The organism is Methylobacterium sp. FW102-HT35C08, from assembly GCF_058790235.1.
In genome coordinates this window covers 5,750,419-5,861,311 of the sequence record NZ_JBYTCL010000002.1, presented here as the reverse complement: position 1 = coordinate 5,861,311, position 110,893 = coordinate 5,750,419, and the positions used below count along the sequence as shown (strand labels likewise).

The following is a 110,893-nucleotide window of genomic DNA, read 5'->3' as shown; positions in this document are numbered from 1 at the left end:
GCGCGGAGCCGGGCTGGACGCGCGCGTTGGAAGCTGATCGTTTCGGCATATTCCAGGGGGGAATGATGTCGGATCACTCAGAAGAACAGGGACGCCTGACGAAGATCGCCAGCGCGATCTTCCTGCACACCGAACACGCCATCTACGCGGCACTCGGCCTCCTGCTGGCGCTCACCGCGCTGATCGCGCTGGTCGACGCAGCCGGGTTGACCTTGGAAGCCATGCGGGCGCTCGGCGGCGCCGCGCAGATCCTGGAGGTGATCGACCGGCTGCTGTTCCTGCTCATGCTGATCGAGATTCTTCACACGGTGCGGGTCTCGATGCGGTCGGGCACGCTGACCTGCGAACCGTTCCTGATCGTCGGGCTCATCGCCTCGATCCGGCGGGTCCTGGTGATCACGCTGCAATCCTCCGAGATCACCCACGCCAAGGACTGGTCGCCCGAGAAGCAGGCTTTGTTTCAGGCCTCGATGATCGAGCTCGGCGTGCTGGCCGGCCTGATCGTCACGATGGTCTTCGCGATCTTCCTGCTCCACCGCGCGCGGGACGATGGACGTCCGGCGGGCGAAGAGAAGCCGAGCGGCGCGTCCTGAATCCGCGAGACGCCGCCGTCCTCGCGGGCGGAGCGAAGCCATAACTGAAAGAGCGGAGCCGGCTTCAGTTCATCCGGAGGATCGCGGCGTTGAGCAGGGTCGCGAAGGCGACCCAGGCGGCGTAGGGCACGAGGAGCCAGGCCGCGACCCGGTCGAACCGCCAGGTCAGGCGGATGGTCCAGAGCACCATCACCAGCAGCATCGCCACAACGATCAGGCCGGCCCCGATCGCGTGGGCGGTGAAGAAGACCGGTGTCCAGGCGGCATTGAGCGCGATCTGGACCAAGAAGGCGGCCAGCGCGAGCCACCAGCCATTGCGGCTCGGCCCGGAGCGGGGCATGGCGCCGAGCAGCCGCCAGAGCGCAATCGCGATCATCGTGTAGAGGATCGTCCAGGCCACCGGGAACACCCAGTTCGGCGGGTTGAAGTCCGGCTTGTTCAGGCTTGCGTACCAGCCCGGGATCTCGGCCTGCGTCGCGGCCGAGCCGATTGCTGCGGTGGCCGCCACCGGCAGGATCGCGGCGGCGAGGCGCAGCCAGCGCGGCAGGGGCGATCCTGCGGGGACCTGTGTCGCGGCGGTCATGGTCGTACGTCTCCAGGCCGCATGGGCGCGCGGCTTGCCGGGGCCCACGCGCCGTGGCACGCGCCCGTCTCCATCCGCCGAGATTCGCCAGATGTCACAGCCTAACGCGCCGCAGGGTCCGTCGGATAGCCGAAGCGAGGCCGCGCCGGATGTCACCCGCCGGAGCCTTGCCGCCCAGGCGATGGGCCGGATCGAACCCGAGACCCGGGCGGTGGTGATGCCGCTCCACGTCTCCACCACCTTCATCCGCGATCCCGACAACGGCTACAGCTCGGGCTACTGCTACGCACGGCCGGACAACGCGACGGTGCGCGAGGCGGAAGCCGTCCTGGCGATGCTGGAGGGCGCCGTGGCCGGCGCGTTGCTGTTCGGGTCCGGGATGGCGGCGGCGACCGCGGTGTTCGGCGCCCTCGAACCCGGGGACCATGTCGTCGCCGGCACTGTCATGTACTGGGCGCTGAAGCGCTGGCTGCGGGAGGAGGCACCCCGGCGCGGCATCACGCTGACCTTCGTGGAGACGGACGACCTGGACGCCCTACGGGTCGCCATCGAGCCGGGCCGGACCAAGCTCGTGTGGATCGAGACCCCGGGCAATCCGCTCTGGACGGTGACCGACATCGCCGCCGCGGCCGAGATCGCCCACGGGGCGGGGGCTCGGCTCGCCGTCGATTCCACGGCCGCCTCGCCGGTGCACACGCGCCCGCTGGAACTCGGTGCCGACATCGTGATGCATTCGGCCACCAAGATCCTGAACGGCCATTCCGACGTGGTGGCGGGCGTGCTGGCGGGCGCGCAAGCCGACACGTTCTGGGAGCGGATCCGGAGTATCCGCGCCGGAAGCGGCGGCATCCTCGGGCCGTTCGAGGCGTACCTGCTGATGCGCTCGCTCCGCACCCTGCATCTGCGCGCGGCGGCACAGTCGGCAGGCGCCCTGAAGCTCGCCGAGCGTCTGAGCGGGCACCCGCACGTGACCCGCGTCCTGTATCCGGGGCTGCCGGACGATCCGGGGTACGCGGTCGCCCGAAGGCAGATGCGCGACGGGTTCGGCTTCATGCTGTCGATCCGGATCGCGGGTGCCGAGGCCGGCGCCATCGCGACGGCGGCGCGGGTGCGGCTCTGGAAGCGCGCGACCTCGCTCGGCGGCGTCGAGAGCCTCATCGAGCACCGCGCCTCGGTGGAAGGCCCGGGCAGCCCCTGCCCGACGGACCTGCTGCGCCTGTCGACCGGCATCGAGGACACGGACGACCTGTACGGCGATCTGGATCAAGCGCTGCGGGCGGCGCACGCGGTGGCCTGAGGGGATCCGGCGGCTGCTGACCGCGAATGATAGATCGGTCAGGCTATTCACTGCCGTGCGAGCCCCGCGATTGCGATCGCCACCTGTATTTCCCAACAAGAACCCACAAAGTCGCCCCATGCCGGCTCTAGGGACGCGTCGCGGCTTCGATGACGCCCCTACCCCGACGCTGAAGCGAGCGACCTTTGCGCATCCTCGTTCTCGAAGATGATCCGATGCTCGCGGATGGCCTGATCTCGGGCCTGTCGCTGCATGGCATGACAGTCGATTGCGTATCGACCTGCGGAGATGCCGTCGCGATCTTCGATGCGACGAACTACAGCGCGGCGATCCTGGATCTCATGCTGCCCGATGGGTCCGGATTGGATGTCCTCAGGCATATTCGTGCGCGTGATGACGCCACCCCCGTCCTGGTCCTGACCGCAATCGACGCCGTCGCCGACCGCATCGCGGGACTCGATTGGGGCGCGGACGATTACATGGGCAAGCCGTTCGACCTCGGCGAACTCGCGGCCCGGCTGCGCGCGATGATCCGCCGGTCGGCCGGGCGGGCCTCCCCGACCTTCGCGTGGCGCGGTCTCACGATCGACCTCGGCCGCCAATCCGTGACCCGGGCGGGCGCCGCCCTCCCCCTGTCGCGCCGCGAATTTGCGCTGCTGGAGGCGCTGATCGAGCGGCCGGGGCGTGTCCTGTCGCGCAGCCAGCTCGAGGCGCGCCTGTACGGGTGGAACGAGGAGATCGGCAGCAACGCCCTCGAAGTGCACGTCCACAATCTGCGCGCCAAGATCGGCCGCGACGCGATCGAGACCGTGCGCGGCCTCGGGTACCGCATGCGGGAGGACCGGGCGTGAACTCCCTGCGCATGCGCCTGTTCGCAACTCTGGTCACGGCCACCGGGCTGGTCTGGCTCGCCGCCATCGTCTGGACCTATGTCGACAGCCGCGCTCAGTTCGAGAGCATCCTCGACCGCCGCCTCATGGAAGCGGCCCGCATGGTCGACAGCCTGTTCACACCGGCCCGGGCCGCGACCGCGCGGCGGCCGGGAAGCGCGGACGGTGACGAGGCCGCGCTGACCCATATGGTGAGCTACGACCGCCATCTCAGCTGCCAGATCTGGTCGTTGGACGGACGGCTCATCGGAGCCTCGGATGGCGCACCCGATCCCAAGCTGTCGGATCAGCGCGACGGCTTCTCGAACCGGGTGATCGACGGGCAGGCATGGCGGGTGTTCGCCCTGTCCGATCCGGCCAAGGGCTTCCGCATCCTGGTCGGCGACAATCTCGCGCAGCGGCGACAGCTGGAGCACGGCCTCGTCGGCAGCCTGCTGCTCACCGCCGGCTGCGTGCTGCCGATCCTGGCGCCGCTGATCTGGTTTAGCGTCGGCCGCGGACTGCGTCCGCTGAACCATGCAACCCGCGACCTCGCCGCCCGGGACGCCGACAACCTGGAGCGGGTCGAGGTCGGCCGGATGCCCTCGGAAATCCGCCCGCTGGTCGATGCGCTGAACCGGCTGTTCGGCAAGGTGGCGGCCGCGCGCGACCACGAGCGCAGCTTCCTCGCATACGCGGCGCACGAGCTGCGCACGCCGCTGGCCGGTCTCAAGACCCAGGTTCAGGTTGCCATGGGGGCGCAGGATGCGGCCATGCGCGACGCCGCCCTCGCCCAGACCCTGGGTGCGGTCGACCGGTCGGCGCGCCTCGTCCAGCAGCTTCTGACGCTCTCGCGCCTCGACAGCAGCGTCCGGTCGGTCGCCACCGCCTGGATCCCCGTGGAGGAGCGGCTGCGCGACCTGCTCGCCGGGATGGCCGATATGCCGGCGCCGGAGCGCGTCGCCTTCGCGCCCGCCCTCGCGACCCTCGAGATCCGCATGGACGAGGACCTGTTCGACCTCGCCATGCGCAACCTGATGGAGAACGCCCTGCTGATGACCCCGGAGCCGGGCGCGGTCACATGGGAGGCCGCGCTCGGCGCGGATGGGAGCGCCACCCTGTCGCTCGTCGACGCGGGGCCCGGCATCGCTGAGGCGGAGCGGGCCCTGGTGGTCCGGCGCTTCGTGCGCGGGAGCCGGCGCGCCAAGGTCGGCAGCGGCCTCGGCCTCTCGATTGTCACCATGGCGCTTGAGCAGTCCGGCGCCTGCCTGCGGCTCGACGGGCGGAACGACGGGCCCGGGCTGCGGGCGAGCGCGGTCTTCGACGCCGGGCTCGCCCGATGCGCGCCCGCCGCTACGGCTCGCCTTTGACCCGGGCGAGGTAGTCAACGATCACCCTGGCGTCCTCGGGCGTGATCGGCGCCTTGTAGGCGGTGATCATCTTGTCGACGACCGTGTGCCATTCCTCGCGGGAGAGCGACGGCTGGTTGAGGGTGTGGTCGGCGGAGTGGCAGGCCGTGCAGTTGGACGCGATGACCTCCGAGCCCGTGCCGGCGGGAAAACCCGGCGCGTCGCCGAAGGGCAGCTCGACCTCCGGCGTCGGGTGAAGCTCGAGCGGCGCGGCGGCCAGAGCGGCCGACGTGGCGACCGCCAGCGGGCTCAGGACAGCCAGAACGGCAGCGCGGATGGGGCGCAGCATGGTTTCGCTCCTCAAGCCGCCACGAGGTCGAGGGCTTCGACCTGGTTGGTCATGTAGCCGCCTGCGTTCCAGACACGCTGCATCGGCTGCGTCACCCGGTCGGTGTTGGTGCAGCGGACCATCACGGTGTGCGCCCCGCGCTCGGGCAGGCTGATCGTGGTCTGCCACTGCCGGAAGCCGTAGGTGCCCTCGTCCTTGCCGAGATTCGTGGGCTGCCAGGTGCGGCCATGATCGAGGGACAGGTCCACGGCAGCGACGCCGCGGTCGCCCCCGAACGCGATGCCGCGCACGGTCTGTGGCGCTCCGGCCGGGACGCTGTCGCCCGCCTTGAGGTTGGTCACGAACGAGCGGGGCAGGTTCCGGGTGATCGGGATCATGGCGACGCCCTTCTGTCCGGGCTCGATCGTGTGGTGCGGCGTGTCCGGCACGCGGTAGCTCCGGGTCGTCCAGACGCTCGGATCGGGGTGATCCATCACCTCGATGTCGTCGAGCATCTTGATCCAGTAGACGGCGCACCAGCCGGGGACGACGAGCTTGAGCGGGGAGCCGTTGAGCATCGGCAGCTGCGCGCCGTTCATCGCGAAGGCCAGCATGACCTCGCCGTCGCGGGCATGGTCGATGTCCAGGGCTTTGACGAATTTCGGCGCGTCGGGCAGCAGCGGCTCGTCGAGCCCGCCGAAGCGCACATGGGTGGCACCGGCCTTCACGCCGGCCCGGTCCAGGACGTCCCTGAGGCGCACGCCCGTGTAGAGGGCGTTGCTCATCGAGCCGTTGGCCCACTGGGCGCCGGCGACCCTGGGCTGGGCGTAGAGGCGCGAATTGCCGGCGCACTGGCTGACCGCCGCGATCTCGAAGCGCGGCAGGTCGCGGATCAGCTCCCGCAGCGACAGCGCCTGCGGCCGCTCGACGAGGCCCCGGACCTTCAGGGTGAAGCTGTCGGTGTCGACGCGGGTCGGGAACGTGGCCCAGTGCCAGCTCACGAAGTGCCGGTCGTTCGGCGTGAACACGCCCGTGTCGAAGACTTCGAAGGGCGTCTCCAGCCACGGCGGCCGCGTGCGCTGGACGATCATGCGCCCCTTCTCGGGGTAGGTGGCCGACATCGGCCGGGTGCTCGGGCCGCCCGGGACGTGGAAGTCGAAGGTCTCGGCCCGGGCGCGGCCCGCGAGCAGGCCCATGCCGCCGAAGGCGGCCGCCGACAGCAGGCCGCGGCGGCTCGGGTTCGATAACGCAAGGTGTTTCGGCATCGACGTGAAAATTCCGCTGCGCCGACGCCCAGCGGGTCGGCGCGGGGTCTCCACGCCCCCCAGCTTAAAGGCACCTTAAGGGCATCGATGGACCGGCGGTGCCAAAGCGGCGAACGGCGCGTTGTGATGGCGATGCCCTTCGCGGGCGCAACCGCTATTGTGAGCACCGCACGCCGATGAGATCCCTCCTCCCCGCCGCCGCTCTCCTCGGCCTCGCCGTGACGGCGGCCCACGCCGATGCGGTGCCCAGCCTCGACGTCGAGCGGACCTGCCGATCGGCGCAGGTCACCAACACGACCATCAGCGACCAAGCCAACTACGATGGCTGCCTCCGCTCGGAGCGCGAGGCCAAGAAGGAGGCCGAGCAGCACTGGGGCAGCTACACCGCCGCCGCCAAGCGTCAGTGCCAGGACCAGTTCAAGGCCGGCGGCTTCCCGTCCTACGTCGAAATGGTGACCTGCCTGGAACTCGCCTCCGGGACCGTGCCGACGCAGAGCAACGAGGGCGGCCGTGCGGTGGGCGGCCCAGGCTCGCCGCGGGATGTGAAGGCCCAGCAGGAGGGCGGCGCCAATCTCACCCGCGAGCCGCCCGCGAGCCAGCGCACCAACCCGATTCAGGTGCTGGAGAACAAGTAGGCCGCCGCGGCCGGAGCCGGCGAGCCATTCTCCCGGTGCAGACGCGGGACGCCGCTGTCACGTGCTAAGGGCTGCGTTCCCGCCCTCCGCACGCCGACCGGATCCGTGAACGCCCTCGCCATCATCGCCCCGATCTTCGGGATCGTCCTGATCGGCTGGGGTGCGGCGCTCGCGGGGCTGCTCTCCGACAAGGTGAGCGACGGCCTGTCGGAATACGTCTTCGCGGTGGCCGTCCCGGCGCTGATCATCGCCACGCTGACGAAGCCCGGGATGAGCGGCACCGTGGCGTGGTCCTACTGGGTCGCGTATTTCGGCGGCGCGGGCATCGCCTGGTTCGTCGGCACGCTGATCGCGCGCCGGCGCGCCGGGATCGAGCGGCGGGGCGCGATCCTGCACGGCTTCGCGGCGAGCCAGTCGAACACCGTGTTCGTCGGCGTGCCGATGATCCTCCAGGCCTACGGCGAGGAGGGTGCCTTCCCGCTGTTCATGCTGCTCGCGGTCCATCTGCCGCTGATGATGGGCAGCGCCACCTTCCTGATCGAGTCCGATTCCGGCCTGCCGGTCCTGGCGCGGATCCGGGGCCTCGCCCTCGTGCTCCTGCGCAACCCGATCTTCGTGGCGCTCCTGATCGGCATGGGCATGAAAGGGTTCAACCTCGCACCGACCGGCATCGCCCAGTCGCTGATCGATGCCTTCGCGGGGACGGCCTCCACCTGCGCGCTGGTCGCGCTGGGTGCCGGCCTGAAGCGCTACCGGGTGCTGTTCGACCTCAAGGGCGCCCTGGTGATCGCGCTCCTGAAGAACCTCCTGCACCCGCTGGCGGTCTGGATCCTGGCCTTCCATGTCTTCGCGATGCCGCCCGCCTATGCGGGGGTCGCGACCCTGTTCGCCGCCATGCCGGTGGGGATCAACGCCTATCTGCTGGCGGTGCGCTACAAGACCGAGACCGGGATGGTGGCCGCCTCGGTCCTGGTCTCGACCCTGCTGGCGCCGCTCACTACGCTGGCGTGGCTCATGCTCCTCGGCCGGGCGTGACGGCAGCGCCCCGGCGTCACCGCGCGCGTTGGACCGCGCGCCGCGCGGGTCTAGGGTAGGGACAACCGCGCGGGCCTCGAAGACCGGCGCTTCCCTGCAGGCGAGGAATTTCATGAACGCTCCGATGCGCCCCCCGGGCAGCGCCTCCCCGTCCGCCCCAGCCTCGGCGAGCTTCGTCTGGGACGATCCCTTCCTGCTGGAGGACCAGCTCACCGAGGACGAGCGGGCGATCCGCGACGTGGCCCAGAGCTTCGCGCAGGAGCAGCTCCTGCCCGGCATCGTCGAAGCCTACGCCACCGAGAAGACCGATCCGGGCCTGTTCCGGAAGATGGGCGAGCTCGGCCTCCTGGGGGTGACCCTGCCGGAGGAATATGGCTGCGCCGGCGCCTCCTACGTCGCCTATGGGTTGGTGGCCCGGGCGGTCGAGGCGGTGGATTCCGGCTACCGCTCGATGATGAGCGTCCAATCCTCCCTCGTGATGTACCCGATCCACGCCTACGGCTCCGAGGAGCAGCGCAAGAAGTTCCTGCCGAAGCTCGCCTCGGGCGAGTGGATCGGCTGCTTCGGCCTCACCGAGCCCGATGCCGGCTCGGACCCGGCCGGCATGAAGACCAAGGCCGAGAAGATCGACGGCGGCTACCGGATCTCGGGCGCCAAGATGTGGATCTCCAACGCGCCGTTCGCCGACGTCTTCGTGGTCTGGGCGAAGTCCGACGCGCACGAAGGCGCGATCCGGGGCTTCGTCCTTGAGAAGGGCATGAAGGGCCTGTCGGCGCCGACGCTCAAGGGCAAGCTGTCCCTGCGCGCCTCGACCACCGGCGAGATCGTTATGCAGGGCGTCGAGGTCGGCGAGGACGCGCTGCTGCCGAACGTCTCGGGGCTGAAGGGGCCGTTCGGCTGCCTCAACCGGGCGCGCTACGGCATCTCGTGGGGCGCGATGGGCGCCGCCGAGGATTGCTGGCACCGCGCCCGCAACTACACGCTGGAGCGCAAGCAGTTCGGTCGGCCCCTGGCGCAGACCCAGCTCGTCCAGAAGAAGCTCGCCGACATGCAGACCGAGATCGCCCTCGGCCTCCAGGCCTCGCTCCGGGTCGGGCGGCTGATGGACGAGGGCCGGATGGCGCCCGAGATGATCTCGCTCATCAAGCGCAACAATTGCGGCAAGGCGCTGGACATCGCCCGTACCGCCCGGGACATGCACGGCGGCAACGGCATCATGGGCGAGTACCACGTGATGCGCCACGCCCAGAACCTCGAGACGGTGAACACCTACGAGGGCACCCACGACGTCCACGCCCTGATCCTGGGCCGGGCGCAGACGGGGCTGCAGGCGTTCTTCTAAGGCCCGGAGGACGCGACTCCCACCAGATCACCTCATCCTGAGGTGCGGCGAAGCCGCCTCGAAGGAAGGCTCCAGAGATCGCGCGGCTCGCTGGAGGTCTCCTTCGAGGCCCGCTGTCGCGGGCACCTCAGGATGAGGGCGTGGGTGGGATGAGCCGGCACCGAGCTGTGCGGATTACTCCCCGCTCTCCTCCCCGGCCAACGACCATTCGCGCACCCGGGCGAGATGGTCGTAGGACCCGTATTTGCTGGCAAATTGCGGATAGGGCCGCGCCGTGTAGGCGGCCTCTCCGGTCATGAACCGGGCCACCAGCCCGCGCAGGCGCTCGGCATGCTCGGCGACGATCGCCTCGACGCCGCGCTCCTCGCCACGGGGCGGCTTGACGGGGATCGGCAGGAACGGCTTCCGACCGCCGGAGGCGTGGACGTAGAGCAGGTCCGGCACCGCCTTCACGGCCGGCAGATCCGCGAAGGCGCCGTGCATCAGCATCGCGGCTTCCAGGGTGAGCTGCGGCGAGAACCCGGAGAAGATCATCTTCGCCGAGGGCGGTGCGCCGGTCTTGTAATCGACGATGCAGGCGGTGCCGTCGGCGCGCAGCTCGATCCGGTCGGCGCGGGCGCGCAGCGTGAAGGTCTTCCGCCCCATCGGGATCACCCAGCGCCCGGAGACTTCCGGGTAGACCCGGGACAGGCCAGGCCGGCGCTGCGCCTCCCAGTCGAGATACGCGGTCGCCATGCGCTCGTAGCGCGGCCACCACTCGGCGTAGAGGTTCGGATACTCCGCCTCGATGTCGGCGAAGGCGTTCACCGCGAGGTTCAACAGGCGCACCGCCGAATCCGGCGGCAGGTCCTTGGGATGGCGGCTGGCAAATTCCGCGAAGACGTCGTGTACCAGCGAGCCGCGGGTGGCGACGCCCGGCGGCGCCGCCAGCGGGTCGAGCGGGTCGAGCCCGAGCACGTGGCGGGCGAAGATGCTGTAGGGATCGCGCACCAGCGTCTCGATCTCGGTGACGCTGAGCGAGCGCGGGAACAGGGCCGGGTCCGGCTTCGGCGCCGGGCGCTTCAGCCGCGGCTCCGGCGGCGCCGCGTCGAGCCGGGCCGCAAGACCGGTGAGCCGGCGCCCCGCCTCCAGGACGGTCTCCCAGCAGGGATCGCCCGCGAGCGCCCGCAGCCGCTGGATCAGCCGCGACGGCACGGTCGGCGCGCCCTCGCGCTTCAGCGCCCGGGTGATCACCGCGTCGCGGCAGCCGAGCGCCTGCACGAAGTCGTGGGCCATCTGGCCGATCCGCCGCTCGGGCGGGTTGAGGCCGACGCGCTCGCGCATCGGCCGATTGAGGAACGAGTCGGTCAGCGTGCGCACCGGCCAGACGCCCTCGTCGAGGCCGCCGAGCACGACCCGGTCCACCGACAGCAGGCGCGCCTCCAGCAGGCCGAGGATGCGCAGCCGCGGATGCGGCGCGTCGCCGGTGCAGGCGACTTTGCGCTCGCGGGCGAGCGACGTGAAGAAGGTGGCGTAGTCGTCGAACCGCCCGGGCATCAGGCCGGGCTCGGCCATCTCCAGATCGTCGAACAGGGCGTCCAGACAGGACAGGGATCCGTCCGTTTCGGTCTCGGGCGCGTCCTCCGGCCCGGCGATCAGCCGGTCGCAGGCCACCCGGTGGCTGGTGGCCGTGGTGACGAGATCGCAATCCCCGGCGCCATCGGCCCCCGGGAAATCCCGGAACACCAGATCCAGCCGGTCGAGCAGATCCGCCGCCAGCGCCCAGTCGATGTCCTTCAGGCGCCGTTTGGCCCGGGGCCGATGCTCGGGCGGACCGGCCTGCTCGGCGGCGAGGGCGTTGCGCAGGCCGTCGAAGCCCGGGGCCGGAACCGGACCGCGAAGCAGCCCGATCTCCAGGGCGGCGGCGCCCCGGACCACGTCCGCGCGCGGCAGGCCGAGATGGACCATCGGGTGCGAGAGCAGCGCGATCAGCCGGGCCGGGATCGCATCGGCCTGGTTGCGCGCCAGATCGGCAGCGAACTCGGCCGCGAGCCGGGCGAGCCGCCCGGCCGGGCTTCCGGCCAGCGCCAATCCGGCGGAATCCTCCGCCACGATGCCCCAGCGCAGCAGCTCGACGGCGACCCGGCCGGCGAGTCCGCGGTCGGGCGTGACCAGGGCCGCGGTCGCGCCAGGCGTCTGCAGCGTCTCGCGCAACGCCAGCGCCGCGACCAGCGCCTCCTCGCGCTCATCGGCGGCCTCGGCGAGCGCAAGCCCGTCGAGGCCGAGCCGGGCCATGGTATCGCGTCCGGCCGAGTCGAGGGCGGCCCAGGCGTCCGTGGTGTCGGCCGGCCGCAGGGCCTGGGACAGGAGCGCGGCTCGCGCGGCCTGACCGGCATCGGGCTCGCCGAGGGCGACGATCTCCGTGCGGCTCAAGTTGAGATTCTCAGGCCCGAGCAGTCGGTGCAGCACCGCCTGCGGGTGGCCGTGGGCGATCACGCGGGAGAAGCCCTCGCCGGTGTCGATGCTGTCCCAGCCGGAAGCGTCGAGGTCCAGATCAAGGCCCGGCAGCACCACGGCGCCCCGGGGCAGCTTCGCAACGGCGGCGATGAGCCGGGCCGTGGCGGGCACGGAGCCCAGCGAGCCGGCGACGATCACCGGGTCCGGGGTGGCGCTGCGCGACAGGCGCCGCTCCTCGGCGAGCACGAGGCCGCGCGCGCGGGCGACCGGGTCGGCCAGCCCGCGCTCGGCGAGGAGCTTCGGCCAGTTCTCCGCGGCGATCTTCACGAAGTCGAGGGTCAGGCCGAAGTAGCGGGAATATTCGGCCTCGACGGCGGCGCCGATCTCCGACCAGGGCAGCCCCTCGACGGTGAGCGCGTCCATAAGCCGTTCGAGATCGCCGGCGAGCCCAACCGCGTCGGCGGGGGAGGACGGCACGAGGAACGGCACCTCAACATCCAGCGGCAGCAGGGTCCGGTCGACGGTCTTGGCCCAGGCCTGGACGAGGCGGGCGAGGATCAGCCGACGCTCGAGCGCCGGCATCGGGACGCTCAACGGGTCGGCATTCTCCTCCAGCAGCGGCTCGGCGGCGAGGTCGAGCTCCGCCTCGTCGGCCTCGCCGAGAGGGATCATCCGCGGCAGCAGGGTGGCCTGCCCGGGCGCGTCCCGGCCGAGCCGATCGGCCAGGATCGCGCTGAGCGCCCGCGCCGCGCGGCGGGTCGGCAGGTAGATGGTGATGGCGGCAAGCGCCAACGGGTCATCCGCAACCGGCCCGACGAGCTGGCCGGAGAGCAGCGCCTCGGCGAGCGTCGGCAGGAACGGGACGCCGCGGGAGATGGTGAAGACGGCCGGTCTGGCGGACATGGTCAGGCTTCTACGCCCGCGGCGATGTTCCGGACAGGGGGCGATGAGCCGCTGCCGGGATCAAGGCGGATGGCCGACTGCGCCCGTCGCGGCGCCACGCGCGCGTCACGCCTTCGGCATGCGCCGCCCTGTGCCGCGGGCCCCGTCGTTCCGGGACCGCGAAGCGGAGCCCGGAACCCAGACACGCCGCCGCGACCCGAGACTGCCCTGTCGGCGGTTCTGGATTCCGGGCTCGCCTGCGGCGCCCCGGAATGACGGCGGGCACAATGGTCCGGCTGGATCGCTTCATCCGCGAAGCGGGCCCCTTGGAGGCGGGCCGGAGCAAGGTTGGTGGCGCTGAAGCCCGTGTTCCCGTTCAGCCCTTCGCCCCTGCGGCAGCGCCGTAGCCCGCCCGCCGGCCGAACACGACGCCGGAGGTCAGCCCCGAGCCGCCCGGGTAGCCGTTGAAGAACACGCCGCCGACCATCTCGCCGCACGCGTAGAGCCCGGGGATCGTGGTTCCGTCCTCGCGCTTCACGCCGCCGTCGTCGCCAACCTCGACGCCGCCATAGGTGAACGTGATCCCGCCGGTAACCGGGTAGGCCTTGAACGGTCCCGTCTCGATCTTCTGCGCCCAGTTCGATTTCGGCAGAGGAAGCCCCTTAGTGCCGCGCCCGTCCTTGACGGTCGGGTCGAAGGGCACGCTCTCGTCCACGGCGGCGTTGAATGCCGTGATGGTCTGCTTGGCCGCGCCGCGATCGATGCCGTCGAGCTTGTCGAGCAGCCCGTCCAGGGTGTCGGCCTCGACGAAATGCGCGTCGTGGAACCGGTACTCGCTGTAGAGCAGGTGATCGACCTTGGCGTCGAAGATCTGCCACGCCACGTGCCCGGGTTGCTCCATGATCGAGCGGCCGAACTGGGCGTATGTGTAATTGCGAAAATTCTTGCCCTCGTCGACGAACCGCTCGCCTTTCGCATTCAGCATGAGCCCCAGGAAGTAGCAGATCTTCCGGTAGTGCTTGCGCTCGCCGTGCGGCAACTCGAGGTTGCCGTATTCCGGCATATGCAGATCCATCGGCGTGGCGTGGCAGCCGCCGTAGAAGCCGTGCGCCTTTGCTCCGAGGGCCAGCGCCATCTCGAGACCGTCGCCCTGATTGTGCGGCGTGCCGCGGACCCGGGCCTTGTCCCAGCCCGCGCCGATGAAGCGCGTCCGCAACGCGGCGTTCGACTCGAAACCGCCGCAGGCGAGCACCACCGATGCGGCGCGGAACACGCCTTTCGGGGTCTCCACGCCGACCACGCGCCCGTCCTCGACAATGAGCCCGGTGGCGGGACAGCCGTAGCGGATCTCACCGCCAGCCTTGGTGAAGGCTTCAAGCTCGGTCCGGGCGAGGCCGAAACCCTCGTCGTGGGTGGCGAGCGTCAGGCCACCCCAGAAGACGAAGCGTCCGTCCTTCTCGAACGATTGCCGGGAATAGATCGGCTCGAACTTCACCCCCTGCGTCGCGAGCCAGCGCAAAGCCGCGCCGCTCTCGTCGATCAGGATGCGCTGCTCGCGCGACAGCGGCCGGCCATCGTTGAAGCCGAGCAGATCCTCCTCGAACTTCTGCGCCGTGTAGGCGCCGAAATCGGTCCGCGGCAGGCGCGAATCCTCGGGGTCGACCAGCAGAGGGATCAGGTCGTCGTTACCCTCGTAGACGAAGCGCATGGCGCCGGCCGTGTAGGCGGTGTTGCCGCCTGCCAGATCCTGCTCGGCCTTCTCGATCATCAGCACCGAAGCGCCGCGCTCCAGAGCAGCGAGGCCGGCGCTCATGGCGGCGTTGCCGGACCCGACCACCACCACATCCCAATGATCATCACCCGGACGCTGCATGCCTGCCTCCTCTCCACGAACCGCTCCCTCCGTATTGTATACGCGTGCATGCAATCTGTCGCAAGCATTTCGGACCGCGCGGTTTCGCGCTATGGCCAAGCTGAGGAGAGCCGGGATGAAGGCCAGCGAAGCGGAGCGCTCCAGCGGCGCCGGCGCCTATGAGCGGCTGCTGCGCGCGATCGAGGAGGGCGAGCTCGCCCCCGGGAGCCGGCTGCGTGAGGCGGAGCTCGCCGAGCGCTTCCAGATCAGCCGCACGCCGGTGCGCGAGGCGCTCGGTCGTCTGGAGGCGCAGGGCCTTGTCGCGCACGAGCCGCACCGGGGCGCCAGCGTGGCGCAGCTCGACTACGGTCAGGTGAGCGAACTCTACGATCTGCGGGAGGTGCTGGAAGGGACCGCCGCACGCCTCGCGGCGATCCATGCCAGCACGGTCGAGACCGAGATCCTGGAGGAGATGGTCGCCCGCGACCGGACATTGCTGGAGGACGCACCGGCGCTGGCGCGCACCAACCGCCAGTTCCACCGCCAGATCCACGGGGCGGCGCGCAACCGTTTCCTGCAGGGCACGCTGGAGACGATGCGCCTGTCGCTGGTGCTGCTGCCGGGCGCCACCACGCTGGCCGCTCCTGATCGCGCTGCGGAATCCCTCGCCGAGCACGCCGCCATCGTGGCGGCGATCCGCGCTCATGACGCGGACGGCGCCGAGGCAGCCGCCCGGGCACATATCCGGGCCGCCTTCAAGGCCCGGATACGGATCTGGCAGGAGGCCTGAGCGGCCTCAGCCCTCAGGCGTGGGCGGGGACACGTTCGACCCGCGGACCGCTCCGGAACAGCGCCAGCGTCGCGACGATGCCGCAGGCGGCAGCCGCCATCAGCCAGTAGCTCGGCGCCGCCCGGTCGCCGGTCGTCTGGATCAGGTAGGTCGAGACCATCGGTGTGGCCGTGCCGAACAGCGCGGTGGCGAGGCTGTAGGCCAGCGAGAAGCCGCTCGCTCGGACATGGGCGGGCACCACCTCGGAGAGCGAGACCACCATGGCGCCGTTGTAGACGCCGAAGAAGAACGAGAACCACAGCTCGACGGCGAGCATCTTGCCGAAAGTCGGGTCGGCCACGAGCCAGTGCAGGGCGGGGTAGGTCGTCAGCAGCGACAGGGTCGAGATCGTCAGCAGCACCGGCTTGCGTCCGATCGTGTCCGACAGGGCCCCGCCCACGGGCAGCCAGATGAAGTTGGTGATCGCCACGAACAGCGTCACGATCAGGCTGTCAGTCTCGGTGAGCTTGAGAACGTTCTTGCCGAAGGTCGGGGTGTAGACGGTGATCATGTAGAACGTCACCGTGGTCATCGTGGTCAGCATCATGCCGAGCAGCACGATCCGCCAGTTGGCGGCCACCGTGGCCAGGATCTCGCGGGTGCTCGGATGGCGGGTCCGCTTGGCGAATTCCTGCGTCTCCTGGAGCGAGCGCCGGATGAAGAAGATGAAGGGCACGATCAGGCAGCCGATGAAGAACGGGATGCGCCAGCCGAAATCACCGAGCTGCTGCTTGGTCAGGAACGCGTTCAGCCCGTAGCCGATCAGGGCGGCGAACATGATCGCCACCTGCTGGCTCGCCGACTGGAACGAGGTGTAGAAGCCGCGCCGGCCTGGTGTGGCGATCTCGAACAGGTAGATCGACACGCCGCCGATCTCGACGCCGGCCGAGAAGCCTTGCAGCAGGCGCCCGGCGAGCACGATCAGCGGCGCGGCGACGCCGATGGTGTCGTAACTCGGGCAGAAGGCGATGAGCACGGTGCCGCTCGCCATGATGGCGAGCGTGATGATCAGGCCCTTCCGGCGGCCGATCCGGTCGATATAGGCGCCCAGCACGATCGCCCCGAGCGGCCGCATCAGCGCCCCGAGCCAGAAGGTGCCGAAGGTCAGGAGCAGCTCGGTGGTCTCGTTGCCCGACGGGAAGAACGCCCGCGCGATATACGTGGCGTAGAACCCGAACAGAAAGAAGTCGAACATCTCCAGGAAGTTGCCGCTGGTCGAGCGGAGGATCGCCCCGATCCTGGACTTGAGCGTGGCCTCGACGGCCCCCGGATCTCCGGCCATGACGCAATCCCCTCTGGGTGCCGCTCAGGCACCGATCCACTTCATGGCGATGATCGTGCCGGTCACGGTCAGCGCACCGCCGATCCGGGTGGCGATCTGCGCGAACGGCATCAGCGCCATGCGGTTGGCCGCTGTGAGGATCGCCACGTCGCCGGTGCCGCCCTGGCCGCTGTGGCAGGCGTTCACGATCGCGGTCTCGATCGGGTACATGCCGAGCCAGCGCCCGACGAAGAAGCCGACGGTCATCAGCGTCACCACGGTCGACACGATGGTGATCAGGTTCACCAGCGTGAAGGCGGCCATCAGCTCGTGCCAAGGGGTGAGCGCCACGCCGATGGCGAAGAGCAGCGGGTAGGTCATCGAGACCTGCACGAACTTGTAGACGACGAAGCCGCCGGCCTGGAGATGGGGCGACACCGCGCTGGCGAGCTTGGCGAACACGGCGAGGAACAGCATCGCCACCGGCGCCGGCAGGCCGACGAGGTGGTGGGCCATCACGCCGAGCAGGTAGAGGGTGATCGCCGTGAGCCCGGCCGCGCCGATCGTGGCGGGATCAATCTGTCCCTTGGCCGCCTCGGCCCTGGCCTGCGCGTCGCTCGACTTGATCCCGTCCGAGTCGGGCTGGAGCCGCCCCTCGCCGGTGAGGTGCGGGTAGCGTTTGCCGACCGAGTTGAGCGTGCCCGACAGGATGATGGCCGTGAGGGAGCCCAGCATCACCGGCGGCAGCACCTGGGCGAAGACCACGCCCTGCTGCATCCCCAGAATCGCCGCGTAGCCGATGGAGAGCGGGATCGCCCCCTCGCCGACGCCGCCCGCCATGATCGGCACGACGATGAAGAAGAACGTCTTGTAGGGGCCGAGACCGAGCAGCGTGCCGACCAGCGTGCCGACGAGGGCCGCCGCCACCGATCCGAGCGCGAGCGGCGCGAAGATCTTGAGGAACCCCTTGATCAGGACCTCGCGGTCCATGCCGAGGATCGAGCCGACGATGATCGTGGCGATGTAGATGTAGAGGAAGTTGGTGAATTTGGTGAAATCGGTGATCGCCTTCACCATCTGCGGCGGCACCAGCGCGTAGTAGACCAGCGCCGAGGGGATAAAGGTCGCGAAGATCGCGCCGGCGCCGATGTTCTTCAGGATCGGGATCCGCTTGCCGATCTCCGCGCAGGTGAAGCCGCCCATCACCAGCACGGCGATCATCGTCGGGCCGTCGGGCTTGATCTCGCCCTCCTGGACCAGAACGGCGATGAGGATCGCCAGAACGGCGAAGATCGGTAGCGGTATGATGCCGATCTTGAGGTCGATGAGGCGCCACCAGCCCTCCGGCCAGAACCGGGCCGCGCGCCCCTCGGACGACGGGCTCTCGACCGGGGCTGGGATCGGCCTCGGCGACGCGGTGCTGGTCATGGACGTCCCCCCGGATGTCTGCCCGCGCGCCGGCCGTCCCGACCCCGGTCTCGCGGCGGCCGAAACCCGCCTCGGCCCGTCAAGGCCCGTTCGGGCGGCGGAGATAAAGTGACATTCGGCGTATCAGCGCTGGCGGGGGGCGGCAACGCGCAGCCGGGAACAAAGCGCGCGACCTGTTCCGTGAACAGGGATTAAAAGTTGCGGACACAACGTTCGCAGCTTCCTTGAGCGTGCAACCTGCTGCCAGTGGCCCAGCTTGAGGCCGGCCCCCGACGTCATGTGCCGGCGCCGAGACAAAATCCCCGCGCCGGCGCAGGGATCAGAAGTCGCGCTGGACGCGGAAGCGAACCTGCGTCAGCGAATCCTGCGTCGCGGTGCGTGGCACGAAGGCGCCGCTGTTGATCCCGGCGACGTTGGCGTAGGCCGTCGGGCTCTTGTCGGAGTCGATGACACGGCCACTCTTCACACCGACCTGCGTGTAGAACGCCTCGACGCCGATATCGAGATCGCTCACCGGCGACCAGATCAGGCTGGCGCCGACCACGAACTGGTAGGTGTCGCGCAGTGCTTCGCTCAACTGGTAGAAGCGGGTGCCAGGTACGCCGACGGCGCTGGATCCGAAAGCGTTGGCGCCGTTCGGATTTAACAGGCCGAAGAGCGCCCCCTGGGCGAGACGGGCGCCCCGGGTGAAGTCCAGCTCGCCGTAGGACCCGAACAGCACCGAACGCCATTCCGGCGACCAGTAATGCAGGTACGAGGCGACCGTCGAGAAGCCCGCAGACGTCTGGATTTGTCCGGTGAACGGGTTGATCGTCGCGTCGGCGAAGGACTGGTTGAACTTCTGACCGTCCCAGCCGCTGTTGGCCTGCGCGTAGCAGCCGGCCACCATGCAGTATCCGATATACATCTGCCCGCCCTTGGCATACGCGCCCTGCAGGTAGAGGGCGTCGCCGGCGCTGATGACGGGCGCATTGATCTTCACGCCACCCTGCACGGCCCAGCCCTGGACCGAGTTGGTGTGCGGGATCCCGGTAAGCACGCCGCCCGCGCCCGCCACCGCGGCGGTGCTCAGGTTACCGACGTTGATCTCGTGCGTGGCGGCCGAGAGCTGGGCAGAGCCCCAGGCCTGATCGACGCGCAGGGCGGCGACGAAGTCGGGAAGCCGCGAGCGCTGGACGCTATCGACGTTGCCGAAGCGGGACGGGATGCCGTCGGCGTAGCCAACGTAGACGGGGCTAATTGCGGGGGTGCTGCCGGTCGGCGCGAAGACCGGCGAACGGGTGAAGACCGGATCCTCGATCGACAGGGTCGCCGAGAGGCCGTCGCCGAAGGTTGCCGTGTAGGCGAGCAGGTTGGTCGACGAATTATCTGAGCCGGCGGTGGCACCGTAGAACTCGAAATCGTGGGCGTAGAAGTCGAAGAACGAGGAGGCGCGACCGGCGGTGAGCCCGGCGAACTGGATGAACGCCTTGTCGACGTTCACATATTGCTGCGACCGTCCCCGCTCGTCCACGCCGACGGCACCGTAGGCTTGGCCGATGCGCAGTTGCGTGCCCGAATGGATGGTGCCGGTGCGCGACGCGGCCTCGAGGCGGGCGAAGGCGCGCAGGGTGCCGTAGGCGGTCTGCGTGCGGGCATCGAGGTTGATGCGGAGCTGACCCCTGTAGCCCGACGTGTCGCCACCGCTGGCCGCCTGCCGGCTGTAGCTGGTCTGATAGCCACCCTCGTACCGGGCGCGTCCCGAGATGCGCAGGCAGGTGTCGGTGCCGGGGATGTAGAAGAAGCCGGCGCCGTAGGCGGTGCAGACCCGAACGTACTTGATCGGAGCCGCCTTTTTGACCGGCAGGTCGGCGGCATGCGCAGCACCCACGACCGCCAAGGCAGCGGCGGACCCGAACAGAAAACGCTTGAACAAACGCATTGTGACCCCCGGTCTTACGAGTATGACAGCAGCTTCGCGAGACGTTGTCCGGCTTTGATAAAATCTTTCCGCGTCTCATCCTGCTTGCAGAAGATGTTTTCTGCTTTCATTAGGCTGAATTCATCTTCTCCTTTACGCTGCAATGCCTTTTCGGGAGCATCAACGGAGAATGCGACGTTTATGGAACTCGACGCGATCTTGTTGCAGCTGCACAACAAGATTTACCGTAACTCAAAAAAGTAAAATCATCGGTGCTGTAATGATAGATACAATAGATATAGATCAGTATTTCAGGTAATATCTCGGATAAAGGCGCATTCGTATTTTTTTATTGTTGTTTTGGAAGCGCCACTTTTTGGCCGAAGCGGGCAGAATTTGCGACCGGCTGGCCGACCATTCGGCTATTTGGGCAGCCCTCCGCCGGGCTCCGGCCTACGTGGACGGCCTGCGATTCGCGCGGCGCTAGACGCCGGCAATTGATCGGGCGGGCACGAGACCAGCAGCTGAGGGTCGGGGCGCATACCTCCTGCCGCCGGATCAGAGCCGGTCAGCGTCACGCCGCGACGCCAAAAAAAAGCCCGGCACGGAGCCGGGCTTCGAAGTCATCCTGCACAGGGGCCGGCACCCGAGCTGAGGCTCCGGCGCCGGCGTTGCGGATCAGAAGTCGCGCTGCACGCGGAGACGGACCTGCGAGACCGAGTCCTGCGTCGCGGTGCGCGGCACGAAGGTGCCGTTGTTGATGCCGGCGACGTTCGCGTAGGCGGTCGGGCTCTTGTCGAGGTCGATCGCGCGGCCGCTCTTCACGCCGACCTGCATGTACAGAGCCTCCACACCGATATCGAGGTCGCGCACCGGCGACCAGATCAGGCTGCCGCCCGCCACGAACTGGTAGGTGTCGCGCAGGGCTTGGCTCAGCTGGTAGAACCGCGTGCCCGGCACGCCGACGCCGTTGGACCCGAAGCTGTTGGCGCCGTTCGGATTCACGGCATTGAAGATCAGGCCCTGGGCTAGGCGTGCGCTGCGGGTGAAATCCTGCTCGCCGTAGGCACCGAAGATGGCGGAGCGCCATTCCGGCGACCAGTAGTGCAGATACGATGCAACCGCCGAGAAGCTGGTCGATGTCTGCAGCTGGCCTGTGAACGGGTTGATGGTCGCATCCGCGAAGGTCTGCCCGATCTTTTGAAGCTGGATTAGGGTATTGACCTGAGTATAGCAGCCCGTGAAGGCGCAGTAGCCGGTGTACATCTGGGCGCCATCCGCGTAGGCGCTCTGAAGATACAGGGCATCGCCGGGGGCGATGAACGGCGTGTTGATCTTCAAGCCGCCTTGGACCGCCCAGCCTTCGACACTCTTGGTATGAGCGATGCCGGAGGTCACGCGGCTCGCAGCCGGCAGCGGTGCGGCCGTGGTCAGGTTTCCGGTGTTCAGCTCATGGGCCGCGGCCGAGATCTGCGCGGAACCCCAGGCTTGGTCGACACGCAGGGCGGCGACGAAGTCCGGCAGGCGCTCGCGCTGGATGTCGTCGATGGCGCTGTAGCTGGACGGAGCACCGTTGGTGTAGCCCACGAAGACGGGGCTAACGGGCGCGGTACCCGCCGCCGGCGAGAAGACCGGGCTGCGGCGGAAGACCGGATCTTCGATCGAGAGCGTCGCCGACAGGCCGTCGCCGATCGTGGCCGTGTAGGCGAGCAGGTTGGTCGACGACACATCCGAGCCCATCGTGGCGCCGGCGATCTCGAAGTCGTGGGCGTAGAAGTCGAAGAACGAAGAGGCGCGACCGGCGGTGAGGCCGGCGAACTGGATGAACGCCTTGTCGACGTTCACGTATTGCTGTGCGTGGCCGGCCTGATCGACGCCCGTGGCATCGTAGGCCTGCCCGATCCGCGCCTGAGTGCCGGAGCGGTCGTAGCCGGTGCGGGAACCGGCATCGAGGCGGACGAAGGCGCGCAGGGTGCCGTAGGCGGTCTGGGTGCGGGCATCGAGGTTGATGCGCATCCGACCCTGGTAGCCCGCGTCGTCGCCCGCGTTCGTGCCGGCCTGACGCGTGTAGACGGTCCTGTAGCCACCCTCGAACCGGGCGCGCCCTGAGACGCGCAGGCATGTATCGGTGCCGGGGATGTAGAAGAAGCCGGCGCCGTAGGCGGTGCAGACCCGGACGTAATCGATCGGAGCCGCCTTCTTGACCGGAAGATCGACGGCATGCGCGGCACCCACGACCGCGAACGCGGCTGCGGACCCGAACAGCGAGCTCTTCAAGAGCTTCATAGATATCTCCAAAGCTTCGAGACCCGATGACACCATTCATTGAACACAATTGTGCTTTGAACGGCATTTTATACAATGATCGACATCAAATCTGATGCGATCGTCATGCCTCTCGCGTCCGAGATGCCGTTTGCAGCGGCACAGTGTTTGATCGACCACGATCCGATCAACAATGAATCGTGTACGGCGTTTATCATTGTTGTTTATGTTGCTCAACAGCCACAGATCGAGCTATATCGCCAGAAATTTCCTGAAAACTTGTGGGTTTTACTATAAATAATACGAATAATATAGTTCGTCGATCTATGAATTATTGAGATTGATAATAGAAGATTTTGATAGCCGTGGCGGCGTTTCGCCATCGCGCACAAATGGGCACTGAGACGGGTCGCGGCGCCTCGGATTTCGGGGATGGGCGGTGCGGATATGGCACCCGGTGCCACGCCGGGACGACGACTCGGCGCGAGTCCAGCCGAATCGGCGAATCGATCAGCACGACACCCCCAACCCGATCGCGGACCGTTCGGCGCTCCGACGCGATAGATTCCGATTGGGATGGTCGGGGCGCATCGCGCGGCTGCGACCAAGCGCACCCGGTCGGATCGCGTTCGGCTTGGACGCCGCAACTGGCGAGATTGGCCGGTTCGCTCCCGCGGCCGCACGGCGAGGCCTGCTCGGCGCGACGCGGTCGCGACGGATGCGGCTTTACGCGATCCGGGTGCGACGCAGCCTCAAGGCGCGGCAGCTCGGCGGCCGAGCGGGAACGGGCGGCCAGAGGCCGGCATCCGGGACACGGTCACGGCCCACCGAAGCCGCCCGATGCGCAGGCTCGGTCCTCAGCATCGCGTCGGTGGGGGCCGTCCTGCGAATGGCCGCGCGCACAGAAAAAGGCCCGGCCGAAGCCGAGCCTTGAGGTCCGTGCAGCACGGGAACTGCCGGGGCCGCGGCCCCGGCAATGTCGATCAGAAGTCGCGCTGGACGCGGAAGCGGACCTGCGAGACCGAGTCCTGCGAGGCGGTGCGCGGGACGTAGGTGCCGTTGTTGATCTGGGAGACGAGGTTGTAGGCGCCCGGGTTCTTGTCGAGGTCGATCGCGCGGCCGTTCTTCAGGCCGATCTGCGTGTAGAAGCCTTCCACGCCGATATCGAGGTCCTTGACCGGCGACCAGATGAGGCTGGCACCCGCCACGAACTGGTAGGTGTCGCGCAGCGCCTGGCTGAGCTGGTAGAACCGGGTACCCGGAACGCCGACGGCGTTCGTGCCGAAGGCGGGGGCGCCGGTGATGCCGCTCACGAGGCCGTAGATCGCGCCCTGAGCCGCACGCGCGCTCTGCGAGAAGCTCTGCTCGCCGTAGGAGCCGAAGACGGCCGAGCGCCACTCCGGCGACCAGTAGTGCAGGTACGACGCGACGGCGGTGAAGCTCTGCGAGGTCTGCAGCTGGCCGGTGAACGGGTTGATCGTCGCGTCCGAGAAGTACTGAGCGAACTTCTGGCCCTGGATGGTGGTCGTGCTCTGGATGTACGAGCCGGTGTAGTTGGAGTAGCCGGTGTAGAGCTGCGCGCCGTCGCCGTAGGCGCCCTGCAGGTAGAGGGCGTCGCCCGGGGCGATGAACGGGGTGTTGATCTTCACGCCGCCCTGGATTGCCCAACCCTGAACGTTCTTGGTGTGCGCCGGCACCAGGATGGGCCCGGCACCGAGACCGCCGGCATTGGCGGCGCTCGACAGGTTGCCGGCGTTCAGCTCGTGGGTGGCGGCCGAGATCTGGGCCGAACCCCAGGCCTGGTCGAGGCGCACGACGCCGACGAAGTCGGGCAGGCGCGACTTCTCGATGCTGTCCACCAGCCCGAACCGGCCGGGACCGACGAAGATCGGCGTCGGCTGGACGGTCACGCCGAAGTTCGAGGCGCTGCCGGTGGAGACGGTCGGCGAGACGCCGAACGGCGAGAAGATCGGGGTGCGGCGGAAGACCGGATCTTCGATCGAGATCGTGGCCGACAGGCCGTTGCCGATCGTGGCCGTGTAGGCCAGCAGGTTGGTCGAGAAGATGTCGGAGCCCGCAGTGGCACCGGCGATCTCGAAGTCGTGGGCGTAGAAGTCGAAGAACGAGGAGGCGCGACCGGCGGTGAGGCCGGCGAACTGGATGAACGCCTTATCGACGTTCATGTACTGCGAGTCGCGGCCGAACTGGTCGGTCCCGATGCCGGCATAGGCCTGGCCGATGCGCTGCTGGGTGCCGGACTGGCCGACGCCGGAGTAGCCGGTGCGGGCGCCGGCATCGAGGCGGACGAAGGCGCGCAGGGTGCCGTAGGCGGTCTGGGTGCGGGCATCGAGGTTGATGCGCATCCGGCCCTGGTAGCCCGACGTGTCGCCGATGTTGTTGCCGTACTGGCGCGAGTAGCTGGTCTGGTAGCCACCCTCGAACCGGGCGCGGCCCGAGATGCGCAGGCAGGTATCGGTGCCGGGGATGTAGAAGAAGCCGGCGCCGTAGGCGGTGCAGACCCGGACGTACTCGATCGGAACCGCCTTCTTCACCGGAAGATCGGCGGCGTGCGCGGCACCCACGGCCGCGAATGCGGCTGCGGACCCGAGCAGCGAGCTCTTCAAGAGCTTCATAGATATCTCCAAAGCTTCGAGACCCGATGATGCGGACGTGCCCGGTTTTCCGGGTCTAGCCGCACGTTCTGTAGGTTTGGCCTGCGTCTTGAGCGGCAGGCTCCTGCGGGCTCTCGCTTGGCGATGCCCCCGTGCACTCTCACCATGTGCGAACGGGTTTCGGCCGGCAACGAGGATTCTGATCTGACTTGGCTGTTCCGAAGCGATGTTGCCGCCTGGCAACAATTTTGGGGTGAGTTAGCCGGCAATTCCCCAATCGCCGCAGCCGGATGCCAATTCGCAGTGCGTCTCTGCTGCGTTTCTGGTCACGAAAAGCCCGGCCTCCCGTTTCCGGCAGGCCGGGCGCGATTCGCGGGCGGCTCCCGCGCGAGCAACAGCCGCGGCGGATCACATCGGCGGCGTCAGGCCGTCCTTGCCAACGGCCACCCGGCGGGCCGTGATCGTGCCGTCGGTGTCGCGCCCGACCACGACGAAGGCTTTGGCGCCGGCGGTTAGGGCGGCCTTGTCGGCCGGCTCGAAGGTCACCACCGGCGCCTGGGGCGGAACCAGGATCTGGATGGACTGGCCCTGGCCGTAATCCACCGTCAATGTCCGCTCCGCGCCGCCGCCGCTCGCCTTGACGGTTCCGTTCGTCATGCTGCTCTTCACCCGGGGGGCGTCCGGTGCAGTGGAGGCCGGTGCAGCCGTGACGGTGCCGTTGGTCATGGCGCTCTTGACCTGGGAGCCGCCGGCCGTCCGATCGGGGATCATGTCCCAATCGTAGTGCCCCTCCCCGGTGCCGCGCATCGCCTCGGGGAACAGCACGACCTCCAGCGCCACCGGAGGCTCCCCCTTCGTGGCGGTGCCGATGAACACGCCGTCCTTGATCTGGTCCAGCTGGGCCGGCACGACCCATGAGACCTTGGCGTCCGAGGCAAGCGCGATCCGCTCGGACTTGCCGTCGGCCGTCTTCAGCATGAAGCCGTTGCCGTCGGGCGCTTCGATCGTTCCGCGCAGGCGCTCGACCTTCGCGGCGGCCTGCGCTCCGGTCGCGGCGGTGAGCAGGCCCGCCATGGCGAGCATAAAGAGTTTCGACATCATGGGATCCCTTCGCCGGCCGGATTGGCGCGGCGGGCGGGACCTGGGGCGGGAAGCGCCGGCGTCAGCCCCGGCGGCCCTGTGACATCGCGACCGGTTCAGGGGGACGGACGCTCAGCCGGGCTGCCGGAGCCTTGCCAGGAACGGCGCGGCCGACGCCTCCGCGGCCGCCTCGAGGGCCCGGTACTGCGCCACCACCGCGCCGCCGAACGCCGAGAGCCGGGCGCCGCCCCCGGTCCGACCGCCAGTCTGCGCCTCGACGACAGGGCGTCCGAAACCGGTGTTCATGGCTTCCACGAGGAGCCAAGCCCGCCGGTACGACATGCCCAGCGCCCGGCCCGCAGCCGAGATCGAGCCGTGCTCGGCGATCAGCTCCAGAAGGCGGACCTTGCCGGGCCCGAGACGGTGCCCGGGCCCGAAATCGATGCGGATGCTCAGACGCGGTGTGCGCTCCGCAGGGGTGTCGGCGACCGCGCTCAGGCGGGAAGCGCCAGCATGGCGAGCCCGAAAGCGGCGACGCCGGCGCCGAGGGCCGGCGCGGTGCGGCCGGCGCCGAGGCGTGCCGCGCCGATCCCGAGGCCGATGCCGGCCGCGTGGAGAAGGGCCGTGGCCGCCAGGAAGCCCAGCCCGAAGGACAGGCCGGAGGCGGTCTCCGGCGTCTCGGTACCGTGGGCGTAGCCGTGGAACACCGCGAACACCCCGACCAGCGCGGCGAGCAGGGCAACTGGCGCCCGCAGGCCGACGATGGCCGCGAGGCCGAAGACGACGATCGAGAGCGCAATCCCGGTCTCCGCATAGGGCAGCGCGATCCCGGCCATGCCGAGCCCGGCTCCCGCGCTCATCAGCGCCAGGAACGCTAGCGGCAGGGCCCAGAGCGCCCGCCCGCCCCGCAGCGCCGCCAGCAGGCCGACCGCGACCATTGCCAGGATGTGGTCGGCGCCCATCAGCGGGTGCAGGAACCCGGCTTCCGCACCGCTGGTGACGCCGTGGCCCGGATGCGCGAGCGCCGCCTGCGGCAGCAGCGCGAGCGCGGTCGGGAGCGCAGCCAGAGGAACGGCGAGTCGAGCTTTGAGCAGGCGCTTCATGGGAGATCCTTCGCTGGTCCCGGGCAGATGTAGCGCCGTTTCCGCGCCGGTGCGAGGGTCGCCCGCGCCGCTACAACGTCATCGCCTCGTGGACCGCGCTCGGCTCGAACGGCTCCAGGAAGGCGGCGCCGATTCCATGCGTAAAGTGACGCATTACCCGGGCAAGCTTCCGCCCGACCTGGATTGTTGCGCCGATCTCGAGCGATTGCTCAACCAGCAGCGCGACGCCGGAGGCCGAGATGTTGAGCACGTGACCCGAGACGCCAAGGCCGCCATCCAGTGTGACCTGGACGATCTTCTGCTTAGGCACGATGCGGTGATGGACGCGCACCACCTCGGGCCGCAGATCCTGAGCTCGCGACAGCGCGACGAACTGGCGGGCCAGATCCGTCAACGCCGAGCGGCCGCCCCGGACCGAGACGGTGAATTCCTCACCGACCGCCCGGTCGATCCGCGCCTCGAGAAGGCCGATGTGACGAATGCTGCAGGTGAGATCCTCGCCGGGGCTCAGCCGGGATGAGGATCGGAAGCGGATGCCCTCGGTCGAGACGTCCGTTGTGATGGCGTAGAAATCCCGGCGGCGCTGATTCCAGCACAGGGCAGGCAAGATGACGTGGTGTCGTTGGCCATTCATGCCCTTCAACGCCGTACCCGAAACATGGCTGCGTTGTGCGATGGATCAGCCTGACGAGACATTCATGGGGTCTGTAAAATTGAACTGATCTTCTGTCTCGTGCACGCTGTTCTTCAGATGGCGGTAGGCAGAGGGCCCATTCGGAACCCCAGCGAAAGCAGGCCATCAGCGGTCGTCCGCAGCGGCGGCGCGGGCGATCTGATTGCATACAAAATGCATATTGACCGATTGGCATGGATACTGCCTTGGGATTGTGCATACCACGGCGGCGTACGACACTGCCCGTCGTCGCATGGATCGGTCGCGCCGGTCCCGTCCTACTCCTCGCGCCTGCATCCGGACCGGTCCCATGTTGCGTCTCGCCGCCTGCCTCCTCGCCGGAACCCTTGTCGCCGGGCCCGCCGCGGCGCAGACCCTGCGCTACGGCATGATGGAGGATCCAGACGCCCTCGACCCGACGCTCGCCCGCACCTTCGCGAGCCGGATGGTGTTCGCCGCGCTCTGCGACAAGCTCGTGGATATCGGGCCCGACCTGAAGCCGGTGCCGCAGCTCGCGACCTCCTGGGAACTCTCGCCTGACGAGAAGGCGCTGACCATGCACCTGCGCCCGGGCGTGCTGTTCCACGACGGCGAGAGGCTTGACGCCGCGGCGGCCAAGTTCTCGATTGAGCGCCACATGAAGATGCCGGGCTCGCAGCGCCGCTCGGAGATCGCGCCGATCGACTCCGTGGATGTCGTCGACGACCTGACTTTCCGCATCAACCTGAAGCAGCCGTTCGCGCCGCTGCTCGCGCAGTTCACCGACCGGGCCGGCATGATGGTCTCGCCCAAGGCCGCCGAACGGCTGGGCGACAAGTTCGCCTCCGCGCCGGTCTGCGCCGGTCCGTACAAGTTCGTCGAGCGGGTGCCTCAGGACCGGATCGTGGTCGAGCGTTTCGCCGACTACTGGAACAAGGACGCGATCAGCATCCAGCGCATCGAGTTCCGGCCGATCCCCGACGCGACGGTGCGGCTCACCAACCTGCGGGCGGGGCAGCTCGACCTGCTGGAGCGGCTCGCCCCCACCGACGTGGCGCAGGTGAAGCGCGACGCCAAGCTGAAGCTCGACTCGACCACCGAGCTCGGCTTCCAGGAGATCCTGTTCAACCCCCACAAGGCCGGCTCGCCGGTCTCCGACCCGAAGGTGCGCGCCGCCTTCGAGGCCGCCATCGATCGCAACGCCATCAATCAGGTGGTCTACAACGGCGAGTTCCTGGCTGGGAACCAGTGGGTCAACCCGAAGAACCCGAATTACGTCAGCGAGTACCCGATCCCGAAGCGGGACGTCGCCAAGGCCAAGGCGCTGCTGGCCGAGGCCGGGAAGCCGAACCCGCAGATCACGCTGACCGTCTACGCCAACAGCGAGTCGCCGCAGGTGGGCCAAGTGATCCAGGCGATGACCAAGGAAGCGGGCTTCGACGTGAAGATCCAGGCAGTGGACTTCACCACGGCGCTCGATGCCGCCGACAAAGGTAATTACGAGGCGCAGCTCTATTCCTGGAGCGGCCGCTCGGATCCGGACGGCAACACGTTCAGCTTCCTGTTCTGCAAGGCGGCGCTGAACTACCCGAAGTACTGCAGCCCGGAGGCCGACGCGGCTCTCCAGGCCGAACGCGGCACGATCGATCCGGCCAAGCGCAAGGCAGCCTGGAAGGCGCTGGCCGATCACGTGCTGACGGACCGGCCCGGGATCTACATCCTGCACCGCAAGCTGCTCTGGGCCTACAGCCAGAAGCTCACGGGCTTCGTGCCCTATCCGGACGGGCTCGTGCGTTTCACCGGCCTGAAGCTCAACTGATGTTGCGCTTTCTCGCCCGACGCCTCGCCTTGGCGGTCCCGACACTGATCCTCGCCTCGATGATCATCTTCGCCCTGCAGCAATTGCTGCCGGGCGACGTCGCCACGGCGCTGACCGGCGAGGAGCGCGACCCGCAGGTGATCGCCTTCATCCGCGAGAAGTACCACCTCGATGAGCCCCTGCCGGTGCGCTACGCCTACTGGGCCAGCGGCGTGCTGCGGGGCGATCTCGGCGAGTCGATCCGGCTGCAGAAGCCAGTCTCCGAGCTGATCGTCGAGAAGCTGCCGGTGACCCTCGAACTCGCCTGCCTCGCCATGCTGGTGGCGCTCGCCATCGGCGTGCCCATGGGCGTGCTCTCGGCGGTCAAGCGCGGCCAGGCCGCCGACACGGTCGCCAACGGCATCGCCCTCTGGGGCCTGTCGGTGCCGAACTTCTGGCTCGGGATCCTGCTGATCCTGCTGTTCTCGGTGGAGCTCGGCTGGCTGCCGGCCTCGGGCTACGTCTCGCCGTTCGAGAGCCTGTCCGAAAACCTCGCCGCCATGGTGATGCCGGCCTTCGTGCTCGGCAACGCCATCGCGGCGGTGATGATGCGCCACACCCGCGCGGCGATGCTGGGCGTGCTCGGCTCCGACTACGTCCGCACGGCCCGCGCCAAGGGTGTCTCCCCGCTGCGGGTGACCCTGCGGCACGCGCTGCCCAACGCCGCGATCCCGATCATCACCCTCGGGGCGCTGGAATTCGGGCAGCTCCTGTCGGGGGCGGTGCTCACCGAGCAGGTCTTCTCCGTGCCGGGCTTCGGCAAGCTGATGGTCGATGCCGTGTTCAACCGGGACTTCGCCACCGTACAGGGCGTCGTGATCTGCACCGCCGCCACCTACATCGCCCTGAACCTCGCCGCCGATCTGCTCTCGGCCGCCGTGAACCCGAAGCTGAGGCGGGCATGAGCACCGGCAGCGAGATCGCCCGCGCCGAGGCCGTCGGCCTGGAGGCCGCCCCGTCCGGCACCCCCGCCCACGTCGTCCTCCAGGAGCCCGGCACCCTTGCGGCCTTCTGGCGACGCCTGCGCGCGCGCAAGAGCGCAGTCGCGGGCCTCGTCATCGTCGGCCTGCTGGTGCTGATGGCGGTCTTCGCCCCCTGGATCGCCCCCTACGACCCTACCGCCACAGACTGGGGCAACGTCCGCGGCGCGCCGAGCCTCGTCCACCCGTTCGGCGGCGACGAGGTCGGGCGCGACGTGCTCTCGCGGATCATCTTCGGGGCGCGGGCCTCGCTCGGCGCCGGCCTCGTCTCGGTGGCGCTGGCGGTGTCCCTCGGCCTGCCCCTGGGATTGCTCGCCGGCTACGCGGGCAGCTGGATCGACGGCGCGATCTCCCGGCTGACCGACGCGCTGCTGGCGATCCCGTTCCTGATCCTGGCGATCGCGCTGGCCGCCTTCCTCGGTCCGAGCCTCGTCAACGCGATGATCGCCATCGGCCTCTCGGCGACCTCGACCTTCATCCGGCTGACCCGGGCGCAGGTGCGCGCCGTGGCGGCGGAGGAGTTCGTGGAGGCGGCCCGCGCCATGGGTAATCCGCCCTGGCGGATCGCCCGGGTCCACATCCTGCCCAACATCGTGCCGGCGATCCTCGTCCAGGCGACGCTGACCATCGCGGCCGCTATCATCGCGGAGGCGAGCCTGTCGTTCCTCGGCCTCGGCCAGCAGCCGCCCGAGCCGTCCTGGGGGGCGATGCTCAACACCGCCAAGAACTTCATGGACCAAGCCCCCTGGATGGCGATCTGGCCCGGCCTGTCGATCTTCCTGGCCGTGCTGGCCTTCAACCTGTTCGGCGACGGCCTGCGGGACGCCCTCGATCCGAGGCAGCGCACATGACGAAGCCCCTCCTCGACGTCCGCGACCTGGCGGTCGCCTTCGACACCGACGGCGGCGCGGTCCACGCGGTCAACGGCGTCTCCTACACCCTGCACGAGGGCGAGACGCTGGGCATCGTCGGCGAGTCCGGCTCCGGCAAGAGCGTGCACGTGCTCGCCATGCTGGGCCTGATCCCGCGCCCGCCCGGCCGCATCACAGGCGGTCAGGTGCTGTTCGAGGGGCGCGACCTGCTCGCCCTGAAGGAGCGGGACCTCCGAAAGATCCGCGGCGGCGCGATCGGCTTCGTGTTCCAGGATCCGATGAGCTCGCTCAACCCCGGCATGACCGTGGCGGCGCAGATCATCGAGCCGCTGCGCATCCATCTTGGCCTCGACGCCCGCGCGGCCCGCGCCCGGGCCAAGGAGCTGCTCGACCTCGTGCGTATCCCGAACGCGGCCGCGCGCCTCGACCAGTACCCGCATGAGTTCTCCGGCGGCCAGCGCCAGCGGGTGATGATTGCCATTGGCCTGAGCTGCCGGCCGAAGCTGCTGATCGCCGACGAGGCGACCACCGCCCTCGACGTCACCGTCCAGGCCGAGATCGTGGCCCTGGTGCAGGAGCTGAAGCGCGAGCTCGGCATGGCGATCATCTGGATCACCCACGATCTCGGCGTGGTCGCGGGGATCAGCGACACCGTTCAGGTGATGTATGCCGGCCGCATCCTGGAGCGCGGCCCGGTCGACGACATCTTTTCGGACCCACGCAACGCCTACACGCTCGGGCTGCTGCGCTCCCTGCCGGACCTCTCCGGAGGTCGAGCCGGGCGCCGCCGCCTGCACCAGATCGAGGGCGCGCCGCCGGACATGCGCCATCTCCCGCCGGGCGACCCGTTCGCACCGCGCAATGCCTTCGCGACACCCCGCTGCCGGACCGAGATGCCGCCCCTGGCCCAAGCCCCAGGTGCCGCCCCTGGCCATCTCGTCGCCGCTTGGTACGACCTGCCGACGCTTCTGGCCGCGGAGGCCGCCCGATGAGCGTTCAGGATTACCCGATCGTCTCGGTGCGCGACCTGTCCAAGCACTATCCCCTCCGGTCCTGGTGGGGCGGCAAGAGCGCGGTGTTCCGCGCGGTCGAGGGCGTGAGCTTCGACATCCGCCCCGGCGAGACCCTGGGCCTCGTCGGCGAATCCGGCTCCGGCAAGTCGACCATCGGCCGGGCCGTGACCATGCTCAACCCGCCGACCTCCGGCACGATCGCCTTCGAGGGCACCGACCTCGCCAAGCTCTCCGCGGGGGCGATGCGGAAGATGCGAGCGCGGATCCAGACCGTGTTCCAGGATCCCTACGCCGCCCTCAACCCGCGGATGAGCGCGGGCGAGTACGTCGCGGAGGCGTTCAAGCTGCACCGGCGCGCCATGCGCGGCCCGGAGCGTCGGGAGGCGGTGGCGGCTCTGTTCCAACGGGTCGGGCTCGATCCGCGCTTCATGGGCCGCTACCCGCACCAGTTCTCGGGGGGCCAGCGGCAGCGCATCTGCATCGCCCGGGCGATCGCCCTAAAACCCAGTTTCATCGTCGCCGACGAGCCGATCGCGGCGCTGGACGTCTCGATCCAGGCGCAGGTGGTGAACCTGCTGCAGGACCTGCAGGACGAGATGGGCCTGTCCTACCTGTTCATCTCCCACGACCTGCGGATGGTGCGCTACCTCTGCCACCGGGTCGCGGTTCTCTGGCGCGGGCGGATCGTCGAGCTGGCCGAGGCCGACGCCCTCTACGAGGATCCGCGCCACCCCTACACACGCCGTCTGCTCGCCGCGGTGCCGGTGCCGCACCCGGCCGAGGAGCGCGCCCGCCTCGCCGCCCGGGACCTCGCCGGCCACGATCAGCCGCCCGACGGGCCGCTCACCGAGGTGGCGCCGGGGCACTGGGTGGCGCTGCCAGTCGGCAGTGCTGGTTGAGTAGGACGCCCCCTCTCCGCCCCCTTGCGGGGAGGAGCCGGAGGTGGGGGTGGCGCAGAAGGAACCGCACTGCTCGATCCTGAAGCACCCCCACCCCTACCCCTCCCCGCAAGGGGGAGGGGATCCGCTGGACGACTCGGAAACGACAGGACATCCCGTGAGAGACTTCTCCGCCCCCGGCCGCTCCCCGGTCTACGCCGCCAACGCCGCCGTCGCGACCTCGCACCCGCTCTCGACGCTGGCCGCCATCGAGGTGCTGCGTTCTGGCGGCAACGCCGTGGATGCCGGCATCGCGGCGGTCGCCGTGCAGTGCGTGGTCGATCCGCTGATGACCGGCATCGGCGGCGACTGCTTCGCCCTCTACGCCCCTGCGGGCGCCACGAAGCCCATCGCCCTCGACGGTTCGGGCCGGGCGCCCGCCGCCGCGACGCCAGACTGGTACGCCGAGCACGGCGTCACCATCACGCCGACCTCGCCGCATGCCGTGACCGTGCCGGGCGCGGTCGCGGCCTGGGAGCTGCTGGTGCGCGAGCACGGCACCCGCTCCCTCGGCGAGCTGCTCCAGCCGGCGATCCGCTACGCGGAGGACGGGTTCGTCGTCCAGCAGCGCGTGGGCTGGGACTGGCTGCGCGGCGCCGAGCGCGTTGCCGCGGATCCGCATGCCGCCGAGACCTACCTGCCCGGCGGCCAGCCGCCGGCAATCGGCAGCGTCGTCCGCCTGCCGAAGCTCGCGGCGACGCTCCGGACGATCGCCGAGGCGGGTGCGGGCGCCTTCTACACGGGACCGGTCGCCGAGGACATGGTGAGCCGGCTGAATGCCCTCGGCGGCCTGCACACCCTGGACGACTTCGCCACCGCCCGACCCGACGTGGTCGTGCCGGTCTCGACCCGCTACCAGGGCTACGACGTGTACGAGTGCCCGCCCGCGGGACAGGGCCTGGCGGCGCTGATGATGCTCAACGTCCTCTCACACTACGATGTCGGCGCGCTCTCGGACCTCGACCGGCTCCACCTCTTCGCCGAGGTGTGCAAGCAGGGCTACCACCATCGCGACGTCCTGTTCGGGGACGCCGCCCTCGCCAACGTCCCGATCGAGCACCTGCTCTCCGACGCCTGGAAGGCCGCGGCCCACGGGGCGATCGACATGGGCCGCGCCCGCGAGCCCGAGATCTATCCCGAGATCGCCCGGGAGGTCGCCGAGGGCCGCGCTCACAAGGACACGGTCTATCTCTGCGTGGTCGACCGGGACGGCAACGCGCTGTCGCTGATCAACTCGATCTTCCAGGGGTTCGGCTCGGGCATCCTGGCGCCGGAGAGCGGCGTGCTGCTGCACAATCGCGGCCTGTCCTTCCGCACGGAGGGCGGCCACCCGAACAGCGTCGGACCGGGCAAGCGGCCGATGCACACGATCATCCCCGGCATGCTGATGAAGGACGGGCAGGCCGTCGCGCCGTTCGGCGTCATGGGCGGCCACTACCAGGCCATGGGCCATGTCGAGCTGCTCTCCGGCCTGCTCGACCGGGGCCTCGACGTGCAGGAGGCCCTCGATGCCCCGCGCAGCTTCGCCTATGGCGGCAGCCTCGAAATTGAGGGCGGGATCTCCGACGCGGTGATGGCGGGGCTGGTCGAGCGTGGCCACCCGGCGATCCGCGCGCCGCTCCCGCTCGGCGGCGGACAGATCATCTGGATCGACCGCAAAGCCGGCACGCTGGCGGCCGGCTCGGACCCGCGCAAGGACGGGGCGGCGCTGGGCTATTGAGAAGTGTTTGACGGGGGTGGGCGCTGCCCATTCTCACCCTCGGGTGCCCGGAAGGGTGGGCTTCCATCGGCACCACCGTCTTTGCGAGCGGAGCGAGGCAATCCAGACAGCGCGACGCTGATCGATGGCGCACCGCCCTGTGTCGCTTCGCTGCGCTTGTGATGACGGTGAGGCAGCCCTCGCTGCCGCCTCAGTCGATATCCTCGACCGCCTCGCCGCCGCCGTAGACTCGCTGAGCGAGCGACGCCTCCATGAATGGATCGAGGTCGCCGTCGAGCACCTCGTCCGGATCGGTGGACTGGGTGCCGGTGCGCAGGTCCTTCACCAGCTGGTACGGCTGCAGAACGTAGGACCGGATCTGGTGGCCCCAACCGATATCGGTCTTGGAGGCGGCCTCGGCGTTGGCCTTCTCCTCGCGCTTCTTCAGCTCGGCCTCGTAGAGCCGGGCGCGGAGCATGTTCCAGGCGGTCGCCCGGTTCTTGTGCTGCGAGCGCTCCTGCTGGCACGCCACCACGATCCCGGTGGGATTGTGGGTGATGCGCACCGCCGAGTCGGTGGTGTTGACGTGCTGGCCACCGGCGCCGGACGACCGGTACGTGTCGATCCGGCAGTCGGATTCCTTGATCTCGATCTCGATCCGGTCGTCGATCACCGGGTAGACCCAGACGCTGGCGAAACTGGTGTGCCGCCGGGCGCTGGAATCGTAGGGTGAGATCCGCACCAAACGATGCACGCCAGACTCGGTCTTGAGCCAGCCATAGGCGTTGTGGCCCTTGATCAGGAGCGTGGCGCCCTTGATCCCGGCCTCTTCGCCGTCGGTCATCTCGACGACCTCGACCTTGTACTTCCGGCGCTCGGCCCAGCGGGCATACATGCGCTGAAGCATGTTGGCCCAGTCCTGGCTCTCGGTCCCGCCGGCGCCGGCATGCACCTCGAGATAGGTGTCGAACCCGTCGGCCTCGCCGGACAGCAGCGTCTCGACCTGCCGGCTCGCGGCCTCCTTCTCGACGGCCAGGATCGCCGCCTCGCCCTCGCGGATCGAGGATTCGTCACCCTCCATCTCGCCGAGTTCGATCAGCGTGGCGCCGTCCTCAAGATCGCGCTCGAGCTTCTTGATCGCCGTGACGGCCTCGTCGAGCTGCTGGCGCTCGCGCATGACCTTCTGGGCGGCCTCGGCATCATTCCAGAGGTCGGGGTTCTCGGAAGCCGCGTTCAGCTCCGCGAGGCGTTTATCGACTGTATCCCAGTCAAAGATGCCTCCTCAGCAGCCCTATAGACTGCTTGGCGGCATCCGAGGCTTGCTCGATCTCGGCGCGCATCTGGTTTTTCGGGAATGAGGTGTAGGAGAGAGATGGTTCGTGTCGGGCCGGGGTGATAGCCCCCGGGGCGCGGCCTGTAAACGCCGCGGCCCCGCGTCGCCATCACCACGGGCGGGTGCCCGTTCGAAGGGACAACCGCGCGCCGACCTGAGACGCCCGGGCGGATTTCGCGTCCCGCGGGCGCCTTGTGGCGGCTCAATACCGCGGCGGGATGATGTAGGCGGGCGCGATCACGTACTCCTTCGGACGCTTGCGCGCGCCGAAGCGGCCTTCGGTGATCTGGTCGCTGAAATAGTCGAAGCCGGTATAGCCGAAGCCGCCGCCGTTCATCACCTCGGCCACCGGCACTGGCGGGACGGCGAGGTCAGGGCGTCCCGGCGGCACGATCACCTGGCAGCAGCCCTCCGTCCGGAGGACCGTCGGACCGTTCGGGGCGGTGAACACGAAGGCCCGCGGCTGGTAGGGCGCGGTCGGGTAGGCCGCGTCCGACGCAGAGGCGCCCTGCCCCGCCCCGAGGGCGAGCAGTCCGGCGAGGATCAGGGTCTTGGTGCTCACGCGATGCTCCGTCACGGGGGCCGGCCGGGCCGGCAACTGGCCTACACTCTAGCTGATCGCGGGCGGATTGTCCGGCCTGTCCAAGCCGACCGGTTACCGAAACGCCGGACCGGATCAGCCGCGGGCGCGCAGGACCACCTGCGGGCTCGCCGGCACGGGACGGCAATCCGTCATGAAGGTGTTGAGCGGCAACGGCTTCGAGTCGCACGCGTACACGTCCGCCGGCCCCGGGGCGGGCACCGGATCCCGGGCGATGATCGGGTTCGGCGCGCAGGCCGAGGCCGCGGCGGCAAGCAGCAGGGCGGCGATCAGGTTCAGGCGGCGCATGCGGCTCTCGGGACGCGGGAAGACCCCCGCGGCTGACCCTGGCCATCGCAATCCGCCCTGACAAGCGTCGGCGCAGGACCTGGTTGCCTTTGGCGAGGCCTGTCGCCCCGCGGCAACAATCCGGACCGGACTGCCGGTGGCAAGGTCGGTCGCCTGGGACGCGGCCGTGTCGGGCGCACCGGATCTGTTTGGCAATTGAATCTTCCGGCGACGGCCTGCCTCCGAGCGGGTCTTGACGCGCGGCCTGCATCAACCGGTAAAGTGCCTCGCACTGTGAACGACCGCAGGATCGAACCGCCGCCCGACGCCACCGTCCGGAGGATGCTCGCCATGTCTGCTGAAGCCACCAAGGGACTGGCGTCGTACTTCCCATCCATCGAGAAGACCTACGGACGCCCCATCGGCGAGTGGCTGCAACGCGTGCGCGACAAGCTTCCGTCCAAGCACATGGACCTGGTCGCGATGTTGAAGACCGAACACGGGATGGGTCACAGACAAGCCAACGCGATCGTGGCGGCGGTCCTGGCTGCAGAGAAGCAGTGATCGACACGCGGCGCGGCGGATCGAATAGCGGTCGGATGACGTTCCTCACCGCCTACACTGGCCAAACAAGAGGAACGCCCATGCGTATTCGCTATCTGCTGCCACTCGTCGGCTTGCTCGCGCTCACGGCTTGCAAAGACGAGAAGAAGGCTGAGAATCCCGCGCCTCCTCCGCCCTCTGCCAGCACTGCGCCGGCAAACCCCGCGCCGCCGGCGACGACGACAAATCCGGCTCCCGCCAACAAGCCGTAGCCGACGAGCCCTGAAGGAGGCGGGCCCTGGCACGCCTCCCGAGACCACAGGGTCCATCAATCGCAACCGGGGCTGATGTCGCCGCTCCGGACGCGAAACTCATACTCGGGGGCGTGAGCTGGACGGGCCTGGCAGAACGTGGCCTTCGATTAAGGGGCACCAACAGTGCCGTGCGTCGTAGCTCCGATCAGGTGAGGCTTCGGCGAACGGGCCGCACTGGAAGCCTCTTCCTCGTGGTCGTGTGCCGCGCCGAGATGATCGAAGACTGTTCGGCCGTCAGCTCGAGCGTGGTCCAGGAATATAAACGCCGCTATTTCGTGGATCCACACTCGACGACCCATTCGATAGTACCAGCGGATTGCGTGCCGTATCTTCGGATCCGGGTGCCAGATCCACCTCATAAGCGCTCTGGGGCGAAGCTGCGCGGCGGCTTCGATCAATTTGACCCAAGCAAAGAGACGGACCGGCGACATACGAGACATGCCTAAGACTTGATGCTTGTAATCCCATTTCGTCAAATCTTGCTGCACAACGAGACGGTTTTGCGCGAGACGATAGTAAGGGGTCCAACGATGCGGCGTCACATAAAGTGCCTGGATCTGGTCCGCGTCGTATGAGATGAGCTGGCGAAGCCCGCGCAACAGATCTGAGTCGGTCTGATCATCGAAGCCGGCAACCCACGTTGCCATTGAAAGGATGCCGTGCTGCCGCAGGAGGCGAATGGCCTCGCGGTCACTGGCAATTGCGCCTCCCTTCCGGATCAGTTTCAACGTCGCCGCGTCGGTATTCTCCATTCCCATGAGGAAGCGTTCAAAGCCAGCCTTCTTGTAAAGGTGAAGAATATCGGCATCGCGCACGATGTCATCAGCGCGGGTCGAGCCCACCAAAGTGACCGAAATATCTTCCTCGATCAGGGCTTCGAGGAGGGCTCGCCAGGGCTTGCGACCGGCGCTGGGATTTTCGTCAGCGAAATTGAAGACCTCGACAGCATGGTCACGGTGCAAGCGGGCGATTTCCTTCGCAAGCCGCACAGGATCGCGATGACGCCAACGTGTCCAGAAGCCCCGTTGGCCACAGTAGTTGCAGAGATGCGGACAGCCGCGAGAAAATTGGATCACGACCGCGCGCTTGCCACCCCAATAACTGTAACGCGCATGGTCTATAAGCTCCCATCCAACGCGATAAGCATCGAGATCGATGATTACGGTTGCCGCACTTGTTGCAACAGGCTTCCCGTCGCGGATGAAGGCGATACCGTCGATGTCGCTCAGAGAATGATCCAGATCGATCGCCCGCATGAGACGTCGTGCGGTCTCTTCGCCTTCTCCCCGCACGATTGCCCGGACATGTGGTTCTTGCGCGAGGATCTCCCGCCAAAAATAGGTTGGATGAACGCCGCCGTAGATGATCGCGACATTGGGCAGGGCCTGAGCAACGGCGGCGGATACTTGAGCGATGATAGGGTGGCCCGACGACGAACCTGAATGGCCGAACAAGACGGCTTCCGGCTTCCGCGAGATGATCGTCGTCGTCAGGTCCGTGAGTTCGATGGGACCGAGTTCCGCATCGATCAACTCGACCTCGTGCCCGTCATCAATGAGGGGGCCGCCGATGCAGAGCAGACCGAAGGGAGGCAGCTGCTCCTTGGGAATGCGGCTGCCGATGGCCGGATGAGGCACGTTGACGAGAACAATCTTCAATCTCGCACCCTTCGGTCGGCGACATCGACCGAGTATGAGCGCCACTTCGGCAAAAAATGACAAACGACTTGAGGGCGTGACTTTCGGCACCGGCCTCAACGAAGGGCGAACGTCCGCTTCCGGAAGTTTCTGGGAGCTAAGGAGCGTCCTGCATGGGTCGAAAGCAGACCCGCGCGCCCGATACCGAGCCTCGGCTATCGACGACAGAAGCCGCCGCCCCGGTGGCACCGGGACGGCGGCTTCAGATCTTGGCGACACCGCGCTCGCTCGTGACGAACCGGATCTCGGTTCGCCGGGCGGCGCCTCAGCCGACGCGGGCCATGGGCACGACGTTGTGCAGGGTCTTGTCGCCGCCGTCGAAGAAACGACGGACGTTGCGGGCCGCCTGCCGGATGCGCTGCTCGTTCTCCACCAGCGCGATGCGGACGTACTCGTCGCCGAACTCGCCGAAGCCGATACCAGGCGCTACCGCCACGTCGGATTTCTCCAAGAGCAGCTTGGAGAATTCGAGGCTGCCCATTTCCCGGTAGCGCTCCGGGATCGGAACCCAGGCGAACATCGAGGCGGCGGGCGACGGGATCGTCCAGCCGGCCTTGCCGAAGGATTCCACCAGCGCGTCGCGGCGCTTCCGGTAGATGCCGCGCATCTCGTTGATGCAGTCGTCGGGCCCGTTGAGGGCGGCGGTGGCGGCGACCTGAATCGGCGTGAACGCGCCGTAATCGAGATAGGACTTCACCCGGGTCAGCGCCGCGAGCAGGCGCTCGTTGCCCACCGCGAAGCCCATGCGCCAGCCGGCCATCGAGTAGGTCTTCGACAGCGAGGTGAACTCCACCGTGCAGTCGATCGCGCCCGGCACCTGCAGCACCGACGGCGGCGGGTTGCCGTCGAAATAGACCTCCGCGTAGGCGAGGTCCGAAAGCAGGATCAGCTCGTGCTGCTTCGCGAAGGCGACGAGGTCCTTGTAGAAGTCGAGGCTCGCCACGTAGGCGGTGGGGTTCGACGGGTAGCAGACCACCAGGGCGACCGGCTTCGGGATCGAGTGGCGCATGGCCCGCTCGAGCGCCGGGAACATCGCCGGGGTCGGCTCGGCCGGCACGGAGCGGATCACGCCGCCGGCCATCAGGAAGCCGAAAGCGTGGATCGGGTAGCTCGGGTTCGGGACCAGCACGACGTCACCGGGGGCGGTGATCGCCTGGGCCATGTTGGCGAAGCCTTCCTTGGAGCCCAGGGTCGCCACGACCTGCGTGTCGGGGTTGAGGCTCACGCCGAAGCGGCGCTGGTAATAGCCGGCCTGCGCCCGGCGGAGGCCCGCGATGCCCTTCGAGGCCGAGTAGCGGTCGGTCCGCGGCCGGCCCGCCGTCTCGCACAGCTTGGCGATGACGTGCTTCGGCGCGTCCAGATCCGGATTGCCCATGCCCAGGTCGATGATGTCGGCGCCCTGCGCTCGGGCGGCGGCCTTGATCCGGTTGACCTGCTCAAAGACGTAGGGCGGCAGTCGCTTGATGCGGTGGAAGTCAGTCATGGGCGTGTCCATCGGCGCGTCCCGAATCTGGCGTCTCTCGTCTGTGCCGGTCGCGCGAACCATCTGCCGTAGCAGATTTGCGCGCCGTCGCCGACCCACAAAAGCGTTGCTATTGCGGGGGCGCCGGGGCCGGCTTGATCGTGGCCGCGGCGCCCTGGCCGGCACTCGCGGCGGCGCGCCCGCGCGCCTCGTTGCGCCCGCGGGCGCCCTCCAGCTCCGCCTCCAGGGCCTTCTGGCCGGTGACCGACTTCGCCCGAACCGAGCGCTTTGGCGCATCGACGCCCACCGGCATGAAGTCGGGCTGCTCCTTGCTGCGGGACTCCGCGACGAAGTCCGGCGCCGCGACTTTTCGTGGCCCGTAGCCTGCATCGGAGGCCAGGGAGCGTACGACGTCGCCCGAGCAGGCCGCCAGCGATCCCGCCAGGAACGCCACGACGGCCGCACCGGCGATCCGAGGCATCGCGGCACCGCGATGCGCACGCGCGACGGGGTTCAAAATGGCGCGCTCCATCGTCACATGCCCATGAGAAGATCGGCCGGATGTTTCGGCGACGTCGGGAGCCGGGCTGGCGAAACCTCTGGCTCGCTCCTTATTTTGTCGGAAACGAGGCCCGCGCCATCGGGCCGACAGACCAAACACAGGGAGGCACGCTTGACGAGCCCGCAGGCGCCGGATCGGACCGCACCTCCGAAGTCGGTCTCAAACGGTGCGATGCCGGACGGGATTCAGGCCCCGCTTCCGGATATCGAGGCGCTGACCCGCAATGCGGGTCAGTTCGTGGAGGCGATGGGCCGCAACGTCGGTCGCCTCCTCAAGCCCGAGACCCAGGCCGGCGGCCCCGGCGACGAGCTGAGCGATGCGGCCAAGGTCCTGGGACAGGTGGCCGAAACCTGGCTCGCCGATCCGAAGCGGAGCGCCGAGGCGCAGGCCCGTCTGTCGCAGGCCTTCCTGACGCTGTGGGGCTCGACCTACCTGCGCCTGCAGGGCCAGCCGGCCGATCCAGTGGCGCTCCCCGAGTCCCGGGACGCGCGCTTCGCCCATGCCGAGTGGTCGACCAACCCGTATTTCGACTTCATCAAGCAGGCTTACCTGCTCGCCACCCGCTGGGCCGAGAGCCTCGTCGACGAGGCCGAGGGTCTCGACGCGCATACGCGCCACAAGGCGCAATTCTACCTGCGCCAGCTCACCAGCATGCTCTCGCCCTCGAACTTCCTGCCGACCAATCCGGAGCTGATCCGCCACACCCTGCAGGAGAACGGCGCCAACCTCGTCCGCGGGCTGAAGATGTACGAGGAGGATCTGGAGGCCGGCGGCGGGCAGCTGCGCGTGCGCCAGACGGATCCGAGCGGGTTCGAGGTCGGCCGCAACATGGCGGTCACCCCGGGCGAGGTGGTGTTCCGCAACGACCTGATCGAGCTGATCCAGTACGCGCCCACCACCGAGACCGTGCTGAAGCGCCCGTTCCTGATGGTGCCGCCCTGGATCAACAAGTTCTACATCCTCGACCTCAATCCCCAGAAGAGCTTCTTCAAGTGGATGGTCGATCAGGGGCTGACCGTCTTCTGCATCTCCTGGGTGAATCCGGATACGCGCCACGCCGACAAGGATTTCGAATCCTACATGCGCGAGGGGATCGAAGCGGCCATCGACGCGATCGGCGTCGCCACCGGTGAGACCGAGGTCACGGCGGCCGGCTACTGCGTCGGCGGCACCCTGCTCGCCGTGACGCTGGCCATGCAGGCGGCCACGGGCAACCGGCGGATCAAGAGCGCGACGCTGCTCACCACCCAGGTCGACTTCACCCATGCGGGCGACCTGAAGGTCTTCGCCGACGAGGAGCAGATCCGCCAGATCGAAGCCCGCATGGCCGACCAGGGCTACCTGGAGGGCGCCCGGATGGCCAACGCCTTCAACATGCTCCGGCCGAACGACTTGATCTGGCCTTACGTCGTGAACAACTACATCAAGGGTAAGACGCCCTCGGCCTTCGATCTGCTGTACTGGAACTCGGACGCCACCCGGATGCCGGCGGCCAATCACTCCTTCTACCTGCGCAACTGCTACCTCAACAACACGCTGGCGCAGGGCCGGATGGTGCTCGGCAACGTCCGCCTCGACCTCAAGAAGGTTCAGGTGCCGATCTTCAACCTCGCCACTCGCGAGGACCACATCGCGCCGGCCCTCTCGGTGTTCGAGGGCTCGAAGGCCTTCGGCGGCAAAGTCGATTTCGTGCTCGCGGGCTCGGGCCACATCGCCGGCGTGATCAACCCGCCGGCCAAGCCGAAATATGGCTACTGGACCGGCGGCCCGGTGAAGGGGACGCTGGAATCCTGGATCGCCGCCGCGGTCGAGACCAAGGGCTCGTGGTGGCCCTACTGGTTCCAGTGGATCGAGGCTCAGGCGCCCGAGCGTGTCCCGGCCCGGCAGCCGGGCGGCGACGCACTGCAATCCCTGGGGCCGGCCCCGGGGACCTACGTGCGGATGCGCGCCTGAGGCGACGCATCCCGAAATCGGAACGGGATCGGCGCGATAACCGCACCGTCGTCACGAGCGAAGTGACCCAGGGCAGCACGACATCCGTCAGCGTGGCGCTACCCTGGATTGCTTCGCTGCGGGCGCGAGGACGGCGACAGCGAAGCGCTCAACCAGAGCTGGCTTTCAGTACTTCCGCACCAGCGGCGCGGGGGCCGGGGCCGGCGGGGCGCCGAACACGTAGCGGAAGCCCACCGAGACGATGTCGGCGCTGGAATCGACCACGCCCGCGAAGGCGATGTTGCTGACGTTGTAGTCGCGCCCGATGCCGGCGAGGATCCGCGACCGGTCCAGGAAGAAGTGCGAGTAGGCGACGTTGAGGGTCAGAGCTTGGCTCCAGCGGTAGCTGGCGCCGACCGAGACGTTGTAGCGGTCGCCGTCGGGCAGGCGCACCGACCGGTTCGAGAAGTCGATCGGCGAGGTCTCGTAGGCGAAGCCGGTCCGCAGGGTCAGGTTCGCGCTGGCGTCGTACTCGGCGCCGATCGAGTAGGTGTAGCCGTCCTTGTAGTTGAGCGGCAGGGAGTTGACCGGCAGGCCGAGCGTCTTCGAGACGATGCCGATATTGCCGAGCCTCGACCAATTGTCCCACTCGAAGCCGAAGTTTACGCGGGCCACCGGCGAGATCGCCTGGGTCAGGCCAACGCTCAGCTTCTCGGGCGTGTTCAGCCGCGCGCGGACCTGCCCGGCCAGCGGCGCCAGCGCGACCAGCGGCACGCCGATCGAGCCGTCGATGTCGTGATGCACCGAGGAGCGGTAGCCGATGCCCAGAACCGTCCCGTCGCGGGGCGTCAGCGTGGCGCCGGCAGTGAAGCCCGCGCCCCAGGACTCACCCTTGAGGAAGGAACTCGGATAAACGGTCGGCTGAATGCCGGGGATCGGCAGGGCCTGCCGCAGGGTCAGGCGGAAATACTCGATGTTCGGGCCGGCCGCGACCGACAGCCACTCGTTGACTTTGAAGCCGAGCACCGGGTTGATCGCCAGCGAGAAGATCCGCGACGAGCGCCCGTAGACCTCGCCGGCCCACACGTCGCGCGGCTTGGTCACGAGACCGAACGGGGCGCCGGTGGAGAGGCCGAGCCAGAGGCGGTCGTTGAGCTGATAGGAGGTGGCGCCCGCCGGCACCACGGCGCCCTGGCCGATATCGCCGGAGCCGCCCAGCCGCGCGAAACCCGGATTGGTGCCGAGATCCGGACGGATCGTGGAGGACAGGCCGATGAAGGTGAAGTTCTGCTCCGCGACGAAGCCCGGGTTCATCGTGATCGTCGCGGGATTCCAGAAGATCGACGAGACGCCGCCCGAGCCGGCCGCCGCGCCCGCGAAAGCGAGGCCCTGCGCCTCGGTGCTCTGCTCCCGGATGCCGAAGGCGCCCGCTTGCGCTTCCCCGACGCCGAGGATCGCCACCGTGGCTGCGAGCATCGCCGCGCGCACTGTCCCGCCCATCTTGTTCCCCCAGATACTTTGTTCTGACCGGCACCGATTGCTTGCCCGAAACCCGTTATCCGACGCCGTTTCGTGCATGGTGCCGGTTTTACGAGCTGAATCGCAACGACCATTTCCCTATCCGGAGCCAAGACGAGGCACGGAGTAACGACTGCGATCAACGCCCACGCACAAGTGCAGCGAAACGATCATCAGTAGTCGCCGCTTAAATCTTGAGTTGCCTCCGACATTCTTTGCCATGAATAATAGATCCGGAAATCACCGGATCTGCACTTTTCCGCCGGCCTGTTGCACGGTTGCGACACCCCATGTGGTCCGGCGACCCGGCCTGTGCGCTTGCGCCGGGACGGGCGCCCGGCCATGGTCCCGCCGTCCGGCGCAGACCGGCACCAGGGAAGGATGAGGAGTGCGGCGATGAAGCTCTTCCGGCACGGCCCGAGCGGCGACGAGAAGCCCGGCCTCGTGGATGCGCATGGGGGGCTGCGCGACTTGTCGGGAATCGTCCGGGACATCACCGGCCCGGCGCTGGCGCCCGAGTCGCTGGCCCGGCTGCGGGCCCTCGATCCCGAGACCCTGCCGAAGCTGCCGCCGGACGTGCGGCTCGGCCCCTGCGTTGGCGGCACCCGGAACGTCGTCGCCATCGGGCTGAACTTCGCCGACCACGCCGCCGAGACCGGCTCGCCGATCCCCGCCGAGCCGATCATCTTCAACAAGGCGCCGTCGAGCCTGTGCGGACCGAACGATACGGTAATCATTCCCAAGAGCTCGCACAGCACCGATTGGGAGGTGGAGCTCGCCGTCGTGATCGGCCGGCGCGCCAGCTACGTCCACGCCAACGAGGCGCTGAGCTACGTGGCGGGCGCCTGCATCTGCAATGACGTCTCCGAGCGCGAATGGCAGATGAACCGCGGCCCGACCTGGACCAAGGGCAAGAGCGCGCCGACCTTCGGGCCGCTCGGCCCGTGGCTGGTGACCCTGGACGAGATTCCCGATCTGAAGAATCTTGCCATGAGCCTCGACGTGAACGGTGAGCGCCGCCAGACCGGCTCCACCGCGACGATGATCTTCGACGTGCCCCAGCTCGTCGCCTACACGTCGCATTTCATGCTGCTGGAACCCGGCGACGTGATCACCACCGGCACCCCGCCGGGCGTCGGCCTCGGCATGAAGCCGCCGCGCTACCTCAAGGCGGGCGACGAGATGGTGCTGCGCATCGAGCGGCTCGGCGAGCAGCGCCAGAAGGTCATCGCCTTTGACGATTGGACCGCCAAGGTCTCGGCCGGCCAACCGACCGATTGAGAGGCCGCGCCGCCTCCGCGGGGTCCGCTTCGCGCGGAGGCGCTTGATTTTTCGTCGCCGATCCCACTCAAGGGAACCATGAGCCAAGCCGCCGACCCGCACGCGACCGATATCCGCCACGACTGGAGCGTGGCCGAGATCCGCGCGATCCACGACCTGCCGCTGATGGACCTCGTGTTCCGGGCCGCGCAGCTGCACCGCCGGCACAACGACCCGGCCGACATCCAGCGCGCCTCGCTCCTGTCGATCAAGACCGGCGGATGCCCGGAGGATTGCGCCTACTGCCCGCAATCGGCGCACCACAAGGGCGCGGGCGTCGCCCGCGAACGGCTGATGCCGGTGGAGACGGTTCTGGCCGAGGCCGCCGCCGCCAAGGCCGCGGGCGCCCAGCGCTTCTGCATGGGCGCCGCGTGGCGCCAGCCCAAGGACGGCCCGGAATTCGATGCGGTGCTGGCGATGGTGCGCGGCGTGCGCGGGCTGGGCATGGAAGCCTGCGTCACCCTCGGCATGCTCACGCCCTCCCAGGCCGGCCGCCTCGCCGAGGCGGGGCTGACGTCCTACAACCACAACCTCGATACCGGACCGGACTTCTACGGCGACATCATCTCGACACGGACCTACGACGAGCGGCTGCGGACGCTAGAGAACGTCCGCGAAGCCGGGATCGGCGTGTGCTGCGGCGGGATCGTGGGGATGGGCGAGGGCATCACCGACCGCGCCGCGATGCTGCAGGTTCTGGCCAACCACGCGCCTCAGCCCGAGAGCGTGCCGATCAACGCGCTCGTGGCGGTGCCCGGCACGCCGCTCGAGGACCAGCCGGCGATCGATCCGTTCGACCTCGTGCGCATGTGCGCCACCGCGCGGATCGTGATGCCGCGGTCCCGGGTGCGGCTGAGCGCCGGCCGCAAGAGCCTGACCCGCGAGGCGCAGGTTCTGTGCTTCCTGGCGGGCGCCAACTCGATCTTCTACGGCGAGCGGCTGCTCACCACCGCCAATAACGGTCAGGACGACGATGCCGCCTTGCTGGCCGATCTCGGCATCCGCGTCGGCGAGCCGGTTCGCGCCGCGGCCGAGTAGGCCGCGGACGCCGCTTCACCGGCAGCGCTCCGCGTCTCTTCGAGCGGAGCGAAGCAATCCAGTCGGCGTAACGCATCCCTCTGTCGCGCCACCCTGGGTCGCTGCGCTCGCGATAACGGTGCAGGCTCCATCAAGCACGCGCGATCGCGTCAGCCCTCCGGCAGCGCGATCCGGAACCGCGCACCGGGCTCGCAGCCGTCGAGGCTGAGGGTGCCGCCGTTGATCCCGATCAGCTCGGCGGCGATCGGGAGGCCGAGACCGGTGCCGCCGGAGCGCATGGATCCCTGGAACGGCGCGAACAGGTTCTCCCGGGCGCGCGCCGGCAGGCCCGGGCCGTTGTCGGCGACCAGGATGGTCACGCGGCCCGGCTCGCCACGGCAGGCGGTGACCCGCACCTCGGCGCCCTCGACCGCCGCGCCGTCGAGGGCCTGCACGGCGTTGCGGACGAGATTGGCAAGCGCCCGGCCGAGCTGCTCCGGATCGGCCTGGACACTCAGGCCGCCCGCCGCGACCTGAACGGCGACGGGATGCCCCGCCAGAGCGGCCAGATCCGGAAGCTCGGCGAAGATCGGCGCCAGCGGCGTGCTGGTCAGGTTCGGCGCCCGCTCGGAGACGCGGCCGTAGGCGAGGGTCGCCTCGCAAAACCGGATCGCCCGGGCCAGCGTCCCGACCAGGCGCGGCGCCACCCGCTGCACGGTCGGATCGGCGGTGCCCTCGAGGCGGTCGCCCAGGAGCTGGGCGCCGGTGAGCAGGTTGCGCAGCTCGTGGCTGATCTTGCTGACCGCGAGACCCAGCTCGGCCAGCCGCCGCTTCTGGCGGAGCTGGTCGGCGAGGCTGCGCTGCATCCGCCCGAGGGCGAGCTCGGCCTGCCCGATCTCGTCGCTGCGGCGGGACGGGGCGATGATCCGGCCGGCATCCTCCGGATCGTCGGCGAAGACCGTGATGCTGGTGGCGAGCCGCCGGACCGGGCGCACGATCAGAACCTGCAGCACGACAAAGACGAGGCCCGCCGCCGACGCCGCGATGATCAGCGACGAGACCAGCAGGCGCAGGGCGTAGTCGATCATCGCGGTGCGCAGCGGCGCCTCGTCGAGCAGGATCTCGACCCGCTCGAAGCCGATCCCGCCCTCCCCGACCACGCGGATCGGCTCTCGCACCGGAGCCACGAGCGTGCGCCACGCGCCGCGGATGGCGGACAGGGAGGTCACGTCCCGCAGATCGACCGTGTCGGCCACGGTTTCTGGCATCGGCTCGATGGCGAGCAGGCGCTGGGCTCCGCCGCCGCGAACCGCAATCGCCCGCGCGTTGACGCCGGCGAGCAGCCGGCTCTCCAGCGCCTCGGAGACCGGTTCGCCGGTCCTTCCGTCCAGCACCAGGGCCGCCACCTGGGCGGCGGCCAAGCGGTCGGACATCCACTCGATCCGGTAATTGGCCACCGCTGGCACGTAGGTCAGCACCTCGGCCACGACCACGAAGGCGACGGTGACGAGGAACAGCCGGCCGGACAGGCCGAGACGCGCCGCGCGCCGGTCGAGGCCCTCGCGGGTGGAGGCTGTCCCCGGCGCCGGCGGAGCCGCGGCCGTGGTGTTGGACTCGAGGGTCACGCCGGTCATGCTCCGCGCGGGCATCGCAGATGGGGATCGGCGGAGTGGAGGTCGTAGGTGCTCGAGCCGGTCCCGGCCTTCGCGGAGAACATGTTCGCAAGCCACAGTTTCGCAGGCGGGACTACAGACTCTCGATGGCGAGCACTATACGGCAACCACCCGCACGCGGTTGCATGCGTTCTTAGACACAGGAACACATGAACCGCTTCGAAATGCGGAGCTCAACAGCGCCGGGCGCGCCGGCTCACCAGCAGGCTCGCCAGGGCGAAGACGGCGAGCAGGACAAGCCCGGCCACCATCTTCGGCGTGACGAGCGCTCGCAGCGCCAAGGCATTGTCGCAGCCGCCCTCGCCGGTCGCGAGGCACGCCGCCTTGGCGGTCTCGTGGGCGGCGACCACGTCCTCGATCCCGGCCCCCGTGGTCGCGTAGACGAAGGCGCCCGGTAGCAGGCCCAGGAAGGTCGCGAGGACGAAGACGCGCATCTTCACGCCGAACGCGGCCGGCGCGATATTGGTCACCCAGAACGGGAACAGGGGCAGCAGACGCAGGATCACGATGTAGCCGAAGGCGTCGCGGCGAAAACCCTCGGCGAGACCCGCCAGGCGGGTGCCGCCGATCCGGCGGAGCAGATCGGCGCCCGGTCCGCGGCCGATGGCGAACACAATCGCGGCGCCCGTGGTGGCCGCGCAAACCGCGGTGAGCGCCCCCGGCAGGATCCCGAACAGGAAGCCGCAGATCATGGTCAGGATCAGCGTGGCCGGCACCGACACCACGACGGCCCCGACATAGAGGCAGTAGGCCGCCACCAGCGCGCGGAGATAGCCGACCTCCACGAAGCCGCGCAGCCAGGCCCGCGAGGCGAGCAGCCGATCGAGGCTCAGGAGGTGCGCGGCCCCCGAGACGAGCACGATCACCGACACGCTCAGGAGCAGCACCAGCGGCAGCCAGCGCAGACACCGCCGCCAGCGCCCCTCGGCGACGGGTGCGGGCGCGATGTCCCTCACCCGGGCTTGCGCATCCGCAGGATCTTGAAGAACCCGCCCGGGAAGGTCGGCTTCAGACCGACCACCTCGACGCCGTTGCGCCGGGCCCAGGCCTCGATCCGGGTGGCCTTGAAGTCCGACGACCAGCCGATCTTGGTGCAGAGCGGCGCCACGATCTCCTCGACGCGGGCGACGGGACCGTCGCTCTGGCCGAAATGGTTGGCGAGCACGATGCCGCCGCCGGGCCGCACTACGCGCAGGAACTCCGACATCGCGGCCTCGGGATCGGGCACCAGGGTGATCAGGAACTGCGCCACCACGGCGTCGAAGCTCGCATCGGCATAGCCCAGGTGGCAGACATCCATGACCTGGAGGCCCTTCACGTGGGACAGGTTCCGGCGCCGGACCTTGGCGCGGGCGCGCTTGAGCATGTCCTCGGACAGGTCGACGCCGCAGACGAAGCTCGCCTTCGGGTAATAGCCCAGCGCCAGCCCGGTGCCGACACCGGCCTCCAGGATGCGCGGACCGTGCTCGGCGGCGGCCTCGACGGCCGCGCGGGCCGCCGGCTCCGTGAGCTTGTCGTAGACCACGTCGTAGACGGGCGCCCAGCGGGCATAGGCCTTGCGCATCAGGGCCGTGCTCGGCCCGGCCATCTGCGGCTCGCTCAGCATCGTTCGCAATTTCCAGAGGTTGAGATCAGGCGGCCTCGCGGGGCCGGGCCGACAACGCGTCGACGCGCCGGATGGTGCCGCCGCCGAGTACCCGCGCCCGGGGGCCGTCGTCCGCGTAGATCGCGCAGGCCTGGCCCGGCGACACGCCGTCCTCGGGCTCGGCGAGCACGATCTCGGCGGTGCCGTCAGGCCCGCCCGTGAGCGTCGCCGGGCGCGGCGGCCGGGTCGAGCGCACGCGCACCGCCACGGCAAGGTCGCGCACGGTCTCGACCGGGCCTGCGCCGAGCCAGTTCAGGTCCGAGAGGCGGATGCGGGTCGTGGCCAGCGCGGTGCGCGGACCGACCACCACGCGGGCCGTATCCGGCTCCAGGCGCACCACGTAGAGCGGCTCGGGCCCCGACAGGCCGAGCCCCTTCCGCTGCCCCACCGTGTAGTGGACGATGCCGTCATGCCGGCCGAGCACGTGCCCGGCGAGGTCGACGATCTCGCCGGGCCGCGCCGCGTCCGGGCGCAGGCGGGCGATCACGTCGCTGTAGCGGCCCTGCGGCACGAAGCAGATATCCTGGCTGTCGGGCTTCTCGGCAAGCGACAGACCGAGCTCCTTCGCGAGCGCGCGCGTCTCGGTCTTCTCCATTTCGCCCAGCGGGAAGCGCAGGAAGTCCAGCTGCTCGGCCGTGGTGGCGTAGAGGAAGTAGCTCTGGTCCCGGGCGGGATCGAGGGCGCGGTGGAGGGCCCGCCCACCGCCCGGCAGCGCGCGGCTCGCCACGTAGTGGCCGGTGGCGAGCGCGTCGGCGTTCAGGTCCCGGGCGAGGCCGAGCAGGTCGCGGAACTTCACCGTGCGATTGCATTCGACGCACGGAATCGGCGTCTCGCCCGCGAGATAGCTCTCGGCGAACTTCTCAATCACCGCGTCGCGGAACCGGTCCTCGTAATCCAGGACGTAGTGCGGGATGCCGAGATGCTCGGCCGCGGCCCGGGCGTCGTTGATGTCCTGGCCGGCGCAGCAGGCGCCTTTGCGATGCGTCGCCGCGCCGTGATCGTAGAGCTGAAGCGTCACGCCGACCACGTCGAAGCCCTGCCGCTTCAGCAGGCCGGCCACCACGGAGGAATCGACGCCGCCCGACATGGCGACGACGACGCGCGTCTCGTGGGGGGCTTTGGGAAGATCGAGCGCGTTCATCATGAAGGTCCGCAGCCGCCGGCTCGGAAGCTTCCTGGCTGCACGGTGCGTCTATAGCGGGACTCCGCTCTGCTTTCCAGGCCAGCCGATGCGCCCAGACATGCTCGCTCGGCAGATCCTGCCGGGCGTGCGGCAGCTTCGGCCCTGAAGGCGCGACAGCCCGACACGAGAAGCACTGATTTCTGAGTTACTTATCCGAACCATTCGGTGGCGCGCGCCTTGCTGTGAGGGATGTCGAGAGGAGCCCGGCATGGCGAGCGGCACGACGGATCGATTGGATGTCACATCGTGGATCTCATCCGCGCGGACGGCGTCCACCACGCGCTCGGGCTGGGAAGCAGCGGGTGTCGCGGCCCGTGCCGGAGACTCGTCGCAGGACCATTTCGGCGCCGCCCTGAGCGCCGCCCAGACCCGGGACAACGCGGTCCAGGTGCGCGCCCGGGCGACCGCCCGCCAGGACCAAAATGACGCGGCGCGCGCCCGCCAGACGGCTCAGCGCGATCAGGCCGACGCGACGCGGGCGGCTTCGGAGCGCACGCGGAGTGCGAGCCTGCAGGCCGAGGCCCGAGCGGATGACAGGCGTGCAAGCCAAACCAAGCCGGCGCATGTCTCCGCGCAAGCTCCGGGCACGTCGCGGACCGATGGTCCGGCCGCCTCGACCGCCTCTGCGATAGATGCGGGAAAATCGACTGCCACGACCCAGGCGGGGAGCGGCGATGCGGCTCCGGTCGCACCGAAAGCCGGCGCGACGATAGCGGCCGCCGGGGAGACAAGCCCCCAAGCGCCCGAGGTGGCGCCCGATCAGGACCAACACGCCGAAGCGGCGCCGCAGCCGCCACAGGCGAACGCCGTGCCTTCGGCCGCGACCGCCGATCCCGCAGCCACGCTGCTGGCGCTGCTGACCACACTGGCAGAGAGCGGCTCGGCCCGCGCCGCCGGTGCAGCGGCAGCTGGCGACGGTTCCGAGGTAGCCTCGCCCGGCGCGGTGACACCCGGACAGCCCGGCGCGGGCTCGACGGGCGGTGACGCCAGGGACGGCGTCGCCGGAGTGGCGGGGTCGGTCACCGGGGCGGCAGCACTCACGACGTCGACGGCCTCCGGCAAGGCCGGAAAGAGCAGCTCTCCGGTCGAGGTCGTACAACCCGGTACCGGCGACCCGGTGGGTGCGTCGGCCGCCGATGGCAAGGATTTCCGCGCGGCCCTCGCCGATGCCGGCCAGAGAAGCGCCCAGGATGCGGGTCCGGGCACGGCCGGTGGCGCCGTGCAGGCGGCGCCTCCGGCGAATCCCGGCCTTCTGCCGGCCGCCGGGACCAATGCAGCGCATGCCGCAACCGCCGCGCAGGCCGCCGCTCCCGCCCAGACGGACCCGGCGATTCCCATGGGCCAGGTGCCGATGGCCATCGGCCTGCGCTCGATGAACGGATCGAGCGAGTTTCAGATCCGGCTCGACCCGGTTGAGCTGGGGCGGATCGACGTCAAGCTGGAAATCGACAAGGCGCGCGGCACGGTCACGACCCACTTGGTGGTCGATCGGCCCGAGACCCTGGCAATGCTGCAACGCGATGCCGGCCAGTTGCAGCAGGCGCTGTCTCAGGCGGGCCTCGATCCCTCGGCCGGAGGCCTGAACCTATCGCTGCGCGGCGATGGCGGCGCGCAGGGCGGCAATGGCGGACAGCAGGGCGACGCGCCCCGCGGCGGACCGGCCACCTGGAGCCGGGATCAGGTCGAGGCTCCGCAGGACATCGCGCCGACGCGCTGGCTCCGCGGCTACGGCGGCGTCGACATCAGGATCTAACCGGTCCCACGGACCGACATGCAGACATCGCGCATCCGGGCCCCTCGCTCCGATGCCTCATCGGAGAGAACGACATGACGAGCGGCATATCCAGCCTCACCAACACGACGTCCACGACGGGCTCCTCGTCGAGCAGCAGCGGCAACGCCACCGAGATCGCCAGCAACTTCACGCAGTTCCTGACGCTGCTCACCACGCAGCTCAAGAACCAGAACCCCCTCGACCCGATGGACACCAACCAGTTCACGCAGCAGCTGGTGCAGTTCGCCGGCGTCGAGCAGCAGCTCAAGACCAACGATCGCCTCGACAACATCCTGAGCGCGTCGCAATCGGCGAGCTCGGCCTCGGCCACCAGCTACATCGGCAAGACCATCACGGCCGACGGCAGCTCGGCGCAGCTCTCCAACGGCTCCGCCTCTTGGACGCTGGCACCCGCCCGGGCAGCCTCCAAGGCGGTGATCACGATCCTCGATTCCAAGAACAACGTCGTGGCCACGCAGACCACGTCGCTCACCGCCGGCAGCCAGACCTACACGTGGAACGGCAAGACCTCGGCCGGGCTCAGTTCCACGGACGGCACCTACTCGATCAAGGTCTCGGCCACGGATGCCACCGGCTCCAGCGTCGCGGTCGACACCAGCCTGACCGGCACCGTGGACGAGGTTGATCTCAGCGGGACGACGCCGGTCCTGATAATCGGCTCACAGAAAGTGCCGCTGTCCAGCGTGCAGACCATCGGGTTGTCCACAAGTGGCACTTAACGAATCACATCCGAGTGACTCGCTTCAACATCTCTTAAGCGGGCGCAAGTACCTTCAATGCTCGACAGGTCAGTCGAGTGTAGAGCGTATCATGACCGAACCGAGCCGCCCGAGAGTGAAGTACGTGATCGGGCCCGACGGCAGCCCCCTGACGATCGCGGATCTTCCGCCTCCGAGCACCCGCCGCTGGGTGATCCGGCGCAAGGCGGAGGTCGTGGCGGCCGTGCGCGGCGGTCTCCTCAGCCTGGAGGAGGCGTGCAAGCGCTACACCTTGACCACCGAAGAATTCCTCAGCTGGCAATTCTCCATCGACCAGCACGGCCTGGCGGGCCTGCGTACCACCCGGATCCAGCATTACCGGCACTGATCCCCGGCGCCACCACAGGACGGTGGCGTGAGGACCGCAACCGCCCTGCTTCGACACGCAGAGCTTCGCCATCGCACCGTCGTTCCGGGGCGCCACAGGCGATCCCGGAACTCGTCAACACCGAAGGTGCCACGACATGGCGCATCGGCGGTTCTGGACCCGGGGTCCGCTTCGTGGCTCGGGAAGGACGGGATGGTCACCCCTCCCGAAGCGTGCGCCCTCGGGAACGCAGTTTGGGTCTTTGGATCGGTCTCGGGAGACTATGAAGCCGCGTCCGGTCCCCGGGCGCGGCTTTTCAGCGTCTCGGCGCCTCCTGCGGCCGCCGCACGGCCCGGCATTAACGGCCCGCTAACCATGGACCGGGCAATTTCTGCCGGGCGGGCCGTGGGGGTCCGCCTCGCGTTCAGAGTGCAGCGACCCCGCCCGTGAAGCCGGTCCTCGATCTCGTCACGAAGCTCGGACCGGCCCGCATCGCCGCCATGGCGGCGGTGACGCTGACGCTCATCGGCTTCTTCGCCTTCATCATCCTGCGGGTCTCGCGCCCGGACATGGGCGTGCTGTTCTCCGACCTGTCGATGCAGGATTCCGCCAACGTGGTTCGCGAACTCGACAGCCGCGGCATCCGCTACGAGACCCGGGGCGATGCTGGTCAGACCATCCTGGCGCCCCGCCCCGATCTCGCCAAGCTGCGCATGGACCTGGCCGGCAAGGGCCTGCCGACCCAGGCCGGCGTCGGCTACGAGATCTTCGACAAGGGCGACGCGTTCTCGTCCACCAATTTCGTGCAGAACGTGAATCACCTGCGCGCGCTCGAGGGCGAGCTGGCCCGCTCGATCCGGGCGATCGGCCGGGTGCAGGCGGCCCGCGTCCATCTGGTCCTGCCCGAGCGCCGCCTGTTCGAGCGCGACCGCGAGAGCCCGAGCGCCGCCATCGTGCTGAAGCTGATGGGCGACCTCGATGCCGGTCAGGTGCGGGCCATCCGCCATCTCGCGGCCTCGGCGGTGGAGGGGCTCAAGCCTGAGCGGGTCTCGATCGTCGACGAGCGCGGCCGGCTTCTGGCCGACGGCGCCCGGGACGCCAAGGCCGACGGCGCTGAAGGTTTCGAGGACCGGCAGGTCGCCCTCGAGCGTCGCCTGCGCGGCCAGATCGAGGACGTTGTCGCCGGCATCGTGGGCCCCGGCCGGGCACGGGTTCAGGTCAACGCGGAGCTCGACCTCAACCGCATCGAGAGCCGCTCGGAGACCTTCGATCCCGAGAGCCGCGTGGTGCGCTCCGCCCAGACCCGCACCGAATCGGCGCTGACCAGCAATGCCGACGGGCAGGTCAGCGTCGGCAACGAGCTGCCGGGTGCCAATGGCGGCGACAAGGCGCCCAGCCCAAAGGACGCGACCAACAAGAACGAGGAGACCACCAATTACGAGATCTCCCGCGTCACCAAGACCGAGATCGCGGAGGGCGGCCGGATCAAGCGGCTGTCGGTGGCCGTCGTGGTCGACGGGCTCTACGCCACCGCGCCGGACGGGAAGCCGGCCTACAGCCCGCGGCCTGCCGCCGAACTCGAGCGGATCACCGCCCTGGTGCGCAGCGCGGTCGGCTTCGACAAGGCGCGCGGCGACCAAATCGAGGTGGTGAACCTGCGCTTCGCGGAGGCGCCGAGCGTGCCGCAATTCACCGAGCCGACGCTGATCGAGTCGCTGCTCGCCCCCACCAAGGAGGACGTGCTGCGCATGGCCGAGTTCGCCGTGCTGGCTCTCCTGACGTTGGTCGTCCTCTTCACGGTCGTGCGCCCGCTGGTGCGTCAGGTGCTCGCGCCGATTCCGGCGCCGCCGTCGCTCGCCGGGCCCGGGATGGGCATCGTCGGCGACGCGTCCGTGGTCGCGGGTCCGGGCGCCACGGTCACGGTCATCGACCGCGACAGCCCGACGGCGCGGCTGATGGAGTTCGCCAAGATCAACGGCCAGATCCAGGCCGAGACGGTCCAGCGCGTGGTCGACATGGTCCGGGCGAGCCCCTCCGAGACCGTCGAGGTGCTGCGCACCTGGATCCAGGATGAGTGACGCGTAGGGAGTCGAGAGTAGGTCGATGGCGGCAGGATTGGCGAACACCTTGGCGGCGGCGGGCGGCGATTCCTTCGCGACAATGCCCGGTCCCCAGCGCGCGGCAGCGCTCCTGCTGATGCTCGGCGAGGAGGAAGGGGCGCCGATCTGGCAGATGCTGGAAGAGGAGGAGATCAAGAAGGTCAGCGCCGCGATGGTCCAGCTCGGCACGCTGGAGGCGGCGACCGTCGAGAAGCTGATCATCGAGTTCGTGACAAAGCTCGGCAACAGCGGCGGCATCTCGTCGAATTTCGAGCGGACCGAGGCGCTGCTCCTGAAGATTTTCCCCAGCGACCAGGTCTCGCTGATCATGGCGGAGATCAAGGGCGCGTCCGGCAAGCGCGTCTGGGCCTCGATCGCCCAGGTCGATCCGGAGATCCTCGCCTCGTTCCTGCGCAACGAGTATCCGCAGACCGTGGCGGTGGTGCTCTCGCGGGTGCGGGCCGACTACGCCGCCAAGGTGCTGACCATCCTGCCCGAGGACTTCGCCATCGACTGCCTCAACCGGATGCTGCGCATGGAGACCGTGCAGAAGGAGGCCCTGCGCCACATCGAGGAAACCCTGCGGGTCGAGTTCGTTTCGACCATCGCGCAGACCCAGCGCCGCGACGCCCACGAGATGATGGCCGACGTGTTCAACGCCTTCGACCGGCAGACCGAAGGCCGCTTCCTCGCCGCCCTGGATCAGGCCAATCGCGGCTCGGCCAAGCGCATCCGCGAGTTGATGTTCACCTTCGAGGATCTGCTGAAGCTCGATCCGGGCAGCGTCCAGACCCTGATGCGCTCGGTCGACAACGAAACTCTGTGCCGCGCCCTGAAGGGCGGCAACGAGCGGACCCGGGCCTTCTTCATGCAGCAGATGTCGACCCGGGCGGCCAAGAACCTCACGGACGAGATGGCCTCCCTCGGCCCGGTCCGGCTCAAGGAGGTCGACGAGGCGCAGGCGAAGATGACCGAGATCGCCAAGGACCTCGCCGAGAAGGGCGAGATCATGATCGCCAAGAATAGCGCCGAGGAGGAGCTGGTCTATTGAGCGCCCAATCCGCCCGGAGCGCCAAGCCGTTCCTGTTCGAGACCGATTTCCGCAGCGCACGTCCCAGCGCCGAGGCGCAGCGCGCCGCCGAGGCCGCCGCCCAGTCAGAGGCGGAGGCGCATGCGCGCGGCGTGCAGGAGGGGCGGATCCAGGCCGAGTCGCAGGTCCAGGGCCGGCTCGCTGACGCCATGACCCGGTTGGCGCTGGCCGCGGCGGGCCTGATCGCCCAGGCGGACGCGCGGGACCTCGAGCGCGAGGCGCAGGCGGTCGAGGTGGCCATCCTGATCGCCCGTAAAGTCGCGGGCGACGCCCTGGACGCCGCGCCCCTCGCCGGCATCGGCGAGGCGGCCCGCACGGCGCTCCAACATCTGCGCGGCGTGCCTCATTTGGTGGTGCGGGTGCATGACAGCCTCGTCGAGGAGGCCGAGACCCTGGTGAAGCGCCTCGCCCGCGAGCGCGGCTACGAGGGCCGCCTGGTGGTTCTGGGCGATCCCGACATGGCGGCGGGCGACGCCCGCATCGAATGGGCTGATGGCGGCATCGTGCGGGAGCGCGCCCGCATCGAGGCGGCGGTTCTGGACGCCCTCGGCCTGCCGACGAGCCCGTGAGGAGATCCTGATGTCCGACGATTTCAGCCTGCCCCAGCTCGGCGACCACGACACCGACTACGCGGCGGGGTCGATCCGCGACGCGCCCACCACCCCGAAGACGGCGGCCGATCTCGAGCAGCTCTTCGACGTGCCCGTGATGGTCTCGGCGGTCCTCGGCTCCGCCCGGATGCCGATCGGCGATCTGCTCCGGCTGGCGCCCGGCGCGGTGCTGGAGCTCGACCGGAAGGTCGGCGAGGCGATCGACGTGTTCGTCAACAACCGGCTTGTCGCCCGCGGCGAGGTCGTCCTGGTCGAGGACCGGCTCGGCGTCACGATGACCGAGATCGTCAAGGGCGAATGATGGGCGGGACGGGCGCCGACGCCGGCAGCCCACCCAACGCGCGCGCAACCCGCGCCAGGATGTTTGAGAGGGACGAACCATGCGGCTCCTGATGATCGGGCGGCTCAACGGCGAGCTGATCACCGCCTCGAAGATCGCCATGCAGCGCGGCGCCTCCGTGACGCAGGCGGATGCCGTGCCGCAGGGCCTCAACGTCCTGCGCGCCCGCGGCGCCGACCTCATCATGATCGACGTGGGCCTGCCGATCCGCGACCTCGTCACCGCGCTGGAAGGGGAGCGGATCCGCACGCCGGTGGTCGCCTGCGGCGTCTCGGCGGATGCCTCGGCCGCCGTGGCGGCGATCCGGGCCGGCGCCAAGGAGTACATCCCGCTGCCGCCCGATCCCGAGTTGATCGCCGCGGTGCTGGAGGCAGTCGCCACCGACCGCGCCGCCTTCGTCTGGCGCGACCCGTCGATGGAGCGGGTGGTCAAGCTCGCCGAGCAGGTCGCCCGCTCCGAGGCCTCGGTGCTGATCACCGGCGAGAGCGGCACCGGTAAGGAGGTGCTGGCCCGCCACGTCCACCAGAAATCCAACCGCGCCGGCAAGCCCTTCGTGTCGGTGAACTGCGCGGCGATCCCCGAGGCTCTGCTCGAATCCGAATTGTTCGGCCACGAGAAGGGCGCGTTCACCGGCGCGGTCGCCCGGCGCATCGGCCGGTTCGAGGAGGCCAACGGCGGCACGCTGCTCCTCGACGAGATTTCCGAGATGGACGTGCGCCTGCAATCGAAGCTGCTGCGGGCGCTGCAGGAGCGGGTGATCGATCGGGTCGGCGGCACGGCCCCCGTGCGGGTGGACATCCGCGTTCTCGCCACCTCGAACCGCAACCTCGTGGAGGAGGTCCGCAAAGGCACGTTCCGCGAGGACCTGTTCTACCGGCTGAACGTCGTCGCCCTGAAGCTGCCGCCCCTGCGCGAGCGGCCGGCCGACATCCTGGAGCTCGCCGCGCATTTCGCCAAGAAATACGCCGCTGTGAACGGTGTCCCGGCCCGTCCGCTCTCGGCAGAGGCGCGCGCGCTGGTGCTGAAGAACCCGTGGCGCGGCAATGTCCGCGAGCTGGAGAACACACTGCATCGGGCGGTGCTTCTGGCCTCGGGCGACGCGATCGGCCCGGAGGCGATCCTGTCGCCGGAGGGCGAGGCGATCACCGCGCAGGGTCCGGCGGCGCGGGCCGCGCAGGTCGCCGAGGCCGCCACCCGTGGGCTCGTCGGCCGAACCGTGGCCCAGGTCGAGTGCGACCTGATCCTCGACACGCTGGATCACTGCCTCGGTAACCGGACCCACGCGGCCAAGATCCTGGGGATCTCGATCCGGACCCTGCGCAACAAGCTGAACGAGTATGTCTCGGCGGGCCTCGACGTGGCCGAGCCCGGCAGCGTCCGGGCGAGCATGGCCTGCGGTTGAGAGGATTCAGGGCCGCTGGACCGCGCGGGAGCCGTGCCGGTCGCGATGCGATCGGGCACGGCTCCGGGCCCCGGCTCGACCGCGCGCTCGCCGCTTAACCGGCATCCGCTTCGGCGGAGAAGGCTCTAGCGGCGGCCGGCCTGGGACGCTTTGTCGGCGGTGTTCTGGGCCGCGAAAGCTGCCTCGAGCTTGCGCAGCGACGCGTAGCGGGCGACGTCGCCCTCCACGTCGCGGATCGTTTCCTCGACGAGATGACGCTGGAGCGCCACGCGCGGGTCGTCGGGCGGCAGCGCCTCCCGCTCCTGCAGACGGAGCACGGCCTGCCGCACCACGGTATAGACCGCCTCGCGCTCCTCCCGGGTCATCGACGGCTGGATCGCCTTCGCGACGAGATCGGAGAAATCCGACATGGAGTGTTAGACTTCGCTCGTTTCACCGGGGCGCCCGGAGACCGGGCCGCCTCCCTCTACAGACCGCGCAGCGCGGGATCCAGAGCCCGCCTGCGGCGGGCTACATCCGCTGGTCGCGGATGCCGGCGACCAGGAGCGAGCACGAGCTCCAGATCACCAGGAAGCAGAAGAACGCCACGAGGAGGGTATGGCCCCGCTCGGGGTAGAGGCTGTCCGTCGGCAGGACCGGGGGCACGAACGTCGCCAGGAAGATGTGCTGCTTGCTGGCTGCGACGCGGGCGCGGTCGAGCATCCCGCTGGCCGATTCCTCGAGCTTCTCGGCGATCGTGCGTTCGACCAAGAGCCCCTCGTACTGGAGCAGGGCTTCCGTGAGGTTGGGACCGCCGCCCGCCGCCGCGCCCGCGCTCGTCAGCTCGTCCTGCAGGAGCTTCATCTGCTGGTCGATGGCCGCGCCGTTGGCAACCAGCGTCTGGATGGAGCGCGAACGCTCGTCGAGGTTCGAGCTGCGCAAGACCTGCAGGTCGTTCTCGTTCTTCAGCTTATCCTTCCGCAGGGTGTTCAGGGTGGTGAGTGTCCCCTCGGCCGACTTGATCGGGTCGATCACGCCCCATTGGTTGCGGAAGCTTTGCAGCGCGACATGCGCATTGCGCAGGCGTTCCTGCGCCGTCGCGGCGTCGGCCTGAGCCTGCGTGACCATGTCGGCCTGCGCGCGCTTCGAGATGGCGTTGATCAGGGTTTCGGACCGGGCCACCACCTCACGGGTGATGGTCAGGGCATCCTCGGGGGTGAAGGCGCGCACCGTGAGGCGGATCACGCCCGAGATCGAGTCGATATGCGCTTCGACGTGCTTGCGCCAGTACTTGGTCAGATCCTCGATCGGGTCGCTCGGGTCGAAGCGCGTCCAGAAATCGGCCTCGGGCCGCGAGAACATCTTGGAGATGCCGATGCTCTTCTCCAGCGCCTCGACCATCGTCTGGCTGCCGATGTAGTCGCGGACGATGAAGCTGTCCTGGCTGTTGTGCTTCTGAATCAGGTTCGTGTACTGGCCGAGCGAGATGTTCTCCATCGGCTCGACATTGCCGCGGACCGCGAACTGGGCCTCGGCGACGTACTGATTGGAGGCGAAGCCGAACAGGTAGAGCCCGATCACCAGGGTCGGCAGCAGGACGAACAGGCCGACACGCCGGATGATCCGAGAACCGTAGGTGGACGTGTCCTCCTCGCGCGGGCCGAGGCCCGGCAGGCGCGTCCAGTCCATGCGCTCGCGGATCGAGGCCATCAGCGCCCGGGCGTTGCGCTTCTCAAGAACCGGCCGAATCGTTTCCGCGCTCCGCCGCAGCTCGGGCACGGCCGAGGCGGCAAACGTCACGATTTCACCTTCGCGCGTGTCGTCCTTGACGTCGTCGAAGCTCATCCGCTCTGTGTTCCTGGGTCTGCGCCGGTTCCGCTGCCGCGGCGCCGGCCGAGGGGCGGCCCGTGCGCCGCTTCGGAATCCCGTTCTTTTAGGCCCTTTTTATGGCGCCCCCGCCGTTTGCCGCACCGCGGCGACGGGCACCGTAGCCCCGCTCCCGTATCGCGTCCTAGAGTCTCCGGATGATGACAGAACCTCGTTTCGACGGCGATGCGGATCGCCGCCCCGCCGGCCGCTCGGCCAAGGCTGTGGCCAAAGGCTTGGCCAAAACCAACCTCGCCGAGGTCGTGGTGGTGTGCGCGAAATGTGCGAAGCGGCAGGGCCTGCGCCCGCGCGCCGTCCGTGCACTTCTGAATCGGGCCGGGAAGCAGGCGGCCAAGGATGGGCGGACGGGCAGCCGGACGAAGCTCTGCATCGTCGAATCCGGATGCCTTGGACCCTGCCCGAAGCGCGCGGTGGCGGTCGCGACGGGGGCCAGCGTCGCGGCCGGTCGCGTCATCCTCCTGGACCCTGGGGCCAGCCCGGAAGAGGCGCTCGCCGCCGTGCTTCAACGCGGGAGCCCTCGTTCTTCGGCCCCCGAATTCGGCCCCAATACCGCTCTAGCGGCGATGCCGACCGACGAATCGCCGCCGGCCGGTTGACCGGCCCAGACCTGGAGCTGCCGTTCTTGCCCCCTTCCCGACGCGCAACCCGCACGCCCCGACCGTGACCGGCGATCGCGTCTCCTGGAAGAGCCGGGCCGCCCGGGCCGTGCTGCGCCGCATGCCCCTGTTCGGCACGCTGATCGGCCTCGGGCTCGCGGTCTGGCTCGTGGCGACCAACGATCTCGGCGCCGTCGCCGCGGCGTTCGGGCGGATCGGGGTGGCAGGCTTTGCCGGCGTCACGCTGGTGCGGGCGCTCGTGATCGTGCTGTGCGGCATCGCCTGGGCGCGCATCCTCGATGGGCTGTCACCCGCCCCGGCGGCGGCCTGCCTGATCCTGCGCTTCGTGCGCGAGGGCATCAACGTGCTGCTGCCCGTGGCCTCGGTCGGTGGCGAGGTCGTGGGCGCGCGGCTCCTCACCTTCTGGGGTGTCGCGGGCTCCCTGGCGGCCGCCTCGGTGCTCGCCGACCTCCTGTTCCAGGTCGGAACGCTCGGCCTGTTCGCCGGCCTGGGGGCCGGGCTCCTGACCCGGGTCGAGGGCGCGCAGGCCGCCGAGCTCGCGAACTGGACGCTGCGGACGCTGGCCGTCGCAGGATTGGCGATCGCGGCCTTCTTCGCGCTCCAGCGCACCGGTGTGGTGCGGGTGATCGAGGATCGGGTCGCCGCCCTCGGACGACGCTTCGTCCGCGAGACCGAGGCCCGCCCCGAGCCGAGCCAGCGCATCCAGGGCGCGCTGGACGCGGTCTGGGCGGCGGGACGGCGCGGCCACCTCGCGCAATCCTGCCTCCTGCACGCCCTGGCATGGCTCTTGGGCGCGGCCGAGATCGCCGTCGTCCTGGCCTGCATCGGAATCGACCACGTCAGCGTCTCGGAGATCCTGGTGATCGAGGCGCTCAGCCAAGCTATCAAGGCAGCCGCCTTCCTGGTCCCGAGCGGCCTCGGCGTGCAGGAAGGCGGCCTCGTGCTGGTCTGCGGCCTGTTCGGGATCGATGCCGGCACGGCCATCGCCCTCTCGCTCGCCCGCCGGGTGCCCGACGTGGTGCTCGGCCTGCCCGCGCTGCTCGTATGGCAGAATCTCGAGGCCCGGCGGGCCAACGTGCGCCCGGCGACACCGACCTGACATTGCCCGTGACGCCGATGATCGACGTGCCGACCCGCCCGACCTCCACGCGCCCGATTCCGCGCCCCCAACACCATGTCCTGGCTGCCCTGGCAGGGCTGGCCGGCGCGCTGCTCGCCGCGAGCCCGGCGCTCGCCCAGAGCGTCACCCTCGATCTGGGCGCCGGAGGCACGACCGAGCGCGCGCTCCAGCTAGTCGCGCTGATCACCATCCTGGCGGTCGCGCCCTCCGTGCTTGTGATGGCCACGGCCTTCACCCGGATCGTGGTCGTACTGTCGATCCTGCGCTCGGCGCTCGGCACGCAGACGGCGCCGCCGACCGCGGTGCTCGTCAGCCTCGCGCTGTTCCTCACGGCCTTCGTGATGGCGCCCACCGGGCGGACGGCCTACAGCGCCGGGATCGAGCCCCTGATCGCCGGACGGATCACGCAGGCACAGTCCTTCGAGCGCGCATCGGCGCCGTTCAAGACCTTCATGCTGCGCAACGTGCGCGAGAAGGACCTCAAGCTGTTCCTCGACCTCGCGAAGATTCCGGCGCCGAAAGGTCCTGAGGATGTCGGTCTCGAAATCGTGACCCCCGCTTTCATGATCTCGGAGTTGCGCCGCGCCTTCGAGATTGGTTTCCTGCTCTTTATCCCGTTCCTGATCATCGACCTCGTGGTCGCCTCGGTCCTGATGGCCATCGGCATGATGATGGTCCCGCCGGCCACAGTGTCCCTGCCGTTCAAGCTGATCTTCTTCGTGCTGGTCGATGGGTGGACCCTGGTGGCGGGCTCGCTGGTGCAGAGCTATGGCGGATAACAACCTATAGACTTAACATCGGAGTCTTCAGGGTTGCTTTAACCGACATTTAGCAATCCCATGCGAACAAGGTGCATGTTTTTCATGCGCAGCTTTGTTCACGATCGTGGAGGCGCCGCAGCCGTCGAGTTCGCCCTCGTCGCCGGACTGTTCATCCAGGCTATTCTGTTTGTCATGACAGTAGCCACTGTACTTTTTATCAATCAATCACTCGATTATGCCACCACGCGCGCGTCGCGGCAGATCATGACCGGCGCGGCACAGACCCAGTCCATGGATCAGGCCGGGTTCAGGACGGCTCTGTGCGGCTACCTGCCCGCCGTGCTCAAATGCAGCAACGTCATGATCAACCTGTACGTGGTGCAGCCCGGAGGCTCGCCGAGCGGGTATTACAGCTTCGTCAAATCGGACGTAAGCGGCTTGGCGATCCCGACGCTGACACCGGGTTCGGGGCAGTACACGCTGGGTTCGCGCGGCGCCTACCAATACCTGCTGGTGATCTACCCGATCACGTTCATGCCCGCGGCCTTTGTGTCGATCCTCGGCAGCAGCGCGACCTTCAACGGCGCGCCCGCCTACCTGACGGTTTCGACGGCGGCCTTCCGCAACGAATTGTACTGATGTCCGCCGGCCTGCCATCGCCGACGCGCGGCTTCATCGCCGACACCCGCGCGGTGTCGGCGGTCGAGTTCGCGCTGATCTTTCCGGTCCTGCTGGTCCTGATGCTCGCGGGGATCCAGCTCGTCACCTACATCAACGCTACCCGCAAGGTGGAGCTGATCGCGCAGTCGATCAGCCAGATGATCTCCCAGGCTCAGCCGCCCCAGAATTCCACCACCGCCACCGTCAACGCCGCGGACCTGCATTTCAGCTTCGACTCGGCCCTCGTCCTGTTCCCCTACCTGATGAAGGACGCGCCCCGGCAGGGCCTGCAATGGTGGCAGGACATCGCGATCACCTTCGCGTCGGTCAACTTCACGCAGACCGCCTCCAATTGCACGGGCACCACCGACCTGAGCAATTGCTACGCCGCCAAGGTCGTCTGGACGAGCACCGGGACGACCGGGGGGAACTACCGGCCCTGCACGCCCGCACAGCTCCCCGCCGACAACACCGCCGCGCCGAGCCGCGCCACGCTGCCGCGCTCCGTCTTCGGTCCGGGCTCCCTCATCGCGGTCGACGTCGTCTTCACGTTCCGGCCGTCATTCGGCGCGCGGTTCATCCCGGCCATGCGGATCGCCCGCTCGATGTACGTGCAGCCGCGCTACGCCTCGCTCGTCGATCTCGACCCGACGGGCAACGACGGGATCGCCACGAAATGCCCCTGATCCGCAACCCTGCCCGCCGCCTCCGGGACCGGGCCGCGTCCTTGCGCGGTGCCCGATCCGGCAACGTGACGATCATGTTCGCCTTCAGCCTGATCCCGCTGATCGGCCTGGTCGGCTACGGCGTCGATTACGGCGTGGCGATTACCGACAAGGCGAAGGTCGATGCCGCCGCGGACGCGGCCGCCATCGCGGGTGTCGTCGCCAGCAAGGCCTATTTCGCGGCCAATCCGGGCCAGACCAACCTGAGCGCCAACGCATTCGCCGCCGGAGCCGCGCAGGCGACCAACGCCTTCACGGTCAACACCGGCAACGTGCCGTTCGCGCAAGTCCAGCTCCAGGCGCCGCAGATCTCCCGCCGGGGCCAGACGATCACCTCGACGATCACCTACACGGCCACGGTCAAGAACAACTTCGGCCAAATGTTCCGGACGCCGACCACGACATTCGGCAACACCGTTACGGCCACGGCCGATCTTCCGAGCTATCTCGACTTCTACCTCCTGCTCGACGTTTCCGGTTCCATGGGCCTGCCGGCCACGACCGACGGCATGGCGAAACTCGCATCCCAGAACACCGACAACTGGTCGGACTACAAGCAGGGTTGCCAGTTCGCCTGCCACTTTCCGGGCTACAAGGGTTGGAGCCTCGCTTCGGGCAATATCCAGCTGCGGTCGGACGCGCTGAACAGCGCGGTCTGCTCCCTCATCACCCGGGCCTCGAACCCGACGATGCAGAACCAGTACCGGGTCGGCCTCTACCCCTTCATCAACCAGATGGGCGTGCTCGCCGACATCAACAGCTCCATCGCGACGCTGAACACGGCCGCCCAGTGCTCGGGCCAGCCCTGGCCCCTTGCGCTCACCAACCTTCTGGATACCGGCACCACGCAGCTCTACACGAACAACGACCCGAGCACCGGCACGGGCGCCGGCGGCACGCATTTCGAGGTCGTCCTGCCGCAGATGCAGAGCACCATCACGGCGTCCGGCGGCTTCAACGACGGCTCCAGCACGACAGCACGCAAGCCCTTCGTCTTCCTCGTGACCGACGGCATGCAGAATAGTCAGCATTACTCCACAAATAGCGGCGGGAAATACTATTACCCGGGCAATCCCTCGACGTTCAGAAGCTATGCAGCCGGGAACTGGGACGGATCCCAGCCCGCTCAGATCGATCCGTCCCAGTGCGCGGCCCTGAAGAAGGCTGGCGCGACGGTCTCGGTCCTGTACATCCCGTACAACATCATCAACTTCAAGGATTACGGCGGCGGCATCGCCTGGGAGAACAACCGCGTCAACGGGTTCAGCCCGACGCTGGCGACCCCCCTGCAGAGCTGCGCGTCGCCGGGCTTCTTCTTCACGGCCAATTCCCCGGCCGACATCACGTCCGCCCTCAACGCCATGTTCGACAAGGCCCTGCAGGTCGCCCACCTGACGCAGTAGGCGTGAGCCGCACCAGATCTTCCCGATCCTCGGCGGGGCGGGCTGCCGAGCCGTCAGATCCACACCCGCGCCGTAGCCACCCGGTCATTCCGGGGCCGCGTAGCGGAGCCCGGAATCCAGAACCGCTGTCGGTGCAAGATCCTGGCGCGTCGGTGGATCTGGATTTCGGGCTCGCCTGCGGCGCCCCGGAACGACGGAGTGGAAGATCCAAGAACCTTGCGTCATGCCGACCGGCTGCCGGCGCAGCAGCGCAAGACAGCGTAGTTCTCACGGCGACGTTCGAGCACCCGGGCAATGCGAGGCACGGCTCGGCCTGGGCCCGCGATCGCCCTGCATCACTGGCGAGCTCCCGCCGTGCCACTCAACCCGGCGGCGAACCAGCCGGCGCGGCGCTGCTCTGCTGCTCGGCGCCCGACGGCTGCTGGCCGCCCGCGGCGTCCGGTTTGCCGCGCTCGGGCGTCGCGGCGTCCGGGTAGCGCTTGCGGTACTCTGCCAGGAACGCCGACAGGGTCTCGGCCTTGGTGGCGCGGGCCGCGATGGCGCGGAAACCCGGGGCAAGGGTCGGGTTGGCGCCCGTGAGCAGCGCGAAGGTGCGCGCGTCCGGGCTCGCCGCCATGGCTTCCGAGAACTTCGCCTTCAGCCGCTCCAGGCCGATCACCTCGCCCGCAAGATCGTAGGCAATCGCGGCGCGCACGGCATCGGAACGCGCCGTCTCGTCCAGAGGCTGGCCCGACCGCCACGCGTCGCCGAGGAGCCCCTCGTGCGCCTCCCCGGCCTCGCGCCACCGGCGGGCCCCCCAGTAGATGTCGGCGCGCAGCCGCTGGATGTCGGGGCCGCTTTCGTCCTCGATCGTCTCCAGCGCGAGATCGGTGCGGCTGAGATCCGACAGGGCGCGGGCGCGGACAAGACCGCGGGCACGCCTCAACTCGCGCGGGAGTTCCGGCAGGTCGGTGGCGTCGAGCACCTGCAGCGCCTGCATGGGCTTGTCGTCCATCAGCCGCACCGTGGCGAGCCGCGCCGCGACGGCCGAGCGGGCCGGTCCGGTCAGCCGGTTGTCGATCTGGTATTTGAGGAGGTCGGCGGCCGGGTCCAGCAGGTCGAGCTCGACCAGACGATCGGCCAGACGCCGCACCACCTCGTCGCCGCGCCGCCCGATCGGGCTCATCTCGCGGAAGTCGAAGAACAGCGAGACGGCATCGACACCCGAGAGGCTGTCGCCCTTGTCGGTGAGATACAGGTCCTCGAAGGCGGCCTGCGCATCGCGCGTGAGGGCCTCCGAGGCGGGCGCATTCGGCGCGAACGCGTTCACTCGGCGCACCGTCGTGAAGGCATCGCGCCAGCGGCCGGCCGCGAGATAGAGGCGCGCGAGGCCAGCCGTGATGGCTTCGTCGATCGGCCCGCGATGCCAGGTCAGGCCGATGCGTTCCAGCCGCTCGATCGCGGCGTCGGACGTGAGCTTGCCTGCAGCCCGGGCCAGGAGCGCGCCCCGCAGGCTCGCCTCGACCGAGACCGGGCGCAATGCGGTGCCCTCCAGGCGGGTATAGGCGTCGAGCGCCGCCTCGGTCTGACCGGTGGCTTCCGCGGCGCGGGCGCGGACCAGGGCCAGCCGGTCGCGGATCCACGGCGACAGATCGCGCGCATCCTCCGCGCGAGCCGCCGCAGTCTCGGCGTCGCCGGTCTCGATCGCCGATTCCGCCGCCGCGGTGCGGATCTGCTGGGCGAGATCGGCGGGGTAGCCGTTCGCGAGCGGCAGAACCCTGAGGAAGCCGTTCTCGGCGGCCTTCCAGTCTCCCGATCCGGCCGACGCCATGGCCCGCCATAGGGCGGCCTCGGGGTCGTCGGCGAGCGTCGGCAGACTCAGTGCCTTCAGGGCTTCGGCGGTCCGCCCGATCCGGACGAGTGCGATCCCGCGCAGGACAGCGGTGTCGCGCTGGGCCGCGAGCAGCGGATCGTCGGACGCGGCCGTCTCGAGAGCCGCAAGGGCTTCGAAATCGAGACCGTTGGCGAGATCGGCGCGCGCGAGCGTGAGGCGGGTGGGACCGCGCTCGGCAGGCGTTGCCGCGGAGGCCGCGTTGGCCAATCCGCGCAGGGTCTCGCGCACGTTTCCGGCCCGCGCCCGCTCCCAGGCCTCCCGCGCGATGGCGAGGGTCCCCGCCTCGGCGAGAACCGTTTCGGCCTTCCGGGCGATTGCCGAGGCGGCGAGACCGCCCTCCCGCCCGATCGTCACGGCATCGAGTTCGGGCCGTACCGCGAGGTCGTCTGCCCCGGCGAGCACCGCCAGCCCGTGCCGGCTGGGCAGGATCTCGAAATCGACGAAGCGGCGGCTCTTCGGATTGCCGACGGGGCGCCGCGCCGCAGAGGTGACCACCGCGACGCGCTCGCCGTCGAGATCGAGCCATGTCGCCGAGCCGGGCCGCGGCAGGCCGAGCGAGACGGCGACGCGGCCCGAGGGGTCGGGCTGGCGTACGGGATCGAGGCTGTCGCTCGGGCTCAGCGTATCACCGGCCGACAGCTCCCAGCCGAGGCCACTCCCCTTTGTGACCGCGTTGAGGTCGACCAGGCGCCCCTGCGGAACCGAGAAGCGCAGCACCGTCAGCGGCCCGGTCCGAGACGGCGGGCCCAGCGGGACCAGCCCCTGGCTGCTCGTCGGCAGGGTGACCTGCTCGGTGGTCTCGAACGCCAGGGTGGCGATGCCGCCGCGCTCGAACAGGAGTGCCGGCGGCAGGGACTGGAACGGAAAGACGAGACCGGACCCGGCTTGGCGCCGCGGAGGCGCCTCGGGCGACAGGTTCCGGACCGCCGGCGCCTCCGCGCGGCTCGGCGTCACCGGAGCGGGACCGGGCAGAGCCGCAGCGGCCAGCTGCGCGGTCGGCCCGGGAACCTCGACGACGGTCTTGACCGGCTCGGGCGGCTTCCGACGGACCGCGTCGAGGACGAGAGCCCCGTCCTCCCGCTCCGTGCCGATCGTGTACCCGTCTTCGGGCGTGACCAGGAGGCTGGCCGAGGTCGCATCGGTCTCGGTTGCCAGCTTGGCGATTCCGGGACGTGGTCGTCCGCGGGTCTCGCCGGAATCGATGGTCCAGGCTCCGACGACCCGCAGCCGCGTCACCGGTCCCTCGCTGGTCACGGTGGTCACGGCTTCCGCCGGGACGCGCAGCGACAGGCGCGTCAGCGTCGGAAGCCGGGCGAGTTCGAGGGACAGGGGCTTGCGCACCGGTTCGGGTATGCGCGCCTTGAGGGCTTCCTCGGCCACCCTGGCCCGCCGCGCGAGTTCGGCGACGACCTCCGGCGGCAACGGCGGCGGAAGGCCTGACCAGCCCTCCGGCAACAGATCGACGAACACGCGCTCACCGGCCGATTGCACATTGATCCGATAGGGCCTCTGCAGGGCGACCCGCAGGCCGGTCCCGTCGGGATCGCGGCGGACGCTGGACACGTAAGCCGGCATCTCGTCGGCCAGATGCTCCGGTCCCTGCGCGACGTGCTCGCCATAGCCGACCAGCAGGACACCGCCCGCAAGCTTGGCCTTGACCGAAACAGGCTTGTCGAAATTGAGCACGATCCGGCCGTAGCCGCCCGCGCCGCTGCCGGTCTCGCTGCCCTTGGCGCCGATCAGTTTGGCGGCCAGCGACGGATCGACCGACGCCAAAAGGGCGAGCACGGGCAGCGACATGCGCAGGAGCCGCACGCCGAACCCACGACCGATGCAGGGGCGCCCGCCCTCCGATCCCATTGCCTCGCCGATCCGATCCCGGCGCGCGGCACCAGTGGGGCCGCAGCGCGCGGCGCCACATCACAGCGGGATCCTGCGGCAGCGCGGCTAACGCTGCCTTAACCGTATCGGGAAAATCGGCCGGAACGCCGCCTCGGTCGCCGCGGGCGTGCCCGGGATCACGGGCGCGCCGATCCTCAGCCGCTGAAGGCGACGGCGCGATCGAAGGCCTGCGCGAAGCCTTCGAGGGGGACCGTGATCGCGGCCGGATCGGAGCTGCCCGACTTCTGGCCGGTCACGATCAGCTTCTTGGCGGTCCGCATGCCGTCGAGGGCGAGCGTCGGGAAGCTGATCGGCACGAAACAGCCGTCCTGGCTGCAGGCCGTGTAGGGCGCACCCTTGCCGAGAGTCTGCTCGTCGAGCTTGAACGTCACGCCCGGCTCGATGGCGAGGCCGAACGGCATCAGGACGATGCCCTCGGACCGGCCGTTCGCCGGCGTCTGGAGCTCGAAACCGAACTTGCGGCGCCCGGTCTGCGAATCGCCCTGCGATTGCGCCACGATGCAGATCACCTTCTCGCCGGGACGCGTGCAGGTCATCGTCCAGTCGCCGTAGCTCTCACTGACGGTGCTGGCACCCGTAGGCCAAGCGGCATGGGCCGGCGCTGCCGCGGGCGTCGCCGCCGGTGCGGCGGCCTCGGCCGGGCCGGGCTTGGCCGGCGTGGACTTGGCCGCCGGCTTCGGCGCGGGCTTGGGACGGGGCTTGGGACGGGCCTGCGCGGGCGCGTCGGCGGGCGGAGCCGCCTCGGGCTCGGCATCCTGAGCGCGCAGCGACAGGGTCGAGCCGGCCAGGGCCAGCGTCCCGATCAGGCTGACGCGTACCAGCGCGCGAAGTGTCGACATGGAATCACGATCCCCCGTGGCCAGAGAGCGGCAGTGCCGCCTAATGCCCAAGCCGGGGGGACGCAATCGCCGAGGCATGCACGACGCGCGGTCGTGATGCCGTCAGAGCGGGTTCGGGCCGCCGACAGCGCGGGCCAGCGCACAGCGTCGGGCGAAGGCAGTCTCGCTGCCGGTGCGGACGGCACGGGCGACGGCGAACACGAGGGTCAGGAAGCCGGGATCGCGGTCGGCGGACTCGGTGGCCGGACCGGGGATCCGAGAGGTGATGAGCGCGAGCATGACGGACTCCGAAATCGAGATCTCGAGCGCTTCCGCAAACCCCTATCGCGCGACCGTCTCGGCGGCCTTGTTGCATTGCAATATGAGACCTGCAGCCGGCGCCTGCCATCTGATCGGACGCGCATGACGCATGCGCCGAACTCATGCCCGACTCCGGGATGTTCAAAGGAAGCTTAACAGTTTCTGGTGCAGCTTCCGGCACAGCATCCGCGATGGACTGAGCTGCATTGCTTTCGGTCCGCAGTGCCGATTCCAAGCACGAGCCGACGCTGCGGCGCGGTTGACCGTCGGCGGCTGAGCCGCCATTGAGCGCGCTTCCGGCGACTCGGACCCTGGGCCGTATCGGCCCCGCCTGCGCGGGCCTGTCGCCGCCCTGTCACATGCGCGCCATAACCCGCCCGCCAGCCAGAACCCGCGGATTCACGACCTGTCCGCCCGACCGAGGACCTCCCGCATGACCGACCAGCCGACCCGTCACCCGATCCACGGCCGGATCACCGGTCCCATCGTGATGATCGGCTTCGGCTCGATCGGCCGCGGCACCCTGCCGCTCATCGAGCGGCACTTCGAGTACGACCGCACCCGCTTCACGGTGATCGATCCGGTCGACACACACCGGGCGCTGGCCGAGAAGCACGGCCTGCGCTTCGAGAAGGTCGCGCTGACCCCGGAGAACTACCGCGACGTGCTGACCCCGCTCCTCACCGAAGGCGGCGGTCAGGGCTTCTGCGTCAACCTCTCGGTCGACACCTCGTCGCGCGCGATCATGGAACTCTGCCGCGAACTCGGCGCCCTCTACATCGACACCGTGGCCGAGCCCTGGCCGGGCTTCTATTTCGACAAGTCCAAGAGCCAGGGCGACCGCACCAACTACGCGCTCCGCCAGGACATCCTCGACGCCTGCGCGCAGAAGCCCGGCGGCACGACCGCGGTCTCCTGCTGCGGCGCTAATCCCGGCATGGTGTCGTGGTTCGTCAAGCAGGCGCTCCTGAACATCGCGCAGGATACCGGCCTGCAGCGGCCGGAGCCCAAGACCAAGGCCGAGTGGGCCGGCCTGATGAAGGATCTGGGCGTGAGGGGCGTCCACATCGCCGAGCGGGACACCCAGCGCGCCAAGACGCCGAAGCCGCGCGGCGTCTTCGTCAACACCTGGTCGGTTGAGGGCTTCGTCTCGGAAGGCAACCAGCCGGCCGAGCTTGGCTGGGGCACCCATGAGACCTGGAAGCCCGCCAATGCCCGCGAGCAGGAGAAGGGCTCGCGCTGCGCGATCTACCTGCTGCAGCCGGGCGCCGACACGCGGGTGCGCACCTGGGTGCCGACCGCCGGCGCGCAGTTCGGCTTCCTGGTGACCCACAACGAGGCCGTCTCGATCGCCGATTACTACACGGTGCGCGACGGCGAGACGCCGGTGTTCCGGCCGACCTGCCACTACGCCTACCACCCGGCCGACGACGCGGTGCTGTCGCTCCACGAGATGTTCGGCAATGCCGCCAAGGTGCAGGAGCAGCACCACATCCTCGACGAGACCGAGATCGTCGACGGGATCGACGAGCTCGGCGTGCTCGTCTACGGCCACAAGAAGAACGCCTACTGGTACGGCTCGCAGCTCTCCATCGAGGAGACCCGCCGGGTCGCACCCTACCAGAACGCCACCGGCCTGCAGGTGACCTCGGCGGTGCTCGCCGGCATGGTCTGGGCGCTGGAGAACCCGGAGGCCGGCATCGTCGAGGCGGACGAGATGGATTTCCGCCGCTGCCTGGAAGTCCAGACCCCGTATCTCGGCCCGGTCGTGGGCGTCTACACCGACTGGACGCCGCTGACCGACCGCCCCGGCCTGTTCCCGGAGGACATCGACACCCGCGATCCCTGGCAGTTCCGCAACGTGCTGGTGCACGGCTGAGGGTCCGGCGCCAACAGGTCATCCCGGGGCCGCGGAGCGGAGCCCGGGATCCAGACACGCCGAGGCGACTCGTATCGGCGGCCGCGGTGTCTCTGGATTCCGGGCTCGCCTGCGGCGCCCCGGAAAGACGACGCTGGGGCAACCAGGACGGGCACGCCTACTCGGCCTGACGCCGGGTCACCAGGGTGCGGCCCGGCTCGACCTCGGCCGAATCCTGGTACAGCGGCACGATCGCCCGCAGCCAGCCGCGGATCTCGCGGCCGCCGTAGTTCCGCGCGACCACGTCGCGGGTGAGGTAGGCCTGCAGGTTCACCGGCCCGAAATTATAGCCGACGAGACCGCCCACCGCGATCTGCCCCTGTGGACGGTAGCCGACGACGCGGGTCGGCAGGTCGGTGGAGCCGAACGCGACCGCGCCCACCTGCCACTTGCCGAATTTCCGCGTCGCCGTCAGGTCGAGGTTCAGGTAGTCCGGATAGAGCGTGCCGGCCGGCGAGCGCGGGTCGAGGAAGATCCCGTAGAGCAGGTTCGCGGTGAGGTTCCAGTCCTGGCCGGTGTAGCTCGTCGCGAAGCGGTGGGTCAGCGAGGCCGACTGCGTGAGAAACCCTGTCTGGATCGGCAGATAGCCGCCGAACAGGTAGCTGACGCCGACATCGCCGCCGAGATCCCAGGCGAGCTGGGCGGCCAGCAATTGCTGCCCGATCCCGCTCTGATAGGGCGCGCCCCGGCTGCTCGCCGCCGCGACCGGCTGCGTGAAGAAGAACTGCAGGCGCCCGCCCGCGATGTCCCAGGGGGTCGACCACGCGAAGGTCGGTAGGTTGACGTTCGTTGAGGAGTCGCGCGGGTGCGTACTGCGCGTACCGAAGCTCGACAGGTTCACGAAGTACAAGCCCACCGGGAGCTGGGCGCCGACCGGAAGCCCGACGGTTTGGCCGGGCTGAGCCGCGGACCCGGCGCGCACATCCGTCGTAGCGAGGGCTCCGTAGACGGCAAGAACAGCCGCCGCGATCCCGCGTGTCGTCAGGCTAAATCCGGCCATGAGGTTCCCGAACCAAAGCCCCGACATCCGGGGCTGATCAGGGTTGGACGCACATCCGGAGCGCCCAAATCCCGCCGTTACAGCCAAGCTGTGTGGAACGACACGGGATCGATATTTCGATGGGACGAAGCGGGACTAAACTACTCGCCGTCGATGACAACGACGCGATCGGGCCGGTAGGTCGCCCCCTCCACCGGGTTCGCGACCCAGCGGCACCGGCCGATCCGCATATCGTGACCCGCGTGGAAATGGCCGGAGATCCACAGGCCCGGCCGCTCGGGATCCGCGAGGTCGTCGAGTGCCGTGGAGGCGTAGAAGGCCGGCACCCACCAGGGGACGCCGGGCGCGTCCCGGAACCGGTCGGCCGCCAAAGGGCTCGCCGGGTGATGGGTCACGACCACGGTCGGGCCGTCATGGGCGATCCGGATAGCCTCGTGCAGAGCCGCCCGCTCGATCCGGTGGGCCGCCATCGCGTCCGCCGGCTGCCAGGGCGTACCGTCGGCCTTGCGGATCGATCCGCGATACTCGCGGGAGCCGGTGACCGGATCGGTCATGCGCGCGGCCGCGTAGGCCACCGGATCCTCGGGGCGATCGGGCGTCTCGGCCGCGAGCCAGCGCCCGGCGAGGGTCCAATCGCTCCACAGGGTGGTGCCGATGAAGCGCACGCCGTCGATGACGCAGCTCTGCGCGCGCTGAAGCAGATGGATGCGGGCCCCGAGTCCGTTCACCCGGGTGACCTCCGCCTCCAGGGCCGCCAGCAGCTCGGGCGCCGTGCGCGGGTCGCCGGTCGGGGCGTAGCGCTCGTGGTTGCCCGGCACCAGCACGATCGGCCGGCCCTGCGCAAGGTGCAGCAGCGCCGCGAGCCCCCGCTCGGGGTGGCCCTCGTACAGGTCGCCTGGGCACGCCAGGAGGTCGAAGGGTTCGGCCGGCGGCGCGATCAGGTCGAGGCGCCGCCGCTCCAGGTGCAGGTCGGAGATCGGGAAGATGCGCATGGGTGTCGTTATCCGGCGGCCCGGCGCTCGGCCGCGGCGGCCCGGAGGATGTCGGCGGCAGAGTCAGCGTTGAGGATGGCGATCCCGGCCGCGGCGACGAGATCCGGCCAGGGTGAAGGATGGAGGGCGGTCACCAGCCCGGCCGCGATGATCGCGAGGTTGGCGAAGGCGTCGTTGCGGGCCGAGAGATAGGCCGCCCGGGTCAGGCTGCCCGAGCCGGAGCGGTGCCGGGCGAGCATCAGCGCGCAGGTAAGGTTCACCGCCAGCGCGCCGAGGCCGGTGAGGGTCAGCGGCAGCGCCGCCGGGGCCACGAAGTCGGAGGCCTTCGCGTAGGCCGCCCAGGCACCGGCGAGCGCCGGCAGAAGCAGGATGCCCGCCATCGCGGTGCCGAGCCGCGCGCGGTTGCGCGCGCTCCAGCCCAAGCCCGCGAAGATCAGCAGATTGATCGCCGCATCCTCCAGGAAGTCGAGGCTGTCGGCGATCAGCGCCACCGAGCCGATGGCGAGCGCCACGGCGATCTCGATGCCGAAATAGCCGAGATTGAGCGCCGCCACGCGGGCGACGACCGGACGGAGGGAGGGCGGCTCGGCCCGCTGCGCATCATCGGCGATCACGGCGCGCGTCTTCGCCGACGCCCGCCCGCCTGTCGAGGCCTGTTGAGAAATCTGCGCCCGCCGCTCAAGAAAGTTCAGGGATCTTGCGCCTCTGTCCGGGTGGATTCGGCGCCGGGATCGTGCGAGGCGGTTGCGGGAGCCGGCCGCGCGAGACGGGCGACCGGCGGGAACCGGAGGTCTGCCGAGCCATGCTGCCCGAATTGCGCGTGCTCTATTTCGAGGATCTCGAGGTCGGGCTGTCCGAGACTTTGTCGAAGACCATCGCCTCCTCGGATGTGGTGGGCTTTGCCGAGATCACCGGCGACCGCAACCCGATCCACCTCTCCGAGCACTTCGCGGCGCGCACGCCCTTCGGCACGCGCATCGCCCACGGCCTGTACACGGCGGGGCTGATCTCGGCGGTGCTCGGCACGCGCCTGCCCGGACCGGGCGCCGTCTACATCTCGCAGACCCTGAACTTCCGCGCGCCGGTGCGCATCGGCGATGTCGTCGAGGTCACCGTCACGGTTGCCGAGCTGATGCCCGAGCGGCGGCGCGCCCGGCTCGCCTGCCGCTGCGCGGTGGCGGGCGAGACCGTCCTCGACGGCGAGGCGCTGGTGAAGGTGCCGACCAAGGCCGAGGCCGACCCGCTCGCGAGCCGGACCGAGCGCGCGCAGGGCTGAGGTGGCGGCGACCGAAGCGGTCCCGGAGACGATCGCCGATCCAGACGACCCGCGCCTCGACGCCTACACGCGGATGCGCGAGCGCGACCTCGTCGGCCGGGCCGGGCGCTTCATCGCCGAGGGCGAGGTGACCCTGCGCTTGCTCTTGAGCCGACGCAGCCGCTTCCGCGCGGAATCGGTCCTGCTCGCGCCGGAGCGCTGGCCAGGACTGGCCGACGCCATCGCCGCCTGCCCGGACCCGCCGCCGGTTTACTGCGCCGCCAAGGCCGTGATGAGTGCCGTCACGGGCTTCCCGATCCACCGCGGGGTGCTGGCGGTTGGCATGCGGGGCGCGGAGCCGGACGCGGCCGCGCTCGTGCCGCCGCCCCCGGCGCCGGCCCTCGTCCTCGGCCTCTCGGGGCTGACCAACCACGACAATGTCGGGTCCGCCTTCCGCAACGCCGCCGCCTTCGGGGCCGACGCGGTGCTCCTCGACGCGGGCAGCTGCGATCCGCTCTACCGCAAGAGCATCCGCGTTTCGGCCGGCGCGGCGCTGATCCAGCCTTTCGCGCGCCTTTCCGCAGGGCAGGATTGGCTTGAGGTTGCGGAAGCCCTCGGGCTTCAAGCCCTGGCGCTCAGCCCGGGGGCCGCCGAGACCCTCGAGGACGGCGCCGTGCCGGCACGGGCACTCCTGATCCTCGGCACGGAGGGACCGGGCCTCGACGCGGCGACGCTCGGCCGGGCGCGCCCGGTCCGGATCCCGATGGCGGCCGGTTTCGACTCGCTCAACGTCGCTACTGCAGCGGGTATCGCCCTGCACGCCATCGCCGGCGCCCAGGGACGGCTCGACCGCGCCTGACGGATCGACCACCGCGCAGCCGGGATGGTCGCACTACGGGTTGATCGATGCCACCTTCCAGTTCCACGCGACGCTCTGGTCGCCCAACGACCCGCTGGCCGGCGCCGGGGCGGCCGGCGGCGCCGTGGGCGGCGACGTGATCCCGAACGGCGGCATCCGCGTGCGGCCGGGCGACAAGATCCCGCTGATCCCGGACCACCAGATCAAGACCGGATTAGAGTACAGCATCACGCCGAACTGGCGCTTCGGCCTCAACGTCTCTGCCTTCTCGTCGTCCTATTTCCGCGGCGACGAGTCGAACCTGAACCGCAAGCTGCCGGCCTACTACGTGCTGAACCTGACCATGAAATATCAGGTCACCAAGAACCTGGAGATCTTCGGTCGGATCACCAACCTGACGAACAACCGCTACGCCACCTTCGGGACTTTCGCGGAGACGGGTGCGGTGGCCGGCAACCTCTCGATCAACGATCCGCGCACGACCACCCTGGCGCAGCCGCTCTCGATCTGTGCCGGCCTGACACACAGGTTCGGGGCCGATCCGGTGCCGATGACGCCGGAGCCGATCATCCGGAAGTACTGACACCGGAGCCCACGAGCAGAAGCTGATGAGCCGCGGACGATGCGGCTCCTTTCCGATCGTGGAAGACCGCACGGGATGACGGGCCGCACGGCGCATCCATGCCGGTGCCCGCACCGCTCATCGATCGATGGAAATTGATGCCGAGCCGAGAAAGGGTCTGGATCCGGCCTGCAGTCGGAGGCAGGCAGCGGATAATCCAGTGCGTCGTCTTGAGAGGCCGGCAACTTAATTCCCCAAAAACAATACGTAGATTTTTGGATTCGGCTTGGTCCGCGGATTTGCCTTTGCTACGGCGGATTTGACGTCGTTTTGAGCAAGGAATTCAATGATGATGCGCACCATCACGGCCGCCGGCACCGCTTTGATCGCGGCTCTGGCCTTCGTCGGGACTGCGGACGATGCGCGGGCCGGCTGCCACCGCTGCGGCCCGGTGTCGCCCGGCTACCGCGTCAGGACCGTGAATCAGGTCTCGAACCGGACGCAGTATCGGGACGTTCAGCGCACGCACTACGTTCAGAAGACGCGTCCCATCTACAATGTCACGCGTGTCCGCCCGATCGTGCGCGTCCATACCGTCACGCGCGTTCATCATCATACGGTGCCGGTGATCCGCAACGTCAACGTGTACAGCGTGCAGCGGCTGCCGGCACAGTACATCCACACCAACAGTGTGCAGAACTACTATCACGGCTGCGGCTGCAACTGAGCCCAGCCTGCCCCGGCCTCGCGCCGCCGTTCTCGGCCGGCCGCTCAATCGCGGCTGGCCGTTTTCGATCCCGTATTCAGGCACGCCTTCGGGCAGATGGGGGCGCGACCGAGCAAACGCCCAAGCGCGGCTTGCGTCCGCATCGCGCACAGCTTGCCCAGGAAATCCTTGTCCTCGTCGCCGAAATCCGGGATCCGGCAGGACGCGACCATCGTGTGCTCGGCCTGCGCCCAGAGGGTCGAGACCGCGGTCGCGGTCCCGGGGCGCTTCAGCGCGGACCAGGCGGCCGGGTCGTTCTCGGCCGTCTCGACGTAGAGCGCGACGAAGCTCATCAGCGCCGCCAACCCGTCCCGATGGTGCCGCTGGACATCCGGATCGCGCCGATCGCTGAGCGCGATCGCGGTGTCCAGGTCGTGCGTGTAGGCGTTGAGTTCGTCGAGCAGGTAGCGGAAGTCGACCGCGGAGGTCGCGCCTTTCGGTCGCAGATACGTGTCCACGAACAGGCTGGACCGGAATAGCCGCGCGATCCTGGCCGGCGCGAACAGGGCCCCGTCTTCGGCCGGGCGCTTCACCGCGCCCCCGCCGACGAGCGGATAGGCGTCCCCGTCCGCGGTGATCAGGTGCACCGATTCGTGCACGGCCGTCGGCAAGCCGTACTGGGCATCGTCGCAATCGAGCCAGGTGCGGAAGAACGCCTTGTCCTTGACGGTGCGGAACACGGCGTAACCGTTCGACGACGCGGCTTTCAGAACGTCGATGGCCTGAGCCCGGCAGTCGCCGGCACTTGCCGGTCCGACGCCCAGAGATGCGGCAGCCTGCAGGACGAGCCCGCACAGGGCTGCTCGAACGGTCTTGCGCATCGGCCCGCATCCTTGGAGATCCGGATCCTGTGGCCGGCGTGGTTAAAGAACGGTTCCGGCACCGTTCCCGAGATTGTCGATCGGTATTGGTCACACTCTCGACGCATTCGGCCCGCTCTCAATTCTGGAATGGCCGAGCTTGCCGGTCCGCAGGATCCCGGCACGTTCACGCTGCGCCTCAGGGCCGACGGGTGGATGCGTGCGCGCACGAACCCTCCGGCCGCAGGACATGGGAAGTCCGGAACCATGCTGTTGAACGTTGCGGATGCCGGTGCCGGCTCAGCGGACGAGGACGCGCGGTTCCCGCGCGGCTCCGAGCAACTCAGCCGCCGATCGTTCCTGGTCGGCTCAGCGCTCGGTATCGGCGCGCTCGGGCTCGGCGGCTGCGGGACTTCCGACAGCCTGCTCCTCGCCGAGGCGCGGAACACCTACGGGCCGATGCCGGGCGAGAAGTTCCCGATCCCGGCGGTCGACATCAGCAAAGTCGATCCGAAATACTATCGCCGCACCGTCAGCTACCAGACCAAGGAAGCGCCCGGCACGATCATCGTCGATCCGGCCAATTACTACGTCTATCGAGTTGAGGGCGACGGGGCTGCCACCCGCTACGGCGCCAATGTCGGCCGCCAGGGGTTCCTGTGGAGCGGCGACGCCTATGTCGGCCGCAAGTCCGAGTGGGCGACCTGGACGCCGCCCGCGGAGATGATCCGGCGCCAGCCGGAGGCGGCGAAATACGCTCGCGGCATGCCGGGGGGCCTCGACAACCCGCTCGGCGCCCGGACCCTCCACCTCTACCAGAACGGCGCCTACACGCTCTACACGATCTACGCGAGCAGCGACGCCGAATCGATCGGCTCCGGCATCACCAGCGGCTGCGTCGGCCTACTCAGCCAGGACATGATCCATCTCTACGCACGCACGCCGGTCAAGACGAAGGTCGTCGTCCTGCCCGCGTAGCGGCAGGAGCCGGCTCCCGGACCAGGCTCTGTTCGGCCCCAGAGCCACGTTCCCCGCCGGACGGACCCGGCATCGGACGGCGGGTCCCAAGTGCTCCCGCCGAGAGGGTCGAACGAAGATGCGACTTCGGCACGCTGGCACAGATCTCCCATTCACGTCCGCACGGTACGGCCGCGTCCGTGAATCTGCGCGCGACAAACGGCTGCAATTGCCGTGCGAGAATGCAAGGCTAGCTTGGCCGCAGGGGTGCGGGGATTCGGTGGGGAGTCGTCAGCGTTGCTTCAGTCTGGGGATGGGTTGCGGGCGTTGACCGGACGCCGGGTGGCTGTGGTCGGAGCCGGTCCGGGCGGACTGGCCGCAGCCCTGCTCCTGGCCCGTGCCGGAATCCACGTCACCGTGTTCGAGAAGGACGCGCAGGTCGGCGGCCGCACCAAGACCGTGGAGGCGCCGGGCGGCTACCGGTTCGACATCGGCCCGACCTTCTTCCTCTATCCCCAGATCCTCGCCGACATCTTCGCGAGTTGCGGCGAGCGGCTCGAGGATCACGTCAAGCTCGAACGGCTCGATCCGCAATATCATCTCGTCTTCGAGGGCCCGGACGGGATCTCCGGCACAATCCGCGCCACCGGCGACGTCGAGCGGCTGGAGCACGAGATTGCCGGCCTCGCGCCGGACGACGCCAAGAACGTCAAAGCCTTCTTCGAAGAGAACCGCACGAAGCTGCGCTACTTTAAGCCGGTGCTCGAGCAGGCCTTCCACACCCTGCGCAGCATGGTGAGCCCGGCGATGCTGGCGGCCCTGCCCTACCTGCATCCGGGCCGGAGCGTCGACCGCGACCTCAAGCGCCACTTCGCCGACCCGCGTGTGCGCCTCGCCTTCTCGTTCCAGACCAAATACCTCGGCATGTCGCCGTTCCGGTGCCCGAGCCTATTCACGATCCTGTCGTTCCTCGAATACGAGCACGGGGTCTACCACCCGGTGGGCGGCTGCGGCGCGGTCTCCGAGGCGATGGCGGGCCTGGCCACGCGGATCGGCGTCGACCTGCGGCTCAACACCAACGTCGAGCGGGTGCTGTTCGACGGCAAGCGCGCCAGCGGGCTGGTGGCGGACGGCGAGACGTTCAACGCCGACGCGGTGCTGATCAACGGCGACTTCGCCAAGGTGATGCGCGCCCTGGTGCCGGAGCGACACCGCCCGCGCTGGCGCGACGCCAAGATCCAGAAGGCCCGCCTCTCCTGCTCGACCTTCATGCTCTATCTCGGCATCGAGGGGAAAATGCCCGACACGCTCGGGCATCACACGATCCTCCTGGCCGAAGGCTACGAGAAGAACATCCGCGAGATCACCGAGGGCACGCTGCCGATGCAGCCGTCCCTGTACGTGCAGCATGCGGGCTACACGGATGGCGGCATGGCGCCCGCCGGCCACACGGCCCTCTATGTGCTGGTACCGGTGCCGAACCTGAAGGCCGGGATCGACTGGACGACGATTCGGGAGACCTACCGCGCCCTGATCCTGGAGCGGCTCAAGCTCCTGGGGCTCGGCGATATCGAGTCCCGGATCCGCTACGAGCGGATCATCGATCCGACCCAGTGGGAGGAGGATTTCGCCGTCCACGAGGGCGCCACCTTCAACCTCGCCCACGACCTGATGCAGATGCTGTATTTCCGTCCGCACAACCGCTTCGGGCCGGGCCTCTACATCGTCGGCGGCGGCACCCATCCGGGCTCCGGCCTGCCGGTGATCTACGAGGGTGCCCGGATCTCGGCGCGGCTGCTGATCGAGGAGCTGGCCGGCGCCCGCGCCGCCGCCACCGCGGGCATCCCCGAGACCGCACCGCTGGCGACCTCCGGCGAGGCTTCGTGAGCGCGCTGCGCGCCCGGATCGTCCTGATCGCGGCTCTCTGCGCCGTCGCGCTGCCCGCTTCGGCCGCGACCGTCCAGGTCGAGGTGGACGGGATCGAGCCGGGCGCCGGCAGGGTGCGGGTCGCCCTGTGCCAGGGCGGCCTTTCGGAGGCGTCCTGCGCCCGCGGTGACGACGCGCCGGCCTCGGCGGCCCGCGCGCTGTTCACCTTCCAGGGCGTCGCGCCAGGCACCTACGCGGTCGCCGCGTACCAGGATTCCAACGGCGACGGGCGGCTCGACCGCACAGGCCTGGGATTGCCGCTGGAACCCTACGGCTTCTCCGGTGCGGTGAGCCGCCGGGCGCGGCCGGACTTCGCCGAGGCCGCCTTCGCGTTGCGCGAGCCGGGCACAGCCCTGCGGGTGCGTCTCGCCCGCGCCCTGCCGCGGCGGTGACACGATGGGCGAGCCCCTCGTCCGGATCGAGGGCGTCGGCCTCGACCTGCGCGGACGCCGGGTGCTGGAGCGGGTCGACCTCGACCTTGAAGCCGGCGAGACCCTGGCCTTGCTCGGACCGAACGGGGCCGGCAAGTCGTCGTTGATGCGCCTCGTGGCGGGCCGCCTGAGGCCCGATGCGGGTTCCGTTCGCGTGGCCGGAGCGGACCCGTTCCGAGCGGGCGATGCCCGTCGCGCCATCGGCTGGGTGCCGCAGGAGATCGCCCTCTATCCGAAGCTGACCGTGTCGGAGAATCTCGGCGTCTTCGGCCAGCTCGCCGGCGTGCGTCGGCGCGACCGGAGGTCCGCCGTCGAAGCGGCCCTGGACATGGCCGATCTCGCCGATGTCGCCCGTCGGCCGGTCGGCATCCTGTCCGGCGGCTACAGGCGCCGGGTCAACATCGCGGCGAGCCTGATGAACCGGCCCCGGCTGGTCCTCCTCGACGAGCCGACGAGCGGGGTCGACCTTGCCGCGCGGGCCGCGATCCACGCGGTGCTCGATCGGCTCAAGGCGGCCGGCACCGCGATCCTGATCGCGACCCATGATTTCGGAGAAGCGGAGCGCCTCGCCTCGCAGGTCGCCTTCCTGGCGCAGGGACGGATCGTGCGGGCCGGGCGGCTCGCCGATCTGCTGGCGCAGCTGCGCACGGGCGCGCCGGAACGCGAGTTGAGCCTCACGGTCCCGGCGGATGCTTCGGCCGAGGCGGTGCTGCGCCGCGCCGGCTTCGCGCCCGCCGAGCCCGGCGGCGTGCTCTGGCGCTCGGTGGAGCGCGGCGGCCTCGACGGCGCGGCCCTGCTCGGGCGATTGCGGGTCCAGGGCGTGCCGGTTGCCGAAGTGCGGGTCCGCGCGCCGCGGCTGGAGGCGCTCTATCTCGACGCGCTTCGACCCCGCGGCATCGCCGACCACGACGCAGCACGGGCATCGACGCCCCTGCGGGCGGGAGCGGCCGGGTGATCGGCGCGGCGTTCCGCGTGATGGCGCTGAGCCTCCTGCGCGACCGCGCGGCTTTGGTCATGGCCTTCGTGCTGCCGACCGTGATCTTCTCGATCTTCGCGGCGATCTTCTCCGGGGCGACCGGCGACCGGATCCGCATCCATCTCGGGCTGGCCGACTTCGCCCACACCGTGGCGACAGGGCGCCTGGTGGACGCGCTGGCCGCCGACCCCTCTCTGCGGGTGACGCGCCTGCCGGCGACGGACCTCGACGCCGTGGCCCAGGCCGTCCGCTCGGGCGAGGTCGACGTGGCGCTGGCGCTCCGCGGCGACCTGATCGCCGCCCCAGCGGGCGACGCGCCCGGGCCTGTCGACCAGCCGGTTGTGCTGGTCGAGAACCCCGCCAAGGCGCTCGCGACCCCGATCGCCCTCGGCCAGCTGCAGCGGGTGCTGAACGAGGCCCTGCCCGACGTGGTGCTGTCCCGGATCGTCGCCGACGTGGAGCGCACCGGCAAGATCGGCCCTGACGAGCGCCGCTTCCTGGAGGATGCTTTCGCCGAGCAGCGCGCCAGGAAGGAGCCGTTCAGCTTCGCAGCCCTGGTCGAGCGGCGCAGCACGGCCGCCGGCACCGCCAATGCCCGCATCAGCTACTACGCGGGGGCGATCACCGCGGTGTTCCTGCTCTTCGCTGCCATGCAGGGCGCGATGTCGCTGGTCGAGGAGCGCGAGACCGGACTCACCGAGCGTCTGATGGCCGGCCCCGGCGGCCTGCCGGTGGTGGTGCTCGGGAAGTTCGGCTTCCTGACGCTGCAAGGTCTCGTCCAGGCCGGCCTGATCTTCCTGGCCGCCGCTCTGCTCTACGGCGTCGAGATCGGACCCCACTGGCCGGCCTTCCTGACCGCCTGCCTGCTGGTCTCCGCCATGGCGGCCGGCTTGGCGCTCGCGGCCTGCGCGCTCGCGGCCTCGCGGCAACAGGCGCACCTCGCCTCGACCTTCGGGGTGCTGCTGCTCTCCGCGGTCGGCGGCTCGATGGTGCCCCGGTTCCTGATGCCACCCTGGCTGCAGCAGGCGGGCTGGCTGACGCCCAACGCCTGGGCGATCGAGGCCTATCAGAGCGCGCTGGGCGAGGGGTTCGCCGCCGCGGCCCCGGCGCTTGCAGTAATGGGCGCGCTGACGCTGTGCGGGCTCGGCCTCGCGCTCGCGCTGGCGGCGCGTCGGACCGCGTAGGGCGGTGGCCGGCCCGAGCCGGCGCTAATCGACATAGACGCCGGCTCCGATGAGCGCCTCCACCCCATCGACATGGGTCGCGCAGACGTAGCTCCACTTCACGCTCGGTGCGGCTTGGCCGGGCTTCGGGAACATGTAGTCGACCCAGCCGGAGCCGGATGTTGTCACGACCTCGACGAGGTCCCGGTGGAACTGCTTCCCGTCGGCATCGCGCTCGTTGAGCAGATCGCGTCCCTCCCGGTCCGGGCGGGCGGCGTTGAACAGGACGATTCCGCGCAGATCGAAGACGAACAGGTAGACGTCCCCGTAGCGCCAGCCGCCGCCCTTCCGCCTGAACGCGCCGAACGCCCGGGCGCCCTGCTCTTCCAGCACCTCGGCCGCCCTGTTGACGAGGGTCTCGATCTCCGCGGCCTGATGGACCGGCGGAGGCGATCTCTTCGCGAAGGCCGGGATCGCCGTCTCCAGGACTAGCAGCACCGGCCATATCAGCAGGGCTCTCAACATACCGTCGCCTCGCCGATCGAGCCTCCTCTCCGCGTAGAATTTACAGTTTGTGCCGCAGGGCGATCGATCGCGGAGTGCCCGAACCCGGCGGCGCCCTTCCCGCGCTAGGCCGTCGTCCTCGCGAACCAGCCCTCATCGGCCGGACGCTGGCGCAGGTGAGGCCGCCACGTCCACTTCTGGGGGGTAGGCGGGCTCACCGCGTTGGGCAGCGCCTCGAATGTCAAACGAGTGCGATGACGGTCGATGATCCGGCTGAGATGCCGGAGCGCCGTGAGGCCCTGCTTCGCCATCATGAGATGGCCCTCGCAGGCTCCATTCCGTCCCAGACAATCGAGGGTCGCTTCGGCGCGGGCCAGGATCTCCCGGGCCTCCACGCAATAATGCTCCAGCTCAGCGAGATCTGGCATCGTGTCCTCCGCGCCGACCATGTCTCGGAGTTTGACGGCGCATCGATACCGCCACGGCCGCCCGCCGCACATCATCCATTTGAGGGTCACGATCGGCCTCGCGGCTTATGGGGCCGACCGAGGATCGCTCGACGGCGGATGGCGGATCCGGCATGCCGTCCTCCACCGTGCGGCGCCGGGCTCCCGCGACGATCCGCGCCGTTCCTGTGCTGTGCCGCGCACCGTCATAGCGGCGTTGATCCGTCACTGCCCCGCTCACCGGAATCCCGAATGCTCCGCCTGCTCATCGCCGACGGCAACGACCGCGCCGCCCGCGACCGCCACGTCGCGGCCACGGGCCGAACATCGGCCGAATCCTACGCCGCGGTGGTGCAGGATCTCGCGCCGGAATCCGCCTGCCGGCACATCAACCCCGCCGATGCCGACGCCACCGTGCCGGCGGGTCTGTCGGATTTCGATGGGCTGATCTTCACCGGATCGACGCTCAAGGTCTCCGAGGGCACGCCTGCGGTGACCCGGCAACTCGCGCTGATGCGTGCCGCCTTCGAGGCCGGGCTCGCCGTGTTCGGCTCGTGCTGGGGCGTGCAGGTCGCCGCCACCGTGGCCGGCGGCCACGCCGCCGCGAACCCGCGCGGACCCGAATACGGCTTCGCCCGGGCGATCACCCCGACCGAAGAGGGCCGAACCCATCCCCTCCTGGCCGGACGGCCGGCGACCTGGGACGCGCCCGCGATCCACTCGGACGCGGTCCTAGAGCCGCCGCCGGGTGCCCGGGTGCTCGCCGGAAACCGCATGCTCGGCATCCAGGCCATCGAGATCCGGCAGGGGAGCGGCTGGTTCTGGGGCACGCAGTACCATCCCGAACTCGACCTCGACGAACTCGCCGCGATGCTGCGGCTGTGCGACACGGGCATCGTGGAAGCGGGCCTTGCCGAGTCTCCGCAGGCGGTGGCGGCCTATGCCGACGAGATCGCCGCCTTGCAGGGCAGCGACCATGAGGCGGCGCGCCGCCTCGCCTGGCGCCACGGCATCGGCCCGGAGGTGCTCGAGGCGGATCTGCGGCGCCGGGAGATCGGCAACTTCCTGGCCCACCTGTCCACAGGGGAGGCCTGACCGGCAGCCGCCGCGACCGGGTGGCGCGTTGACCCGCCCGGTCCCAGGTCTAGCTTCGCTCCTGCGGGCCACGCCGTTTCGGGCCCGGGGAGCGACCCAGCAGGATGAGCCAGGATTCTACGGTCGCCGTTATCGGCAGCGGGCTCGGCGGACTCGCGGCCGCGTGCGTCGCCGCCGCGCGGGGCCACCGCGTGACGGTCTACGACAAGAACGGCTGGCTCGGCGGCAAGGCGGCGGTGCTACACGAGGGCGGCTTCCGCTTCGACATGGGCCCGACCATTTTGACCGTGCCGCGGGTGCTGGAGCGGATCTTCGCGGAGGCCGGACGCTCGGTCCACGACTACATGGACCTGCGCCGCCTCGACCCGCAATGGCGCTGCTTCTTCGACGACGGCACCCACATCGACCTGATGCAGGATGTCGAGCGGATGGCGGGCGACATGGAGCGCTTCGCCCCCGGCACCGGCGAGGGCTACAAGAAATTCATCTCTATCTCCGAGCACCTGCACGGGGTTTCAGAACGATTCTTCTTCTGGAAGCCGGTGGAGGATCTGTTCGACACGATCAACATCCGCGCCAACATGAATCCCGGCACGCTGCGCGACGTGCTGTCCCTGCGGATGCACGCCTCCGTAGCCTCGACGATCCGCGGCAAGGTCAAGGATGCGCGCCTCGCGCAGATGCTCGACCACTTCGTGCAGTATGTCGGCTCCTCACCCTACGGGGCGCCGGCGGTGCTCTGCGCGATCGCCCACATGCAGACGGCCGATGGCGTTTGGTACCCGATGGGCGGCACCCGCGCCGTCGCCGAGGGCTTGGCGAAGCTCGCCCAGGAACTCGGCGCCACCTGCAAGACCGACACCGAGGTGACCGGGATCGAGACCGCCAACGGCGCGGTCCGGGGCGTGCGTACCGCCGAGGGCGTCACGCCCTTCGACGCGGTGATCTCCAACATGGATTCGGTGCGCACCTACCGAGAGCTCGTCGGAGGCGAGGCGGCCAAGACCTACGCCAAGAAGAACCCAGAGCCGGCCTGCTCGGGCGTGGTGCTCTATCTCGGCCTGAATAAGCGCTACGAGCACCTGAACCACCACGACTTCGTCTTCTCCCGCGACCCGGAAGAGGAGTTCGACTACATCTACAACAAGGGCGAGCCGGCCCCGGACCCCACCGCCTATCTGGCGGCTCCCTCCTCCACCGATCCGAGCGTGGCGCCTGAGGGCGGCGAGGCGCTCTACGTCTTGGTGCACACGCCCTACCTCCGGCCGCACCACGACTGGCGCCCGGACGCGCCGCTGTTCCAGAACTACCGCCGGACGATCCTCGACAAGCTCAAGCGCACCGCCGGCATGCCCGACCTGGAGGAGCGCATCGTCGTCGAGCGCCACCTGACGCCGCAGGACATCCACGAGCGCTACAAGGTCCTGAACGGCGCGATCTACGGGCTTGCCTCGCACGGCCGGGTGATGGGGGCGTTCAAGCCCGGCAACCGCTCGCGGCAGGTGCGCGGCCTCTACCTCGCCGGCGGCGCCGCCCATCCGGGGCCCGGGATGCCGATGGTGATGATGTCAGGCTGGATCGCAGCCGACGCGCACGACCAGGATGCGCGCGGCGCCCTGCGCGAGACGGCGTGAGACCCACGCCGCCGTCCCCTCCCCCCGTTCGGGGGAGAGAGCGCGGAACCCGCGGCGTGCCGCTTCCGCGGATTTCGCTGCAGATCCGGAACTTCATGGTGGCGTGGTTCGAGCGCTACCTGCACCGCCATCTCGACGCCCTGCGCCTGCCGCTCTGGAGCACGCCGCCGACCGCGAACCATCGCGGCCCGATCGTCGTCTACTGCAACCACCCCGCTTGGTGGGATGCCGCCCTGATCATCGTGCTGGCCGGCCGGCTCTATCCGGAGCGGGCGAGCCGGGCGCCCTTCGACGCCGCGATGCTGGCCCGCTACCGCATCTTCGAGCGGATCGGCGCCTTCGGGGTTGACCTCGACACGCCCCGCGGGGCCGCGCAGTTCCTGGCCGCCGCCCGCGCGATCCTGGCAGGGCCGGACGGCATGATGTGGATCACCGCGCAGGGCCGCTTCGCCGACGCCCGCGCCCGACCGCTGGCGCTACGCCCTGGAGTGGCGCGGCTGGCCGAGTTCGCCCCAGACGCCCTGTTCGTACCGCTCGCGCTCGAATACGCCTTCTGGGACGAGCGCGGCGCCGGGGCTTTCGCGGCGTTCGGGACCGGGATCCGAGGATCCGACCTCGCCGTCCTGCCCCGGGCGGAGCGGCTCGCCCGGCTGGAGGCCGACCTGACCGCGACCCTCGACCGGCTCAGCGCCGACGTGATCAGCCGCGAGCCGGCCCGGTTTCGCGCTCTGGTGTCGGGCCGGAAGGGCGTCGGCGGGATCTACGATCTCTGGCGGCGCGTGGCGGCCCGGCTCACCGGGCGCCGCTTCGACCCGGCGCACCGGACCCTGAACGGCAACGATCGCGCGCCATGACCCCTTCCGTCCCGTCCGGCCCGCATGCGATGCCGGGGGATCGCCGCCTCCTACCCCGGCACGGACGATGACCGATTCGATCCTCACGGCCCTGGCCCTGGTTTGCCTGGCCGCGGCCCTCCTGCCCGCCGTGCTGGCGGCGGTGAACCTCGCGGTCCTGCGCCGGCCGGTACCGGAGGCCGATCCCGGCCCAGTCTCGATCCTGATCCCGGCCCGGAACGAGGCCGGCAACATCGAGGCCACCGTGCGGGCGGCCCTGGCCAGCACGACGGTGCCGGTGGAGGTGATCGTCGGCGACGACCATTCCACGGATGCGACCGCCGCGATCGTGCGCGCCATCGACGATCCGCGCCTGCGCCTCGTCGCCGTGCCGGCACTGCCCGAGGGCTGGACCGGCAAGAACCACGCCTGCAGTCACATGGCCGGCCTCGCCCGCGGCCGCCAGCTCCTGTTCATTGACGCCGATGTGCGCCTCGCGCCCGAGGCCGCCGCGTGCCTGGCTGCGCAGGCCCGTCGGACCGGCACGGCGCTCGTCAGCGGGGTGCCGCGCCAGCGCACGGAGACGCTCGGCGAGATGCTGACCGTCCCGATGATCGACTTCCTGCTCCTGGGCTACCTGCCGGTGCCGCTGATGCGCCGCCTGCCCGACCCGTCGCTCGGGGCGGCCTGCGGCCAGCTGATCCTGGCCGACCGCGCGGCCTATGTCGCCACCGGCGGGCACAGTGCGATCCGGACCTCCCTGCACGACGGCGTGCGCCTGCCCCGACTGTTCCGGGCGGCGGGATACCGCACCGACCTCGCGGCGGCCGCGAGCCTCGCTACCTGCCGGATGTACCAGGGCTTCGCGCAGGCCTGGGCGGGCTTCTCCAAGAACGCCCATGAAGGCATGGCCACGCCCCGCGCCCTGCCGGTCTGGACCCTGCTGCTCGGCTGTGGGCAGGTCCTGCCGCCGCTCCTCGTCCTGCTCGGTTTCCTCGGCCTGATCCCCGCGACCGCCCTGCTGCCGGCCGCTTCGGCCTGGGCGCTGTCCATCGCCACCCGGGCGGCCATCACCCTGGCGACGCGGGCGCCGCTGGCGACGATCCCGCTCCATCCGGCCACCGTCCTGGTGGCGCTGGCGATCCAGTGGAACGTGCTCCTGCGCCGCGAGCGGGCCGGCGCCGCCACCTGGAAGGGCCGTAGCTATCCGGTGAGCGGGGCCTGAGATCCGTTCCGCCGGAACCCGGTCCTCACCGCGATGCCGGCTGACACGGCTCGGTTGAAGGGGGCGCGCCCGCGGGCTTCTTCAGGGAGACGATGAGCTGCACGTTCGGCACGTCGCCGACCTGCCGGGTCAGGTGCCCGACATGCTTCTCCGGCCCCTGCGGGGTCGATCCCATATCGGCGTTGAACTGCACCTCGCCCGGTCCCTGCTCCAGCACGGTGCCGTCCGTCGCCTCAACCGACCAGCGCCCCGATAGGGTGATGACCCATTGCGGGCCGGGCGCCGCGTGCCACGCGCCGACATAGCCGACGTGCAGCACCGCGTAGCTGATCGACGTGACGTCACCCGGCGGGACGCCGACGAATTGCGGCGCCGCCGGCGGCGCGTAGCTCTTGAAGATGAAGTTCTTCAGGTCGCAGTACTGGACGTGACTCTGCCCCCTGTCGTCCGCGTAGAGGACGCCGTAGCGAAAAACCGGCGGATCGGCCGAGGCGAGGCCGGCCGGGCCGGAGGGCGCCGGCGCGATGGTCATCGGGGGCTCGCCGGCCGTGCCATCGGCCCGCGCGCCCGCACCGCACGCAAGCGTAGCCAGCATAAGCGCGGCCGCGCGACCTGCATCCTTGGCGCGTATCATAGTCCCAGCCTCCCAAAGCTTCCGTCCTTGGCGCCCGGATCAACGCCAACGCGGTGATCGCCCCGGGCGCCGTCATCGCCCGGAACGCCGGGGTGCCGCGTTTCGGGCTGGTCGATCAGGCGCTCCGATCGGCCGCCGAGACTGCGCCGCCGAGGCCGGTCTCCGCCAGAATCCAGGCCGCCGTATCGGCATCCGCGCCGGCAACCGGCAGGTGCAGGATGATCGGCGTGTCGTAAGGGTGACGGGCCTTGAGCGCGACCGACAGGGCATCGGCGAGACCCGTGCGGCTCTTCAGGATCGCCGCGACCTCCTCGCCGTGCTCCACCGCGCCCTTCCAGCTGTAGACCGAGCGCATGCCGGGCAGGACGTTGATGCAGGCGATCAGGCGCTCGCGGACCAGGGCCTCGCCGATGTTGAGCGCCGAGGCGGCGTCGGGAAAGGTGGTGTAGACGAGGAGCGGACGCTCCATGCTATGCCTCCGGATGTGCGTGCGTCCGGAGAGTGAGGCGCCTGCAGGGTATGAACGTCAACCGGGCGGTTCGCTCATGAGACTGGAGCCGTGACGTGACACCCGACGCGACCCCGATCCATCCGACCGGCTGCGCCTGAGCCATGCCGCATTTCAAGAAGATCGCCTTCGTGGCGAGCCCGACCGGCCATGCCCGCGAGGCAGCCGCCGCCCTGATGCGGCGCTACGACCACGTCCCGCCCGAGGAAGCCGACGTCGTCGTCGCCCTGGGCGGCGACGGGCTGATGCTCCAGGTTCTGCACCGGTTCATGGACAACCCGAAGCCGATCTACGGGATGAACCGCGGGACGGTCGGCTTCCTGATGAACGAGTTCCGGGACGACGATCTCCTGGAACACCTGGAGGCGTCACAGCGCAGCGTCATCCACCCCCTGGTGATGGACGTGCTCGACACCGAGGGCCGTTCGCACCGGGCGCGGGCGATCAACGAGGTCTACCTGCTGCGCCAGACCCACCAGACGGCCAAGCTCAAGATCGCCGTCGACGGCAATGTGCGCCTGGATCTGCTGATCGCTGACGGCGTGCTGGTCGCCACGGCGGCCGGCTCCACCGCCTACAATCTGTCGGTCGGGGGCCCGATCCTGCCGCTGGACGCGAAGCTGCTGGCGCTCACCCCGATCTCGGCCTTCCGGCCCCGGCGCTGGCGCGGCGCGCTCCTGCCGGACTACGCCCGGATCCGGATCGACGTCCTCGATGCGCCGCACCGGCCGGTGGCGGCGGTGGCAGACCATATCGAGTTCCGTCGGGTCTGCACGGTGGAAACCTCCCTCGACCGGACCACCGAGCTGGTGCTCCTCCACGATCCCGGCCACAGCCTCGACGAGCGCATCCTCCGGGAGCAGTTCGGGTGAGCCTGACGATCAGACCGGCGCGCACGGTCGATCACGCGGCGATCGCCCGCATCATCCTGCCGACCATCCGCGCGGGGGAGACCTACGCGCTCGACCGCGACCTGAGCGAGGCCGACGCCCTCGCCTACTGGACCGGCGCGGACCGCGAGACTTTCGTGGCCGAGGCGGACGGGGCGGTGCTCGGCACCTACTACCTGCGCGCCAACCAGGCGGGCGGGGGCGCCCATGTCGCCAATTGCGGTTTCATGACCGATGCGGCCGCGACAGGACGCGGAGTGGCCCACGCCATGGGCGCGCACGCCCTCGACCGGGCGCGGGCGCAGGGCTTCGCGGCGATGCAGTTCAACTTCGTGGTGACCACCAACATCCGGGCGGTGCGGCTCTGGGAGAGCCTCGGCTTCGCGATTGTCGGCCGGCTCCCGGGCGCCTTCGCGCATCCGAGCCTCGGGTTTGTCGACGCCCTGGTGATGTTCCGGACGCTCTGAGGGTTAGACCGTCCTGGGAAGCTCCAGCGGCAGGTGTTCAGCCCCGGCCTCTTCCGGAGTTCGGCCTAGAGAATCCCAGCTCAGAGGGAGCCGGGTCGCGCCCCGATCAGCCGAGGGGTGCCTCCACCAGATCGCTCTCGCGGATCGCCCGCTCGCCGGTCTGGGTGCGGATCCGGTAGCTGCGCTCGCCCGTCTGGTCCTCCGGCATCAACCGCAGGACCTCGAACACCTCGCCGTCGCCCTTGTCGCCAGGAAGACCGAGCCGGGGCCGGCACACGCGCTGGCCGATCTTGAACTTGTGGGACATGCCGGACTCCGGGAGCGAGGTGTCGATGGGCGACGCCTCAGCGGCGCTTCTGGGCCTTGGCCTTGCGGGCGAGATAGCGCGCGTCGCGCTGGGCCTTCTGCTCGGCCTGCAGAGCCTTGGCACGCTCCTGGGCGGCGAGCTGCTCGGCGTGCTTGCGCTCGATCTCGGCGAGGCGTTCGGCCTCGGCGAGCGCTGCGGCGCGCGCGATCTCGGCCTGCCGTATAGCGGCGCGCTCGGCCGCACGGGCCTCGCGGGCATCGATCACCGAGCGGCGGGCGGACTGACGGGCCAGGACGGCGGGATCGTCGGCGGACGGGCGTGCCCGGAACCGGGCCAGCATCTCGGACCGCGCCTTCGCGGCCGTCTCGAGGCGATCGACGACACCCTGCTTGTTCGGAAAGCTCACAGACACTCCTGGGTCGGGCGCGGCGGAGGCCGACGCCCCGAAAGGGGATTGCAGATACGAAGAAGCCGCTCTTGGTGGAGCGGCTTCAAAAAGACCGTTCGAACGGCGATCAGGCCGTCTGGAGCTGGCCGGCGGACTGCTTGCCGCTGCGGCGGTCAGTCTCGAGCTCGTAGGTGACCTTCTGGCCCTCGTTCAGGCCACGCAGGCCGGCGCGCTCGACGGCCGAAATGTGGACGAACACGTCCTTGCCGCCGTCATCCGGCTGGATGAAGCCGTAGCCCTTGGTCTCGTTGAACCACTTGACGGTTCCGGTGCTCATGGAAGTCCTTGATCTTCGCAGGAATAGTGAGAGAAGGCACACACCCGTGGGGCATGGCGCCGGCATCGACCGATAGCGATAGGAAAGTCAGAACCGCCCTGCGAAGGCGTAACGGTCCAAGATATCCGGACACGTGCCGATGAGTGAGAGGTAGACCCTTCGGGGCTTCTTGGCAAGCGCGAGGAACTATTTACCGCGGCCGGCGGCCCGGCGGCCGGGAATTTCTTGCCGGAACAACGCGATCATCCGCTCCGGAATCGCCATCTGCCAGCAGGAGAACGGAATGTACGGTCGCGGGAACACTTGAAACCTGTGGTTTCCATCGTGCCATTTGGCACGCGGCAGATCCGGGATCCGCTCAGGCCGGGACGAGACGCAGCACGCCTTCGCCGCGACGATGGCCGATCGCCGTCACGGCGACCTCCCGCGCGCCGCGGTTGGCGACGAGCGCGGCCGCGAGGGCCGCGCCGAACGGGGCCGCCACCTCGAGCCCGTGCCCGATCACGTCGCCGAGGGCGCGCAGGCGCGCCTCGGGTGCGAGCCGCCCGAGGGTGTCGCGCTCCTCGGCGGTGATCTGGGCGAGTCCGGTCGCTCCGGACAGGACATGATCGGGCGCCGAGATCCCGGCCTGCCGCCAGAGGGTCTCCAGGCTCGCCGCGACGCCGCCGGGCTCGCGCCGGGTCCGGTCACTGGCCACTGCCTCGAGCCGGGCGAGCGCGCGGGCGCCGCGGGCAGCCGCATGGTCCGCCGATTCCAGCATCAGGAACGCCGCACAGCTTCCGAGGATGAAGCCGCCGGTCTCGCCACGCTGGAAGACCGGGCTGAAGCTGCCGCGCGCGAGGTAACCGCCCATCTCGTGGATCACCAGCACGTCCGGCCGCTCGGCACTGTACGAGCCGCCGACCAGGATAGCGTCGATCTGGCCCGAGGCGACCCGGGCCTGGGCGATCCGCAGGGCATCGACCCCGGCGGATTCCTCGCCCATGAAGGTACGCGAGGCGCCCGTGACCCCGTGGACGATGGCGATGTTGCCGGCCAGCAGGTTCGACAACTGGGCCAGGAACAGTGTCGGGCGCAGGTCGTTCTGGAGCCGCTCGTTCAGGTAGGCGCCCGGATCGGTGGCCTCCCGCAGGCCCGTCAGGATCGCGCCATCGACCGCGTAGTCGCGCTCGCCGCCGCCGGCCGCCACGACGAGGTGGAGCGCCTGCTTGAGGGCGGCCTCGTCCTTCACGCCGGCGGCGTCGAGGGCCAGCCCCGCGGCGTAGACGCCGAGCCGCTGCCACGCCTCCATCTGGCGCTGGTCGCTGCGCTTGGGGATCTGCCCGTCCCAGGCGATCGCCGGCGCGGGATGCACCGGATAGGGCGCGAAGGTCTCGGTGTCGGTGCGGGGGGCAGCCTGCGCGTCGAGGGCCGCGAGATGGGCCTCGACGCCCTCGCCAGCACAGGAGACGAGGCCGAGCCCGGTGACGACGACGGGGCGGTTCATGGCGGGCTCACGACTGCGCGGGATCCGGGAACAGACCGATCGCCTGCGCCCGCGCGCGCATCGGCGCGTCGAGCCCATCCGGGAACGGCATGGTGCGGAAGCGCAGCTCCGCGTCGCAGAGCGCCTTGCCGGCATGGCTGATCGCCGCCTTGGTCACCGCGTAGCCCGAGCCGTCATGCTCGAGGCTGGCCGTGACGACGAGTTCCGCCCCCGGGCCGACGAAGGAACGGAACCGCGCCTTGTCGACGCCGGTGAGGAACGGCATCCGGGCGAAGTCCAGATGGGCCAGCACGAGATAGCCGGAGGCCTGCGCCATCGTCTCCGTCAGGAGGACGCCGGGCACCAGCGGATGGCCGGGGAAATGCCCCTCGAAGACGGGGCTCTCGAGCGGCACCCGCGCGAGCGCCTCGATCCGCCCGGCGGCCCGGTCGAGGAGCCGCACGGAATCGATCATCTCGAAATATTCGAGGCGCATGGCAGGACCGACGTGGCGGGGCGAATCAGAGTGCGGGCGTCAGACCTTGGCGGCCTTCTCGGCCACCAGACCGTCGATGCGCGCGCACAGGTTCTTGAGGACGAAGTACTCTTCGGCCGGGACCTTGCCCTCGTTGACCTCCTGGGTCCAGCGCTCCAATGGCAGCTTGATGCCGAAGGCCTTGTCCACCGCGAAGGCGATGTCGAGGAAGGCGAGGCTGTCGATGCCGAGATCGTCGATGGCGTGACTCTCGGGCGTGATCTTGTCGCGCGGGATGTCGGCGGTCTCGGCTATGATGTCGGCCACGCGCTCGAAGGTGGCGCTGCCGTGGGCGGGCTCGTCGGACATGTCTTCTCGCGGGCTGTTCGAATTCCGGATCGGTCGGGCGGGGAGCCCCCTCGCCGCCGGGCAGCCCGGCGCTCACGCCCCGCGCGGCCACCCTAAACGTCAGTCGGGCCTCGTACGCGGCCCCGTCGGATGGCGGCGACCTCTACACGAGGGTGTCAGGAGCGGCAACCGCGACGGTTCCCCCGGCGTTTCAGCGCGTATCCACAAGCGCGCGTCGCTGCGGGTGAGGACGCGCGGACGCTCTGGCCGCGCCGGCCCCGGCTGACGCGCGACCGCGCGTTTCCAGGAGTTCAGACGGATGCCACCGATCACCAAACCCGCCGCTCCGCCGGCGCGGATCGAGGCGGCGCCCCCCGCGCCCCCGCCGGCGCCGCACGAGCGGGCGCGCTCGCAGGGTGCGGCCCGCGTCCTCCTGGTCCTGGCGCTCTCCGCGCTCGGCCTGTGGATTCTGCACGGCTTCCTGCCAGCGCTGGCCTGGGCGCTCGTGCTCGCCATCGCCCTGTGGCCGCTCTACACCCGCCTGGAGCACCGCTTCCCGCCGGGCAAGCACAACATCCTGCTGCCCTCCCTGATGACGGCTGCCGTGGCGCTGATCTTCCTGGTGCCGCTGGCGATTCTCGGCGTGCAGGCGGCCCGCGAGGCCCACGACGTCGCCGATTTCGTGCGCAACGCGGAGGCGAACGGCGTCCCCGCACCCGAATTCCTGCAGCATCTGCCCTACGGCGCCGCGCAGGCGACCGCGTGGTGGAACGACAATCTCGGCCACGCGCAGGCAGGCTCGGACCTGCTGCACCGGTTCGACAACCACTCGGTGATCGGCGCGTCGCGGAACTTCGGGCGCGAGGTGGTGCACCGGATCGTGCTGTTCGGCTTCAGCCTCGTGGCCCTGTTCTTCCTGTTCCGCGACTGGCGCACCGTGCGGGATCAGTCGCTGACCGCCTGCCACCGCCTGTTCGGCCCGCGCGGCGAGCGCGTCGCCCGCCAGATGGTGGCCTCGGTGCACGGCACCGTCGACGGGCTGGTCCTCGTCGGCCTCGGCGAGGGCTTTTTGCTCGGGATCGTCTATTACTTCGCGGGCGTGCCGCACCCGGTGCTGCTCGGCGCCTTCACGGCGGTGGCGGCGATGATCCCGTTCGGCGCCGCTCTGGCCATCGGGATCGCGGCACTCCTGCTGGTGGCGGCCGGCTCGGCGAAGGCGGCGATCGTGGTCGCCGTCGCGGGCCTCGTCGTCACCTTCGTGGCCGACCATTTCGTGCGGCCCGCCCTGATCGGCGGCACCACCAAGCTGCCGTTCCTGTGGGTGCTCCTCGGTATCCTGGGCGGCGTCGAGACCTTCGGCCTGCTCGGCCTGTTCGTCGGTCCCGCCGTGATGGCTGCCCTCGTCCTGCTGTGGCGGGAATTCACCGAGGGGCACGACGAGACGGCCTGAGCTCCGGCCTCACTTGGAGCCGGGCCGGATCGTGCCGCCATCCGGAATGGCTCCGGGTTTCCGCATTCACCCGCCCCGTCCTGCCGAAGGGCGGGACGCCGCGGCGGAGGGGACCCTAGTCGACCGCACTCGCCTCGACGCGCCGCCGGTCCTGACGCCAGTCGGCCGGCTTCTCGAAGGTGCCGGCCCAGATGCCGCGGCGGGTGGCCCAGGCCTGACCTTCCTGCCGGACATAGGACGCCGTGACGTGTCGGCTGGCCAGGGCGTGGCCCTGCGCCGCCATCCAGGCGGACAGGTCCTCGCCATGGACGTGGCAGACGCCGGCGACACGGCCCGCGCCGCCCCCCTCGCGCCGCTCGCAGGTGACCACGCTGCCGGCGATCCGCGCGCGCAGGGCCTGCTCGGCCTCACGGCCGCAGCGATACTCCAGACCGGACGCCGTCTCGCAACTCTGCGCCGTCTCGGGCGCGTCGATGCCGTAGAGGTGGATGCGGGTGCCCTGAACCTCGATCGTGTCGCCGTCGATCACCGTCGCGGGGCCGCTGATCGTGCCGGCCGCCGCGGCGGAGCCGCAGAGGAGGAGCAGGGCAAGCATCGGTCTGATCATCGAGAGACTGTCCACGCGGAGGGCGGTCGAACTGGCAAAAGGCTGGTGAAGCCGGGATGCTGCGCCGCCAATGTGGCGATTTTGCCGGGCGGCCCCGGCGCAGGGTTCGCCTAGAGGCGAAGGATGCCGCTCTGGGGTTGCGAAAGTGTTCCACCCGGCACCGCGGGAACGGCGGCCCGGCAGCGACCGTTGTGACGCATGGCGTTTCTCAAGACCCTGCTGGGCACGGTCGCCCTCTGCGCGGCGCTCCTGATCTGGGCCGATTACGCGATTGGACCGGAGCGATCGAGCTCGGAGCCGGCCTCGGGCCTCACGGCCGCGGCGGTGCTGGCCAGTGACGGCATGACGCCGGACGGTTCGCCGGGAGTTGACCGCCTCGACCGCGCGGCCCTCGACAGGCTCGCCCGCGCGGCCTCGGCTGAGCCCCTGGCGGCAGGCGCGGCCGAGAGGCCCGCCAGTTGACGGGCGGGTCCCGGTCGCCAGGCAGCGCGGCCATTCCGTCATTTCGAGCCGGCGCGGCGGCGTTCAGGACCCGGACCAACCACCGGCCCGGATCCTGGGACGACCAGCGCGTCTGAACCGCGCGTCCAGAGCGTGGCCGCGTCAGGCCCGGTACTTGCCGCTGCGCTTCACGAGCACGCGGGTCCCGACCGGCACGCGCTCGTAGAGATCGGCGATGTCCTCGTTGAGCATCCGCACGCAGCCCGACGACATCTGCTCGCCGATGCTCCACGGCTCGTTGGTGCCGTGAATCCGAAACAGGATGTCCCGGTTACCCTGGTAAAGGTAGAGGGCGCGGGCGCCGAGGGGATTGTCGAGGCCGCCCTTACGGGTCCGCGGCAGGTCCGGATTGAGCGAGACCATGGTGGCTGTCGGGCTCCAATCCGGCCAGACCCCCTTCCGGCCGACCCGGGCCTCGCCCTTCCAGGAGAAGCCCGCCTTGCCGACGCCGACGCCGTACTGCATCGCGGTCCCGTCGGCCTGAACCAGCATCAGCTGGCGCTTGTCGATGTCGACCAGGATGGTGCCGGGCTGCTCGGGGCCGTTGTAGCTCACCTGCTGCCGACGGTACTTCGGATCGAGCCGCCCGGTATCGACCAGGGGAATGTCGAAAGGTTTGTCGGGCTTCGCGCCGATATACCACGCCGCGTCGTCATCCTGCGCAAGCTGGGCCGGGCGGGTCTGGCAGGCTGCGAGGGGCGCGATCGCCACGAGAGCGAGTACGAGGCGCGAGAGCAGGATCCGGCGGATCCGGGTCCAGGCCAGGGGGCGCGTCACGGTCATCAAATCTGTCATGCAGGCTAAGGTCCTCAGGTCCTGCCTACCGCCTCCCCGCCAGTGACGATGTAGCTTTTCCGCCGCAGCAGGCCTTGTGCGGCCCGCTCCCGCGGCCACGGTTGCGCCCTAATTCATAATGGAGGCGGTGCTTCGTCGAGCGCCGCGCGGAGGCGATCGATGCCTGAAACCGAGACGATTCCCGAGCCGGCAGAGGTCCCGCCCGCCCTGGCGCTCAGCCCTGCGATCCACCTCGATCATTGCGTGATCCACGTCAGCGATTGGGCACGGTCCAACGCCTTCTATCGCGACGTGGTGGGCGCCGAGGTGATCGAGCGGGGGAACGGCTACGCCTACCGGTTCGGCGGCGTGCAGCTCAATTGCCACGGTCCCGGCGTGAAGGCGGAGCCCCTGGCGCTACGCCCCGTCGAGCCCGGCAACAGCGATCTCTGCTTCCGATGGTCGGGGCCGATCGCGGATGCGATCGCCCATCTCAATGCCGCCGGCGTCGCGGTGGAACTCGGGCCCGTGGAGCGGCACGGCGCCGCGGGCGCCGGGATCAGCGTCTATTTCCGGGATCCGGACGGCTCGCTCCTCGAGTTCATCACCTACCTGACAGGCTGATCAGCCCCGGCTCTCGGCCAGTGCCTGGTTGGTCTGCTCCAGCCGCAACGCCAGCACACGCATCAGTGCGATGCTGATCTGTGGAAATTGTGCCAGGAGTTCGAGGAACACGCCGCGGTCGATGCGGAGCGCGGTCACGGCGGATTCGGCCGTCACGGTGGCCGACCTGGGCTGCTCGGCCAGGATGCCCATCTCACCAACCAGGGCATCCTGGCCGAGCAGCGCCAGCCGCACCGGCCCGGCGGGACCATCGATGCTGACTTCCGCGGTCCCCTTGAGGATCACGTAGGCCGCATCGGCCACATCGCCGCGGGCGAAGAAGCGCTGCCCGGGCTCGAAATGCACCCGCTCGCTGGTGAAGGCCAGCAGCTTCAGGCGCGCCGGTTCAACTTCACGGAACAGTGGCACCTGCTTGAGAGAGGAAACCTCGGTGTCGAGGGTCATACGTGGGCTCCACGACGGGTCTCGGGGCGGGAACGGACGAGCCTGCGCATCCATGCGATTCATCAGGCACTTGTCCAGCCCTGCACCCGACGCAGCCCGTCACCGCCAGCATCGCGGGGTCTGCGCAGTTCTCGTGTTGGCCGTCCTGTTTGTGGGTGGTCCGGCCTGGGCGCGGCTAAGCCAGAGTGAACTCGCCCGCGTTGCCGCGGCGCCGGCACCCGGAGCGCAGGCACCGCTGGATCTCCGCGTCACGGACGCCCTGACCGGTCAGGCGACGACGCTGGGGCAGGTCTTGGCGGGACATCCCGCCCTGCTGCTGCCGGTCGACTACACCTGCGGCAATGTCTGCGACCCGATGGTGTCGATGTCGGCCGACGCGTTGGCGGCGACGGGTCTCGCACCCGGTGACTCGACGCTGGTGCTCGTCGGCATCGATCCGCGCGACGATGCCGCGGCCGCACGCCGCATGCTCGTGGACACGTTGGGCGAACGCGCCGCGTCGGTTCGGCCGAAGGCGTTGATCGTCTCGGACGCCGCACTCGCCCGTCTGACCGGGGCGCTCGGCTACAATGCGGTGTACGATCCCGGCACCGACAGCTTCGCCCATCCGGCCGCCGCCCTGCTGCTCACCGGTGACGGGCGGGTCGGCCGGGTGCTCTCACCCCTGGCGCTGACCGGGCGGGACCTCCGCTTCGCCCTCACGGAGGCCGGGGAAGGCCGCGTTGGGGGTCTGGCCGACCGCCTCGCCCTGCTCTGCTACGGCTACGACGCGGCCCGTGGCGTCTACACCCCCCTCGTTCGGCGCATCCTGACGGTGGCGGGCCTCGTCACGATCCTGGCGATCGGCGTCCTCATTTTCGGACTGACCCGCCTCGCGCGAACGCGGGCGGGCTGAGAGCCCGAATCAGCGCCGCGTCGAAAGGCCCTGCTCACCGGCCGCCGGGGCTTCGCGCTTCAGGCTGGCATTCAGATGGGGCGAGTCGACCGGCTCCTCGCGGGTCGTCGGCGTCGCCGAGTCTTCCGGGGCCGGCATCGGCGGCAGCGGCGGCGTATTCGGCCTCACATCGGGGCCACCACCGGCGGCATCCTTGACCATGTTGCGGTTCGTCATACGCGATCACCTTCTTGCATCCCGCACGGTCGAACGCTCCGTTCCGGCCTCTGAGCCAGTTCGGCGAGCGTCCCTCAGGGCAGATGCGGTCGTCTACCCAGGTCGATCGACAACCAACGCGGCAGATAAGACCCCGGTTGCCGTCAAGCTTAGCTATTCGAAGCTTGGCTAGGTCTCGACATAGGAACCTTGGTTATTGCTGAAGGTTGTTGCGGGGTGAAGCGAAGCCTGAGGAGGAACTGATGGCATCCGGAAATTCGACCTCGAAGCGAGGCTTTGCCTCGATGGACCTGGAGCGGCAGCGCGAGATCGCCAGCAAGGGCGGCCGCAGCGTCCCCGCCGAGAAGCGCTCGTTCTCTCAGGATCGCGAACTCGCCTCGTCCGCCGGGCGTAAGGGTGGCCAGTCCACGGGTACCGGCCGCGCCGAGTGAGGCAGACCACTAACCGTGTCGCGTAGCGGCGCCGTGTCCTCGAGACCGGCGCCGTTTTTCTTTGTGATGGCTTCCGCACAGCAAAAGGCCCCGCCTCATCGACGGGGCCTTTTGCTGTGCGGTCCGGCTTTAAATTCGGATCAGGAGATGCAGCGGCCCGGCGTCATACGACGCGCCTCCGGGCCAACCAGAGAGCTGAGAGCGGTCTCACAGCCCTCGCGGACCATACGACGCACCGGCGGCTTGAGCACCGGCTGGATGCCCATTTCCTGCGCCTCGCCGGCGATGGGGGACCGGTTTTCGAGCTTCTGAACACCCGCCACGCGGGTCGGGCTGATCGCCAGCGAAACCGGCCGCATGCCCGGCAGGGGCATCTGCACGGTCTGAGCCGTCAGCGTCGGGGGCGTCCAGCGGTCGGCCGTGTCGCGCACCACCGGCTGGACCAGCACGGTGAGGAGAGCGGCAGGAGCACTCACGCCCAGGAGGAAACCAGACCGCAGCATTGCCCCGACCTCATTGCGAGAGCTTGACAGGATGTTTTGATAACGCGCCCTGCAATCACAGGTTCCTAGACTGTCTCGCGTCTATGAGGCTTTAAGTATTCGATGGCAGCTCGGCCGTTGGTGCGGCGGCGCACCCGCCTCATCCACACCCATCCCCTGTTGCATCGAAACCACGTAAGCCGAAAAAGCGCATTTTCTGGAACCTGCCTGGCCGGCGGCCGTTACCTCAGCACCCGGCCACCTGGTCCTCCCCGCATTCCCCTTGTGCATCGGCCGGAACCTCACCGACGGGCTGGAGCCTTCTCCGGCCCGTTTTTTTGCGTCCTGTCGCCGACCGCACGGCAACAAAAAACCCCGGCTCGCGCCGGGGTTTCTCGTATCGATGAGAGTGCCGCAGACGCGTCAGGGTTTCGGCCGCGACATCGCGTCAGAGCAAACTTGGCTCAGGCCGTCTTGGCTTCCCGCCGGCGGGCCGTCTGCTGGAAGAACAGCGCCTGGCTGATCACCGCGGAGACGTTGGCGGGCTGGAACGGCTTGGCGATGAGGAAGGCCGGCTCGGGACGCTCGCCCGTCAGGAAGCGCTCCGGATAGGCGGTGATGAAGATCACCGGCACCTCGAAGGACTTCAGCAGGTCGTTGACCGCGTCGAGCCCGGACGAGCCGTCTGCGAGCTGGATGTCGGCCAGGATCAGACCCGGACGCTTGCCCTCGCCGGCGATCTTGACCGCCTCGGTGCGGGTCCGTGCCACGCCGATCACGTTGTGGCCAAGACCTTCGACCAGCGCCTCGAGATCCATCGCGATCAGCGGCTCGTCCTCAATGATGAGGATCTCGGTCGCCATGTCGGCAGCAAGTTCGCGGCCGGCCTCGTCAACGAGGTCGCGCACCTCAGAGACGTCGACGCCCAGAATGATGGCGGCGTCCTCCTCGGAGAAGCCTTCCAGGCAGGAGAGCAGGAAGGCCTGACGCGGCAGCGGCGTGATCTGGCCGAGGCGCACTTCGGCGGGCAGGTCGTGCTGGACCTGCTCGCTGCGGCCGTTCACGGACAGCGAGTTCCAGATCCGCGTGAAGACCCGGAACAGATCCGCCTTGATGTTGGTGCTCCGGCCGAGCGTGTCCGGCTCGTTGACGAGGGTCTCCAGGGTGGCGGCCACGTAGGCGTCGCCCGCCACTTGGCTACCCGTGAGCGCACGCGCGTAGCGGCGCAGGTACGGCAGGTGCTGTACCACGAGTTGCGATGTCGACATTCGATCCCCTGTGCCTCGCCGTGTTGCCCGGCCGCGATCGCCTCGATCCGTTGACCGAGGGCCTGCCGGGGCCGGCTTTGTGTCCTGCGCAGCCTACCGCCCAACGCGGAGGCCCGCACTCCGTTCCACCCCCCGGCGGAACCGATCCCGGCGGGCAGGCGTTGCCGGCGCAGCCATGGCGTATGTCGAGCCGCAGCACAATGCGGCCGGGCCGACTTCGGCAATAAGGGGCCTGTTGATGGTGGACCAGGGAAAGGAAGCGCGTCCCCGCGCGCTTCGGCCGCGCGCGGACGGTGCTGCGGACGACGTTTCCGACGAGCAGACCGGCAATCCCGTCGAGGCGGGCGCATCATCCGCTTCAAATACCGGCCCCACGGCATCCCGTACGGGATTAAGCGAGCACACCCGCAACCGGATCGCCTCTCAGCTGCGCACCATGTACGACTCGATCGCGCAACAACCGGTGCCCGACCGCTTCGCGGACCTCATCGCCAAGCTCGACAGCGGCGACCGCGAGAAAGCCTGACATTATTCACTTGTCTTCAAGTCCGTCAGTCTGCCCATCACGCCGCCTCGCGCGTGCAGGCAAAACCGTGCAGGACCTGGACTTGCAAAAGAGCTGCCGCGTCGGGCGGCAGCCCTTTCAGACCTGCTTCACCAGCCTGAGACCAGTTCCGGCTGCTACAGACCCCCTTCAAAGGGTCGGCGAGCGGCCCCGCATCAGGCCGACAACGGCCGAGATCGCGAACAGGACGATCGCCACGAAGAAGACCAGCTTCGCAGCCTCCATGGCGGTGCCGGCAATGCCGCCGAAACCAAGCAGAGCCGCCACGAGGGCAACGACAAGAAAAGTTACGGCCCAACCGAGCATCGTTCGTATCCTTCAAAAGTGCCAACGCGGGCTCAGCCGCGCCGTTCTGAACACAAAAACGCCAAGGTTTCGGTCCGGTTCCGCCAACTTGGCAGAGTCGTGTGCGTAGATCCGGGCAGCCGATCCCGCCGCGACGATGGGTGACGGAACGGGACAAGGGCGCTAGCGTTCGAAGATAGGTCTTCAGGTTCGATCCGGGATCCGCGATGCTGCAATCTGCCAAGAGTGCCGTTCGATCAAAGGCCGCCGCGATGGCGAGCCGCCTCGCCGACGTGGCCGACAAGGCCGGCGACGCGTTGCGTGCCGCGCTTCTCGGGCTCGTCGTATCGCCGGCGCCCGTGCCGGTCCGCGTGCGCGCCCGCCGCTCAGACCGATCGCGCTGAGCCTCGCCTTCCCAAACCCCGCGGGGCCGAGCGGAGCAGCCGGCCCCGCCCTCGCGCCACGGTATTGCCGGCGCCGCGCATCGCACCGGCCGTGGACGGCGGGAACCTGCAGAGCGGCAGGGCATCGTGCTGCGGGGCTCTGGCCGCTTCCCGATTGCGGATGCAGGCGGAAGCCGCTTTAGGAGTGGCCGACCATCTCGCGCGGGGGAAGCGATGGCGGAGACGGACGAGAGCAGCCTGACCTTCGATCGATCGATGCCGCAGCCGGATCGGCTGGAAACCGTGGCGCCGCTGATCCGCCGACGGATCGCGCCGAACGGCGGCCCGTTCACGGCTAGCGGCACCTGCACGTACGTGGTGGGCCGCGACCGCGTCGCCGTCCTTGATCCGGGGCCCGACGACGCGGCCCACATCGATGCGCTCCTCCGGGATCTCGCCGGTGAGCGGGTCGAAGCCATCGTGGTCACCCACACGCACCGCGATCATTCTCCGGGGGCCCGTCTCCTCGCCGCCCGAACCGGCGCGCCCATCCTCGGATGCGCTCCGCACCGGGCCGCACGGGCGCTATCCGAGGCCGAGATGCCGATGCTCGACGCGAGCGCCGACCGGGCCCATACGCCCGAGCGTGTCATGGCGGAGAGCGATACGGTCTCAGGCCCGGGCTGGACGCTAGTGGCCGTGGAAACGCCCGGCCACACGATGAATCACCTCGCCTTCGCGTTGCCGGAGGCGCAGGCCTTGTTTTCGGGGGATCATGTCATGGCCTGGTCCACGACGATCGTGGCCCCGCCGGACGGCGAGATGCGGTCCTACATGGCGTCCCTCGACAAGCTGCGGGGCCGCACCGAGACGATCTTCTGGCCCGGCCACGGCGGTCCGGTCCGTGAACCGGCGCGGTTCCTCCGCGGCCTCGCGGGCCATCGCCGGCAGCGCGAAGCCGCGATTCGCGCGCGTCTGGCCGCCGGCGATACGCGGATCGCCGACATCGTCGCGGCGATCTACCAGGGGCTCGATCCGCGCCTCAGAGGCGCGGCAGCCCTGTCGGTTTTCGCCCATCTGGAGGATCTCGTCGGGCGCGGCCTCGCCGCGTCCGAGGGCGCACCGCGGCTGGACGGGGCCTACACGGCCGCCTGAACCCCTTCGCGGCCGACGATCACTTCACCGCGAGGGCGAGGTTGGCGACATCGTCCAGGTAGGCGCGGATCCGGTCGGCGTTGCTGCCGAAGTCGCGTCCGCCGAGCCGGGAGGTTGAGCGCACGTCGATCCGCGCCCCGTCGGCACGGGGACGGATGCGCACGGTCACGTCGTCGGGCAGGTTGAGGATCAGGCCCCGGGCCACCGCCTCGATCCGGCCGTTTCCGGTGCGGCCGCCCGGCCGGATCGCCTCCACGATCTGCCAGTGGCGATTGAGAGCGGCCTTTCGGGCCAGCTCGAACGCCTCGTCGGCGCCGATATCGAGTGTAAGCGGCGCGATCTGCGGATAGGCGCCGCGCTGGCGCTCGCGAAGCGCCGGTCCCGGATCCGGCGGATAACGTCCGCCGCGGGCCGCGAAGGCGGCGCGCGAGCGCGAGAAGGCGGGCGGATTGTCGATGTCGGTGCTGATGTCCGGAACGGCGGGCAGGCGCAGACCGCGCAGGCCCAGGAAGGCGGGATAGCCCAGGACGACGAGCGCCAGGATCAGCCCGGCCAGGGCGGCGCCCAGGCCGCGCGCGCCCTCGCGCCAGACCCGGACGAAGGCGAAGATCGCGGCAGCGGCTGCCACCAGCGCGACGCCGAACCCGGCCATGAGGGCGGCGAGCGCCGCGTCGGTATCGGCACGCGGATCGCGCACCAGGATCAGGGCGAGCCCGGTCACGAGGATGGAGAACAGCGCCAGCCGCCGGGCCAGCGGCCCCGCACGGGTGATGGGTTCCTCGACGAGTAGGCGGCGCATGGGCATCATGGAGGCGTTCGGGGCCCGACCTTACAGCTTGGCCATGACGGACACCATCGCGGTGCTACGGGGCATAGGCGCGGGCATTGCCGGGCAGGCCGAGGGTGGCCGGCTGCTTGAGGCTCTCGGGCAGCATCGCCTCGCCGGGCCGGCTCGCGGCTTCCGCGGCCTCGCCATGCGCCAGGATCTGGACGGCCGGTGCGCTCCAGGGTCCTGAAACGGCGAACAGCAGACCGCGCGGTGGGGCGGAGGCGGGTCGCAGGGCGAGATTGCCCCTGGCGTCGAGCCGCCGATCCGGCAGCGAGACCTGACCATGCAGGGTCGCGCCGACGCTCGGACCGATCAGGCCCGCCTCGGTGATCTCGCCGACCCCGTCGGTGAAGCGCAGGGTGATGGCGGCGCGCTCGAACGCGGTCCGGCTGTTGCGGCGCGCGAGCGCGCCGGGCGCGATGGCGCCGTTGCGGTGGATGACGTCGGCGAGGTCGAGGCCGGCGATCGCGCCGCCCTCGACGGACAGCGCCGCCCGTCCGCCGAGATGCGCCAGAAGGCCGGCGCTGTCGCGGGCGCTCGAGTCCAGGGAGAACTGCCCCTGCACGGGTCCGCCCACCCAGCGCGAGGCCCCCATCTCGCCGGACAGGCTCCCGAGATCGAGGTGGTCCAGGCTGCCCTGCAGGCGCATCTCGGTCTCGGCCGGGTCGGCCCCGCTCGCCAGGGTCATCCGTCCCTTGAAGGTGCCCTCCTGGACGCGCGCCCGATTCACCGCGATCTCCATCGCGGCGTCCCGAACCAGGATGCTCGCCGCGAGGTCCTGCACCGGAACCGATCCGACCCGCGCATCGGCCGCCGACAGACGCAGGTCGAGATCGCCCCGGGTGAACGGCGCCAAGGCCAGCGGCACGGCTTCCGGCTCCGACAGCCGCACGAGATCACCGACCAGGGGCGCGAGATCGAGCGTCTCGGCCGCCAGCGTCGCCTGGATCGACAGCCGCGGCGCCTCGCCCGGGCCGAGCGCGACGGCACCCGCGCCCTCCAGCACGTTCTGGCCGAATCCGACCCGCAGGCTCGGCCAGGATACGGACCGTTCCGCCGTCTCGAAGCGGCCGGAAACCGAGACCGCGCCCGCCAGCGGCGAGAGCGGGGCATCCCAGCCGATCCACGACAGGGTCTCCGGCAGCGAGCGGGTCTCGAAGCGTACCTGGCCCATGAGGTTGGGCAGTGCGGCTGCCTCCGGGAAAGGCTCCGCGGTCCCATCCGCCGCCAGACTGCCACCCGGCCATGTCACCGCCGCGGTGAACGGGCTGCGCCCGCCCAGGGCCATGTCGGCCGGCCGGAGGTGCGTGAGCGCAACCTGCGTCGGGACGCCCCGCCATGTCAGCGTCGCGTGTCCTTCGGCCGACCCGCTCCAGAACGGCCATGCGAGGTCGAGATCGAGATCCCGGACCTCTGTGCCCTGCGCGATCTGCGCGCCGGTCACGATGATCCGGCGCGGCCGGGCCGTGATATCGGACCGGACCTGCGCGCCGAGGCGCCCCAAGGGCCCGCTCCACGCCGCGGCCTCCCCTGACAGGCGCGCGCCTTCGAGGCGCAGCCCGCCGATCGCCGCGCGGCCGCCGAGCAGGCTGAACGGATCGAGGTCGATGCTCAGGCGGCCCTCCTCCACCAGGGCCGGTCCCGTGGTCCCGGCCGCGACCCGCACGCGGCCGAGGGTGAGGCGCGGCAGAGGCAGCACGGTCAGGCTCGCAGGCCCCTGCGCGCTTAAGGTGAGCCCGTAGGCGTCGAGGGCCTGACCGACGAAGGCCGTCGCCCGGTCGGCCTCGACCGGCCAGTCGCGCAGGCCGAGGCCGGCAACGATCAGGCTCCCGAGAGCGAGGACGAGGGTCGGGCGGCGCAGCGACATCATGCTCCGGACGGGCCGCGGCTGCGGCCGGAAGCCGGGTGCCGCAACAGGCCCCCTCAAGCCGTTGCGGCCCGGCAGGGTCTGCACGTCGAGGGGGTGTTCTAGCGCCCTTCGCGGCATTTGTCTGCCGGACCTGCGCGAAGCCGCTGGTCCCTCCCCAGGCCGCGGCGGTTACGGATCAACCCGGACCGCACCGGCTCGCGCGGCGCAGCACTGGATTTCGACGGCGGAATCGGGAACAGCAGGCGCGAGGAAACGCGCTTGCCAAAGTTTCGGCCGGTCAGGCCCGGCGGGAAAAGGACGGTTCGATGAAGAAGGTCTACACGGATGCCGCCGCGGCCTTGGCCGGGCTCCTGCGCGACGACATGATGGTGATGTGCGGCGGCTTCGGGCTGTGCGGCATCCCGGATGAGCTGATCGAGGCGGTGCGCCTCTCGGGCGTCAAGGGCCTGACGGTCGTCTCGA

Annotated in this window: 109 protein-coding genes and 1 pseudogene (1 of these 110 cut by a window edge); 57 read left to right on the top strand and 53 right to left on the bottom strand. The window is 69.5% G+C overall.

The window, feature by feature from the left end; genetic code table 11:
* Positions 1–65: 65 nt before the first annotated feature.
* A complete protein-coding gene (locus AC3WSN_RS28050; protein ID WP_192706465.1) occupies positions 66–593 on the top strand; it encodes a phosphate-starvation-inducible PsiE family protein in 528 nt (175 codons plus the stop codon).
* Positions 594–657: 64 nt separating this feature from the next.
* Here the strand turns inward: AC3WSN_RS28050 and AC3WSN_RS28045 are convergent, their stop codons facing one another.
* Positions 658–1,176 carry a TspO/MBR family protein gene (locus tag AC3WSN_RS28045; RefSeq protein WP_492542419.1) on the bottom strand — a complete coding sequence of 173 codons (519 nt, stop codon included), beginning with the start codon at positions 1,174–1,176 and terminating at the stop codon, positions 658–660.
* A gap of 91 nt (positions 1,177–1,267) precedes the next feature.
* Here AC3WSN_RS28045 and AC3WSN_RS28040 point away from each other — a divergent pair, with 91 nt between their 5' ends.
* The 3 genes from AC3WSN_RS28040 (at position 1,268) to AC3WSN_RS28030 (ending at position 4,712) form a co-directional block, all read left to right on the top strand.
* A complete protein-coding gene (locus tag AC3WSN_RS28040; protein ID WP_492542417.1) occupies positions 1,268–2,473 on the top strand; it encodes a trans-sulfuration enzyme family protein in 1,206 nt (401 codons plus the stop codon).
* A 185-nt stretch (positions 2,474–2,658) separates the two neighbouring features.
* Positions 2,659–3,324 carry a response regulator gene (locus AC3WSN_RS28035; protein ID WP_492542415.1) on the top strand — a complete coding sequence of 222 codons (666 nt, stop codon included), beginning with the start codon at positions 2,659–2,661 and terminating at the stop codon, positions 3,322–3,324.
* Complete coding sequence (locus AC3WSN_RS28030) at positions 3,321–4,712, top strand: sensor histidine kinase N-terminal domain-containing protein (protein ID WP_492542413.1); 1,392 nt, start codon at positions 3,321–3,323, stop codon at positions 4,710–4,712. The genes AC3WSN_RS28035 and AC3WSN_RS28030 overlap by 4 nt, the downstream gene beginning before the upstream one ends.
* Here the strand turns inward: AC3WSN_RS28030 and AC3WSN_RS28025 are convergent.
* Positions 4,696–5,040, bottom strand: a complete 345-nt coding sequence (locus tag AC3WSN_RS28025) for a cytochrome c (RefSeq protein ID WP_192706460.1) — start codon at positions 5,038–5,040, stop codon at positions 4,696–4,698. The two genes, AC3WSN_RS28030 and AC3WSN_RS28025, sit on opposite strands and share 17 nt — an antisense overlap.
* A gap of 11 nt (positions 5,041–5,051) precedes the next feature.
* Positions 5,052–6,284, bottom strand: a complete 1,233-nt coding sequence (locus AC3WSN_RS28020) for a molybdopterin-dependent oxidoreductase (protein ID WP_492542411.1) — start codon at positions 6,282–6,284, stop codon at positions 5,052–5,054.
* 176 nt (positions 6,285–6,460) lie between these two features.
* Between AC3WSN_RS28020 and AC3WSN_RS28015 the strand changes: the two genes are divergently transcribed.
* From AC3WSN_RS28015 to AC3WSN_RS28005, 3 genes are all read left to right on the top strand, one after another.
* Positions 6,461–6,919: a hypothetical protein gene (locus tag AC3WSN_RS28015; RefSeq protein WP_192706459.1), complete on the top strand. Its 459-nt coding sequence runs from the start codon at positions 6,461–6,463 to the stop codon at positions 6,917–6,919.
* 105 nt (positions 6,920–7,024) lie between these two features.
* A complete protein-coding gene (locus AC3WSN_RS28010) occupies positions 7,025–7,954 on the top strand; it encodes an AEC family transporter (protein WP_492542408.1) in 930 nt (309 codons plus the stop codon).
* 112 nt (positions 7,955–8,066) lie between these two features.
* Positions 8,067–9,296, top strand: a complete 1,230-nt coding sequence (locus AC3WSN_RS28005) for an acyl-CoA dehydrogenase (RefSeq protein WP_492542407.1) — start codon at positions 8,067–8,069, stop codon at positions 9,294–9,296.
* Between the two features lie 174 nt (positions 9,297–9,470).
* Here AC3WSN_RS28005 and addB read toward each other — a convergent pair whose 3' ends face one another.
* Both addB and tcuA read right to left on the bottom strand, forming a co-directional pair.
* A complete protein-coding gene (gene addB, locus AC3WSN_RS28000) occupies positions 9,471–12,635 on the bottom strand; it encodes a double-strand break repair protein AddB (RefSeq protein WP_492542405.1) in 3,165 nt (1,054 codons plus the stop codon).
* 355 nt (positions 12,636–12,990) lie between these two features.
* Positions 12,991–14,487 carry an FAD-dependent tricarballylate dehydrogenase TcuA gene (gene tcuA, locus AC3WSN_RS27995; protein ID WP_492542403.1) on the bottom strand — a complete coding sequence of 499 codons (1,497 nt, stop codon included), beginning with the start codon at positions 14,485–14,487 and terminating at the stop codon, positions 12,991–12,993.
* A 115-nt stretch (positions 14,488–14,602) separates the two neighbouring features.
* Between tcuA and AC3WSN_RS27990 the strand changes: the two genes are divergently transcribed.
* Positions 14,603–15,256: a GntR family transcriptional regulator gene (locus AC3WSN_RS27990; RefSeq protein WP_492542401.1), complete on the top strand. Its 654-nt coding sequence runs from the start codon at positions 14,603–14,605 to the stop codon at positions 15,254–15,256.
* A gap of 13 nt (positions 15,257–15,269) precedes the next feature.
* Here the strand turns inward: AC3WSN_RS27990 and AC3WSN_RS27985 are convergent, their stop codons facing one another.
* From AC3WSN_RS27985 to AC3WSN_RS27945, 9 genes are all read right to left on the bottom strand, one after another.
* Positions 15,270–16,577, bottom strand: a complete 1,308-nt coding sequence (locus tag AC3WSN_RS27985) for an MFS transporter (protein WP_492542399.1) — start codon at positions 16,575–16,577, stop codon at positions 15,270–15,272.
* Positions 16,578–16,601: 24 nt separating this feature from the next.
* Complete coding sequence (locus AC3WSN_RS27980) at positions 16,602–17,984, bottom strand: 2-hydroxycarboxylate transporter family protein (protein WP_492542397.1); 1,383 nt, start codon at positions 17,982–17,984, stop codon at positions 16,602–16,604.
* Between the two features lie 319 nt (positions 17,985–18,303).
* On the bottom strand, positions 18,304–19,905 hold the full coding sequence (locus tag AC3WSN_RS27975) for a porin (protein WP_492542395.1): 1,602 nt from the start codon (positions 19,903–19,905) through the stop codon (positions 18,304–18,306).
* Between the two features lie 657 nt (positions 19,906–20,562).
* Positions 20,563–22,170: a porin gene (locus AC3WSN_RS27970; RefSeq protein ID WP_492542393.1), complete on the bottom strand. Its 1,608-nt coding sequence runs from the start codon at positions 22,168–22,170 to the stop codon at positions 20,563–20,565.
* 962 nt (positions 22,171–23,132) lie between these two features.
* Positions 23,133–24,782: a porin gene (locus AC3WSN_RS27965; RefSeq protein WP_492542391.1), complete on the bottom strand. Its 1,650-nt coding sequence runs from the start codon at positions 24,780–24,782 to the stop codon at positions 23,133–23,135.
* Positions 24,783–25,169: 387 nt separating this feature from the next.
* Positions 25,170–25,859: a metal ABC transporter permease gene (locus tag AC3WSN_RS27960; protein ID WP_492542389.1), complete on the bottom strand. Its 690-nt coding sequence runs from the start codon at positions 25,857–25,859 to the stop codon at positions 25,170–25,172.
* A gap of 114 nt (positions 25,860–25,973) precedes the next feature.
* Positions 25,974–26,339 carry a winged helix-turn-helix domain-containing protein gene (locus AC3WSN_RS27955; protein ID WP_492543309.1) on the bottom strand — a complete coding sequence of 122 codons (366 nt, stop codon included), beginning with the start codon at positions 26,337–26,339 and terminating at the stop codon, positions 25,974–25,976.
* On the bottom strand, positions 26,336–26,944 hold the full coding sequence (locus AC3WSN_RS27950; RefSeq protein WP_492542387.1) for a HupE/UreJ family protein: 609 nt from the start codon (positions 26,942–26,944) through the stop codon (positions 26,336–26,338). The genes AC3WSN_RS27955 and AC3WSN_RS27950 overlap by 4 nt, the downstream gene beginning before the upstream one ends.
* A 70-nt stretch (positions 26,945–27,014) precedes the next feature.
* Complete coding sequence (locus AC3WSN_RS27945) at positions 27,015–27,551, bottom strand: PilZ domain-containing protein (protein WP_492542385.1); 537 nt, start codon at positions 27,549–27,551, stop codon at positions 27,015–27,017.
* Positions 27,552–27,927: 376 nt separating this feature from the next.
* On the opposite strand from AC3WSN_RS27945, the gene AC3WSN_RS27940 reads away from it, so the two are divergent.
* The 6 genes from AC3WSN_RS27940 (at position 27,928) to AC3WSN_RS27915 (ending at position 34,977) form a co-directional block, all read left to right on the top strand.
* The gene (locus AC3WSN_RS27940) at positions 27,928–29,415 is read left to right on the top strand and encodes an ABC transporter substrate-binding protein (RefSeq protein ID WP_492542383.1); all 1,488 of its coding nucleotides are present in this window, start codon (positions 27,928–27,930) and stop codon (positions 29,413–29,415) included.
* Positions 29,415–30,359 (top strand): ABC transporter permease, encoded by a 945-nt coding sequence (locus AC3WSN_RS27935; RefSeq protein WP_192706444.1) that lies wholly within the window; start codon positions 29,415–29,417, stop codon positions 30,357–30,359. Before AC3WSN_RS27940 ends, AC3WSN_RS27935 begins: the two co-directional genes overlap by 1 nt.
* The gene (locus tag AC3WSN_RS27930; RefSeq protein WP_492542381.1) at positions 30,356–31,285 is read left to right on the top strand and encodes an ABC transporter permease; all 930 of its coding nucleotides are present in this window, start codon (positions 30,356–30,358) and stop codon (positions 31,283–31,285) included. Before AC3WSN_RS27935 ends, AC3WSN_RS27930 begins: the two co-directional genes overlap by 4 nt.
* Positions 31,282–32,298, top strand: coding sequence for an ABC transporter ATP-binding protein (locus AC3WSN_RS27925; protein ID WP_492542379.1), 1,017 nt, complete (start codon positions 31,282–31,284; stop codon positions 32,296–32,298). The genes AC3WSN_RS27930 and AC3WSN_RS27925 overlap by 4 nt, the downstream gene beginning before the upstream one ends.
* Entirely contained in the window at positions 32,295–33,218 is a 924-nt protein-coding gene (locus tag AC3WSN_RS27920) for an ABC transporter ATP-binding protein (RefSeq protein WP_492542377.1), read from the top strand. Before AC3WSN_RS27925 ends, AC3WSN_RS27920 begins: the two co-directional genes overlap by 4 nt.
* Before the next feature lie 157 nt (positions 33,219–33,375).
* Positions 33,376–34,977 carry a gamma-glutamyltransferase family protein gene (locus tag AC3WSN_RS27915; protein ID WP_492542375.1) on the top strand — a complete coding sequence of 534 codons (1,602 nt, stop codon included), beginning with the start codon at positions 33,376–33,378 and terminating at the stop codon, positions 34,975–34,977.
* A 190-nt stretch (positions 34,978–35,167) separates the two neighbouring features.
* Here the strand turns inward: AC3WSN_RS27915 and prfB are convergent.
* From prfB to AC3WSN_RS27900, 3 genes are all read right to left on the bottom strand, one after another.
* Positions 35,168–36,296, bottom strand: a protein-coding gene (gene prfB, locus AC3WSN_RS27910; protein ID WP_100794053.1) for a peptide chain release factor 2 whose coding sequence is annotated in 2 segments (ribosomal slippage) — positions 35,168–36,226 and positions 36,228–36,296 — 1,128 coding nt in all. Because the reading frame shifts where the segments join, the coding sequence is not laid out codon by codon here.
* 195 nt (positions 36,297–36,491) lie between these two features.
* Positions 36,492–36,851 (bottom strand): hypothetical protein, encoded by a 360-nt coding sequence (locus AC3WSN_RS27905; RefSeq protein WP_192706438.1) that lies wholly within the window; start codon positions 36,849–36,851, stop codon positions 36,492–36,494.
* A gap of 114 nt (positions 36,852–36,965) precedes the next feature.
* Positions 36,966–37,178 carry a hypothetical protein gene (locus tag AC3WSN_RS27900; protein ID WP_210032360.1) on the bottom strand — a complete coding sequence of 71 codons (213 nt, stop codon included), beginning with the start codon at positions 37,176–37,178 and terminating at the stop codon, positions 36,966–36,968.
* Positions 37,179–37,508: 330 nt separating this feature from the next.
* On the opposite strand from AC3WSN_RS27900, the gene AC3WSN_RS27895 reads away from it, so the two are divergent.
* A complete protein-coding gene (locus AC3WSN_RS27895) occupies positions 37,509–37,721 on the top strand; it encodes a DUF4287 domain-containing protein (RefSeq protein WP_492542372.1) in 213 nt (70 codons plus the stop codon).
* A 400-nt stretch (positions 37,722–38,121) separates the two neighbouring features.
* Here the strand turns inward: AC3WSN_RS27895 and bchE are convergent, their stop codons facing one another.
* From bchE to AC3WSN_RS27880, 3 genes are all read right to left on the bottom strand, one after another.
* The gene (bchE, locus tag AC3WSN_RS27890) at positions 38,122–39,672 is read right to left on the bottom strand and encodes a magnesium-protoporphyrin IX monomethyl ester anaerobic oxidative cyclase (RefSeq protein ID WP_492542370.1); all 1,551 of its coding nucleotides are present in this window, start codon (positions 39,670–39,672) and stop codon (positions 38,122–38,124) included.
* A 304-nt stretch (positions 39,673–39,976) separates the two neighbouring features.
* Complete coding sequence (locus tag AC3WSN_RS27885) at positions 39,977–41,194, bottom strand: LL-diaminopimelate aminotransferase (protein WP_192706434.1); 1,218 nt, start codon at positions 41,192–41,194, stop codon at positions 39,977–39,979.
* Positions 41,195–41,303: 109 nt separating this feature from the next.
* Positions 41,304–41,654 carry a hypothetical protein gene (locus AC3WSN_RS27880; RefSeq protein ID WP_192706433.1) on the bottom strand — a complete coding sequence of 117 codons (351 nt, stop codon included), beginning with the start codon at positions 41,652–41,654 and terminating at the stop codon, positions 41,304–41,306.
* 252 nt (positions 41,655–41,906) lie between these two features.
* Here AC3WSN_RS27880 and AC3WSN_RS27875 point away from each other — a divergent pair, with 252 nt between their 5' ends.
* Complete coding sequence (locus AC3WSN_RS27875) at positions 41,907–43,688, top strand: PHA/PHB synthase family protein (protein WP_492543307.1); 1,782 nt, start codon at positions 41,907–41,909, stop codon at positions 43,686–43,688.
* Between the two features lie 165 nt (positions 43,689–43,853).
* On the opposite strand, the gene AC3WSN_RS27870 is transcribed toward AC3WSN_RS27875, so the two are convergent.
* The gene (locus AC3WSN_RS27870; protein ID WP_492542367.1) at positions 43,854–45,167 is read right to left on the bottom strand and encodes an OmpP1/FadL family transporter; all 1,314 of its coding nucleotides are present in this window, start codon (positions 45,165–45,167) and stop codon (positions 43,854–43,856) included.
* Positions 45,168–45,581: 414 nt separating this feature from the next.
* Between AC3WSN_RS27870 and AC3WSN_RS27865 the strand changes: the two genes are divergently transcribed.
* Both AC3WSN_RS27865 and bioB read left to right on the top strand, forming a co-directional pair.
* Positions 45,582–46,466, top strand: a complete 885-nt coding sequence (locus AC3WSN_RS27865) for a fumarylacetoacetate hydrolase family protein (RefSeq protein ID WP_192706430.1) — start codon at positions 45,582–45,584, stop codon at positions 46,464–46,466.
* A gap of 78 nt (positions 46,467–46,544) precedes the next feature.
* Complete coding sequence (gene bioB / locus AC3WSN_RS27860) at positions 46,545–47,543, top strand: biotin synthase BioB (protein WP_192706429.1); 999 nt, start codon at positions 46,545–46,547, stop codon at positions 47,541–47,543.
* Between the two features lie 149 nt (positions 47,544–47,692).
* Here the strand turns inward: bioB and AC3WSN_RS27855 are convergent, their stop codons facing one another.
* The 4 genes from AC3WSN_RS27855 to mnmA form a co-directional block, all read right to left on the bottom strand.
* Positions 47,693–49,171, bottom strand: coding sequence for a sensor histidine kinase (locus AC3WSN_RS27855; protein ID WP_492542364.1), 1,479 nt, complete (start codon positions 49,169–49,171; stop codon positions 47,693–47,695).
* Between the two features lie 197 nt (positions 49,172–49,368).
* The gene (locus AC3WSN_RS27850) at positions 49,369–50,151 is read right to left on the bottom strand and encodes a TVP38/TMEM64 family protein (RefSeq protein ID WP_492542362.1); all 783 of its coding nucleotides are present in this window, start codon (positions 50,149–50,151) and stop codon (positions 49,369–49,371) included.
* Positions 50,148–50,801, bottom strand: coding sequence for a class I SAM-dependent methyltransferase (locus tag AC3WSN_RS27845; RefSeq protein ID WP_192706426.1), 654 nt, complete (start codon positions 50,799–50,801; stop codon positions 50,148–50,150). The genes AC3WSN_RS27850 and AC3WSN_RS27845 overlap by 4 nt, the downstream gene beginning before the upstream one ends.
* Before the next feature lie 25 nt (positions 50,802–50,826).
* Positions 50,827–51,981 (bottom strand): tRNA 2-thiouridine(34) synthase MnmA, encoded by a 1,155-nt coding sequence (gene mnmA / locus AC3WSN_RS27840; protein ID WP_192706425.1) that lies wholly within the window; start codon positions 51,979–51,981, stop codon positions 50,827–50,829.
* A gap of 250 nt (positions 51,982–52,231) precedes the next feature.
* Here mnmA and AC3WSN_RS27835 point away from each other — a divergent pair, with 250 nt between their 5' ends.
* The 8 genes from AC3WSN_RS27835 to flbD all read left to right on the top strand — a co-directional run bounded on the left by AC3WSN_RS27835 (position 52,232) and on the right by flbD (position 60,425).
* Positions 52,232–53,776 (top strand): flagellar hook-length control protein FliK, encoded by a 1,545-nt coding sequence (locus AC3WSN_RS27835; protein WP_492542360.1) that lies wholly within the window; start codon positions 52,232–52,234, stop codon positions 53,774–53,776.
* Positions 53,777–53,850: 74 nt separating this feature from the next.
* The gene (locus tag AC3WSN_RS27830; protein ID WP_492542358.1) at positions 53,851–54,537 is read left to right on the top strand and encodes a flagellar hook assembly protein FlgD; all 687 of its coding nucleotides are present in this window, start codon (positions 53,851–53,853) and stop codon (positions 54,535–54,537) included.
* A gap of 91 nt (positions 54,538–54,628) precedes the next feature.
* Complete coding sequence (gene sciP / locus AC3WSN_RS27825; RefSeq protein ID WP_007569077.1) at positions 54,629–54,904, top strand: CtrA inhibitor SciP; 276 nt, start codon at positions 54,629–54,631, stop codon at positions 54,902–54,904.
* 425 nt (positions 54,905–55,329) lie between these two features.
* A complete protein-coding gene (gene fliF / locus AC3WSN_RS27820; protein ID WP_492542356.1) occupies positions 55,330–56,961 on the top strand; it encodes a flagellar basal-body MS-ring/collar protein FliF in 1,632 nt (543 codons plus the stop codon).
* 25 nt (positions 56,962–56,986) lie between these two features.
* Positions 56,987–58,033 carry a flagellar motor switch protein FliG gene (locus tag AC3WSN_RS27815; RefSeq protein WP_192706421.1) on the top strand — a complete coding sequence of 349 codons (1,047 nt, stop codon included), beginning with the start codon at positions 56,987–56,989 and terminating at the stop codon, positions 58,031–58,033.
* Entirely contained in the window at positions 58,030–58,641 is a 612-nt protein-coding gene (locus AC3WSN_RS27810) for a FliH/SctL family protein (RefSeq protein WP_192706420.1), read from the top strand. Before AC3WSN_RS27815 ends, AC3WSN_RS27810 begins: the two co-directional genes overlap by 4 nt.
* Positions 58,642–58,651: 10 nt before the next feature.
* Positions 58,652–58,984, top strand: a complete 333-nt coding sequence (gene fliN, locus AC3WSN_RS27805) for a flagellar motor switch protein FliN (RefSeq protein WP_192706419.1) — start codon at positions 58,652–58,654, stop codon at positions 58,982–58,984.
* 79 nt (positions 58,985–59,063) lie between these two features.
* Entirely contained in the window at positions 59,064–60,425 is a 1,362-nt protein-coding gene (flbD, locus tag AC3WSN_RS27800) for a sigma-54-dependent transcriptional regulator FlbD (protein WP_192706418.1), read from the top strand.
* Positions 60,426–60,550: 125 nt separating this feature from the next.
* On the opposite strand, the gene AC3WSN_RS27795 is transcribed toward flbD, so the two are convergent.
* Both AC3WSN_RS27795 and AC3WSN_RS27790 read right to left on the bottom strand, forming a co-directional pair.
* Positions 60,551–60,835: a hypothetical protein gene (locus tag AC3WSN_RS27795; RefSeq protein ID WP_192706417.1), complete on the bottom strand. Its 285-nt coding sequence runs from the start codon at positions 60,833–60,835 to the stop codon at positions 60,551–60,553.
* A 100-nt stretch (positions 60,836–60,935) separates the two neighbouring features.
* Positions 60,936–62,249, bottom strand: coding sequence for a KpsE/RkpR family capsule polysaccharide export protein (locus tag AC3WSN_RS27790; RefSeq protein ID WP_492542352.1), 1,314 nt, complete (start codon positions 62,247–62,249; stop codon positions 60,936–60,938).
* Between the two features lie 179 nt (positions 62,250–62,428).
* Here AC3WSN_RS27790 and AC3WSN_RS27785 point away from each other — a divergent pair, with 179 nt between their 5' ends.
* From AC3WSN_RS27785 to AC3WSN_RS27760, 6 genes are all read left to right on the top strand, one after another.
* The gene (locus tag AC3WSN_RS27785) at positions 62,429–62,887 is read left to right on the top strand and encodes a hypothetical protein (protein WP_492542350.1); all 459 of its coding nucleotides are present in this window, start codon (positions 62,429–62,431) and stop codon (positions 62,885–62,887) included.
* 121 nt (positions 62,888–63,008) lie between these two features.
* On the top strand, positions 63,009–64,007 hold the full coding sequence (locus AC3WSN_RS27780) for a flippase-like domain-containing protein (RefSeq protein WP_492543304.1): 999 nt from the start codon (positions 63,009–63,011) through the stop codon (positions 64,005–64,007).
* 17 nt (positions 64,008–64,024) lie between these two features.
* Complete coding sequence (fliP, locus tag AC3WSN_RS27775; RefSeq protein WP_492543302.1) at positions 64,025–64,807, top strand: flagellar type III secretion system pore protein FliP; 783 nt, start codon at positions 64,025–64,027, stop codon at positions 64,805–64,807.
* A 75-nt stretch (positions 64,808–64,882) separates the two neighbouring features.
* Positions 64,883–65,428 (top strand): TadE/TadG family type IV pilus assembly protein, encoded by a 546-nt coding sequence (locus AC3WSN_RS27770; RefSeq protein ID WP_492542348.1) that lies wholly within the window; start codon positions 64,883–64,885, stop codon positions 65,426–65,428.
* Positions 65,428–66,135, top strand: coding sequence for a TadE/TadG family type IV pilus assembly protein (locus tag AC3WSN_RS27765; RefSeq protein ID WP_492542346.1), 708 nt, complete (start codon positions 65,428–65,430; stop codon positions 66,133–66,135). The genes AC3WSN_RS27770 and AC3WSN_RS27765 overlap by 1 nt, the downstream gene beginning before the upstream one ends.
* Positions 66,126–67,577 (top strand): TadE/TadG family type IV pilus assembly protein, encoded by a 1,452-nt coding sequence (locus AC3WSN_RS27760; protein WP_492542344.1) that lies wholly within the window; start codon positions 66,126–66,128, stop codon positions 67,575–67,577. Before AC3WSN_RS27765 ends, AC3WSN_RS27760 begins: the two co-directional genes overlap by 10 nt.
* A 361-nt stretch (positions 67,578–67,938) precedes the next feature.
* On the opposite strand, the gene AC3WSN_RS27755 is transcribed toward AC3WSN_RS27760, so the two are convergent.
* The 3 genes from AC3WSN_RS27755 to AC3WSN_RS27745 form a co-directional block, all read right to left on the bottom strand.
* Positions 67,939–71,310, bottom strand: a complete 3,372-nt coding sequence (locus tag AC3WSN_RS27755; RefSeq protein ID WP_492542342.1) for a hypothetical protein — start codon at positions 71,308–71,310, stop codon at positions 67,939–67,941.
* A 176-nt stretch (positions 71,311–71,486) separates the two neighbouring features.
* Positions 71,487–72,191 (bottom strand): invasion associated locus B family protein, encoded by a 705-nt coding sequence (locus AC3WSN_RS27750; RefSeq protein ID WP_192706409.1) that lies wholly within the window; start codon positions 72,189–72,191, stop codon positions 71,487–71,489.
* Positions 72,192–72,293: 102 nt separating this feature from the next.
* Positions 72,294–72,470, bottom strand: coding sequence for a hypothetical protein (locus AC3WSN_RS27745; protein WP_192706408.1), 177 nt, complete (start codon positions 72,468–72,470; stop codon positions 72,294–72,296).
* Positions 72,471–72,924: 454 nt separating this feature from the next.
* Here AC3WSN_RS27745 and AC3WSN_RS27740 point away from each other — a divergent pair, with 454 nt between their 5' ends.
* On the top strand, positions 72,925–74,370 hold the full coding sequence (locus AC3WSN_RS27740) for a homospermidine synthase (protein WP_492542339.1): 1,446 nt from the start codon (positions 72,925–72,927) through the stop codon (positions 74,368–74,370).
* A 157-nt stretch (positions 74,371–74,527) separates the two neighbouring features.
* On the opposite strand, the gene AC3WSN_RS27735 is transcribed toward AC3WSN_RS27740, so the two are convergent.
* The 3 genes from AC3WSN_RS27735 to AC3WSN_RS27725 form a co-directional block, all read right to left on the bottom strand.
* A complete protein-coding gene (locus tag AC3WSN_RS27735; protein ID WP_492542338.1) occupies positions 74,528–75,409 on the bottom strand; it encodes a transporter in 882 nt (293 codons plus the stop codon).
* Positions 75,410–75,549: 140 nt separating this feature from the next.
* A complete protein-coding gene (locus AC3WSN_RS27730; RefSeq protein ID WP_492542336.1) occupies positions 75,550–76,401 on the bottom strand; it encodes a metallophosphoesterase in 852 nt (283 codons plus the stop codon).
* Between the two features lie 8 nt (positions 76,402–76,409).
* Positions 76,410–77,015 carry a cation efflux transmembrane domain-containing protein gene (locus tag AC3WSN_RS27725; protein WP_492542334.1) on the bottom strand — a complete coding sequence of 202 codons (606 nt, stop codon included), beginning with the start codon at positions 77,013–77,015 and terminating at the stop codon, positions 76,410–76,412.
* Positions 77,016–77,203: 188 nt separating this feature from the next.
* Here AC3WSN_RS27725 and croR point away from each other — a divergent pair, with 188 nt between their 5' ends.
* The 4 genes and pseudogenes from croR (at position 77,204) to AC3WSN_RS27705 (ending at position 79,804) form a co-directional block, all read left to right on the top strand.
* On the top strand, positions 77,204–77,677 hold the full coding sequence (gene croR, locus AC3WSN_RS27720; protein ID WP_192706403.1) for a 3-hydroxybutyryl-CoA dehydratase: 474 nt from the start codon (positions 77,204–77,206) through the stop codon (positions 77,675–77,677).
* Positions 77,678–77,750: 73 nt separating this feature from the next.
* Positions 77,751–78,515 (top strand): TrmH family RNA methyltransferase, encoded by a 765-nt coding sequence (locus tag AC3WSN_RS27715; protein WP_492543300.1) that lies wholly within the window; start codon positions 77,751–77,753, stop codon positions 78,513–78,515.
* Positions 78,516–78,540: 25 nt separating this feature from the next.
* A pseudogene (locus tag AC3WSN_RS27710) lies at positions 78,541–79,098 on the top strand (TonB-dependent receptor domain-containing protein); the annotation flags it as partial.
* A 328-nt stretch (positions 79,099–79,426) separates the two neighbouring features.
* Positions 79,427–79,804 carry a hypothetical protein gene (locus AC3WSN_RS27705; protein ID WP_492542332.1) on the top strand — a complete coding sequence of 126 codons (378 nt, stop codon included), beginning with the start codon at positions 79,427–79,429 and terminating at the stop codon, positions 79,802–79,804.
* Between the two features lie 44 nt (positions 79,805–79,848).
* Here AC3WSN_RS27705 and AC3WSN_RS27700 read toward each other — a convergent pair whose 3' ends face one another.
* Complete coding sequence (locus tag AC3WSN_RS27700; RefSeq protein WP_492542330.1) at positions 79,849–80,664, bottom strand: hypothetical protein; 816 nt, start codon at positions 80,662–80,664, stop codon at positions 79,849–79,851.
* A gap of 246 nt (positions 80,665–80,910) precedes the next feature.
* On the opposite strand from AC3WSN_RS27700, the gene AC3WSN_RS27695 reads away from it, so the two are divergent.
* The 5 genes from AC3WSN_RS27695 (at position 80,911) to AC3WSN_RS27675 (ending at position 86,117) form a co-directional block, all read left to right on the top strand.
* Positions 80,911–81,621 (top strand): L,D-transpeptidase, encoded by a 711-nt coding sequence (locus AC3WSN_RS27695; RefSeq protein ID WP_492542328.1) that lies wholly within the window; start codon positions 80,911–80,913, stop codon positions 81,619–81,621.
* 276 nt (positions 81,622–81,897) lie between these two features.
* Positions 81,898–83,487, top strand: coding sequence for a phytoene desaturase family protein (crtI, locus tag AC3WSN_RS27690; RefSeq protein WP_492542326.1), 1,590 nt, complete (start codon positions 81,898–81,900; stop codon positions 83,485–83,487).
* Positions 83,488–83,492: 5 nt separating this feature from the next.
* A complete protein-coding gene (locus AC3WSN_RS27685; protein ID WP_492543298.1) occupies positions 83,493–83,918 on the top strand; it encodes a DUF2141 domain-containing protein in 426 nt (141 codons plus the stop codon).
* Between the two features lie 4 nt (positions 83,919–83,922).
* Entirely contained in the window at positions 83,923–84,912 is a 990-nt protein-coding gene (locus AC3WSN_RS27680; RefSeq protein WP_492542324.1) for an ABC transporter ATP-binding protein, read from the top strand.
* A complete protein-coding gene (locus AC3WSN_RS27675; RefSeq protein WP_492542322.1) occupies positions 84,909–86,117 on the top strand; it encodes an ABC transporter permease in 1,209 nt (402 codons plus the stop codon). The genes AC3WSN_RS27680 and AC3WSN_RS27675 overlap by 4 nt, the downstream gene beginning before the upstream one ends.
* 24 nt (positions 86,118–86,141) lie before the next feature.
* Here AC3WSN_RS27675 and AC3WSN_RS27670 read toward each other — a convergent pair whose 3' ends face one another.
* Together AC3WSN_RS27670 and AC3WSN_RS27665 are read right to left on the bottom strand one after the other, a co-directional pair.
* The gene (locus AC3WSN_RS27670) at positions 86,142–86,621 is read right to left on the bottom strand and encodes a cache domain-containing protein (protein WP_192706396.1); all 480 of its coding nucleotides are present in this window, start codon (positions 86,619–86,621) and stop codon (positions 86,142–86,144) included.
* 104 nt (positions 86,622–86,725) lie between these two features.
* A complete protein-coding gene (locus AC3WSN_RS27665; protein ID WP_492542320.1) occupies positions 86,726–87,028 on the bottom strand; it encodes a hypothetical protein in 303 nt (100 codons plus the stop codon).
* 270 nt (positions 87,029–87,298) lie between these two features.
* Here AC3WSN_RS27665 and AC3WSN_RS27660 point away from each other — a divergent pair, with 270 nt between their 5' ends.
* The 4 genes from AC3WSN_RS27660 (at position 87,299) to AC3WSN_RS27645 (ending at position 91,833) form a co-directional block, all read left to right on the top strand.
* Complete coding sequence (locus AC3WSN_RS27660; protein WP_492542318.1) at positions 87,299–88,141, top strand: type 1 glutamine amidotransferase; 843 nt, start codon at positions 87,299–87,301, stop codon at positions 88,139–88,141.
* 104 nt (positions 88,142–88,245) lie between these two features.
* Positions 88,246–89,775: a phytoene desaturase family protein gene (locus AC3WSN_RS27655; protein ID WP_492542316.1), complete on the top strand. Its 1,530-nt coding sequence runs from the start codon at positions 88,246–88,248 to the stop codon at positions 89,773–89,775.
* A gap of 95 nt (positions 89,776–89,870) precedes the next feature.
* Positions 89,871–90,629 (top strand): lysophospholipid acyltransferase family protein, encoded by a 759-nt coding sequence (locus AC3WSN_RS27650; protein ID WP_492543296.1) that lies wholly within the window; start codon positions 89,871–89,873, stop codon positions 90,627–90,629.
* A 67-nt stretch (positions 90,630–90,696) separates the two neighbouring features.
* Positions 90,697–91,833 carry a glycosyltransferase family 2 protein gene (locus AC3WSN_RS27645; protein WP_492542314.1) on the top strand — a complete coding sequence of 379 codons (1,137 nt, stop codon included), beginning with the start codon at positions 90,697–90,699 and terminating at the stop codon, positions 91,831–91,833.
* A 25-nt stretch (positions 91,834–91,858) separates the two neighbouring features.
* Here AC3WSN_RS27645 and AC3WSN_RS27640 read toward each other — a convergent pair whose 3' ends face one another.
* Positions 91,859–92,365: a hypothetical protein gene (locus AC3WSN_RS27640; RefSeq protein WP_492542312.1), complete on the bottom strand. Its 507-nt coding sequence runs from the start codon at positions 92,363–92,365 to the stop codon at positions 91,859–91,861.
* 217 nt (positions 92,366–92,582) lie between these two features.
* Positions 92,583–92,936 carry a divalent-cation tolerance protein CutA gene (gene cutA / locus AC3WSN_RS27635; RefSeq protein WP_492542310.1) on the bottom strand — a complete coding sequence of 118 codons (354 nt, stop codon included), beginning with the start codon at positions 92,934–92,936 and terminating at the stop codon, positions 92,583–92,585.
* A 143-nt stretch (positions 92,937–93,079) separates the two neighbouring features.
* Here cutA and AC3WSN_RS27630 point away from each other — a divergent pair, with 143 nt between their 5' ends.
* Both AC3WSN_RS27630 and AC3WSN_RS27625 read left to right on the top strand, forming a co-directional pair.
* Positions 93,080–93,847, top strand: a complete 768-nt coding sequence (locus tag AC3WSN_RS27630; protein WP_238194818.1) for an NAD kinase — start codon at positions 93,080–93,082, stop codon at positions 93,845–93,847.
* A gap of 2 nt (positions 93,848–93,849) precedes the next feature.
* Positions 93,850–94,332, top strand: a complete 483-nt coding sequence (locus AC3WSN_RS27625; protein WP_492543294.1) for a GNAT family N-acetyltransferase — start codon at positions 93,850–93,852, stop codon at positions 94,330–94,332.
* 106 nt (positions 94,333–94,438) lie between these two features.
* Here AC3WSN_RS27625 and AC3WSN_RS27620 read toward each other — a convergent pair whose 3' ends face one another.
* The 6 genes from AC3WSN_RS27620 to AC3WSN_RS27595 form a co-directional block, all read right to left on the bottom strand.
* A complete protein-coding gene (locus tag AC3WSN_RS27620) occupies positions 94,439–94,639 on the bottom strand; it encodes a hypothetical protein (protein ID WP_192706388.1) in 201 nt (66 codons plus the stop codon).
* Between the two features lie 37 nt (positions 94,640–94,676).
* Positions 94,677–95,045, bottom strand: coding sequence for a DUF6481 family protein (locus tag AC3WSN_RS27615; RefSeq protein ID WP_192706387.1), 369 nt, complete (start codon positions 95,043–95,045; stop codon positions 94,677–94,679).
* A 109-nt stretch (positions 95,046–95,154) separates the two neighbouring features.
* Positions 95,155–95,364, bottom strand: coding sequence for a cold-shock protein (locus tag AC3WSN_RS27610; protein WP_020090869.1), 210 nt, complete (start codon positions 95,362–95,364; stop codon positions 95,155–95,157).
* 358 nt (positions 95,365–95,722) lie between these two features.
* Positions 95,723–96,850, bottom strand: a complete 1,128-nt coding sequence (locus AC3WSN_RS27605) for a beta-ketoacyl-ACP synthase (protein WP_492542307.1) — start codon at positions 96,848–96,850, stop codon at positions 95,723–95,725.
* Positions 96,851–96,857: 7 nt separating this feature from the next.
* On the bottom strand, positions 96,858–97,325 hold the full coding sequence (locus AC3WSN_RS27600; RefSeq protein ID WP_492542305.1) for a 3-hydroxyacyl-ACP dehydratase FabZ family protein: 468 nt from the start codon (positions 97,323–97,325) through the stop codon (positions 96,858–96,860).
* A gap of 39 nt (positions 97,326–97,364) precedes the next feature.
* On the bottom strand, positions 97,365–97,673 hold the full coding sequence (locus AC3WSN_RS27595; protein ID WP_010683687.1) for an acyl carrier protein: 309 nt from the start codon (positions 97,671–97,673) through the stop codon (positions 97,365–97,367).
* Positions 97,674–97,971: 298 nt separating this feature from the next.
* On the opposite strand from AC3WSN_RS27595, the gene AC3WSN_RS27590 reads away from it, so the two are divergent.
* Positions 97,972–99,102, top strand: a complete 1,131-nt coding sequence (locus tag AC3WSN_RS27590) for an AI-2E family transporter (protein WP_492542303.1) — start codon at positions 97,972–97,974, stop codon at positions 99,100–99,102.
* 115 nt (positions 99,103–99,217) lie between these two features.
* Here the strand turns inward: AC3WSN_RS27590 and AC3WSN_RS27585 are convergent, their stop codons facing one another.
* Entirely contained in the window at positions 99,218–99,709 is a 492-nt protein-coding gene (locus AC3WSN_RS27585; protein ID WP_492542301.1) for a thermonuclease family protein, read from the bottom strand.
* Between the two features lie 198 nt (positions 99,710–99,907).
* On the opposite strand from AC3WSN_RS27585, the gene AC3WSN_RS27580 reads away from it, so the two are divergent.
* Entirely contained in the window at positions 99,908–100,171 is a 264-nt protein-coding gene (locus AC3WSN_RS27580) for a hypothetical protein (RefSeq protein WP_492542299.1), read from the top strand.
* Positions 100,172–100,312: 141 nt separating this feature from the next.
* On the opposite strand, the gene AC3WSN_RS27575 is transcribed toward AC3WSN_RS27580, so the two are convergent.
* Entirely contained in the window at positions 100,313–100,993 is a 681-nt protein-coding gene (locus AC3WSN_RS27575; RefSeq protein ID WP_192707327.1) for a L,D-transpeptidase, read from the bottom strand.
* Between the two features lie 171 nt (positions 100,994–101,164).
* Here AC3WSN_RS27575 and AC3WSN_RS27570 point away from each other — a divergent pair, with 171 nt between their 5' ends.
* A complete protein-coding gene (locus AC3WSN_RS27570; protein WP_492542297.1) occupies positions 101,165–101,608 on the top strand; it encodes a VOC family protein in 444 nt (147 codons plus the stop codon).
* Here the strand turns inward: AC3WSN_RS27570 and AC3WSN_RS27565 are convergent, their stop codons facing one another.
* Positions 101,609–102,052: a cyclic nucleotide-binding domain-containing protein gene (locus tag AC3WSN_RS27565; protein WP_192706379.1), complete on the bottom strand. Its 444-nt coding sequence runs from the start codon at positions 102,050–102,052 to the stop codon at positions 101,609–101,611. It lies immediately after the preceding gene.
* Positions 102,053–102,185: 133 nt separating this feature from the next.
* On the opposite strand from AC3WSN_RS27565, the gene AC3WSN_RS27560 reads away from it, so the two are divergent.
* Positions 102,186–102,947, top strand: coding sequence for an SCO family protein (locus AC3WSN_RS27560; protein ID WP_492542295.1), 762 nt, complete (start codon positions 102,186–102,188; stop codon positions 102,945–102,947).
* Positions 102,948–102,956: 9 nt separating this feature from the next.
* Here the strand turns inward: AC3WSN_RS27560 and AC3WSN_RS27555 are convergent, their stop codons facing one another.
* On the bottom strand, positions 102,957–103,163 hold the full coding sequence (locus AC3WSN_RS27555) for a hypothetical protein (RefSeq protein ID WP_192706377.1): 207 nt from the start codon (positions 103,161–103,163) through the stop codon (positions 102,957–102,959).
* Between the two features lie 242 nt (positions 103,164–103,405).
* On the opposite strand from AC3WSN_RS27555, the gene AC3WSN_RS27550 reads away from it, so the two are divergent.
* Positions 103,406–103,594, top strand: a complete 189-nt coding sequence (locus tag AC3WSN_RS27550) for a con-10 family general stress protein (protein ID WP_010683678.1) — start codon at positions 103,406–103,408, stop codon at positions 103,592–103,594.
* A 140-nt stretch (positions 103,595–103,734) separates the two neighbouring features.
* Here the strand turns inward: AC3WSN_RS27550 and AC3WSN_RS27545 are convergent, their stop codons facing one another.
* Positions 103,735–104,097, bottom strand: a complete 363-nt coding sequence (locus AC3WSN_RS27545) for a hypothetical protein (protein ID WP_192706376.1) — start codon at positions 104,095–104,097, stop codon at positions 103,735–103,737.
* A gap of 443 nt (positions 104,098–104,540) precedes the next feature.
* Entirely contained in the window at positions 104,541–105,344 is an 804-nt protein-coding gene (locus AC3WSN_RS27540; protein WP_192706375.1) for a response regulator, read from the bottom strand.
* A 175-nt stretch (positions 105,345–105,519) separates the two neighbouring features.
* Here AC3WSN_RS27540 and AC3WSN_RS27535 point away from each other — a divergent pair, with 175 nt between their 5' ends.
* Positions 105,520–105,870, top strand: coding sequence for a NepR family anti-sigma factor (locus AC3WSN_RS27535; RefSeq protein ID WP_492542291.1), 351 nt, complete (start codon positions 105,520–105,522; stop codon positions 105,868–105,870).
* Positions 105,871–106,038: 168 nt separating this feature from the next.
* On the opposite strand, the gene AC3WSN_RS27530 is transcribed toward AC3WSN_RS27535, so the two are convergent.
* A complete protein-coding gene (locus tag AC3WSN_RS27530; protein ID WP_007568853.1) occupies positions 106,039–106,215 on the bottom strand; it encodes a DUF1328 domain-containing protein in 177 nt (58 codons plus the stop codon).
* A gap of 206 nt (positions 106,216–106,421) precedes the next feature.
* On the opposite strand from AC3WSN_RS27530, the gene AC3WSN_RS27525 reads away from it, so the two are divergent.
* Positions 106,422–106,598, top strand: a complete 177-nt coding sequence (locus tag AC3WSN_RS27525) for a hypothetical protein (protein WP_492542289.1) — start codon at positions 106,422–106,424, stop codon at positions 106,596–106,598.
* A 255-nt stretch (positions 106,599–106,853) separates the two neighbouring features.
* A complete protein-coding gene (locus AC3WSN_RS27520; RefSeq protein ID WP_492543292.1) occupies positions 106,854–107,732 on the top strand; it encodes an MBL fold metallo-hydrolase in 879 nt (292 codons plus the stop codon).
* A 19-nt stretch (positions 107,733–107,751) separates the two neighbouring features.
* On the opposite strand, the gene AC3WSN_RS27515 is transcribed toward AC3WSN_RS27520, so the two are convergent.
* Positions 107,752–108,531, bottom strand: coding sequence for a DUF1499 domain-containing protein (locus tag AC3WSN_RS27515; RefSeq protein WP_492543290.1), 780 nt, complete (start codon positions 108,529–108,531; stop codon positions 107,752–107,754).
* Positions 108,532–108,595: 64 nt separating this feature from the next.
* Entirely contained in the window at positions 108,596–110,431 is a 1,836-nt protein-coding gene (locus AC3WSN_RS27510; protein WP_492542287.1) for an AsmA family protein, read from the bottom strand.
* 305 nt (positions 110,432–110,736) lie between these two features.
* On the opposite strand from AC3WSN_RS27510, the gene AC3WSN_RS27505 reads away from it, so the two are divergent.
* On the top strand, positions 110,737–110,893 hold the 5' end (the start) of the coding sequence (locus tag AC3WSN_RS27505; protein ID WP_192706370.1) for a CoA transferase subunit A. The gene runs 584 nt beyond the window's last position; 157 of the gene's 741 nt are visible here — the first part of the coding sequence; the start codon lies at positions 110,737–110,739; its stop codon lies off the right edge, out of view.

Bases quoted from the DNA above. Each gene is read 5' to 3' on its own strand.
- AC3WSN_RS28050 (WP_192706465.1), top strand. From the start codon at position 66: ATGTCGGATCACTCAGAAGAACAGGGACGCCTGACGAAGATCGCCAGC.
- AC3WSN_RS28045 (WP_492542419.1), bottom strand. From the start codon at position 1,176: ATGACCGCCGCGACACAGGTCCCCGCAGGATCGCCCCTGCCGCGCTGG.
- AC3WSN_RS28040 (WP_492542417.1), top strand. From the start codon at position 1,268: ATGTCACAGCCTAACGCGCCGCAGGGTCCGTCGGATAGCCGAAGCGAG.
- AC3WSN_RS28025 (WP_192706460.1), bottom strand. From the start codon at position 5,040: ATGCTGCGCCCCATCCGCGCTGCCGTTCTGGCTGTCCTGAGCCCGCTG.
- AC3WSN_RS28020 (WP_492542411.1), bottom strand. From the start codon at position 6,284: ATGCCGAAACACCTTGCGTTATCGAACCCGAGCCGCCGCGGCCTGCTG.
- AC3WSN_RS28015 (WP_192706459.1), top strand. From the start codon at position 6,461: ATGAGATCCCTCCTCCCCGCCGCCGCTCTCCTCGGCCTCGCCGTGACG.
- AC3WSN_RS28005 (WP_492542407.1), top strand. From the start codon at position 8,067: ATGAACGCTCCGATGCGCCCCCCGGGCAGCGCCTCCCCGTCCGCCCCA.
- addB (WP_492542405.1), bottom strand. From the start codon at position 12,635: ATGTCCGCCAGACCGGCCGTCTTCACCATCTCCCGCGGCGTCCCGTTC.
- tcuA (WP_492542403.1), bottom strand. From the start codon at position 14,487: ATGCAGCGTCCGGGTGATGATCATTGGGATGTGGTGGTGGTCGGGTCC.
- AC3WSN_RS27990 (WP_492542401.1), top strand. From the start codon at position 14,603: ATGAAGGCCAGCGAAGCGGAGCGCTCCAGCGGCGCCGGCGCCTATGAG.
- AC3WSN_RS27985 (WP_492542399.1), bottom strand. From the start codon at position 16,577: ATGGCCGGAGATCCGGGGGCCGTCGAGGCCACGCTCAAGTCCAGGATC.
- AC3WSN_RS27980 (WP_492542397.1), bottom strand. From the start codon at position 17,984: ATGACCAGCACCGCGTCGCCGAGGCCGATCCCAGCCCCGGTCGAGAGC.
- AC3WSN_RS27975 (WP_492542395.1), bottom strand. From the start codon at position 19,905: ATGCGTTTGTTCAAGCGTTTTCTGTTCGGGTCCGCCGCTGCCTTGGCG.
- AC3WSN_RS27970 (WP_492542393.1), bottom strand. From the start codon at position 22,170: ATGAAGCTCTTGAAGAGCTCGCTGTTCGGGTCCGCAGCCGCGTTCGCG.
- AC3WSN_RS27965 (WP_492542391.1), bottom strand. From the start codon at position 24,782: ATGAAGCTCTTGAAGAGCTCGCTGCTCGGGTCCGCAGCCGCATTCGCG.
- AC3WSN_RS27960 (WP_492542389.1), bottom strand. From the start codon at position 25,859: ATGTCGAAACTCTTTATGCTCGCCATGGCGGGCCTGCTCACCGCCGCG.
- AC3WSN_RS27950 (WP_492542387.1), bottom strand. From the start codon at position 26,944: ATGAAGCGCCTGCTCAAAGCTCGACTCGCCGTTCCTCTGGCTGCGCTC.
- AC3WSN_RS27940 (WP_492542383.1), top strand. From the start codon at position 27,928: ATGTTGCGTCTCGCCGCCTGCCTCCTCGCCGGAACCCTTGTCGCCGGG.
- AC3WSN_RS27935 (WP_192706444.1), top strand. From the start codon at position 29,415: ATGTTGCGCTTTCTCGCCCGACGCCTCGCCTTGGCGGTCCCGACACTG.
- AC3WSN_RS27930 (WP_492542381.1), top strand. From the start codon at position 30,356: ATGAGCACCGGCAGCGAGATCGCCCGCGCCGAGGCCGTCGGCCTGGAG.
- AC3WSN_RS27925 (WP_492542379.1), top strand. From the start codon at position 31,282: ATGACGAAGCCCCTCCTCGACGTCCGCGACCTGGCGGTCGCCTTCGAC.
- AC3WSN_RS27920 (WP_492542377.1), top strand. From the start codon at position 32,295: ATGAGCGTTCAGGATTACCCGATCGTCTCGGTGCGCGACCTGTCCAAG.
- AC3WSN_RS27900 (WP_210032360.1), bottom strand. From the start codon at position 37,178: ATGCGCCGCCTGAACCTGATCGCCGCCCTGCTGCTTGCCGCCGCGGCC.
- AC3WSN_RS27895 (WP_492542372.1), top strand. From the start codon at position 37,509: ATGTCTGCTGAAGCCACCAAGGGACTGGCGTCGTACTTCCCATCCATC.
- AC3WSN_RS27885 (WP_192706434.1), bottom strand. From the start codon at position 41,194: ATGACTGACTTCCACCGCATCAAGCGACTGCCGCCCTACGTCTTTGAG.
- AC3WSN_RS27880 (WP_192706433.1), bottom strand. From the start codon at position 41,654: ATGCCTCGGATCGCCGGTGCGGCCGTCGTGGCGTTCCTGGCGGGATCG.
- AC3WSN_RS27875 (WP_492543307.1), top strand. From the start codon at position 41,907: ATGCCGGACGGGATTCAGGCCCCGCTTCCGGATATCGAGGCGCTGACC.
- AC3WSN_RS27870 (WP_492542367.1), bottom strand. From the start codon at position 45,167: ATGGGCGGGACAGTGCGCGCGGCGATGCTCGCAGCCACGGTGGCGATC.
- AC3WSN_RS27865 (WP_192706430.1), top strand. From the start codon at position 45,582: ATGAAGCTCTTCCGGCACGGCCCGAGCGGCGACGAGAAGCCCGGCCTC.
- bioB (WP_192706429.1), top strand. From the start codon at position 46,545: ATGAGCCAAGCCGCCGACCCGCACGCGACCGATATCCGCCACGACTGG.
- AC3WSN_RS27855 (WP_492542364.1), bottom strand. From the start codon at position 49,171: ATGCCCGCGCGGAGCATGACCGGCGTGACCCTCGAGTCCAACACCACG.
- AC3WSN_RS27845 (WP_192706426.1), bottom strand. From the start codon at position 50,801: ATGCTGAGCGAGCCGCAGATGGCCGGGCCGAGCACGGCCCTGATGCGC.
- mnmA (WP_192706425.1), bottom strand. From the start codon at position 51,981: ATGAACGCGCTCGATCTTCCCAAAGCCCCCCACGAGACGCGCGTCGTC.
- AC3WSN_RS27835 (WP_492542360.1), top strand. From the start codon at position 52,232: ATGGCGAGCGGCACGACGGATCGATTGGATGTCACATCGTGGATCTCA.
- AC3WSN_RS27830 (WP_492542358.1), top strand. From the start codon at position 53,851: ATGACGAGCGGCATATCCAGCCTCACCAACACGACGTCCACGACGGGC.
- sciP (WP_007569077.1), top strand. From the start codon at position 54,629: ATGACCGAACCGAGCCGCCCGAGAGTGAAGTACGTGATCGGGCCCGAC.
- AC3WSN_RS27815 (WP_192706421.1), top strand. From the start codon at position 56,987: ATGGCGGCAGGATTGGCGAACACCTTGGCGGCGGCGGGCGGCGATTCC.
- fliN (WP_192706419.1), top strand. From the start codon at position 58,652: ATGTCCGACGATTTCAGCCTGCCCCAGCTCGGCGACCACGACACCGAC.
- flbD (WP_192706418.1), top strand. From the start codon at position 59,064: ATGCGGCTCCTGATGATCGGGCGGCTCAACGGCGAGCTGATCACCGCC.
- AC3WSN_RS27795 (WP_192706417.1), bottom strand. From the start codon at position 60,835: ATGTCGGATTTCTCCGATCTCGTCGCGAAGGCGATCCAGCCGTCGATG.
- AC3WSN_RS27790 (WP_492542352.1), bottom strand. From the start codon at position 62,249: ATGAGCTTCGACGACGTCAAGGACGACACGCGCGAAGGTGAAATCGTG.
- AC3WSN_RS27785 (WP_492542350.1), top strand. From the start codon at position 62,429: ATGATGACAGAACCTCGTTTCGACGGCGATGCGGATCGCCGCCCCGCC.
- AC3WSN_RS27780 (WP_492543304.1), top strand. From the start codon at position 63,009: ATGCCCCTGTTCGGCACGCTGATCGGCCTCGGGCTCGCGGTCTGGCTC.
- fliP (WP_492543302.1), top strand. From the start codon at position 64,025: ATGATCGACGTGCCGACCCGCCCGACCTCCACGCGCCCGATTCCGCGC.
- AC3WSN_RS27770 (WP_492542348.1), top strand. From the start codon at position 64,883: ATGTTTTTCATGCGCAGCTTTGTTCACGATCGTGGAGGCGCCGCAGCC.
- AC3WSN_RS27765 (WP_492542346.1), top strand. From the start codon at position 65,428: ATGTCCGCCGGCCTGCCATCGCCGACGCGCGGCTTCATCGCCGACACC.
- AC3WSN_RS27760 (WP_492542344.1), top strand. From the start codon at position 66,126: ATGCCCCTGATCCGCAACCCTGCCCGCCGCCTCCGGGACCGGGCCGCG.
- AC3WSN_RS27755 (WP_492542342.1), bottom strand. From the start codon at position 71,310: ATGGGATCGGAGGGCGGGCGCCCCTGCATCGGTCGTGGGTTCGGCGTG.
- AC3WSN_RS27750 (WP_192706409.1), bottom strand. From the start codon at position 72,191: ATGTCGACACTTCGCGCGCTGGTACGCGTCAGCCTGATCGGGACGCTG.
- AC3WSN_RS27745 (WP_192706408.1), bottom strand. From the start codon at position 72,470: ATGCTCGCGCTCATCACCTCTCGGATCCCCGGTCCGGCCACCGAGTCC.
- AC3WSN_RS27740 (WP_492542339.1), top strand. From the start codon at position 72,925: ATGACCGACCAGCCGACCCGTCACCCGATCCACGGCCGGATCACCGGT.
- AC3WSN_RS27735 (WP_492542338.1), bottom strand. From the start codon at position 75,409: ATGGCCGGATTTAGCCTGACGACACGCGGGATCGCGGCGGCTGTTCTT.
- AC3WSN_RS27730 (WP_492542336.1), bottom strand. From the start codon at position 76,401: ATGCGCATCTTCCCGATCTCCGACCTGCACCTGGAGCGGCGGCGCCTC.
- croR (WP_192706403.1), top strand. From the start codon at position 77,204: ATGCTGCCCGAATTGCGCGTGCTCTATTTCGAGGATCTCGAGGTCGGG.
- AC3WSN_RS27715 (WP_492543300.1), top strand. From the start codon at position 77,751: ATGCGCGAGCGCGACCTCGTCGGCCGGGCCGGGCGCTTCATCGCCGAG.
- AC3WSN_RS27705 (WP_492542332.1), top strand. From the start codon at position 79,427: ATGATGCGCACCATCACGGCCGCCGGCACCGCTTTGATCGCGGCTCTG.
- AC3WSN_RS27700 (WP_492542330.1), bottom strand. From the start codon at position 80,664: ATGCGCAAGACCGTTCGAGCAGCCCTGTGCGGGCTCGTCCTGCAGGCT.
- AC3WSN_RS27695 (WP_492542328.1), top strand. From the start codon at position 80,911: ATGCTGTTGAACGTTGCGGATGCCGGTGCCGGCTCAGCGGACGAGGAC.
- AC3WSN_RS27680 (WP_492542324.1), top strand. From the start codon at position 83,923: ATGGGCGAGCCCCTCGTCCGGATCGAGGGCGTCGGCCTCGACCTGCGC.
- AC3WSN_RS27670 (WP_192706396.1), bottom strand. From the start codon at position 86,621: ATGTTGAGAGCCCTGCTGATATGGCCGGTGCTGCTAGTCCTGGAGACG.
- AC3WSN_RS27665 (WP_492542320.1), bottom strand. From the start codon at position 87,028: ATGCCAGATCTCGCTGAGCTGGAGCATTATTGCGTGGAGGCCCGGGAG.
- AC3WSN_RS27660 (WP_492542318.1), top strand. From the start codon at position 87,299: ATGCTCCGCCTGCTCATCGCCGACGGCAACGACCGCGCCGCCCGCGAC.
- AC3WSN_RS27655 (WP_492542316.1), top strand. From the start codon at position 88,246: ATGAGCCAGGATTCTACGGTCGCCGTTATCGGCAGCGGGCTCGGCGGA.
- AC3WSN_RS27650 (WP_492543296.1), top strand. From the start codon at position 89,871: ATGGTGGCGTGGTTCGAGCGCTACCTGCACCGCCATCTCGACGCCCTG.
- AC3WSN_RS27645 (WP_492542314.1), top strand. From the start codon at position 90,697: ATGACCGATTCGATCCTCACGGCCCTGGCCCTGGTTTGCCTGGCCGCG.
- AC3WSN_RS27640 (WP_492542312.1), bottom strand. From the start codon at position 92,365: ATGACCATCGCGCCGGCGCCCTCCGGCCCGGCCGGCCTCGCCTCGGCC.
- cutA (WP_492542310.1), bottom strand. From the start codon at position 92,936: ATGGAGCGTCCGCTCCTCGTCTACACCACCTTTCCCGACGCCGCCTCG.
- AC3WSN_RS27630 (WP_238194818.1), top strand. From the start codon at position 93,080: ATGCCGCATTTCAAGAAGATCGCCTTCGTGGCGAGCCCGACCGGCCAT.
- AC3WSN_RS27620 (WP_192706388.1), bottom strand. From the start codon at position 94,639: ATGTCCCACAAGTTCAAGATCGGCCAGCGCGTGTGCCGGCCCCGGCTC.
- AC3WSN_RS27610 (WP_020090869.1), bottom strand. From the start codon at position 95,364: ATGAGCACCGGAACCGTCAAGTGGTTCAACGAGACCAAGGGCTACGGC.
- AC3WSN_RS27605 (WP_492542307.1), bottom strand. From the start codon at position 96,850: ATGAACCGCCCCGTCGTCGTCACCGGGCTCGGCCTCGTCTCCTGTGCT.
- AC3WSN_RS27600 (WP_492542305.1), bottom strand. From the start codon at position 97,325: ATGCGCCTCGAATATTTCGAGATGATCGATTCCGTGCGGCTCCTCGAC.
- AC3WSN_RS27595 (WP_010683687.1), bottom strand. From the start codon at position 97,673: ATGTCCGACGAGCCCGCCCACGGCAGCGCCACCTTCGAGCGCGTGGCC.
- AC3WSN_RS27590 (WP_492542303.1), top strand. From the start codon at position 97,972: ATGCCACCGATCACCAAACCCGCCGCTCCGCCGGCGCGGATCGAGGCG.
- AC3WSN_RS27585 (WP_492542301.1), bottom strand. From the start codon at position 99,709: ATGATCAGACCGATGCTTGCCCTGCTCCTCCTCTGCGGCTCCGCCGCG.
- AC3WSN_RS27580 (WP_492542299.1), top strand. From the start codon at position 99,908: ATGGCGTTTCTCAAGACCCTGCTGGGCACGGTCGCCCTCTGCGCGGCG.
- AC3WSN_RS27575 (WP_192707327.1), bottom strand. From the start codon at position 100,993: ATGACCGTGACGCGCCCCCTGGCCTGGACCCGGATCCGCCGGATCCTG.
- AC3WSN_RS27570 (WP_492542297.1), top strand. From the start codon at position 101,165: ATGCCTGAAACCGAGACGATTCCCGAGCCGGCAGAGGTCCCGCCCGCC.
- AC3WSN_RS27565 (WP_192706379.1), bottom strand. From the start codon at position 102,052: ATGACCCTCGACACCGAGGTTTCCTCTCTCAAGCAGGTGCCACTGTTC.
- AC3WSN_RS27555 (WP_192706377.1), bottom strand. From the start codon at position 103,163: ATGACGAACCGCAACATGGTCAAGGATGCCGCCGGTGGTGGCCCCGAT.
- AC3WSN_RS27550 (WP_010683678.1), top strand. From the start codon at position 103,406: ATGGCATCCGGAAATTCGACCTCGAAGCGAGGCTTTGCCTCGATGGAC.
- AC3WSN_RS27545 (WP_192706376.1), bottom strand. From the start codon at position 104,097: ATGCTGCGGTCTGGTTTCCTCCTGGGCGTGAGTGCTCCTGCCGCTCTC.
- AC3WSN_RS27540 (WP_192706375.1), bottom strand. From the start codon at position 105,344: ATGTCGACATCGCAACTCGTGGTACAGCACCTGCCGTACCTGCGCCGC.
- AC3WSN_RS27535 (WP_492542291.1), top strand. From the start codon at position 105,520: ATGGCGTATGTCGAGCCGCAGCACAATGCGGCCGGGCCGACTTCGGCA.
- AC3WSN_RS27530 (WP_007568853.1), bottom strand. From the start codon at position 106,215: ATGCTCGGTTGGGCCGTAACTTTTCTTGTCGTTGCCCTCGTGGCGGCT.
- AC3WSN_RS27525 (WP_492542289.1), top strand. From the start codon at position 106,422: ATGCTGCAATCTGCCAAGAGTGCCGTTCGATCAAAGGCCGCCGCGATG.
- AC3WSN_RS27520 (WP_492543292.1), top strand. From the start codon at position 106,854: ATGCCGCAGCCGGATCGGCTGGAAACCGTGGCGCCGCTGATCCGCCGA.
- AC3WSN_RS27515 (WP_492543290.1), bottom strand. From the start codon at position 108,531: ATGCGCCGCCTACTCGTCGAGGAACCCATCACCCGTGCGGGGCCGCTG.
- AC3WSN_RS27510 (WP_492542287.1), bottom strand. From the start codon at position 110,431: ATGATGTCGCTGCGCCGCCCGACCCTCGTCCTCGCTCTCGGGAGCCTG.